Raw genomic sequence first — 111,636 nt, forward strand, 5'->3', positions numbered from 1 at the left:
ATCTGCGACGTGCGCCTGTCGAAGGGAGCCATCGCCGTCGTCGACGGCCTCGACCTGATGCAGATCCTGTCGCGTCGCAAGATCGGCACGGAGGAGTATCTGGAGCGCACCCTGGAGCGCCGCGAGACCCTGATCATCCCGGATATCGATCCGTTGCCGCTGATGATCGTCTACCAGTCCGCCTGGATCGATTCGAACGGCAACGTGCGCTTTTCCAGGGACCCCTACCAGGAGGACCTGCGGCTGACCAAGGCGCTCGAGGGCAAGGAAAAGTCCTGAGCACAATCCCGGCGGTCGGCGCGAAATACGGCGGCTTTGCCGGCGCACTGCAATTTTTTACCGGACAATGTATGCATTAGGCGTTGTTTTTCGGGCATCGGGTCTGCACACTCCTCCCCTCAACAAGACACGGCAGCAGCCGTCATCGGGAGGTAGCAGATGGAAAACGGAAGACGTCACCTGGTCGCCGGAATTCTCGTCGCCGGCACAGCCGCGCTGTTCGCGCAGACCGCATCCGCCCAGCAGATCAAGCTGATGACCGGCCCGCAGGGTGGCTCGTGGTACCCGCTCGGCGGCGCCATCCAGAACATCGTCGAATCCAATGTCGACGGCGTCAGCGTCCAGGTGCTGCCCGGCGCCGGCATCGCAAACGTCAAGGGCATCGAGGGCGGCAAGGCCGACATGGGCTTCGCCAACTCCGTCTCGACGGTCGACGCCATCAACGGCAAGCCGCCGTTCGACGGGCCCGCCAAGGACACCTGCAACGTTGCAACGCTCTATCCGCAGTACTTCCAGGTGGTGGCGCTCGCCGATGCGGGGATCGAGACGCCCGCCGACGTCAAGGGCAAGGCCGCCTCGATCCAGCCCAGGGGCAACACGGCGGAAGCCATCAGCGCCCACATGCTGGAGGCCTACGGCATGACCTACGACGACCTGTCGAAGGTCAATTTCGGCTCCTACACCGATGCGGTGTCGCTGATGAAGGACGGCAACGCTCAGGTCTTCACGCTCGGGACGACCGTGCCGGCCGGCGCGATCATGGACCTCGCCAGCGCCCGCGACATCAAGATGGTGCCGATCCCCGACGACGGCCTGGCCAAGATGCAGGCGCTGAACGCCGGCTACAAGCGCGGCACGATCAAGGCCGGCAGCTATCCCGGCGTCGACGAGGACGTGCCGACCATCGTCTACGCGACGCACATCATCGCGCGCTGCTCGCTCGACGAGGACGTCGTCTACAACGTCACCAAGAACCTCGCCGAGAACATCGGCGACCTGTCCTCGATCGCCAAGGCGATGAGCGGCCTCACCGCCAGCGACATGGCAGCCGACGTCGGCGTCCCGCTGCACCCCGGCGCCGAGAAGTACTTCAAGGAACAGGGCGCCCTCTGAGGCCCGCCGGCCCGCCGCGGCTCCCGCGGCGGGCCGGATCTCCACACGCGGACGCGGGGCATCCCCTATGGACGTTAGCCGGTTCTTCACCGGACTGACCTGGACGCAGCGCGCCATCGTCGTCGTCGGCCTGGCGATGTCGTGCTTCCACCTCTACGTCGCCTTCTTCGGGCCGCCGGACGCCTACATCTTCCGCTCGACCCATCTCGGCTTCGCGATGACGCTGGCCTTCCTGATCCTGCCGGGAACCCGCAGGCGCGAGATCGAGAAGCCGGGCTGGTACGACCTCGCCCTGCTCGCCGGCGGCATCGCGGTGTGCGCATACCCGATCGTCTTCAACCAGTACATCATCAACCGCATCTACTATATCGACCCGCTCTACACGCGCGACTTCGTGTTCGGCATCGGCATGATCGTGCTGCTGCTGGAAGCGACGCGCCGGGCGGTCGGCTTCGCACTGCCGCTGACCGCTGCGGCCTTCCTCGCCTACGCCCTGCTCGGCACCGACACGAGCCTCGAGACGCTGATCGATCAGCTCTATCTCACCACCGAGGGCATCTTCGGCATTCCGCTCAGCGTCTCGGCGACCTACGTCGTGCTGTTCATCCTGTTCGGATCCCTGGTCGAACGCACCGGCACCGGCCAGCTGTTCATGGACTTCGCCATGAGCCTCACCGGCCACGCCGCCGGCGGCCCCGCCAAGGTCGCCTGCATCACGTCCGGCCTGTTCGGCTCGGTGTCGGGCAGCGCCGTCGCCAACGTGATGACGACCGGTACCTTCACGATCCCGCTGATGAAGCGGATCGGCTACCGCCCGGCCTTCGCCGGCGCGGTGGAGGCAGTCGCCTCGACAGGCGGCCAGATCATGCCGCCGATCATGGGCGCGGCGGCCTTCGTCATGGCCGAGTTCCTCGGCATCAGCTACCTCAGCGTCGCCGCCTTCGCGCTGCTGCCGGCGCTGCTCTACTACGTCGCGCTGTTCTTCGCCGTCCATTTCGAGGCCAAGCGCACCGGCATGCGCGGTCTGCCCCGCTCGGACCTGCCTCATCTCGGCACCGTACTGGCCGAACGCGGCCACCTGTTCCTGCCGCTGGTGGTGATCGTCGGCGTGCTTCTTGCCGGCTACAGCGCCCCGATGGCGGCCCTGTGTGGCATCGCCTCGGTGATCCCGACCGCGCTCCTGCGCAAGACCACCCGCGGCTATGTCCGGCTCGACAATATCGTCGACGCGCTGGTTGCGGGCGCCCGCAACACCGTGCCGGTGGCGCTGGCCTGCGCCTGCGCCGGCATCGTCATCGGCGTCATCACGCTGACCGGCCTCGGCATCGATTTCACCAGCCTGGTCACCGCCGCCTCGCAGAACAGCCTGGTGCTGGCGCTGATCCTGACCATGGTCGCCGGGATCATCCTCGGCATGGGCATGCCCACCACGCCGGCCTACATCGTCCAGGTAGCGCTCCTCGTGCCGGCGCTGGTCAAGCTCGGCATCCTGGTCGAGGCCGCCCACATGTTCGTCTTCTATTTCGCCATTCTCTCGGCGATCACGCCGCCCGTGGCGATGGCCGTCTACGCGGCGAACGGCATCTCGCGGGCCGGCCTGTGGGAATCGGGCCTTTCGGCGATCAAGCTCGGCGCAACCGGCTACATCATCCCCTTCATGTTCGTGTTCGGTCCCTCTCTGCTGCTGATCGGCGACTGGTCGAGGGTCGGCCTCACCGTGGTGTCCGCGACGACCGGCGTCATCTGCCTGGCGGGCGGCCTCACCGGCTATCTGCTGTCGACCGCGACATGGTGGCAGCGGATCCTGCTCGTCGCAGCCGCTATCACGCTGATCAAGCCCGGCGTGACCACCGATCTGCTCGGCGCCGGCTTGCTGGGCGCGGTGATCGTGGCCCAACTCCTGTTTCCCGCGCAGGACATCGCGACGGCCGAAAGGCCGGCGGCCGCCGGCAGCGATTCGCAGGGCTGAGGTCCCTTATCCCGAACCGCCCGCCGCCTCGCGCGCCGGCCTTGCCGGCTCGAGCAGCCGGAGGCGCTCCAGGTAAGTGCGGTGGGAGGCGGCGATCTCTGCCGCTGCGGCCGAACCGGCGCCACGCTGCTCGAAAACCTCCATCGACTTGCGCCGCAGCTCCTGCTGCGACTGCGGCGACATTTCCAGCAGCGTCACGCCCTGCTGTCGGGCGCGCAGGCGGGCAGCGGCTTCCTCGGCATCGAACGCGGCGCGCTGCGTGCGGCTGAACTGCGCGATGCGGTTCTCCAGCAGACGCCGCGCCGAGGGCGACAGTCGTTCCCAGGCCGCATTCGACAGCGAGAGCTCTGTTGTCGGCATCGAATGACGCGCATGCACCGCGTAGGGCGCATGCGCGTGGACGCCGTCGTCAATATTGCCGGCCAGCGACGCCCAGTCGGCCGCATCGACGGTCCCCCGGTCCAGCGCCGCCAGCGTGTCGCGACCGCCCAGCACGACCGGCCGCGCGAAGACTTTCGTCAGCAAGTCGCTGACCGGGCCGTCCGGAGCGCGTACCTTCAGGTCCGACAGGTCGGCGACGATGCTGGCGGGCCGGCGCGAGACCAGCCACTCCTCGGGCCAGTGGACGAAGCCGACGAGACGGGCGCCGTGACGGTCGTACAGCTTGCGCGCCAGTTCCAGTCCGCCGCCCTCAGCCAGCCAGCGGTCGCGCGCCTCCGGATCCGGATAGAGCGCCAGCGTGTCGCCGAGCAGCGTGAAGGCCTCGTCCCTGCCGGCGAAATAGGCCGGCGACGAGTAGTGCCCGTCGATGGCGCCCGAGGACATGGCATCGAGCGTCGCCGTAGGTCCCACCGCGCTGCGCGCCGGCAGCACGACCATGTCGATCTCGCCGCCCGATGCCGACCTCAGGTCCTCTGCAAGCCTCTCCAGCCCCGTAACCGCGATCGAGCCGGGCTCGTCCAGGGTCTGGATGCGCAGCGTCTCGGCGGCCACCGGCAGCGAAAATCCACACCAGACGGCGGCGGAAAACAGCCATGCTGCTGTGATCGGGGATATGGGAAGGACCATTCGGACTCCCGTCAGTCGAGATCCGATGGATGCCCCTGCGAGCCGCTACGGTCAACTGCCGGTGCGATCAAGCGACATGTTCACCGGCTCGTCCAACGACGAATACGAAAGGCTTATGACTTTGACGAAAAAGAAGGCGCCGCTTGCGGACCTCGCAGGTCGAAGTCAGTTCTTCGAAACCCTCAGGCCGCCCCCACGGTCGGTATCGCTTCGATGTCTGTGCCGATCGCCTGCCGTGCATCCCACAGATCGACGGCCTGCTGCATCGCGAGCCACAACTCCGGGCCGTTGCCGGCGAACTTCCCGATCCGGAGAGCCATCTCCGACGTCACAGGGCCCTTTTCGGCCAGAATACGATGAAGGTTCTGCCGGGAAACGCCCATCATCTGTGCGGCCTGCTTGACGGAAATACCGGCGGCGGGAAGCACGAACTCCCGCAACATCGCGCCAGGATGCGTCGGGCGCCGGCTCGGATCGCGATCAACCATGATAATCCTCCAGATCCACATCGACGGCATTCTCGCCGTCCCATCCAAACGTCAGGCGCCAGTTCCGCGTGACCGTCATGGCGTACCGGCCTTCCATGCGGCCTTTGAGGGCGTGAAAGCCGGCGCCCGTAAGAGCAAGTTGTTCGGGACTTTTGGCAGCGTCGACCGCATCAAGAAGGAACACTACCCTTCTTACCCACGCCGGATTGATGCCGGAGGTATCCGACTTCATCCACCGTCTCTTTAACGCCTTGTTCCGAATGCTCTTTATCATGTGTAAAATATCGTTTTACACATACTCTTGTCAAATGGCATTTCGCACGCTCGGGCGGTCGAGTCCCAGCGATCCTCTCCCAGGGACTCAACGCCCCCGCAGGGCGTTGCCGTGCCGCGCCCCGGCCAGGGCGGTGGCGACGGCCGCAGAGACCAGGAACAGGGCGAAGGCCGCGACCACGATGGAGGGACCAGCGGGTGTGTCCCAGCGCAGCGACGCCCCGAGGCCGCCGGCGACAGCCATGACGCCGATCACGGCCGCCAGCACCGCCATGCGTTCCGGTGTGCGCGAAAAGCCGCGCGCCGCGGCGGCCGGAATGATCAGCAGCGAGGTGATCAGGAGAATGCCGACGATCTTCATCGAAATCGCCACGACGACGGCGATCAGCAGCACATAGACCACCTCCATCACCGCCACGTTGACGCCTTCCGCCTTGGCAAGGTCGCGGTCGACGGTGGCCGCGACAAGCGGCCGCCAGATCGCGGCCAGCACCGCCAGCACGACCGCCGCCCCGCCGATCACCGTGTAGACGTCACTCCGGCCGACCGCCAGCACGTCGCCGAACAGGTAGCCGACGAGGTCGACCCGCACCCAGGTCATGAAGGCCAGCACCACCAGTCCGATCGACAGGGCCGCGTGCGACAGGATGCCGAGTACGGTGTCGCCGGCCACGCGGGCGATCCTGAGGAACAGCACCAGCAGCAGCGCCACGACGACGGTGATGACGAAGACGCCGGCCGTTGGCCCGACGCCGGTCAGGATGCCGAGCGCCACACCGAGCAGCGCGGCGTGCGCCGTGGTGTCGCCGAAATAGGCCATCCGCCGCCAGACGATGAAGCAGCCGAGCGGACAGGCGACCAGCGCCACGCCGATGCCGGCGACCATCGCCCGGACCAGGAAATCGTCGAGCATCGCTCAGTCCTCGTGCCCGTGATGATGGAAATGGTTGTGGGCGTCGCCGGTGACGATCTCGCCGGCGGGTCCATGCGCGTGATCGTGCGCATGCTGGTAGATCGCCAGGGTCTCCGCCGCCGTCGGGCCGAACAGCCGGGTATACTCGGGGCTGCGCGACACATCGCCCGGCGCTCCGGTACAGCAGACGTGCCCTGCCAGGCACAGCACCCGGTCGGTCTCCCGCATCACGACATGCAGGTCGTGGCTGACCAGCAGGACGCCGCAGTCGTAGCGATCCCTGAGCGAGGCGATCAGCCGGTAGAGCTCGACCTGGCCGGTGAAGTCGACGCTCTGCACCGGTTCGTCCAGCACCAGGACGTCCGGCCGGTTGAGCAGCGCCCGGGCGATCAGCACCCGCTGGAACTCGCCGCCCGACAGTTCCTGCACGGCCCGGTCGACCAGGTGGTCGCTGCCGGTCTGCGCAAGCGCCGCGACGATCTCCGCCCGGCTCGCCCGGCGCACCAGCGTCATCAGCCGGTCGACGGACAGCGGCATGGTACGGTCGACGGCCAGGCGCTGCGGCACGTAGCCCGTGCGGATGCCGGCAGCGCGGGTCACCTGGCCCGCCGACGGGCGCATGATCCCGAGCAGCGACTTGATGAGGGTGGTCTTGCCGCCGCCGTTCGGGCCGACGATCGAGACGATCTCACCGCGCCGCACGTCGAGGTCTACGCCGCGGATCAGCCATCGGCCGTCCCGCAGCACGCCCAGATCGCGGCATCCCAGCAGCGGCGCCCCCTTGGGTGACTGCGGCTGAACCGCCGGATCGCGGCTCAAAACGGTTTCGTTCAAGTCCCAGATCTCCCGAAACGTTGGGGCGCCCGGCTCGCAGCATGGCGCCCGGAATCCGAATTGACAGCAACGTTATAATGTAACAATTGTAACAGTGTAACATATCCCTGCTGATGCCGATAAGGAGCAATTCATGTCAGACGGTCTGATTCCCCCGGTGCGAAGGCGGCCCCGTGCGGCGTGGCGGCTGGCGGTTCTCCCGCTTCTGGCGCTGGCCGGCGCGGCCACGGCCAGCGCGGACGCGCCGAACGTAGTGGCGTCGATCAAGCCTGTCCATTCGCTCGTCGCCGGCGTCATGGGCGACCTCGGAACGCCTCACCTGCTGGTGGCCGGCGCCGATTCGCCCCACACCTACGCCTTCAAGCCCTCCGATGCCGACGCGCTGTCGAAGGCGGACGTGATCTTCTGGATCGGCGACGAACTCGAAGCCTTCCTGGAGCGCCCCATCGGCAACCTCTCCGACGATGCCGCCGCCGTCGCGCTGATCGAGACGCCCGGCCTGACGCTCCTTCAGTTCGGCGCGGGACAGGACGAGCATGACGACCACGATCACGACGGCGAACACCACGCAGACGAGGGGCACCACGATCACGACGAGGACGAGGACGGGCACGGCCATCATCACGCCGGCCTCGACCCGCACGTCTGGCTGGACCCGGAGAACGCCCGCGTCATGGTCGGCGCGATAGCCGCGACGCTGGCCAAGGCCGATCCCGGGAATGCTGCGACCTACCAGGCGAACGCCGCGGCGCTCGACGAGCGGCTGGCGGCACTGCAGGCCGAAACGGCCGAGCGGCTCGCGCCCTATCACGACTCGCCCTACTACACGTTCCACGAATCCTTCGGCTATTTCGACAACCGGTTTCGCCTCGACGGACGCGGCGCAATCTCGATCAGTCCGGAACGGCAGCCGGGGGTCCAGCGTTTGAAGGACATCCGGTCCGAGATTGCGCAGGACGAGCACGTATGCCTTTTCGCAGAGCCCCAGTTCCCGCCGAAGCTGATCGACGTGATCGTGGAGGGGACCTCTGCCCATACCGGCACGATCGACCCGCTCGGTGCCGCCCTGGAACCCGGAGCGGACCTGTACTTCAGATTGATCGCCGACAATGCCGACGCTTTCGTCGGGTGTTTCCGAAAGGCGAACTAGGCGACCGGGTTCCTGTCTCGTCCCTTTTCAGGACCCGCGATCTGCGATCCAATCGGTCCGCGATCAACGGGCGCGGCCGATGAAGGATGGAATTGCGGAAGTCTCCGAACGCCTGTCCATCAGGCAGTTGCGCACGGTCGTGGCGATCGAGGCGCACGGTTCGATCCGGGTCGCCGCCGAGACGCTGAACATCACCCAGCCGACGGCGACCAAGTCGCTCAAGGAAGCCGAGAAGACCCTCGGCGTCGAACTGTTCATCCGCACCAACCGCGGTGTCCTGCCGACGGCCTACGGCACGGCGCTGTGCCGCCGCGCCAAGCTCATCCTCGCCGAGCTGCGCCACGCCGGGGAGGACATCCGCGACCTCCAGGAAGGCCTCGGCGGACGGGTCGTGGTCGGCACCCTGCTCGCCGCCTCGGCCCGGCTGCTGCCGCTCGCCATCGCCCGCGTCCGCAAGGAGCGGCCGAAGGTCTCGATCTCCGTCGTCGAGGGCACCAACGACATCCTGATGCCGTCCCTGCGCCTGGGCGACCTCGATCTGGTCGTCGGCCGGCTGCCCGAGTACCGCGGCCGCGAGGAGACCGTCCAGGAGGTGCTCTACGACGAGGAGACCTGCATGGCGGTCAGGCCCGGCCATCCGCTGCTGGCGGCGGAGGCCCTGGACCTCGCCGACACCATTCCCTGGGGCCTGATCCTGCCGCCCCAGGAGACGACGCTGCGCCGCCAGCTGGAGAAGACGCTGCGCGATTCCGGCATCGAGCTCGCCGTCAACGCGACCGAGTCGATCTCGGTCCAGACCAACCGGCAGCTGACCCTCCTGACCGACGCGATCTCGGTGTGGCCCTACCAGGTGGTCCGCCAGGACATCCTCGATGGCAAGCTCGCACGGCTTCCCGTCAACCTGCCGCAGGCGGCCCGGCCGGTCGGCCTGACCATGCGCGCCCGCCACACCCCCTCCCCCGCCGCCGCCGCCCTGATCGATGCCCTGCGCGCGGTCGGGGCCGAAATCCGCGAGGAATCGTTGGCTAACTAGATATTCTCAATTGGAATATCTGGATCGAATAATTTCATTACCAATGCATATCGACGCGTGCCAGTGTCGCCGGCACGGGCCGTCCGGCCGGCTGCGCCCGGTTGCCGCCGGACTTCCGTTGCGACGAGGGAGAGCGTCATGAACGTCCATCCGAACCTGAAGCCCTTCGATTTCAAGGGCTGGATCAGGGAGAACGAGCACTTCCTGAAGCCGCCGGTAGGCAACCGGCACCTGTTCGACAACAAGTCCAACATGGTCGTCATGATCGTCGGCGGCCCCAACCGCCGCGTCGACTTCCACGACGATCCGGTGGAGGAGTTCTTCTACCAGCTCAAGGGCGACATGATCCTGAAGATCGCCGAGGACGGCAGGATCTACGACGTGCCGATCCGCGAGGGCGAGGTGTTCATGCTGCCGGCGCACGTGCGCCACGGCCCGCAGCGCCCGCAGGAGGGCTCGATCGGCCTGGTCGTCGAGAGCCCCCGTCAGCCCGGCATGGTCGACGGCTTCGAGTGGTTCTGCTTCGAGTGCGGCGGCCTGGTCCAACGCGTCGAGGTCGAGGTCAAGGACATCGTCAAGGACCTGCCGCCGCTGTTCGAGGCGTTCTATTCTGACGAGGCGGCGCGCACCTGCCCCAACTGCGGCGCCGTGCATCCCGGCAAGACGCCTCCCCCCGGCTGGGCGGAGATATAGAGGGGTGGGTATTTCCACAGTGCGGGTGGCAACACCTCTCGACCGTCATCCCGGCCGCAACGGAGTGGAGAGCCGGGATCGGAGAGCCACCGCCCCCCGTCCGGGCTCTCCGATCCCGGATAGCGGCTTCGCCGCTTCCGGGATGACGAAAAATCCGACTGTCGCGCGGCTCGTCCCATGACCGTCGTCGACATGCACACCCATTTCTTCCCCGAATCCTGGCCGGACCTGGCGGAGCGGTTCGGGACGCCGGACTGGCCGTGGATGAAGCACCTTGGCGACGGCAAGGCGGTGGTGATGATCGGCGACGCCGAGTTCCGCCCGGTCTATTCGGCCTGCTGGGACGTCGCCTGCCGCCTCGAGGAGATGGACCGCGACGGGATCGACCACCAGATCCTCTGCGCCACCCCGGTGCTGTTCGCCTACATGCGCAAGCCCAAGGAAGCCGCCGATTGCGCGCGTATCTTCAACGAGGCGGCCCGCGACCTTGCCGCCCAGGCGCCGGACCGTCTCGCAACGCTCGCCCAGGTGCCGCTGCAGGACACCGATCTCGCCTGCCGCGAGGCCGAGCGGGCCATGGGAGACGGCCATCTCGGCATCCAGATCGGCAACCATGTCGGCGACCGCGACCTCGACGACGAAGGCCTGATCGCCTTCCTGCAGCACTGCGGCGACATCGGCGCCCCGGTGCTGGTCCATCCCTGGGACATGCTCGGCCGCGAGCGCATGTCGCAATGGATGCTGCAATGGCTGGTGGCGATGCCCGCCGAGACCCAGCTCTCGATCCTGCGGCTGATCCTGTCTGGCGCCTTCGAGCGGTTGCCGCGGTCGCTGAAGCTCTGCTTCGCCCATGGCGGCGGCAGCTTCGCCTACCTGCTCGGCCGCGCCGACAACGCCTGGCGCGAGCGCGACATCGTCCGCAAGGACTGTCCCAACCCGCCGTCGAGCTATGTAGACCGGTTCAGCGTCGATTCGGCCGTCTTCGACGAGGGAGCGCTGCGTCTGCTGGTCGACGTGATGGGCGAAGAGCGGGTAATGTTCGGCACGGACTATCCGTTTCCCTTGGGCGAGCAGCAGATGGGGTCGCTGGTCAGGGGAACGGGAAGGTTGTCGGACGAGGAGAAACGCAGGATCCTCGGCGCCAACGCAATGGAGTTCTTCGGCTGGCCGTAACGGCCGGCATTCGGGAAACGCAAGCAATAGAACCAACGAAGGGGAGCATCAGCAAATGGCATCCAGACTGACCACTGCCGCGATCGGCCTCAGCGCGGCGCTCGCCGCCACCTCGGCCCTCGCCGATCCCGTGAAGATCGGCATGATCACCACCCTGTCGGGTCCCGCCGGCTATCTCGGCGAGGACGTGCGCGACGGCTTCATGCTGGCGATGGACGAGGAAGGCGGCGACAAGCTCGGCGGCGCCGACGTCGAGTTGCTGGTGGAGGACGACGGCCTGAAGCCGGAGAATGGCCAGCAGATCGCCGACCGCATGCTGAAGCGCGACGACGTCGACATCATGACCGGCATCATCTTCTCCAACATCTCGCCGATCGTCATCCCGATGTCGCTGGGGGCCGGCAAGTTCTACATCTCGCCGAACTCCGCGCCGTCGAACTTCGCCGGCGAGAAGTGCAACGAGGACTATTTCGTCGTCTCCTGGCAGAACGACTCGCTGCACGAGGCGGCCGGCATCGCCGCCGAGAAGTCGGGCTACCGGTCGACCGTCGTGCTGGCGCCGAACTACCAGGCCGGCAAGGACGCGATCGCCGGCTTCAAGCGGCACTACACCGGCGAGATCGTCGACGAGATCTACACCCAGCTCGGCCAGACCGACTATGCCGCCGAGATCGCCAAGATCCGCGCGGCCGATCCGGAAATGGTGTTCTACTTCCTGCCGGGCGGCATGGGCATCAACTTCATGAAGCAGTACGACCAGTCCGGCATGAAGTCGGAAATCCCGCTGATCGTCTCCGCGCCGAGCCTCGAGCAGCGCGTCATGGAGGCCGTCGGCGAGGCTTCGCTCGGCGTCTCGACCTCGAGCCACTGGAACATCGACCTCGACAACGAGGCCAACAAGACCTTCGTTGCGGAGTTCCGCGAGAAATACAACCGCGAGCCGACCGTCTATGCCAGCCAGGGCTACGACACCGCCAAGCTGATCGCCAGCGCCCTGCAGGCGACCGGCGGCAACGTGCTCGACGACAAGGACGCCTTCCGGGCGGCCCTCAAGAAGGCCGACTTCGCATCGGTCCGCGGCGACTTCAGGTTCGCCAACAACAACCACCCGATCCATGACTGGTACGCGATCAAGGCCGAGAAGGGCGACGACGGCAAGCTGCAGCTCGTCACCACCGGCGTGATCGCCGAGGATCACGTCGACGCCTACCACGACCAGTGCCCGATGCAGTGAGGACCGGGGCCCTGACGCGGCTTCCGCCGCGTGCGCCGGCTGCCGCCGGCGCCCCCCTCCCCGACCCTCCCCCACAAGGGGGGAGGGAAGGGTATGCCGGAATGGCCGGAGCCAAAATTGCCAACAGGGGCTCCGCAACCCGGCGGTGCATAGTGGTCAGGAACGCATAGCCGTAGCGCTCCCTCCCCCCTCGTGGGGGAGGGTCGGGGTGGGGGCGCGAGCCGAAGGCGAGCGTTCCTTTCCAGCAATGAACCGCCACCTTTGGCCGGGGGAAATCGCATCTAGATGCTGCTCTTCGTCGAACAGTGCCTGAACGGGCTGCAGCTCGGCATCTTCCTGTTCCTGGTCGCAGCCGGCCTGACGCTGATCTTCGGCATCATGGGCGTCATCAACCTCGCCCACGGGTCGCTGTTCATGATCGGCGCCTACGTCGCGGCGACCGTCACCAACCTGACCGGCTCCTTCCTGGTCGGCCTCCTCGCCGCCCTGCCCGCAGCCGCGCTCGCCGGCGTGATCATCGAGTTCGTCGTCATCCGGCGGCTCTACGACCGCGACCACCTCGACCAGGTGCTGGCGACCTTCGGCCTGATCCTGTTCATCAACGAGGCCGTGACCATGGTCTGGGGCCGCACGCCGCTGTTCCTGGACGTGCCCGACGCGCTGAAGGGCACGATCGAGATCATCCCCGGCATCCCCTACCCGATCTACCGCATCGCCATCATCGCGGCCGGCATCCTCGTGGCGGTGCTGATGTGGCTCGTCATCACCCGCACCCGCATCGGCATGCTGATCCGCGCCGGCTCCACGAACCGCGAGATGGTCGCGGCCCTCGGCGTCGACATCTCGCTGCTCTACACGCTGCTGTTTGCCGCCGGCGCCGTCTTTGCCGGCTTTGCCGGTGCGATGGCCGGGCCGCTCGTCTCCGTCCAGGTCGGCATGGGCGAGCAGATCCTGATCCTGACCTTCGTCGTCATCGTCATCGGCGGCATCGGCTCGATCCGCGGTGCGCTGGTCGGTTCGATCCTGGTCGGCGTCGTCGACACGCTCGGCCGCGCCTTCCTTCCCGACATCCTGAAGCTGTTCATGGCGCCCGCCGACGCCGACGGGATCGGCGGCGGCCTGTCGTCGATGCTGGTCTACCTGTTGATGGCGGTGGTGCTGATCGTCCGGCCGACCGGACTGTTCCCCGCGGCCGCGGGGGCACGCTAGAGGATGCCGCGCTCTTTCGAAAGACCGTTCCTGATCGCCGGCCTGATCCTGCTGATCGCCTTCCCGTATATCGCCGAGGCGGCCGGCAACGCCTACTTCACGTCGACCGTCGCCCGCATACTGATCTTTGCGATCGCCGCGATCAGCCTCGACCTGATCCTCGGCTACGGCGGCATGGTGAGCTTCGGGCACGCCGCCTATCTCGGCGTCGGCGCCTACGTGGTGGCGATCCTGTCGTTCCATCTTTACGACGGCTCGGCCCTGTTCGGGCTGCCCGGGACCGAATACGCGCCGGTCGTCTGGCCGCTCGGGGTCGCCGTCTCGGCGGTCGCGGCGCTGCTGCTCGGTGCGCTCTGCCTGAGGACCAGCGGCATCTACTTCATCATGATCACGCTGGCCTTCGCCCAGATGCTGTTCTTCCTGTTCGTCTCGCTGCAGCGCTACGGCGGCGACGACGGCCTGTTCATGTTCGCCGGCCGCAGCGAGATGCCGTTCATCGACCTCGAGAACGATACGGTCTTCTACTACGTGTGCCTCGCCTTCCTCGTCGGCTTCTTCCTGCTGTGCCGGGCGATCGTCGCATCGCGCTTCGGCCGGGTGCTGCAGGGCATCCGCCAGAACGAGCGCCGGATGGCGGCGCTCGGATATCCCGTCTACCGCTACAAGCTCGCCGCCTTCGTCATCGCCGGCGCAGGGGCGGGACTGGCCGGCGTATTGCTGGCGAACCACACCAAGTTCGTCAGCCCCGACATGCTGCACTGGACCAAGTCGGGCGACATCCTGATCATGGTGATCCTCGGCGGCATCGGCACCCTGACCGGCCCGATCCTCGGCTCCGCGGCCTTCCTGCTGCTGGAGGAATACCTGCCCGTCATCTTCGGCGACCTGTCCATGGACCTGCTCAAGGACCACTGGCGCGTCGTCTTCGGCCCGATGCTGATCCTGATCGTCCTGTTCGCCCGGCGCGGGCTCTACGGCGTCCTGTTCCGGAAGGAGAACGGCGATGGCTGACCCCTTGCTCAGAGTCGAGGCGCTCGCCAAGTCGTTCGGCGCGCTGAAGGCGACCGACGACCTGACGCTGGAGGTCGCCGACGGCGAGATCCATGCGCTGATAGGTCCGAACGGGGCCGGCAAGACGACGCTGGTCAACCAGCTTTCGGGCGAACTGAAGCCCGACCACGGCCGGGTCCTGTTCGACGGGCACGACATCACCACCCTGCCGGTCCACGAGCGGCCGCACCTGGGCCTCGTGCGATCGTTCCAGATCACCTCGATCTTCCCGGACTTCACCGTCCTGGAGAACGTCGCGCTGTCGGCCCAGTCGCGCACCGGCCACAGCTTCCATTTCTTCGCGCCCGTCCGCCGCGATCGGGTCCTGAACCGCATCGCAGGCGAGGCGCTCGCCGCCGTCGGCATGAAGGCGGAGGCGGACAGGCCGGCCCACGCGCTCTCGCACGGCCAGCAGCGCAGGCTCGAACTTGCCATGGCGCTGGTGCTGAAGCCCCGCCTGCTGCTGCTAGACGAGCCGATGGCCGGCATGGGGCCCGACGAGAGCGCCTTCGTGGTCGACGTGCTGAGAGGGCTGCGCGGCGAGGTCACGATGCTGCTGATCGAGCACGACATGGACGCCGTCTTCGCGCTCGCCGACCGGATCACCGTACTGGTCTACGGCAGCGCCATCGCCACGGGCACGCCAGCCGAAATCCGCGAGAACCCGGCCGTGCGCGAAGCCTATCTCGGCGAGGAGGAGCCGGCGTGACGGCGTCTGCCCTTACCTCCGCAGCAAGACGCCCAGCCGGCCCCTCGAGGACCGGCCAGGCGTTACCCCCCACCCCGCCCCTCCCCCACAAGGGGGGAGGGAGTGTGTGCGGCTCGCTTGCCGGCCTGTCGCTGCGACCGAGTTCGCCGTCTGCACGGGGGCGTGCTAAGTGGAAAGCCATTCCGTACCCGCCCCCTCCCCCCTTGTGGGGGAGGGTCGGGGTGGGGGCAAGCGCCGGAGGCGGGCTCGATGCCCGCGTTCGGTGCCGCTCACGAGACGTCCGCCCATGCTGACCCTCAGCGGCGTCGAGACCTTCTACGGCCGCAGCCAGGTGCTGTTCGGGGTCGACCTGTCGGTGGAGGCCGGCCAGGTCGCCACCCTGATGGGCCGCAACGGCATGGGCAAGACCACCACCGTGCGCTCCTTGCTCGGCCTGACGCCGCCCAGAGCCGGCCGGATCACCTTCGAGGGTCGGGACGTCGCCGGCCTCGCGCCGCACCGGATCGGCCGGCTCGGAATCGGTCTCGTCCCGGAAGGGCGTCAGATCTTCCCGACGCTGACCGTGCGGGAGAATCTGCTGGCGACGTCGGCCAATCGCTCGGGCTCGGGAACGCCGTGGACCCTGGATCGCATCTACGAACTGTTCCCGCGCCTGGGAGAACGGCACGGCCAGCTCGGACGGTCGCTGTCGGGCGGCGAGCAGCAGATGCTCGCCATCGGCCGCGCCCTGATGACCAATCCCAAGCTGATCGTGCTCGACGAGGCGACGGAAGGGCTCGCCCCGCTGATCCGCGAGGAGATCTGGGGCGTCATCGCGCGGCTGAAGGCCGCCGGCCAGTCGATCCTGCTGATCGACAAGAATCTGTCGGCGCTGAAGCGGATCGCCGACCGGCACTTCATCATGGAAAAGGGCGTGGTGGTCTGGAGCGGCGATTCCGCCGCCCTCGATGCCGATCCCGACATCGCCCATCGTTATCTGGGAGTGTGAGATGCCGGACGCGGTCTACCGGGGCATGGACGCCGATACGCTCGCACGCGAATACGATGCCCGGGCCACCGTCCCCTCGATCGAACCGTTCCTGCAGCGCTATGCGTCGCTTTCGGCCGAGATGCGCGCGACCCTGCCCTGCCATCTCGACGTCTCCTACGGGCCGTCCGAGGCCGAGGCGATGGATATCTTCCCGGCCGGACCGGGAGCACCGGTCCTGGTGTTCATCCACGGCGGCTACTGGCGGCTGCTGTCCAAGGACGACTCAGCCTTCATGGCGAAAGCGTTCACCGACGAGGGTATCGCCGTTGCCGCCGTCGACTACGCGCTGGCGCCGGAGGCGAGCCTCGACGAGATCGTCCGCCAGTGCCGCTCGGCGGTGACATGGCTGTGGGCGAACGGCCGCGAATTCGGCATCGACCCGCAGCGCATCCATGTCGCAGGTTCGTCGGCGGGAGGACACCTCGTCGGCATGCTGACGACACCGGGATGGCACGAGCTTGACGGCGTGACGGAAGACATCGTCAAGGGAGCGGTGTCGGCCAGCGGGCTCTACGACCTGGAGCCCGTCCGCCTGACGACGCCCAACGAGTGGCTGCGCCTGAGCCCCGCGGATGCCGCCCGCAACAGCCCGATCCGCCACCTCCCCGCACCCGGTTCTGCCGTAGGCTGCCCGCTGATCGCGGTATGGGGCGGCAACGAGACGGCGGAGTTCAAGCGCCAGAGCCGCGACTACGCGGAGGCCTGGAAGTCCCGCGGATTCCCCTGCACCGCCTACGAAATCGGCGACCGGAACCACTTCGACATCATCCTGGATCTCGCCGACCCCAAGCGGCGACTTTTCCGCGACACGCTTGCGATGATCGCGGCGAGCTAGATCCGCGCCGCCTTGCCCAGCGGATGCAGTGCCAGGCCCGCCGCTTCGGCGCGGTCCGGTTCGACCAGATTGCGCAGGTCGATCAGCACGGGGCGGCGCATCCGCGCCCGCATGGCGGCGAAATCGAGATCCCTGAACTCGGGCCATTCGGTAAGGATTACAACGGCATCGGCGCCTTCCGCCACCTCGGCGGCCTGCTCTGCATAGCCGATCCCGTTGAGGAGCGGCCTGGCGTTTTCCATTGCCTGCGGGTCGAACGCGGTCACCCTGGCGCCGCCCTTGACGAGTTCTGAGATTATGGTCAGCGCCGGGGCCTCGCGGACATCGTCGGTCCCGCTCTTGAAGGCGATTCCCAGCACGCCGATCCGCCTGCCGTCGAGCCCGCCGACAGCATCGGCGATCTTGGTGACCATCGCGTGCTTGTGCCAGTTGTTGGAGGACAGCACCGTCTCGACGATCGATAGCGGCGATCCCGCGTCCCGGGCGGCGTTGGCAAGCGCAAGGGCATCCTTGGGAAAGCACGAACCGCCGTATCCGGGGCCGGGCTTCAGGAAGCGCGGGCCGATCCGGGCATCGAGCCCCATGCCGTGGGCCACCATCTCCACGTCCGCGCCGACCTTCTCGCACAGCCGCGCCATTTCGTTGATGAAGGCGATCTTGGTCGACAGGAACGCGTTCGAAGCATGCTTGACGAGTTCGGAGGTTTCAGGGGTGGTCACCATCAAGACCGAACCCCGGTCGATCAGCGGCCGGTACAGGCTCTCCATCAGGTCGGCCGCACGCCGATCCCTGGAGCCGACGACGATGCGCTCGGCTTCAAGAAAATCGTGGACCGCGTTGCCTTCCCGGAGGAATTCCGGGTTCGACGTGACCGCGACGTCGATCCCCTGACGTTCCAGTATCCGCGCTTCCAGTCGCCGCGCCGTGCCGACCGGAACGGTCGATTTGGTGACCAGGACGGTGAAGCCGTCGACAGCATCGAGGACCGCGTCGGCAACCGCCATGACGGCGGTCAGATCGGGATTGCCGGTCTTCGGCTCGGGTGGCGTCCCCACCGCGATGAAAACGGCTTCCGAAGCACGCACCGCAGCCGCGGTATCCGTCGTGAATGTCAGCCTGCCTGCCGCGCGTTCGGCGGTGACGAGATCTTCCAGTCCCGGCTCGAAGATCGGAATCTCGCCGGCCTCGATGGAGGCGATCTTCCCGGCATCCCGGTCCACGCACACTACGGAATGGCCGAGCCGGGCAAAGCACGCGCCGCAGACGAGACCCACGTAACCGGTACCAACGACTGCAATGCGATGGGGCATGGTGGTTCGGCGGGCAGGTGGCGTGGGCGGCTCGGTTCCGGGGGCTACCAGACTTGCCCGCCGGACGCAATCGCTCCGCGCGAACGGCCCATACCGATCCGGGCCCGGCAGCCGGGGCACTTTCGCCGGGCGGATTTCGGCGGCACGCCGCGGCTGGCGCATTTGAGGTCTTGGACGTCGCTTCCGCGCCCGCCCGAAGGCCCGGACTTGGTACTAATCCCCCGCCGGCCGTAGCGTCCGTTCGATGGCGCTCACGCCGGAAATCGGTTAAGCGGTCGCACCGGCGATGGTGGCCTACAGTCCAGGGGAACAGCAATGAAGTCCGATATCGAAATTGCTCGCGAAGCAAGGATGGACACGGTTATCGACGTCGCCGGCAAGCTCGGCGTGCCGAGCGACTCGGTCCTTCAGTACGGGCCCTACAAGGCCAAGATCTCGCTGGACTACATCAATTCGCTGGCGGACCAGCCGGACGGGAACCTCGTCCTCGTCACCGCCATGACGCCGACGCCGGCGGGAGAAGGCAAGACCACGACCACCGTGGGCCTCGGCGACGGGCTGAACCGGATCGGCAAGAAGGCGATGATCTGCCTGCGCGAGCCTTCGCTCGGCCCCTGCTTCGGCATGAAGGGCGGCGCGGCCGGCGGCGGCATGGCACAGGTGGTGCCGATGGAGGACATAAACCTCCACTTCACCGGCGACTTCCACGCGATCACATCGGCCAACAACCTGCTCGCCGCCCTCGTCGACAATCACATCTACTGGGGCAATTCCCTGGGAATCGACGTGCGCCGCGTCGCCTGGCGCCGCGTCATCGACATGAACGACCGGGCGCTGCGCGAGATCGTCTGCTCGCTCGGCGGCGTCGCCAACGGCTTCCCGCGCGAAGGGGGCTTCGACATCACGGTCGCCTCGGAGGTCATGGCCATCCTCTGCCTGGCGATGGACCTGAAGGACCTGGAGCGCCGCCTCGGCAACATCGTCGTCGGCTACACCCGCGAGCGCAAACCCGTGACCGCCAAGGAAATCGAGGCGGCCGGCGCGATGACGGTGCTGCTCAAGGATGCGCTGATGCCGAACCTTGTCCAGACCCTGGAGAACAATCCCGCCTTCGTCCACGGCGGTCCCTTCGCCAACATCGCGCACGGCTGCAATACGGTTCTCGCCACCCGCACCGCGCTGAAGCTCGCCGACTACGTGGTGACGGAGGCGGGCTTCGGTGCCGACCTCGGTGCCGAAAAGTTCTTCGACATCAAGTGCCGGAAGGCGGGGCTGAAGCCCGCTGCCGCCGTCATCGTCGCCACGATCCGCGCTCTCAAGATGCACGGCGGCGTCGCCAAGGAGGATCTCGGGAAGGAAAACGTCGAGGCGGTCAAGAAGGGCCTGGCCAATCTCGGCCGCCATATCCGCAATGTCGGCCAGTTCGGCGTGCCGGCCGTCGTCGCCATCAACGGCTTCACGTCGGACACGCAGGCCGAAGTCGACGCCGTCCAGGCCTATTGCTCGGACCTCGGGGTGGAAGCGGTGAGTTGCACCCACTGGGCGAACGGCAGCGCCGGTACCGAGGAATTGGCGCGGAAAGTCGTCGCGCTCGCCGAATCGGGGAAGTCCCAGTTCCGTCCGCTGTACGACGACGACCTGTCGCCCTGGGAGAAGGTGCGGACCGTGGCGCGTTCGATCTACGGCGCCGAGGACATCGTCGCCGACAAGTCGGTGCGCGACCAGTTCCGGCAGCTCGACGAGCAGGGCTACGGCAGGTTTCCCATCTGCATGGCAAAGACCCAGTATTCCTTCTCCACCGACCCCAGCCTGAAGGGCGCACCGAGCGGCCACGTCGTGCCTATCCGCGAGGTCAGGCTGTCTGCGGGCGCGGAGTTCCTGGTGGTGATCACCGGCGAGATCATGACGATGCCTGGCCTGCCACGGATACCGGCAGCCAATACGATTCGGCTCGACGGTGCCGGCAACGTGGAGGGCCTGTTCTAGGCCCGCCCCCTTCGTCCGGCCCGAGCGCTATCAGCCATCTTCATGTCCGCCCGCCTGGGGGCGGCCGAAAAGGAATAGCAGCCGCCCCATTTTCGGCAATATTTTCAATTGGCAACACGTTGCCGGGATGTATTTTCGCAGCGTCAACTCGGGTTTTATCCCGCAAAGGAATGGTCAATGCGAAACTACATTGTCATGGCAGCGGTAGCTGCATCACTCGGCCTTCCGCTTGCTGCCCAGGCGCAGGTCGAGGTCCGCGAAGGCAATCCCCCGGCAACCGCGACGGCGGTGCAGACGCCGTCCGAGGCGCTGCAGACCCAGCGCCGCGTCCGCGTCATCGTCACATTGGAGGACCCCGCCGAAAGCGGAGGGAATCTGAGCCCGAGGGAAATCCGGGCTCTGCAGGACGCGGTCATCGAATCGGTCTTCGATACGACCGCCAGTGCAATGGAATCCGGTTCCAACCCATATGGATTGAGCCGCCTGACCGTTGTCCCGGCGTTCGCAGTCAACGTCGACGAAGCCGAACTGCGCCGGTTGCAGTCGGACCCGCGGGTCGAGAACGTCGCCCTCGACATGGAACTGGACGCCTTTCTCACCCAGTCCACCAAGATCATCGGAATGCCTGCGGCCTGGAAGGCCCCCTATCGGGCGACCGGCGACGGCGAAACCGTCGCAATCGTGGATACGGGCGTCAACCTGAACCACAAGTTCCTCGACGATTCCCGGATCATCGGCCAGGCCTGCTTCTCGGGAGCAGGAAACCCCGCGGCCTCCTTCTGCCCGAACGGCACCACCCGGCAGACGGGCGGCAATTCCGGCAAGAACTGTCCGACGAAGTTCGCCGCCGGATGCGTACACGGCACGCACGTGGCCGGCATCGCGGCAGGGTACAACACCAACCCGAAGGACGGCGAACCGCTCGAGGGCGTGGCCTTCGACGCAAACATCGTCGCGGTCCAGGTTTTCAAGAAAACCAAGGACGATGACGGCAACGACGCCATCGACACGTCGTTCTCGGATATTTTCGTTGCGCTCGACTGGCTTTACAGGAACCGGAACAAGTTCGAAACGCCCCTGACATCCATCAACATGAGCCTTGGCGGCGGGGGACCCTTCACGACCAATTGCGACCAGGATCCCCTCGGCCGGGTCATGAAGGTCATGATCAGAAGGTTCCGCAGAGCGGATGTCGCGGTCGTCATCGCCTCCGGCAACGACGGCTTCACCGACGGTGTCGCAATGCCGGCCTGCGTGTCCAACGCGATAACCGTCGGCGCCACGACGAAGTGGACCTTCGGCCAGGAGGAACGGACCGCCTACTACTCCAACATGGGCAGGATGGTCGACGTTCTGGCCCCGGGCGGCGACGCTTTCTATCCGGTGGACACGCCCTACGTGTCGACGATCCTTTCGTCGGTGCCCGGCAACAAGTTCAAGGGTCTGCAGGGCACTTCGATGGCGGCACCGCATGTGGCCGGTGTCTTCGCGGCCATCCGCTCAGCCGACAAATGCGGCGGCAAGTCGGTCGCCGCGATCGAAAAGGCGCTGGAGAAGACCGGAAAGAAAATCACCGACGTCAACTACACGCGCCGCAGGGTGAACCTTCCGCGGGCCATGCGTCGGCTCGGCTGCAACTGACGGTCCGGGCTTCCTGTCCGGCGCTCCTGCGCTCACATGGCAGTTTGATCGCGCGGCGTCAGGCCGCGCGATTCTTTTGTGCACGTCACCGGGACTGCCGCCGTCGGCAGAACATCCCGCATGCGATGTCCGCTGAAACGAACCCCTGTGTCGCATTTGGTGGCGCCGGCCTATGATCGAAGCCGGTAGGGTAAGGTGGTGCCTCAGTCGCCCGGGCCGCAGCGGACTGGATAATGAACCCGGGCAATCCTAGTTTCGATTGGGCGAGGCCGGCGAACGGACGTCGCAGCGATGCGGCGATCTGGCTGTACGACATCGAATGACGCGAACGCAGGTCAGGCAACGATGAACGATCAGGCGACCCTTCCCAAGGACCGGACGATGCCTGGCGGTGGCGAGGGCGGCGGCAAGAGGCGGCGCGGCTATGGGCCGAAGGGTCGCGACCTCGACCCCGTCGCTCACGACCAGGTCCGGACGCTGCTCGGCGATCGGCCCAGACGGCGCGACCTGCTGATCGAGTTCCTGCACCTGATCCAGGACGAGTACGGCTGCCTTCATGCCCGCCACCTGATGGCCCTCGCCGAGGAAATGCGCTTGTCGCAGGCGGAAGTGTACGAGGTCGCCACCTTCTACGCCCATTTCGACATCGTGAAGGAAGGAGAGGCGCCACCCCCGCCCCTGACGATCAGAGTCTGCGATTCGCTGCCATGCGCGATGAAGGGCGCAGACAGTCTGAAACGGGCGCTTGAAAGCGAGATCGATCCCGCGGCTATCCGTGTCGTCCGCGCGCCCTGCATGGGCCGCTGCGACACCGCGCCGGTCTGCGAGGTCGGCCATCGCTTCGTCGACCGCGCGACGCCGGAACGCACCGCCGCGGTCATCGTGGCCGGCGACTTTCATGCGCAGGTGCCCGACTATCAGTCGCTCGAGTCCTATCGCGCCGAGGGCGGCTACGCCGAACTGCAGCGCTTTCGATCGGGCGAACTGGCATACGACGACATCGCTAGGATGGTCGCCGAAGCCGGCCTGCGCGGGCTTGGCGGCGCCGGTTTTCCCGCCGCGCGCAAATGGGAATTCGTGAGGTCAGGCGCGAAACCCCGCCTGATGTGCGTCAACGCCGATGAAGGCGAGCCGGGAACCTTCAAGGACCGCTACTACATGGAAAGCCGTCCGCACCAGTTCCTGGAGGGAATGCTGATTGCCGCCCATGCCGTCGAGGCCGATCACATCTACCTGTATCTCCGCGACGAATACCCCGCCGCCCACAAGATCCTGACGCGGGAGATCGCCGCGCTGGAGGACGGCGGCCTGGCCGCTCCCGGCTATATCGAGATGCGACGTGGCGCGGGCGCCTATATCTGCGGCGAGGAATCCGCGCTGATGGAATCGGTGGAAGGCAAGCGCGGGCTGCCCCGTCACCGCCCGCCCTACGTTGCCAGCGTCGGCGTGTTCGGTCGGCCGACGCTGGAGCACAACGTCGAGACGCTTTACTGGATACCGGCGATCCTGAAGAACGGCGCGGAATGGTTCGCTTCGCAGGGCAAGCCGGGCCATAAGGGCCCGCGGTCCTATTCGGTGTCGGGGCGGGTGAACGATCCCGGCGTCAAGCTCGCGCCATCCGGCATATCGGTGCGCGAGCTCATCGACGGGTACTGCGGCGGCATGGAGGACGGCCACCGGTTTGCAGCCTACCTGCCCGGCGGCGCCTCCGGCGGCATCCTGCCGGCCGCCATGGGCGACCTGCCACTCGATTTCGGGACACTTGAAAAGTACGGCTGCTTCGTCGGCAGCCACGCAGTGGTGATCCTGTCCGACAAGGACGACGTCAGGGACGCGGCCATCAACCTGCTGAAGTTCTTCGAGGACGAAAGCTGCGGCCAGTGTACGCCCTGCCGGATCGGCTGCGAAAAGGCGGTCAAGCTGATGGAATCCGGCCGCTTCGACGACCCGCTGCTGGAGGACTTGTGCCAGGCCATGGCGGACGCCTCCATCTGCGGCCTCGGGCAGGCCGCGCCCAACCCGATCAGATCGGTCCGGAAATTCTTCGGCGAGGAGACGACGGCATGAGCGACACCATCCGTTTCACGCTGGACGGCCGGGAGGTCGGCGCCTCGCCCGAAGAATCGATCTGGCAAGTGGCCCAGCGCTGCGGCACCGACATCCCGCACCTGTGCTACTCCCCCGAGCCCGGTTACCGGGCCGACGGCAATTGCCGCGCCTGCATGGTCGAGATCGAGGGCGAGCGCGTCCTCGCCGCGTCCTGCATCAGGAAGCCGGCAGAGGGAATGGTCGTCCACTCGGCATCGAACCGCGCCGCCAAGGCGCGCGCGATGGTCATGGAAATGCTGGTCGCGGACCAGCCGGCGAAGACCGACGCCCACGATCCGACCTCGAAGCTGTGGGCCTGGGCCGACAGGATGGGCGTTTCGGAAAGCCGCCTTCCCGCACATAGTTTCGCCGAAGTCCCGGCACCGGATCCGAGCCATCCGGCGATGCGGGTCAATCTCGACGCCTGCATTCACTGCAACCTGTGTGTGCGCGCCTGCCGCGAGGTGCAGGTCAACGACGTCATCGGCATGTCGGGCCGAGGACACACCGCCAAGATCACCTTCGACTTTGACGACCCGATGGGCCGCTCGACCTGCGTTGCGTGCGGAGAGTGCGTGCAGACCTGCCCGACAGGGGCCCTGATGGAGGCCCGGCTGCTGAACGAGGACGGTGTTCGGGTAGAGTTCGAGCAGCAGACGATCCAGTCCGGCTGCCCGTTCTGCGGCGTCGGCTGCCAGATCGACTATCACGTCGCCGACGGCGAGATCCTCTATGCCGATGGCGCCGACGGCCCGGCCAACCAGAACCGGCTCTGCGTCAAGGGCCGCTTCGGCTTCGACTACCAGTCGAGCCCCGAACGACTGACGGTGCCGCTGATCCGGCGCGACGACGCCCCGAAGGAACCGCATGCGAAGCTCGATCCCGCCAACCCGTACACCCATTTCCGCGAAGCGACCTGGGAAGAGGCGCTCGACCGCGCGGCCGGCGGCCTGAACGAGGTCCTGAAGCGTGACGGCTCGCAAGCGCTGGCCGGCTTCGGCTCGGCCAAGTGCTCCAACGAGGAGGCCTACCTGTTCCAGAAGCTGGTGCGCGCCGGCTTCGGCACCAACAACGTCGATCACTGCACCCGGCTCTGCCACGCCTCGTCGGTGGCAGCCTTGATGGAAGCGATCGGCACCGGCGCCGTCACCGCGCCCTTCAATGCCGCCAAGGACGCCGAGGTTATCATCGTCATCGGCGCCAATCCGACCGAGAACCACCCGGTCGCCGCGACCTTCATCAAGAATGCCGTCAAGCGGGGCAAGCGGCTCTACGTCGTCGACCCGCGCAGGCAGATGCTGTCACGGCACGCCACCCGTCACCTCCAGTTCAAGCCGGGATCGGACGTCGCCCTGCTCAACGCCATGATCCACACGATCATCGAGGAGCAGCTCTACGACCGGCAGTACGTCGCCGCGCGCACGCACGGCTTCGAGGAACTGGTCGAGAAGGTCCGGCAGTTCTCGCCGGAAGAGATGGAAGCGGTCTGCGGCGTTCCGGCCGACGTGATCCGGGAGGTCGCCCGGGACTACGCGCGCTCCGAGGCGTCCATCATCTTCTGGGGAATGGGTATCTCCCAGCACGTCCATGGCACCGACAACGCCCGCTGCCTGATCCAGCTCGCGCTGATCACCGGACAGGTCGGCCGGCCCGGCACTGGACTGCATCCGCTGCGCGGCCAGAACAACGTGCAGGGCGCCTCCGACGCCGGGCTGATCCCGATGGTCTATCCGGACTACCAGTCTGTCGCCAAGCAGGAGATCCGCGACCTGTTCGAGGACTTCTGGGGCACGGACCTGGATCCCAAGGCGGGCCTGACCGTGGTGGAGATCATCAACGCCATCCACGAGGGACAGATCAAGGCGATGTACGTGCTCGGCGAGAACCCGGCGATGTCGGATCCCGACCAGCACCACGCCCGCGAGGCGCTGGCACGTCTCGACCACCTCGTCGTGCAGGACATATTCCTGACCGAGACGGCCTACTACGCAGACGTGATCCTGCCGGCGACGAGCTACTACGAGAAGTGGGGCACGTTCACCAACACCAACCGGCAGGTCCAGATCGGCGAGCCGGTGGTCGCACCGCCCGGCCAGGCGCGTCCCGACTGGCAGACCGTCCAGGAGATCGCCACGCGGATGGACCTAGACTGGACCTACCAGTCGCCCGCCGAAGTCTTCACGGAGATGGCGCAGGTGATGCCGTCTCTGAAGAACATCACCTGGGACCGCGTCGTGCGCGAGCGCAGCGTCACCTATCCCTGCGATGCGCCGGACCGGCCCGGCAACGAGATCCTGTTCGCCGAGTCGTTCCCGACCGAGGATGGCCGCGCGAGGATCGTGCCGACGGACTTGCTGCCGCCTGATGAATTGCCCGACGCTGCCTATCCGATGGTCCTGACCACGGGGCGCCTGCTGGAGCATTGGCATACCGGCGCGATGACCCGGCGGGCCTCCGTTCTCGAGGACATCGAGCCGGAACCGACCGTCGCCATGCATCCCCGCCAGCTGCGTACCCTCGGCGTCGAGGCAGGCGACATGGTCAGGGTCGCCACGCGTCGCGGCGAGATCGCACTGAAGGCGCGGCGCGACCGCAATGTCCCGGAGGGGATGCTGTTCATCCCCTTCTGCTTCGAGGAGGCGGCCGCCAATATCCTGACCAATCCGCAGCTCGATCCGTTCGGCAAGATTCCCGAATTCAAGTTCTGCGCCGCGCGGATAGAACCTGCCGCTCAACCAGCCGAGGCTGCCGAGTAGTGTTCGCCACAGGTTTGGCGGAGGTTATCCGCCGACCGCCGCCCGGAACTCCGGCAGCGCCTTCAGCAGCGCCATCGTACCGTTGATGTCGAGCCGCTCGGTATTGTGCGAGGTGTAGTCGACGAGCCTGGCCACGCGCGGATCGCCTTCGGAGAAGTACGAAGCGTAGTCGAGATCGCGCCCGTCCATCCGGATCCGCCAGTAAGCATCCTGGTCGTCGGCACTTGCCAGTTCATCGGCAGTCGCAAGCGTCTCGTAGAGCTTCTCGCCGTGGCGTACGCCGATGGTGCGGATCTCGGCGTCGGCGCCAAGCAACGCGTTCAGCGCCTGGGCAAGCGTCAGAATGGTGCAGGCCGGCGCCTTCTTGATGAAGACGTCGCCGGGTTCGGCGTGGGTCAGCGCATGTTCGACCAGCGCCACCGAATCGCTCAACGGCAGCAGGAACCGGGTCATCTCGGGATTGGTGACGGTGACCGGACCGCCCGAGCGGATCTGCTCGACGAACAGCGGGATAACCGATCCGCGCGAATACATGACATTCCCGTAGCGCACGCAGGCAACGATCGTTCCCGTACCGTTGCGACGGCGGGAAGCCGCCTGGACCAGCTTCTCCATCAGCGCCTTGGACATGCCCATCGCGTTGATCGGCAGCACCGCCTTGTCGGTCGACAGACAGACGACCCGTTCGATGCCGTTCGCGATCGCCGAGTCGATCACGTTCGATGACCCCATGACATTCGTGCGCACGGCTTCCATGGGGAAGAACTCGCAGGACGGGACCTGCTTCAGGGCGGCGGCGTGGAACACCAGGTCGACGCCGGCCATCGCCCTGTCGACGCTGCCGATGTCGCGGACGTCGCCGATATAGAACGACAGCCGCGCCTCGCGCAGGCGATTGCGCATGGTGTCCTGCTTCTCCTCGTCGCGAGACAGGATGCGGATCTCGCGCGCCCCGCGCCGAAGCGCGTGCTGCACCATGACGCTGCCGAAGGATCCGGTGCCGCCGGTAATCAGGATGGTCTTGTCTTGCATGTGCCTGCCTGTGCTGCCGGATCATGTGCCACAGGCGGGGCTGCCGTGCAATTCGGGCGGCGGGAGCGTCATCTTCCGCGAATTGCCATTGCCGGAGCCACCTCAACGTTTAAGGTGCCGCCGCGAATAAGACAGGGAGCAGGTTATGCGAATTCTGGTTGTCGGGGCCGGTGCGATCGGGGGGTACTTCGGAGGGCGGCTGCTCGCGGCCGGGCGCGACGTGACGTTTCTGGTGCGTCCGCGCAGAGCCGAACTGCTGGCGCAGGGCGGCGTGGTCGTCAGGAGCCAACTGGGCGACCTCGATCTGCCCAATCCGCCCACCGTCACGGCCGACGGGATCAGGGACAGCTTCGACCTCATCATCCTGAGCTGCAAGGCGTACGATCTGGACGGCGCGATCGAGGCGATCGCCCCCGCCGTCGGCCCCGAGACGTCGATCCTGCCGCTCCTGAACGGCATGGCGCATATCGACCGACTGGTCGAGCGATTTGGTGAGAAGCCGGTCCTAGGCGGGCTGTGCGTCATCTCAACCTCGCTCGCCCAGGACGGTCACATCATTCACCACAACGACCTGCATTTCCTGGCTTTCGGCGAGCGCGACGGCAGCGTCTCCTATCGCACCGAAGCCGTCGCGGCGGAGCTGGGACTGGGCGGATTCGACGTCAAGCTCAGCACCGAGATCCTGCAGGGCATGTGGGAGAAATGGGTGTTCATCGCCAATGCCGCCGGAATCACATGCCTGATGCGCGCCGCAGCGGGCGACATCGCCGCCGCTGGCGGCAACTACCTGACGATCGCGCTGCTCGAGGAATGCAGGACGATCGCCACGCGCTCCGGGTTCCCGCCGTCGGAGGAATCGATCGAGCGGGCCCGCAAGATGTTCACCGAGGCAGGCTCGCCGCTGATGGCGTCGATGCTGCGGGATGTGGAACGCGGCGGACCGATCGAGGCCGAGCCCATCATCGGAGACCTCCTGCGCCGCGGCGGCGACCCCGAGGACTACCCCCTGCTGCGGATCGTCAACGTTCACCTGAAGGCCTATGAAGCCAGACGGGCCCGCGAAGGCTCTGCGGCAGGCTAGTCCATGCGCTGCGCGTCTTGAACCACGTTGATTGGCTGACTGTCCGGTGCGAGCCGGATAGAATGCACCGCGACTGGTTCGCTCCTGCCCGCCACGTCCAGCCACCGGACCTCGGAATGTGGAAAGCGGTCCGCCACGGCGAGGAAAGCCTTTTCGCCGACCAGAATCTCGCCGGGCGCGGCCGCGGCCTGGATCCGTGCAGCGACGTTCACCGGGTCGCCGAGAGCTGTGAAGTCGTAGTAATCCTCGCGCCCGACATTGCCGACGAACGCCGTGCCGACTTCTATGCCGATCCCGACCGGCAGCCACGGCTCGGCGGCGGCGCCATATCCAAGTTCGCGCATGATGTCCCGGGCAGCGAAAACCGCGGCGCTCTTGAAGTCAGGGCCTGCAAACCCCGGAATGAAGAAGGCCATCACTTCGTCGCCGATCAGCTTGTCGATCGTCGCGTCATGACGGACGAGAACCCCTGTCGCCGTTGCGTAGAAGCGGTTCAGCATTCCGGCGAACCGCACCGGGCCGAGTCGTTCGGCCAGCCCCGTCGACCCGCGGATGTCGGCAAACAGGATGGCGGTTTCGATCTCCGCGCCGCCCAGTGGCATCTTCTCGCAGCAGAGCTCGCATATGTTCGGATTTTTCTTCGAACGTCTGAATCCCAAGGTGCGGCACACGCGTCCCCCAAATCCGCCGAACGGATTGAGGCAAATCTTGCAGCGCGGCGTACCCGGCACGTAGCGCATGACGTGCCGCAGTGCCTTGTGGCCAGCGTGGCCCTCCTTCAGGACCTTCTGCCACGCAGCCAGCTTCGCGTCCGCTACAGCATCCGTGATCTGCATCATGACACTACCTAGCCATCTAATCATATATCACACTGCCGGAAGGCGGTCACCATCGATGCCGCGGCGGCTTGACTCCACGCCGTCCAGACCGTCCATTTCGCCCGCATGAGGAAGATCGCGGTTACCGGAGCGGACGGGCTGATCGGCTGGCACACCCATGCGTGGCTGTCGGTGCAGCCCGGGATCCTGGTCGTACCGGTTCCCAAGGCGGCCTGGGACGACACGGCAACGCTGGCAGGCATTCTGTCGGGATGCGATGCGGTCGTTCATCTTGCGGCGATGAACCGCGGCGACGAAGACACGGTCTACGAGACCAATGTACGGCTCGCCCGCACGCTCGCCGGCGCTCTTGAGCGTCAGGGACTGGCTCCTCGCGTCCTGCACGCCTCCTCGACGCAAGTCGAGCGAGACACCCCCTACGCCCGCTCGAAGCGCGCGGCAGGTGAGATCCTGGCCCGCTGGGCGGCCAGGACCGGCGCCCGGTTCACGGACATGATCCTGCCCAACGTCTTTGGCGAGGGCGGGCGTCCGTTCCACAACTCGGTGGTGTCCACCTTCTGCCATCAACTGGCGTCCGGCGGCGAACCCCGAATCGATGTCGATGCCGAGATCGAGTTCCTGCATGCGCACGAGGTCGCGCAGGGAATTGGCACGCTTCTCGCGGACCAAGGTGCGGAAGTCTGGCGACCGGAAGGGACGCGGCTCACCGTATCGGCGCTTCTCGACCGGCTGCGGACGATCGATGCCGACTACAGGGACCACTATATCCCGGATCTGCGCGAGCCGTTCGAGCGCGATCTGTTCAACACCTACCGCAGCTACCTGTTTCCCCGGCACTATCCCGTCGCCTTCACGATGCACACGGACCAGCGCGGCACGTTGATCGAGGCCATACGGGAGGGGAACGGCGGCCAGATCCACTATTCCAGCACCCATCCCGGTTTCGTCCGCGGCGAACATTTTCATTTCCGCAAGGTGGAGCGTTTCGTCATCATGGCCGGCGAAGCGGAGGTTGCCGTGCGGCGGATCTGCGGTTCGCAGGTCAACCGGTTCAGGGTGAGCGGCGAAGCGCCCGCCTATGTCGACATGCCGACGATGCATACCCACAACCTGCGCAACACCGGGTCCGGCGAACTGATCGCGATGTTCTGGACGAACGAGCTCTACGATCCCGAGGCGCCCGATACCTACAGGGTGCCGGTAGAGCCGGAGGACGCCGACCACGGCACGAAAGCGGCGGGTACGCCATGAAGGTGATGACCATCCTCGGCACCCGGCCGGAGATCATCCGCCTGTCGCGCGTCATCGCGCGGCTTGACGAGGCTTGCGACCACGTCCTCGTCCACACCGGCCAGAGCCATGACCGCGCCCTTTCCGACGTCTTCTTCGAGGATCTCGGCCTGCGTGCACCGAACCATCATCTCGGCGTCAGGGCCGACACGCTGGGCGGCCAGCTCGGCAACATCCTGAGCGGGTCGGAACGGGTCCTGAAAGAGGAGAAACCCGAGGCGCTGGTGGTGCTGGGCGACACCAATTCCGCCTTGTCGGCGATCATGGCCAAGCGGATGCGCGTTCCCGTCTACCATATGGAGGCGGGCAACCGCTGCTTCGACTGGAACGTTCCCGAGGAGACCAACCGGCGGATGATCGACCACATCGCCGATTTCAACCTGGTCTATACCGAGCACGCCCGGCGCAACCTGCTGGCCGAGGGCTTGCCGCCCCGCCGCATCGCGTTGACCGGGTCGCCGATGCGAGAGGTGCTCGAGCATTACCGCGACGACATCGAGGCCTCGGACGTGCTGGGCAGGATGGAACTGCAGCCCCGCGCCTACATCGTCGCCAGCGTCCACCGCGAGGAGACCGTCGACAATCCCGAACATCTCTCGCTCGTCGCCGAAACGCTGACAAGGCTGTCGCAGCGCTTCGACCGGCCCGTGCTCGTCTCCACGCATCCGCGTCTCCGGCGCCGCATGGAGGAAGCGGGAAATCCTGTCGTCGGCGACGGCGTGCGGTTTCATCCCCCCTTCGGCCTGCTGGACTACGTCAAGCTCCAGAAGAACGCCTTCTGCACCGTCTCGGATTCCGGCACCCTGGCCGAGGAGGCCGCCATTCTCCAGTTTCCTGCAGTGTCGCTGCGCAACGCCACAGAACGCCCGGAAGGCGTGGAAGCCGGCGCGATGCTGCTGACAGGCATCGATCCCGAGACGGTCTGCCAAGCGATCGCCTGGCAGACCGGGAGGTTTGCGGCCGGCGAGCGGCCGGCCTGTCCGCCGGACTACGAGATCGCCGACACCTCCGCACGGGTTGTAAGCCTCGTGCTCGGCACGGCGCGGCTGATGCATCGGTGGGTCGGCATCGACCCGCGCGGCGCCTGACCAGCGACCGGGGGCGGCGTTGAAGATCCTGATCATCTACCGGCACTACTGGCCCGATACCCCGCCGCTCGGATCGATGCTGAGGACGATCGCCGAGCACCTCGCCGCACGCGGCCACCGGGTCTTCGTGGTTACGGCTCAGCCGTCCTATCAAGGCCGCAAGTCCGCAGCCCTGCCGAAGCGCGAGTTCAAGGGCGGCGTCCGTATCATACGCCTGCCGCTGCCGGCCGAAACGGGCGGCATGTTCATGCGGTCGGTCAACGCCCTGCTCTTCCAGGTTTCGGCCTTCTCGTATGCGGCGCGCCACCGCTTCGATCTCGTCTGGGCCAACACGCTGCCGCCCGTCTACAGCGGCTTCAATGCCATGGTGTCGGCACGCGCATGCGGGGCGCGACTGCTCTACCACATGCAGGACGTCTATCCGGAAGTCTGGCGCCATGCTTCGCCGCGTCCGCCAGGCGCGCTCAAGCGGGCCTTGATCGGCGTCCTCGCTACCATTGATTCCTGGACCTGCCGCAGCGCGTCGGCCGTCGTCGTTCTCTCCGAGGACATGATGCGCACGGTCGCGGATCGTGGCGGCAACGGCGCCGTTGCCTTTCACGTCATCAACAATTTCGTCCAGCAGGAACTGAAATCCGACACTTCTCCGCCCAAACGGCTCGAAACGAGCGATTTCCGCCTGGTGTTCTCGGGCAATATCGGCAGGTTCCAGAACCTCCAGCTGCTGGTCGAGGCGATGGCGCTGATCGATCCTGCGGAGGGCATCTCGCTGGAATTCATCGGATCCGGCGTGATGGAGGAGACGCTGCGCGAAACGGTTCGCCAGCGGGGGCTCAAGCATGTCCACTTCAACGAGCGCCTGCCGTCGAATGAAGCGTTCCAGCTTACCCGAACCGCCGATCTCGGCGTCATTTCGCTGGTTCCCGGCATGTACCGGGTGTCCTACCCCAGCAAGCTCATGACCTACCTTGCCGCCGGTCTGCCGGTCCTCGCACTGATCGAAGCCGAAAGCGATCTCGCCCACTACCTGCGCGGCAACGATGCCGGTATCGCCGTCCTCGGCGACGCGTCGGCGGTCGCCGATGTGATCAGGAGGGCGCGCGACACGTTCTCCGGAGAAGCCGGCATCAAGGAGCGCATGGAGGCGCTGGCTGCCCGCGATTTCGGACGCGAGGCGATCCGCGAACGATGGGTGCGCCTTATAGACACTTTCGTGGCCGACTGAGGCGCCTTGCCAGAAGCGAAGGCCGGCCACGGTCAGTCAGAGTACAGCGCCTTAATCGTTCGCCGGATAATCGCAAGATCGAGCCGGAAGCTGCGCCGGTCGACGTATTCCAGATACAGCGCCACCTTCCTTGGCACGATCTCCTCGATATACGTTCTTTCGGGATCTTCGGCACGGGCGAGAATCTCTTCCTCGTGCCGGTATTCCAGGGTCGCCAGGTCGGTGATGCCCGGCCGCACGGAAACCACCTTTTCGCGGCTTTCCGCCGGATAGCGGGCGAACATCGCAGGCACTTCGGGCCGCGGTCCCACCAACGACATCTTGCCGCGCAGGATATCCCAGAGCTGCGGCAGTTCATCCAGCTTGTAGTGGCGCAGGAAGGCGCCGACCCGGGTAATGCGCGGATCGCCGCCGGCGGTGACCTGCAGCCCCGGCCCGGGACGCATCGAACGGAACTTGTGCATCCGGAACGGCACGCCTCCCCGGCCGATGCGCACCTGCGAGAAGAATACCGGCGGTCCGGAATCGATCAGGACAGCAACGGCGATTGCGGCCATGACCGGCGACAGGACGACGATGCCCGCAAAGCTCGCCGCGATGTCGAACAGCCGTTTCGTCAGGTCCCCGCGCATGACGCCTCAAACATAGCCGAGTTCAGCCATCTTTGCCTCGACGGCGGCCCGGGTGTCCCCGGTGATCGCATCGGGAAGCGCAGAGGTTCTCCCGGTCGCTTCTCTTACGCGCCCGGAGAAGACCGTCCGCGCCAGCGCGTCATCCGCAACGCCGAGAAACGACCAGACCTGCGCCAGGCTCTCCGGACCGGACGTGAGGTCTTCGTAGCGCAGCGATATCCCCCGATCCGCGGGCAACGCACCGAAAAACCGGTCGATCGAGCCGATGGCGGCAAGCCACTGGCGCGCACACACCGTTTCCAGGCTGTACAGGGCAAGATCGTCCTGAATGCCGGGGTAGCGCGCGCCCCAAACCTTGACGCCGCGCCCGTGTCGAAGCCGGCCTGCCACCGCGTTCATCCCGTACCAGGCCATATAGCCGATGTCGCGCGCATCGAAGTACCGCGCCTTGCGGGCGAGGTAGCCGAGGTCCTGCGGCGCCTTCCATGCCGCTATCGAGGACGGGATCGTGTGCCGCGGATCGCGAACGATGCGCACGTAGGTAGCGTCCGGCAGCACCCGATCGACGAAATCCGGGCGCAGGGCGTTGCCCACGGTCTTTTCGGCGATCCATCGCGCGCCCGACACGGGTGACGAACCGGCATTTCGCATTGCCAGCGCCGTCAGGCGCTCCCGGATCCGGCGGGCCGGTTCCGGTCTTGCAGCCTCGGCGGGGAAGGCGTCGTCGGGATGCGCCTCGTTGCCTGTCCGCCAGATGTGGTTGACGTCGAACGGCACCCCGGCGACGGCCGGATGTGCGGCTATCAGGTCCCTGAGCAAGGTCGTTCCGGAACGCGCGGGACCGAGGACGACGACGAAACGGGGGGCGGCGTCTGCCACGGCGACCTCAGGCTCCGGCAGCAACCTGCCGTCCGGCGGTCAGAATGTCGCGCACCGCGCCTGTCACGGCATCGATCTCTTCGTCGCGCATGGCCGGGAACAGAGGCAGGGTAACAAGACTTCTGAAGGCGTCCTCGGCGACCGGAAAATCCTCAGCTTTCAAGCCGTAGCGTTCCTTCCAATAGGTCATCTGGTGCAGTGGCGCATAGTGGACGCTCGAACCGATCCCTCGTTCCGTCAGCAGTGCGATGAAGCCATCGCGGTCGACGGGTGCGTCCGGCTCGAGCCGGACCGCAAACAGGTGCCAGGCATGCCCCCCCTGGGCGCCGCGGGCCGGCAGCCGCAGCGGCAGGTCCGAGAATGCTTCGAAATATCGCGCGGCGACCGCCTCCCGCTGGTCGCGAAACAAGTCCGCCTTCCGCAGTTGCCGCAGACCGACACCGGCGGCAAGGTCCGACAGGTTGTACTTGAAGCCCGGCGCGACGATGTCGTAGCGCCAGCCCGCCCCGGGGCGGCTGAAACGGTCGAAGGAATCCCGGTCGATGCCGTGCAACCGCATGATGCGGGCGCGCTCCGCGATCTCGCGGCGGGACGTCACGAGCATGCCGCCCTCCCCCGTCGTGATCGTCTTGTTGGCGTAGAAGCTGAATACCGCGGCGGCCGTACCGAGAGCCCCGATCAGCCTGCCATTCCAGCGCGTCGGCAGCGCGTGAGCCGCATCCTCGACGATCTCGATGCCGTTGCTCGCTGCGATCCGGCCGAGACGGTCCATGTCGCAGGACAGCCCACCGTAGTGAACCGGCATCACCGCGCGGGTTCGCCCGCTGATCGCGTCGGCGAACCTGTCTGGATCCATGCACAGCGTTTCGGGGTCGACATCGACCAGTTTCACCTCCGCGCCGAGGTATCGCACCACCTCGGCGGTTGCCGTGAACGTCAGGTCCGGCACGATCACCTCGTCGCCGGGACCAATGCCCAGCGCCTCCAGCGCCAGGTGCAAGCCGGCTGTGGCGGAATTCACCGCGATCGCTTCCACATTGCCGCCCAGAAAGTCGGCAAAACCATCTTCGAACCGGCGCGCGCGATCCCCCGTTGTCAGCCAGCCGCCGCGCAGCGTGGCGACGACCTCCTCGATCTCCTCATCGCCGATCGAAGGACGAAAGAAGGGAACCTTGATGGAATCTCTCATCGACATCGTCGGTGACGCTTTGCTATGCCTTGCTGTGGAAGCCGCCTCGGCTCAGTCGGGCACCTAACCGCCCCGCGTCTGCCCGATCAACACTTTTCCCGCCCGGTCGCCCGCCGTATAAGCGCCGTCGTCGACCTGCTGGCCAACAGCATTCCCGAAGGAACGTCCTGAACGTGCGACTTGTCTGGCGTCACCTTGTGCAGGATGTGCACGGCCTGTGCCGGATGTTTCAAACCTTCGTGTCGGCGGTGGGCGCGCGCTTTTTTTCCGATGCCGCCCTGTTCACGCTGCTCATCGCGGCGCCCGTCGTGGTGATCTATTCCAGCCGCGCCCTGCCGACGGTGCTTCTCTTCGCGCTGCTGTTCACGATGCTCTACGGCTTCGCCGTCAGCTTCGAGGGACGCGGCATGTCCGTCCGCGAGGGGACGAAATTCGCGCTCAATCCGGCGTCCTTGCCTTACTGGGCGCTCAGCGTTCTCGCCCTGATCCTGTACGCGGGCGCTTCGGCATTCTGGGCGATCGAACCGGAGTTCGCGGCGGATCAGGCGATCAAGATGCTGATCACGTTCGTCATCGTCGTGGTGTTGCTGCGCCTGATGCCACCGCTGGACGAAGACAGGTTGCGCTATACCGCACCGTTCGGAATCGCACTGGCGGCAACGATCCTGATCGTGGAACTGGGCACGTCCGGCGTTTTGCGCAGCTATTTCTATGGTGCCAATCCCGCCTACCTGAACCGTTCGGTCGTGACGGTCAGCCTGTTGATGTGGCCCGCTCTGGCAGTGACTACCGGCCGGTTTGCGACGCTCCAGAAGGTCGGCGTGCTCGCACTGGTCGTCTGTGCGGTGGCCGTCTCGAGCAGCCTCGCCTCGCTGTTCGCCATCGCCGCGGGCCTTTTCGTTCTCGCCCTTGCCTACATCAGCAACCGGCTCGCGGCGTTCGGCGTGGTCGCCGTAACGGCAGCGGCGTTCGTGGCCATGCCCATGACGGCCAAGCTGATTTCCGATCTCGCAATCGAGACCGGGGTCGACACCATGGTCGACATGAGTACGGAACGGCGCCTCGAGATCTGGGAGGCATTTTCCCGCGCCGCCCTGGAGCACCCCGTTTTCGGCTGGGGCCTCGAGGCGTCGCGCTACTTCGGCCTGAGGGAACTTCCAGGGGTCACCTGGACGATCGGTCCGGTTCATCACCCGCACAATCCCATCCTGCAGATATGGGTCGAACTGGGGGCCATCGGCGTCCTTCTCGCCGCGATCGCCATGATCGGCATCATACTGGGCATCGGCCGGATGCCCGCCGCCCGGCGCCCCTATGCCTACGGGGCGGCGGCTGCCACTCTCGCGATCTCGATGGTCAGCCACGGCGCGTGGCAAACCTGGTGGATCAGCCTCCTCATGCTGCTGGTAGCCCTCTTCAATATTCGCGAGGAGTATCCGGGCGCCCGCGGCGCCGGTGGCCGCGAAGCAGCGACTCCTGCATCGTCGGATTGATCGATCGGCTCATTTCGCCACCAGGGATTGTACGTCCGGGCCGATCGGGCATGGACAAGGCGTTACAACAAGACGGTTGGACGCCACGACCCGAGGGTGTAAGGACTACCTAAACCCATTATCGAGTCACGCAGAATCGTATGCGTTTTGCCCCGAGCCCGCTGACACCGAAACGGTTGGCCGCCTTTACCCACGACCTCGTCATGACGGTGGCGTCGATCGTGATCGGCTACTACATCCGGTTCGGTCCGGACGCCTTCACCTACAGAGCCGACGAAATTGGCATCCTGTTGGCGGCGGTGCTTCCGTTCGCTGCGATCGCCTATTGGGCGTTCGGGCTTTATGCCGGCATCTGGCGCTTCGCCTCGATTCCCGACCTGGTCAACATCGTCAAGGCGGTGACCTCCGTCACCGTGTTCCTTGTCGTGCTGGATTTCGCCTCCCGCGGGGCGATCGTCGTCCCGCGCACGATCGTTTTCACGGACTGGTTCATCCTGACCGCCCTGCTCGGCGGCCCGCGCATGCTCTACCGCGTCTACCGGGACCAGCGTTTGCTGAAGCGCGGCTACCGATCCCGTCGCGCGGCAATTCCCGTGCTCATCGCAGGATCCGGCAACGAGGCGGAGATCATCATACGGTCCCTGGAAACCAACGGATCGGAGCTGCTCAAGCCGGTCGGCATGCTGTCGACAAAGCAGGCCCATATCGGTCACCGCATCCGCAACGTACCGGTGCTCGGACATTCGTCGGACATCGAGCGCATCGTCCAGCGCCTTGCCCAGCGCGGCCAGCTGCCGCGACGCCTGATCCTGACCAACGAGGCGCTGACGAAGGAGCGTGACATCGAGACGCTCATCGTTCAGGCGCGCAAGCTTGGCCTGAGCGTCGAGCGGATCCTCCGCCCGGCCATGGACGGACCGGACGGGGACGGACGGATCAAGCTGACCCCGATCAATATCGAGGATCTGCTGGGGCGCACGACCCGCGAACTCGACTATACGATCATCCGCAAGCTGATCGACGGCCAGCGCGTTCTCGTCACGGGCGGCGGCGGCACCGTCGGCAGCGAGCTCTGCCGCCAGATCGCCGGCATGAGCTGCCGGCGGCTGCTCATCGTAGAGCACTCCGAGTTCGCGCTCTATGGCATCACCAAGGACCTGCAGCGCGATTTCCCCGGCGTGCCGGTCGAGGGGCGGCTTTGCGACGTGCGGGATCGCCGCAAGATTTCCCAGGTCATCGAGCAGTTCAAGCCGGACCTCGTATTCCACGCCGCCGCGCTCAAGCACGTCCCTATCGTAGAGCGTCACATCGCCGAGGGAATCCTCACCAACACCATCGGGACCGTCAATGTCGCCGATGCCGCCCGCAAATTCGGCGCCAAGGCGATGGTGATGATTTCGACCGACAAGGCCGTACAGCCGATTTCCGTGATGGGGGCGACGAAGCGCGCCGCGGAAAGCTACTGCGAGGTCCTGGACGCGCTGGGCCACGCCGCCGGCAATCGGGCGAACGGCAACGGCAGCCACGAGACGCGCTTCATGTCGGTGCGGTTCGGCAACGTGCTGGGCTCGAGCGGATCGGTGGTGCCGCTGTTTCAGGAGCAGCTCGAACAGGGCGGGCCGATCACGGTCACCCATCCCGACATGAAGCGCTACTTCATGACGATCAAGGAGGCGGTCAGCCTGGTGCTGATGGCCTCGGCGCTGGGTCTGAGCACGCGCAGCCGGATCTCCATATTCGTACTCGACATGGGCGAGCCGGTGCGGATTGTCGATATCGCCGAACAGATGATCCGCCTTGCCGGTTTCGAGCCAGGCCGGGACATCGCGATCGAGTTCACCGGCGTACGCGAAGGCGAAAAGCTGCACGAGGAACTGTTCGACCAGAGCGAGCCGCTGCACACCACGGAGCTGGAAGGCATTCTGTCCGCCGAACCGCGCAGCATCGTGCCCGAAGCGTATATCGAGGAAATCAAGCGGCTTCAGGCGACAACCCGCGAAAGCGATGACGCTGCCATGCTGTCGCGACTCGTGGCGCTCGTGCCGGAATATTCGCCGCAGCGACCCAACTGATCCGCCAACCGAACGAAGTCAGGAAGCCCTGGTCTGCGCCCGCAGCCAGTCGGCGTAGGCAGGATTGACCGACACGGTGTCCAGGACGATCAGCGCCGGTGTGTCGTAGGGGTGCAGATCCTGCAATGCTGTCAGCGCCCGCTCGAGGACTGCCTGCCGGGTCTTGACGATCATCACGACTTCCTCCTCGTGGGAGAGCGCGGCGTTCCACTCGTAGATCGAGATCATGCGCGGCAGGATGTTGACGCACGCCGCGAGCTTCTGCGTGACCAGTGCGCTGCCGCATCTCTCGGCATCCTCGATCGTGGCGAAAGTCGAATAGATCAGCCGTATCGGATCGTCCGTGTCGATCATGTCCGCGTCTCCCGTTGGCTTGGGCCGTCCTGACGTTATAGTGCCGGCTCCCTTCGCTCAGTGGCAAACCGATGGCCGATACCGAGAAGTCCCGCAACGCCTTCCGCTCGATCGCATTCCTGGCCAGCCCGATCGAGGAGGCCGAATCGGCATGCGGACGGCTTTCCGCTAGGTACGACGGCGTCGACCCCATGGATGCGGACGTCATCGTCGCGCTCGGCGGCGACGGCTTCATGCTGCAGATGCTGCACAGGTTCATGAACACCGGCAAGCCGATCTACGGGATGAACCGCGGCTCGGTGGGCTTCCTGATGAACGAGTACTCCGAAGACGATCTCGTCCAGCGCCTCGCGGAAGCCGAAACCACGGTCATGCATCCGCTGGTGATGAGGGCCACGGATATCTCCGGCAAGACGCACGAGGAACTGGCCATCAACGAGGTCTCCCTGCTCCGCCAGACCCACCAGGCGGCCAAGCTGCGCGTCCTGATCGACGGCAAGGTCAGACTCGCCGAACTGATCTGCGACGGCATACTGGTGGCGACGCCGGCCGGGTCGACGGCCTACAATCTGTCGGCGCACGGTCCGATCATCCCGATCAATTCGCCGCTCCTGGCGCTGACCCCGATCAGCCCGTTCCGGCCGCGCCGATGGCGCGGGGCCTTGTTGCCGGACAACGCTCAGATCGATATCGAGATTCTCGATCCGCAGAAGCGGCCCGTAAGCGCGGTCGCCGACCATCAGGAGACCCGATCCGTCGTCCACGTGCACATCGAGGAGATGGCCGCGGCCGAGGCGCTCATGATGTTCGATCCCGGCCACAATCTCGACGAGCGCATCCTCGCCGAGCAGTTCGGCTACTGATCCTACGCCGCCCTTCCCTGTGGCTCCGCGTTCTGCGAAACGTGGTAAACGGCTTGTTAATGCTGTCGCCGCTGCTTTACAGAACGACAACACACTGGGAGGGAATCGATGGGCGGTCTCTGGTACGAGGAGTTCGAACCCGGCCGGATTTTCGATCACGCCATCAGGCGAACGGTGACGGAATCCGACAACATCCTGTTCTCCTGCCTCACCCACAATACGCAGCCGCTGCACATCGACTTCGACTTCGCCGAGAAGAACTCGGAGTTCGGCAAGCCGCTGGTCAACTCGCTCTTCACCCTGGGGCTGATGATTGGCATTTCGGTGAACGACACCACGATCGGCACGACGATCGCCAATCTCGGCATGAGCGATGTGAAGTTCCCCAAGCCTGTCTTCCACGGCGACACGATCCGTGTGGAGACCGAGGTGAAATCGCGCCGCGAATCGAAGTCACGGCCGGACGCCGGCATCGTCGAGTTGGAGCATCGCGCTTACAACCAGCATGGCGATCTCGTGGGCGTCTGCACCCGGCAGGCGTTCATGCGCAAGCAGCCCGCCACTACGGCAAAGGGATAGCCAGGTGCGCTCGTTTCTGTTCGTCCCCGGAGACAGCCACAGGAAGCTCGCCAAGGCGCTCGACAGCGGCGCGGATGCCCTGATCCTCGATCTGGAGGACTCTGTTGCGGCGACGGCGAAGGCCGAAGCGCGCGCAGTGACGGCGGGCTTCCTGTCGGAAGCCGTCAAGGAATTGAATCGTCCCCGCCTGTATGTGCGCGTGAACGCCCTCGATACGGGGCTCACCGACGATGATCTCGATGCCGTGCTCGTGCATTCGCCGGACGGCATCTTCGCCCCCAAGACAGCCAACGGCGCCGATGTCATGCTGATCGACGCCAAGATCACGACGGCAGAGGCGCTCGGCGGCGTCGAGGACGGCGCCACCCGGATCATCGCAATCGCCACCGAAACCGGCGGCTCACTGTTCGGCATGGGCAGCTACGCCCGGTCCAGCGAGCGGTTGGAGGGGCTCACCTGGGGGGCCGAGGACCTTTCCGCCGACGTCGGCGCGCTGACCAACCGCGACGGCAATGGAAACTACACGGACCTCTACAGGCTGGCGCGCGCGCTATGCCTTGCCGCCGCCGCCGGTGCCGAGGTCATGGCGGTCGACACGGTCTACACCGACTTCCGCAACGACGCGGGCCTGCGGGCCGAGTGCGAGGAGGCTGTCCGCGATGGCTTCGTCGCGAAGATGGCAATCCATCCCGCGCAGGTCGCCGTGATCAACGAGGTGTTTACGCCTTCGATCAACGCCATACGCGACGCCGAAGCAGTGATGCAGGCGCTCGCCGAGGCTGGCCACGCGGGCGTCGCCAGCCTGGACGGCCAGATGATCGACCGCCCTCATCAGCGCCGTGCCGAACGCCTGCTGGCGCGGGCCCGGGCGGCGGGAAAGTCGGTCCGCGCCTGAATCAGGCGCGGACCGCGAGCCGGTCTACGCCGCCTTCGACAGTTGCAGCCGTCTGATGTCCGGCGGGGTCGCCTCCTCGACGAACTCGGCGATCGCCTGATCGAGGGGGAGAACTGCCTGGTCTCTGGTGCCGAGGCGACGAATGTTGATGGTCCCTTCCTCGGCCTCCCGCTTGCCGCAGACGACGATCGCGGGGACCTTGGCGAGCGAGTGCTCGCGGATCTTGTAGTTGATCTTCTCGTTGCGCAGATCGATGTCGGTCCTGATACCTCCCGCCTCGAGCCTGGCCCGGACCTGCTCGGCATAGTCGTCGGCGTCCGACGTGATCGTCGCCACGACCACCTGCACCGGCGACAGCCACAGCGGCAGATGGCCGGCATAGTTCTCGATCAGGATGCCGATGAACCGTTCCAGCGAGCCGAACATCGCCCGGTGCAGCATGACGGGAACGTGCTTCTCGCCGTCGGCGCCGATGTAGAAGGCGCCGAGCCGCTCCGGCAGGTTGAAGTCGACCTGCAGGGTGCCGCACTGCCAGTCGCGCCCGATGGCGTCGCGCAGCACGTACTCGAGCTTCGGACCGTAGAAGGCCCCCTCGCCCGGATTGAGCTCCCAGGCGATGCCGGCGGCCTCGCAGGCCTGCTTGAGGGCATCCTCGGCCTTGTCCCAGACCGCATCCGATCCGACACGCTTTTCCGGCCGGTCGGAAAACTTGATGGTCACGTTCTCGAAGCCGAAGTCGCGATAGATCGACAGGATCGTCGCGTTGACCGCTATGCACTCCGCGGTGATCTGCTCATCGGTGCAGAAGATATGCGCATCGTCCTGCGTGAAGTGACGGACGCGCATCAGCCCGTGCAGCGCACCGGACGGCTCGTAGCGGTGCACCTTTCCGAATTCCGCAATGCGCATAGGCAGATCACGGTAACTCTTCAACCCGTTCTTGAACACCTGCACGTGGCCGGGACAGTTCATGGGCTTGCAGCAATGCACCCGCTCATCCGGCGTCACCGTCGTGAACATGTTCTCGCCGAACTTCTCCCAGTGGCCGGACTGCTCCCACAGCGTACGCTCCATCATGTCGGGCGTGTTGACCTCGATGAAGCCGGTCTCGGCCTGGCGCCGGCGGATGTAGGCGATCAGGGCCTGGAACATCGTCCAGCCGTGGGCGTGCCAGAACACGGCGCCGGGCGCCTCCTCCTGGAAATGGAACAGGTCCATCTCGCGGCCGAGGCGGCGGTGGTCGCGCTTCTCCGCCTCCTCCAGCATCGTCAGGTAGGCCTTGAGGTCGTTGTCGTTGGCCCAGGCCGTGCCGTAGATGCGCTGGAGCATCGGATTGTTGGAATCGCCGCGCCAGTAGGCGCCCGCCAGCTTGGTCAGTTTGAAGGCGCTGCCGACCTTGCCCGTCGAGGGCCCGTGCGGACCGCGGCACAGGTCCGTCCACTCGCCCTGGCGATAGAAGCGGATTTCCTGGTCCTGCGGGATCGCATCGATCAGCTCGACCTTGTAGCGCTCGCCCTTCTCGCCGAAGTAGCGCCGCGCGTCCTCGCGGTCCCACACCGTCCTGGTGAACGGCGCGTCGCGGGCGATGATCTCGCGCATCTTCGCCTCGATCTTCGGGAAGTCGTCCGGCGTGAACGCCTCGTCGCGGGCGAAGTCGTAGTAGAAGCCGTTGTCGATCACCGGCCCGATCGTCACCTGCGTGCCCGGAAACAGCTCCTGCACGGCCTCGGCCAGCACATGGGCGGTGTCGTGGCGAATGATCTCCAGCGCGTCGGGATCGTCGCGCGTGACGATCTCGATCCTGGCATCCTTGGTGATCGGTTCCGACAGGTCCTTCAGTTCGCCATCGAGCTTGACCACCATCGCCTTCTTGGAAAGCGACCTGGAAATACCCTCGGCGATCTCGGCACCCGTGATGCCGGCATCGAACTGGCGTTTGGACTCGTCGGGAAACGTCAGCGTAATCATCTTCTTCTCCTGCTCAACTCCTGCATACCAACGCAGGTAAGCGGCTTGTTGGTTGCTCCGCCGGACGCGCTCAGTCGGCGTCGGGGCGGAGCGCGATGTGCCGGCCGCTCCAGCGACCGTAGCGCCACGGCTTATACCAGCGGCCATGCTCGGGCAAGGTGTCGGGAACGGGGTCGAAACCCGAGGCGCCCAGGGGATTGCAGCGCGAAAAACGGGCCATTCCCATCCAGAGTCCGGGCCACGGTCCGTACCGCCGAATGGCGTCCTCGGTGTATTCCGAGCAGGTTGGCAGATACCGGCACTGCCGCCCGATCAGCGCCGACAGGGTGTAGCGGTAGATGCGGATCAGCCCGATGAACAGCAGTCCGGCGGCGCGCGCGATCGGTCCGCCCTCCTCCCGGCGAAGGCTCAGGCTGCGTCTTCCTTCTGCTTGGCCAGAGCTTTCTCGACGGCCTCGACGGTTGCGTTGAAGGTCAACATGGTGGAGGCATGGCGGGCCTTGAAATCCCGCACCGGCTCGAGGACCGCGGCATCGGCGAAGCGTCCGGTGGGCGGCGGCCCGTTCTCCTTCAGCATCGCCTGCATCTCGTCGCGCGCCGTCCTCAGTTCCGGAAGCGTCGCACCGATGACATTCCGCGCCATGATCGAGGAGGACGACTGGCCGAGCGCGCAGGCCTTAACTTCGTGGGCGAAATCGGAAACCTTGTCGTCGTCCATCTTCACGTCGACGGTGACCGTGGACCCGCAGAGCTTGCTGTGGCCCTTGGCCGTTCCGTCGGGATCGTCCAGACGTCCAAGCCGGGGAATATTTCCGGCCAGCTCCAGAATGCGCTTGTTGTAGATTTCGTCCAGCATGAGCGGATCCCGAGTTCCAATTCCGCCGATCAGGTTCCAATGCAGCCCGCAAATGCAAGCTATGCGTTGGTCTGCCCGCGTCTATCCGTTCCGGTTCCTTGTCGGCCGAAACACGCACCTATATATCGAGACGAACGATTGGTGTGACAAGGCGTTTCAGGAATCATAAGGTTTTGCCTTACCATCCGGTCCGACGTACCCTGTCAATCGCAGTCGAATGAGCTTTCTGAGGATAGATTTCCACCATGTCCGACGGCCCAGGTAAGAACTCGATGGACGCGATCCTGCGCAATTTCTCGGGCGGTTCCGTCGAGACGCGCGAACGCGACCGGGGCGGGAAGCCGAGCCGCGAGCAGGTCGAGGCCGCGGTCAGAACGCTGATCGCATGGACCGGCGACGATCCCAAGCGCGAGGGCCTGATCGACACGCCGGCCCGCGTCGCCCGCGCCTTCGAGGAACTGTACGGGGGCTATTTCGAGTGCCCGATCGAGGCGCTGTCCCGGACTTTCGAGGAAGTCGGCGGCTACGACGACATCGTGCTCCTGCGCGATATTCCGTTCGTGTCCCATTGCGAGCACCACATGCTGCCGTTCACCGGCACCGCGCACGTCGCCTACTATCCGGAAGGTCGGGTGGTCGGGCTGTCGAAACTTGCCCGCGTCGTGGAAATCTATGCGCGGCGGTTGCAGACGCAGGAGAACCTGACGGCGCAGATCGCCACCACGATCGACGAGGTGCTGCAGCCGCGCGGCGTGGCGCTGCTGCTGGAGGCGGAGCATTCCTGCATGAGCCTGCGCGGGGTTCAGAAGCACGGCGTTTCGACGGTAACGACCCAGTTTACCGGGGTTTTCCAGAACGATCCGGCCGAACAGGAGCGCTTCCTGCGCCTCATCCGCAACCGCTGACGGGATGATCGATATGCGCGCTGCCGGCGCGCCTGGTCCGCTCGCATGAACGCCGCCTCACCCTTTGCGCCTCCGGCCGACAAGGCCGAACTGGAGTCGGGCAACCGGCTCTCGCCGAAGTTCGGCGCCGACGGGCTCGTCACCTGTGTTGCGACCGACGCGGCGACGGGCGAGGTGCTGATGCTCGCCCACATGAACTCCGAAGCCCTTGAAAAGTCGATAGAAACCGGCATTGCCCACTACTGGAGCCGGTCGCGCGGCGAGCTCTGGCGCAAGGGCGATACCAGCGGCACGACGCAGAGGATCGAGGAGATGCGGGTCGACTGCGACCAGGACGCGGTCTGGATCAAGGTCCGTGTGGCCGGTTCCGGGGCGAGTTGCCACACCGGGCGGCGGACCTGCTTCTACCGCACGATTCCGGTGGGCCGGCCGCTTTCGGACGCGGACATCCTGCGATTCGAGGACTGAATCCGGCGGAACTCGCACACCGTTCGCAAACGTCACATATCGTGCCGTCGCAGTGTCAGAACGGTGCCGAACACGCGCCGTCGCCCTGCCGACAACGTGCCAGGACTGTGCCATAGTCCCGCCGACCACAATCTCGACAGCCGCCGACGCTCCCACCATGGATCAGGCCACCGTTCCATCCCCTGACGACACGACGAAGCCCCGGTCGCGGCCCCGTCCGTCGATCGGCATCGCGCTCGGCGGCGGCGCGGCGCGCGGCTGGGCGCACATCGGCGTCCTCAGGACGCTCGAGGCCGCCGGCTACGTTCCCGACATCATCGCCGGCACCTCGATCGGCGCGGTGGTCGGCGGCTGCTATGCGGCGGGCAAGCTCGACGGGCTCGAAGACTTCGCCCTCACCCTCAGCCGGCGGCGCATGTTCGGGCTGATGGACTTCAACTTCGGCGGCTCCGGCCTGATCACCGGCACGAAGCTGAGCGACCTGCTGGAGCGGCAGTTCGAGGACACGCAGACGGAATCGCTGCCGAAGACGTTCTGCGCGATCGCCACCGAGCTCGGCACCGGTCACGAGATCTGGCTGTCGCAGGGCCGGCTGGTCGACGCGATGCGGGCCTCCTACGCCCTGCCCGGCGTGTTCCGGCCGGTGAAGCTCGGCGCCCGCTGGCTGATCGACGGGGCGCTGGTCAATCCGATCCCGGTATCGGTGTGCCGGGCGATGGGGGCGCGGCTGGTGATCGCGGTCAACCTGCACTCCGACGTCTTCGGGCGCGGCTCGGTGAAGCCCTACTGGAGCGACGGCGACGAGGACGAGGCCGAAGGAGCCGCGCCGCCGCGCAATGCCGGGCGGCTGCTGCGCCGGCAGATGTTCGGCCACCGCGACGGCGCGCCGGGGATATCCTCGGTGATGATAGACGCCTTCAACATCACCCAGGACCGCATCGCGCGGGCCCGCCTCGGCGGCGACCCGCCGGACGTGACGGTGTCGCCGCGCATGCGCAAGATCGGCCTGTTCGAGTTCCATCGGGCGCGCGAGGCGATCGCGCTGGGCATCGAGGCGGCCGAACGGGCGCTCGGCGACATCGGCGAGGCCGTCGACACGCTCGGCCGCGCCGAGAATGCCTGAACCGCTCGCCGTCCCGCCCGCAGGTCAGGCGGTGATGTATTCCCGCATGGCACTCGCCTCCGCCTCCGCTTCGGCGATGCGCTCCTTGACGACGTCGCCGATCGAGATGATGCCGACGAGCCGGCCGGATTCGACCACCGGCATGTGCCGGAACTTCCCGTCGGTCATGCGGCGCATCAGCATTGCGACCGAATCGTCGGGGCCGCATGTCTCGACCCGGGACGTCATGTGTTCGGATACCGGCTGATCCAGGGCCGCCGCACCCTGTCGGGCGATGGCCCGCACGAAGTCGCGCTCGGAGAAGATTCCGTCCACCCTGTCGCCGCCGTGGCTCACCACAACGGCGCCGATGCCTTTGGTTTCAAGGAGTTCACAGGCCGCGGCCATAGTGGTATCCGGTGTCGTCGTCACGACGTCTCGGCCCTTGCGGGTCAGGATGACGGCTACATTCATCTGGGCTCCTCCCGTGTTCGGCCTCTTGCACGGCGGTTGAATTGAGTATGATGCGCCCGCTGTGCGCCGGACGCAATCGTCCGAGCGCCCAGGCTTGACCACCAACGGGGCCCCGACCGAAGCCGACCATGCTGGATGTCCTCTACAGACGACGCCTCGAGCGCGACCTGGACGCATGGCAAGAGCGCGGTCTGGTGACGCCGGAGGCCGCCGAAGAGATGCTCGCCTCCATCGGCCAGGAAGCGCGCCCCCGCACGGCGATCATCCTCGGGTTCCTCGGCGCGATCCTGATCGCCTTCAGCGCGATCGCCTTCGTGGCGGCCAACTGGGCGGACATGGCGCGTCCGTTCCGGCTCGGCCTGCTGGTCGCCGGGATGGCGGCCTGCTACGGCATCGCGGCGCTGATGTCGCTTGCCCGCCACCCATGGTTCGCGGACGCGGCGATCTTCGCGGGCTCGGCACTGTTCGGCGCATCGATCATGCTGGTGGCCCAGAGCTACCACATCTCGGGCGACTATCCCGACGCGCTGCTGATGTGGGGGGTCGGCGCCTTCATCGCGGCCCTGCTCGGCCCGTCACGCGCGTCGCTGCTGCTGGCGCTCGTCGTACTGTCCCTGTGGAGCTGGTACGAGGTCGTCGACTACGGGTGGATGGTCCACTGGCCCTACGTGGTCGCCGTCGTGCTGATCGGCGTCGTGGCGGGCGCCTGGCACTGGTCGTCGGGCATCCATCTCTCGGTGCTGGCGCTGGTCGGCTGGATCGTCGTCTCGGTGCTCAACTCCGCCTACGAGAACGACTGGTCGGCCGCCTCGTCGGTGTGCGTCGGCTGCGGCGCGGCACTGGTGTTCTTCGCGCTCGGCCGGTTTCTCTCCGCGCACGTCCACTGGACCAAGGCCTCGGCGTTCGGACCGGTCTTCGGGATCTACGGCCTGATCGGGTTCCTGGCGATGCTGATCCTGCTGCAGTTCGCAATCTTCGACAGCGGCATCCCCGACCTCGAGATCGACCGACCGCCGCTGATGGTGGCCGGCGTGCTGATTGCTCTCGCCGGACTGCTGCTCGCGATCACCCGGGCCGGCCTCCGCAGCATACTGCTCGACGGCGCCGTTCCCCTGGCGATGGGAATCGCCGCCATCGGGCTCAGCCTGGCCGCGGCGCGCAACGAGGCCTTCGCGGAGTCGCTCGGCATGCAGATCCTGCTGGGCGTGCTGGTGATGGTCGCCGGCGTCTGGACGGTCGCCTTCGGCAACAGGGTCGGCAGCCGCGCAGCCGCGACCTTCGGCCTTATCGCCTTCGCAGCGGAGGTCCTCTACCTCTACTTCGTGACGTTCGGCACGCTGCTCGACACGGCGGTGTTCTTCCTGACCGGCGGCATCCTGATGATCGCGCTGGCCGCCATCCTGGTGCGCCTGCAGCGACGGCTGACGCCCGCCGACGGAGGCGCACGCGCCGCCGGAGGGGCGCGGGCATGATGCGGCCGGGCATCCTCCTGCGGCTTCTCATCGTCCTGGTCCTGCAGACCGCCGCGCTCGGCTGGATGGTGCTCGACCGTGCCGAACTGCTGCGCAGCGGCACCGAGGTCACCCTGGCCGTCGTCCCCGTGGACCCGCGCGACCTGTTCCGCGGAGACTTCGTGCAGCTCGACTACGACATCACCACGCTGCGCCCGGGAATGATCGGCGGCGACACGGAATTCTCCGAGAACGATCACGTCTGGGTGGCGCTCGACACCAGCCTCAGCGGACCGGCCCAGCCGATCGGTATCTTCCGCCACCGGCCGCCGACGCTGCCGGAGCGGGCGGTCATACAGGGCCGGGTGCGGTCGGTCTACGAGGGCTCCTCGCCTGTCGACGACCCGGACGCCTGCCCCAGCCCCTGCCGCACGCTCAGGGTCGACTACGGCATCGAGCAGTACTTCGTCCCCGAAGGCGAAGGCCGCAACATCGAGAACCTGCGCGACGACAGCAGGGTCAACGTCGTGGTGGCGATCGGCGGCAAGGGCGAGGCGGCGATCAAGAAGCTGCTGATCGACGGGGTGGAGCGCTACGAGGAACCGCTCTTCTGATCGGGGCCATCGCCGCCCGGGCGATCGGGACCGCGCTCTTCTCCCGGCACCTGGTCTGACTGCACCTGGTCTGACTGCACCTGGTCTGGCCGCACCTGGTCTTCCGGCACCTGGTCTCCCGGCCCCTGGTCTCCCGGCCCCTGGTCTCCCGGCACCTGTTGCCATCGCGCCGAGTAGCGGGCCGTCCGCCAGTCGATGCCGGGATCATCGACAATCTGCCGGGACTTCGGGATATCGAACAGCGGAAACAGCAGGAGCCCCACCAGGAAGCCGCCGACATGGGCCTGCCAGGCGATCGCCGCGGACACGCCGGGCACGATGTCGGTCGCCCCGAAGACGTAGTTGACGGCGAACCAGACCCCCACGAAGGCGAGCACGCGGACGTCCCGGAAGGCGGCAACCAGCGACATCGCCGGCCGCCGCCAGCGGCGATCGTCGTCGCGGCCGGCGACGCCGAACATGACGTTGCGCTGGAAGGCGAACCGCGTCGCCGCGCCCATCTGCCCGGATATCGCCGCCGACGCCCCGATCATCGGCGCCACAGCACCCCAGTGGGTGATCAGGTGCAGGGCCGCGCCGCCGACCGCCGCGGCCAGCGACAGGGCGACGAACCTTGCGGCGCCGAACCGCCGCAGGACCGGCGTCCCGAAGGCGACCATCCAGGCGACGTTGACGCCGAGATGCACCCAGTCGCCGTGCAGGAAAGCGTAGCTGACGAAGGTCCAGACGTCGGCTCCGCCGCCGCCCGGCAGTTGACCGAACAGCTGCGCGCCGGCCGCATAGCGGGCCGGCACGAACCCGAACGCGAAGATCGCCCAGACGTCCGCCATCTCCGGCAGCAGCATCCGCACGATGTGGATTGCGGTGAGCAATACGGCGACCGCGACGATGGCCGCGGGGATGTTGAAGATGGGCTCGCGGCGATTCTGCACGGATGTTCCGGGACCTGGGGCTTCACACGGGCGGGGCGGCACCGCAGCACGTAACCCCGGATTTACCATTCCGGCAACCACCCGATTGGCAACGCGGTGTCAACCGGTGACACATCGTGGCCAGAGGCAGACATGCGGGACGGCTACGTGTACCGGGGCGAACGACACGGCGAGAGGCTGAAGCACACCGCCTGCCGCACGCTTTACGCCTATTGGGACCTTTTGAGGGCCGGACGGCCGGCTCCCCCGCGCGCCGATGTGGAGCCCGCCGAGATCGGCCGGATCCTGTCCGACACCTTCATCCTGGAAGTGCCGGACGCGGCGACCTTCGCCTACCGGCTGGCGGGCACCCGGGTCTGCGCCTGTTTCGGCCGCGAACTGAAGGGGGAGAACTGGCTGGCCGCATGGACGAACCGCGACCGCGAGACGCTGGCGACGCTGATGCTCAGCATCGTCCGCGACGGCGCGAGCGCGGCGATCGAATTCACCGGCACCAACGCGCACGGCCAGGCGACGCCCTTCGAGACGCTGCTGCTGCCGCTCAAGCATCGCGGCCCCGGCTACACGCGCATCCTCGGCGCCACCGTTCCGCTCGACGACCCCTACTGGCTCGGCGCCCATCCGCTGACCGACCTCGCGCTGACGCGGCTCAGGCTGATCTGGTCGCACGACGGCACCGACATGATCGGCAGCGATCCCGTCCGCGACCTCAGGCACCTGCTGCCGCTGCGCCGCCGCAAGCACCTCGCCCTGTACGACGGCGGCGTCAGCGACTGAGCCGAGGGCCGGATGCGGCGGCTGCGCCGGTATGTGGCGGCTTCGTCTGGCTTTACGCTGGGTCCCGGCGCGGAGGCCGGGACGTATGCTGAGTTTGAGGTGACGATCTCGCCATACGACAGGCTTACGCCCCGGCCCTGAGCCGGGGGCCAGCGTGACGAGCAGCCGAAGGCGCCATTTTTCTTGCTGCGGGTGACGGGTGCGGCACGCCCTCGTGGTTCGAGACGCGGGCCTTGCCCGATCCTCACCATGAGGCTTGGGGTGTGCCAAGGGGAGACGCAGGAAGAGCGGCGGCTTCGCCTGGCTTTACGCTGGGTCCCGGCGCGGAGGCCGGGACGTATGCTGAGTTCGAGGTGACGATCTCGCCATACGACAGGCTTACGCCCGGCCCTGAGTCGGGGCCTGGTAGCGGCCGTCGCCGGGGCGATGTCGGCGGCGGAAGTCGCAGCGGGCTGTGGGCTGGATACCGCGTCGGGCCCGGGTTGTAATCCGTGCTGTGGGCAAATGCTTTGCCATACGGAAGGCATACACCCCGGCCTTGAGCCGGGGTCCAGCGTAGCGAGCGGCCGAAGGCGCCATTTTTCTGGCTACGGGTGATGGTGCGGCACGCCCTCACCGTGAGGGCTTGGGAGACGGCGCGGGGAGTCCGCGGTGCCGTTTCACGGGTCGATAACCTTAGCGAGTCGTGAGTAGTTAATCGGCACTGAAGCAAACTTCACCAAATCCTTGATACAGATGCTCGAAATTCGCCGCGGCGGTTTTTTCTATCTAAAATTCTCTCTGCGACAGTCCCTCTCAACAACGAAATACAGGGACCGTCAAATGCGCATCTATATTGCAACCACGGCTTTGCTGCTCGGACTTCTCGGCACCAATGCCTCCGCCTCGCAGTTGTCGCCGACGCCGGGACAGGATTCGGCGGAAACCCGGATGTCGGAATACGCCGCGTCGCGGCCGCCGATCGGCTATGTCCAGTTCTGCAACGACAATCCGCGCGAATGCCGCTCGGGCTCGCCGATGCCGCAGCGCCTGGTGCTGACGCCGGCGCGGCTCAAGCAGCTCAACGAGGTCAACGACCTGGTCAACGAGGCGATCGCGCCGATCACCGACGAGGACCTCTACGGGGTCGCCGAGAAGTGGACCTACCCGCTCGACCGGGGCGACTGCGAGGACTACGTGCTCCTGAAGCGCCGCCTGCTGGCGGAACGCGGCTGGCCGCTGTCGTCGCTGCTGATCACGGTGGTGCGCGACACCAAGGGCGACGGCCACGCGGTGCTGACGGTCACGACGTCGGCGGGCGACCTGGTTCTCGACAATCAGGTGCCGGAAATCCACTTCTGGCGCGACACGCCCTACGATTTCCTCAAGCGGCAGTCGAAGACGGACCCGAATGCATGGGTTTCGCTGCGCTACGACGACTCGCAGTCGCAGTACTCGGTGGGCGGCACGCCGAACCGGTAGGCTGCGGGAGTCCCTGTTGCCCGGTCCGCACACACGGACCTGTCGGGGCCGGCCCTCACGGCGGGGGCCGGCTCCGGCCGTTTCAGACGGTCGTCACGTCGTGGACAGGCCCGCAGCGAAGCGCCGCGCATTGGCCGCGTAGTGCTCGGCGGAGACCTTCAGACCGGCGATCTCCTGCTCGGTCAACTGCCGCACTACCTTGGCGGGGGCGCCGATGGCGAGCGAACCGTCGGGGATCTCGCGGCCTTCCGGGACCAGCGCGTTGGCGCCGATCAGGCAGTTGCGGCCGATCCGCACGCCGTTGAGGACGGTGGCGCCCATGCCGACCAGCGAGCAGGCGCCGATCGTGCAGCCGTGCAGGATCGCCAGGTGGCCGATCGTGCAATCGGGACCGATCACCAGCGGAAAGCCCATGTCGGTGTGCAGGACGCAGTTGTCCTGCACGTTGGAGCGCTCGCCGATCTCGATCCACTCGTTGTCGCCGCGCAGCACGGCGCCGAACCAGACGCTGGCATCCTTCTTCAGCCGCACCTTGCCGATCGCGCAGGCACTGGGGGCGACCCAGTAGTCTCCGGCGCCCGGCAGGTCGGGCGCTACGCCGTCGAGTGTGTGGAGCGTCATCGCCGGTCCCCCAACTTCTTCGCCATTTCGTCACGGAGCCATCGCCGGACCGCCGGAAAGCGGCCTCAGGCGAGGTCGAAATCCAGGATCGCCATCTGGAAGTTGTAGGACAGATCCTCGTCCTCGTCGTCGCGGAAGATCACGCCGATGAACTCCTCGCCGATATAGACCTCGGCCGAATCGTCCTTCTGCGGACGCGCCTTCACCTGGATCGAGGGCAACTGGAAGGTCTTCTGGAGATAGGCTTCGAGCTTCTTGATTTCCGTGGGTTTCAAAGGTCCACCTTCTGTTAGTCATGCTTGCGGAAAAGGGCCGCCGGGCGGCCGCGCGTCCGGCACTCTTCTAGTGGCTGTCGGTCGCAAAGGGAACCGCCGCGCCTGTGGGAAACCGGCGGGCCGGCGGACGGTCAGGCGTCGCCGTCGCGTCCGTCGATCATCTGGTTCATCGACAGCGCCGGCTCCGAGCAGCCGGCCTGGCCGACGACCCGGGCGGGGACGCCTGCGACGGTGGAATGGGCCGGCACGTCCTTCAGCACCACCGAGCCGGCGGCGACGCGCGAGCACTCGCCGACCTCGATGTTGCCGAGGATCTTGGCGCCGGCGCCGATCAGCACGCCGTAGCGCACCTTGGGATGGCGGTCGCCGGTTTCCTTGCCGGTGCCGCCGAGCGTCACGCCGTGCAGGATCGACACCTCGTCCTCGATCACCGCCGTCTCGCCGACGACGAGGCCGTGGGCGTGGTCGAGAAAGATGCCGCGGCCGATGACGGCGGCGGGATTGATGTCGGCGCTGAAGGCGGCCGAGATGGTGCTCTGCAGGTAGAGCGCGAAGTCGCGGCGGCCGCTGCCCCATAGCCAGTGCGCCAGCCGGTAGCCCTGCAGGGCGTGGAAGCCCTTGAAGTAGAGCAGCGGCTCGACGTAGCGGTGGCAGGCCGGGTCGCGGTCGAAGACCGCCGAGAGGTCGGCGCGGAACGCCTCGCCGATCGCAGGGTCGGCGGCCAGCGCCTCCTCGAAGGCGTGCGCGATGAACTGGCTGCCGAGCGCCGAATGGTCGAGACGCGCCGACACCCGGCCGGCCACGGCGCCTTCCAGCGTGTCGTGGTTGAGCACGCTGTCCAGCACGAACGCGGTCAGCGCCGGCTCGCGCTCGGCGATCTCCTGGGCTTCCTCGCGGATGCGGCTCCAGATCGGATCGCAGGAGGCGATCCGCACGTCACGTTCCAGCCTGCTGGGATTGCTCGCCATGTTGGTCTCCCGTCGGGTCACCGGACAACCGGTCCGCGATGGACCGGCCTCCGCACCCTGCGGCGCCTTGCCGTCGCCGCGCACTGTGCAGTCACTCTAGCATATTTCGGGCAGCGGTCAGAAAAGGGAATAGCCGGCCTCGGCGGAACATTCGGGCCGCCGCCGCAGCCGATGAATCGCTTCGCGAGGTTCCCGGCCCAAACCGTTGCGGCGACTCATGTTTCAGGCCGCCTCGAGGCGCGACAGGAAGCCGAGGACGGCGTCGGCAAAGACGTCGTTCTTGTCGCCGGCGACCATGTGGCCGGCGCCGCTGACGTCGGCGAAGGCGGCATGCGGGACGAGCTCCAGGAACTCCCTGACATGCTCCTCCTCGACCAGTTCGCTCATCCGCCCGCGCACCAGCAGCGTCGGGATCGCGACCTGTCGGGCGGCCTCGACGAAGGGATTGACCGAGGGATCGCGGCCGCTGGAGATCGGCTTAGGACCGTCGATGAAGCGCGGATCCCAGTGCCAGCGATAGCGGCCGTCGTCGCCCAGGCGCAGGTTCTTGCGCAGGCCGTCGAGCGAGCGCGGCCGCGGCCGGTGCGGCAGGTACTCGGCGACCGCATCGGCGGCCTCCTCGAGGCTGCCGAAGCCGGCCTCCATCCGCGCTCCCATGAAATCGAGGATGCCGGCGACCCCGTTCGGGTTCATGCGCGGGGTCACGTCGACGAGCACCAGCGCGGCCATCGGCGGATCGTCCCGCTCGCCGGCGACGAGCAGCGACGACAGCCCGCCCATCGATGCGCCGATCACCACCGGCCGCATCCCGTACCGCGCCTCGACCTGCGCGTAGACCGCCGCGGCGTCGTCGGCGAAGTCGCGGAAGCTGTAGTTGCCGGGCCCGCTGCGGTCGCTGTCGCCGTGGCCGCGCTGGTCGACGGTGATGGCGCGCCAGCCGGACCTGGCCAGCCGCTCCGCGGTGCCGCCCCAGGAATGCCGGGTCTGGCCGCCGCCGTGCATCAGCACGGCAACGGGTCCGCTGCCGTGGCCGAACACGTCCGCGGCGAGGCGGTTGTTCTCGGTCCCGACGAACGCTACGGGCTCACTGTCGGCCATGTCCGCTCACGCATCTTCCTTCAGGAATTCCAGGACGGCGGCCTTGTAGGTGCGGTCGCCGACCGCCTTCATATGGTCCCTGCCCTCGATATGGAATGCCCGGGCATTCGGAATCAGATCGACCAGGTCGTCGGGAGTGCCGGCGACCGGATCGTCGGTGCCGACGGCGACCAGGATCGGCATGTGCAGCATCGCCAGGACCTCCGGGGTGATCTTCGCACGGGCCGACCTCAGGCAGGTGGCCAGCGCCTTGCGGTCGCTGCCGGTCTGCTCGGCGAAGGACCGGAAGGCGCGCCCGACGGGATCCTTGACGTCCTCGAGCGCCGGCGCCTCGAGCGCGGCGGCGATCGGCTCGGGGGATCCGACGCCGGTGACCATGCGGATGCCCAGACCGCCGAAGATCGCGCTGCGCACCCGGGCGGGATGGTTGACCGCCAGAAACGCGGTGATCCGCGCGCCCATCGAATAGCCCATCACGTCGGCCCGATCGATCGACAGGTGGTCGAGAAGCCGGCGGGCGTCCTCCGCCATCAGCGGGGCGCCGTAGTTCGACAGCCCGTACAGCTTCTCGCTCTGGCCGTGGCCGCGGTTGTCGAAGGCGACGACGCGGCGGCCGTCCTTCCGCAACGCATCGACCCAGCCGGTCGACACCCAGTTCACCTCGACATTCGAAGCGAAGCCGTGAATCAGCAGGATCGGCGGCTCGTCGGCGCTGCCTTCGTCGATATAGGCGATGTCGACGCCGTCCGACTTGAAGTGGCGCATGTCCATGGATGGGTTCCCCTATCATTCGCGAACTTCCGCTTACGCAAAGGGAAGCCCGGCCGCCATCTTAGACCCGGTCGACCGCGTTTCGGCAAGTGACACTATGAACGGGGCTGCTATGCGTCTATGGTCGCCCCGATCCGAATTGAGACACGGGACGGCACGGCATGGCGGACAATATCATTCCGCATTTCCACAACACCGGCGGCTATTCGTCGATCCGAATCGGCGCGCGCGAATTCCAGTGCATCGGCGCCCTGCCGCCCTTCGACCATCCACACGTGTTCCTGGACCTCGGGGACGAGGACGAGATCGTCTGTCCCTACTGCTCGACACACTACAAGTACGACGCGGGCCTGACGGCCGGCCAGGCCGAGCCTGTCGATAGCGTGTGGCGGGCCGACGCGGCCTGATCCGACCCCGGGGAACGCGCGGCGCATGGCCGCAGACAGACACATCGCGATAGCCGGCGGCGGGATCGCCGGCCTCATCTCCGCCCTGTCGGTCGCCGGACCGGGGATGCGCGTCACCGTCTTCGAGCAGGCGGGCCGGCTGGAAGAGGTCGGGGCCGGATTGCAGGTCTCGCCAAACGCCTGGCGGGTCCTGGAGGCCCTCGGCCTCGCCGAGACCGTCCTTCGCCTGTCGGTCGCGCCCGCGGCGATCCGCATGCGCCGCGGCAGCGACGGCCGCACCATCGCCCGCATGCCGCTCGGCGGCCAGGCCGAGCGGCGCTGGGGGGCGCCATACCGCGTCATCCATCGCGCCGACCTGCAGGACACCCTGGTTGCGGCTCTTGAGGCCAACCCGAACGCCGGGCTCCGGCTCGGCACCCGCATCGACGGCTTCAGGCTCGGCGGTGTCCTCGACGACGGCGTCCAGATATCGGTCGACGGCGACCTGGCGGGCCGCTTCGACGGGCTGGTCGGGGCCGACGGCCTGTGGTCCAGCATCCGCGCGCAGATCGCCGACGAAGGCGATCCCGTCTATTCGGGGAAGGTCGCCTGGCGCGCCACGATCGCCGCCGACCAGGTACCGCACGGGATCGATCCAGACGAGACCGGCCTGTGGCTCGGCCGCGACGCCCATCTGGTCCACTACGGCGTTCGCGCCGGCGAGGAGGTCAACGTCGTGGCGATCTTCGCCGACCACTGGAGCGAACCGGGCTGGAGCGCGCCGGGCCGCCGCGGCGACGTGATCGCGCGCTACGCCGACTGGAGCCCGCTGGCGCAGGCCGTGGTCGCCGCGCCGAAGCGGTGGGTCAAATGGGCACTCGCCGACCGGCCGCCGCTGTCGCGCTGGGGCGTCGGTCCGGTGACGCTGGCCGGGGACGCCGCCCACCCGATGCTGCCGTTCCTCGCCCAGGGGGCGGCGATGGGGATCGAGGACGGCCACGTGCTGGGCCAGGCGCTGGCCGGCGCCGACGACGTCGAGGCGGCGTTCCGCCGCTACGAGAACCGCCGCATGGCGCGCACCGCCCGCGTCCAGCGCGGCGCCCGCGCCAACGGCGACATCTACCACCTCGGGGGCATCGCCGGCCGCGCCCGCGACGCCGCCATGGGCGTCATGGGCCCGGACCGGCTGCTGGCGCGCTTCGACTGGCTGTACGGCTGGGGCCGGCCGGCGGCGGAGGACTGAGCGGGACCGGTCAGATCCAGTCGTTGCGCCGGGTTCCCGCTTTGGCGGGAATGAGCGGCGGGGGAAATGGACGCTCGCCGGACGGCCGATGCAACGTTGCGTCAAGAGCGAAGCGCGGCGGGACGCGGCACGACGGCTCCCGGATTGCGCTGCCGCTCCATCCGGGCTACGGCGCCCCCCCCCCCCGCGCTCGGATTCGGGACTCGGGCGTTCGCCCCTGCAAAGGCGTTGCTTTCGCTGCCGCTACGCGGCCCTGCCCCGGCCCTCGGCGCCCGGCGCTCCGCTTGAGCGGAGCGCGTTTCCGCCCTGCGGAAGCGTTGCTTCCGCTGCCGGCTTCGCCGGCACCGGGCTCCAACCCTCGGGCGTTCGCCCCTGCGAAAGCGTTGCTTTCGCTGCCGCTACGCGGCACCGGGGCTCACCCCCCTCTCCAACTCTCCCCCACAAGGGGGGAGAGGGTCCCTTGGAGCAGCCGCCCGTCGCAAACAGATGCATCGGTTCCTGCTACGCGGCGGAACTAGGTCGTTGTCTCCGCACTAGCGCCTTGCGCCCGCTCTCCTCCCAGGGAGAGGGTCCCTTGGAGCAGCCGCCCGTCGCAAACAGATGCGTCGGTTCCTGCTACGACGGCGGAATTAGGTCGTTGTCTCCGCACCAGCGCCTTGCACCCGCTTGTCTCGCAGGGAGAGGATCCCTTGGAGCAGCCGCCCGTCGCAAACAGATGCGTCGGTTCCTGCTACGCGGCGGAATTACGTCGTTGTCTTCGCGCCAGCGCATTGCGCCCGCTTTCCTCCCAGGGAGAGGGTCCTTGGAGCAGCCGCCCGTCGAGATTCGATAGGTCGGTTCCGGCTACGCGGTCAAACTATGCCGCTGTTTCCACAACCAGCGCCTTGCGCCCCTCTCCCCCCCTTGTGGGGGAGAGTTGGAGAGGGGGTCCGGCGCAGCCGGGCGGCTCGATGCCGGCCGGGTGCGCACCTGGTCTCTACTCGATCAGCAGGCTGTCGTCGTCGATGTCCTGGCCGCGGACCTTGCGGAACATGTGGATCAGGTCCTCGACGTCGAGGTTGCGGCGCTCGTCGCCGGCGACGTCGAGGATGACCCGGCCTTCGTGCAGCATCACGGTGCGGTCGCCCATGTCGAGGGCCTGGCGCATCGAGTGGGTGACCATGAGCGTGGTGACGCCGGTCTCGGCGACGACGCGGCGGGTCAGGTCGAGCACGAACTCGGCCATCGCCGGATCGAGCGCGGCGGTGTGCTCGTCGAGCAGCAGCACGTTGGCCTGCGCCATCGTCGCCATCACCAGCGACAGCGCCTGCCGCTGGCCGCCCGACAGCAGCGCCATCTGGTCCTCGAGCCGGCCTTCCAGGCCGAGGCCGAGTTCCTTCAGGCGGTGGCGGAACATCTCGCGGCGGGCCCGGCCGATGGCGAGGCCGAAACCGCGGCGGCTGCCGCGCGCATCGGCGAGCGCGAGATTCTCCTCGATGGTGAGGCGGCCGCAGCTTCCCGCCAGCGGATCCTGGAAGACCCGGGCGATGCGCCCTGCCCGCGCCGCGGTCGGCTGGCGGGTGACGTCGACCCCGGCGATCTCGATGCGTCCGGCCTGCGGCAGCACGTCGCCGGCGATCGCCGCCAGCAGGGTCGACTTGCCGGCCCCGTTGGAGCCGATGACGGAGACGAACTGGGACTCGCCGGCGATGAAATCGACGCCGGACAGCGCCTTCTTCTCGAGCGGCGTGCCCTTGCCGAAGACGACCTCCAGGCCTGTGACGCGGATCATGCTTCGGCCTTCCGTCCCCTGAGCCTGGGCAGGATCAGGGCGATGGCGACCAGAACCGCCGTCACCAGGTTGAGGTCGGAGGCCTGCAGCCCGACAGCATCGGCAGACAGGGCGAACTGGATCGCCAGCCGGTACAGCACGGAGCCGACGACGCAGCCGATCAGGGCGATGACGATGGTGCGCGGCCGGAACAGCGTTTCGCCGACGATCACGGCGGCCAGGCCGACGACGATGGTGCCGATGCCGGTGGTGACGTCGGCGAAGCCGTTGGTCTGGGCAAACAGCGCCCCGGCGAGGCCGACGAGGCCGTTGGCGATCGCCATGCCGACATAGATGTGGACGGCGGTCTTGACCCCCTGCGCCCGGGCCATCCTGGGATTGACGCCGGTCGCCCGCATGGCGAGGCCGAAATCGCTGCGCAGGAACCGGGCGACCAGCCAGACGACGATCGCGACGATGACCAGAACGACAAGCGGCCGGACGTAGTGGCCGGCGAGCCCGAGGCCGTAGAATGGCGACAGCACGGTGTCCTGGTTGATCAGGGCGACGTTCGGCCGGCCCATGATCCTGAGGTTGATCGAGAACAGCGCGATCATCGTCAGGATCGAGGCGAGCAGGTGCAGGATGCCGAAGCGCTGATTGAGGAACGCGGTGACAAGGCCGGCGGCCGCGCCGGCCAGGATCGAGGCGAGGCAGGCCGTCCACGGATCGATGCCGCTGGTGATGATCACCGCCGCCACCGCCGCGCCGAGCGGGAAGCTGCCGTCGACCGTCAGGTCGGGAAAATCGAGGATCCGGAACGCCAGGAACACGCCGATGCCGACCAGCGCGTAGACCAGGCCGATCTCGACGGCGCCGAGAAACGCGATTTCACTCATAGCCGGGGACTTCGCTCAGGCAGCCGGGCCGGCCGCAGCCGCGGCCGGCCCGCAACCGCGTGCTACTGGACCACCGTATTGGCGCGACCGATCACGGCCTCGGGGATGGTCACGCCCATCTTCTTGGCCGCAGCCGGATTGACGACCAGATTGGTGCCCATCGCCTGCTTGACCGGAATCGATCCCGGCTTCTCGCCCTTCAGCACCTTGACGACGATGTCGGCGGTCTGCAGGCCGATGTCGTAGTAGTTGAACCCGATCGCGGCGATCGCGCCCCGCGGCACCGAATCGGTGTCGCCGGCAAACAGCGGGATCGAGTTCTCCTCGGCCACCTTGACCGCCGCCTCGAGCGCCGAGACGACCGTGTTGTCGGTGGGGATGTAGATGACGTCGACCTCGCCGACCAGCGAGCGGGCCGCCTGCTGGACGTCGGCGGTCTTGGTGGCGACCGCCTCCTTGAGCTCGAATCCGGCCGGACCGGCGAGTTCCTTGAGCTTCTCGATCAGCGAGACCGAGTTCGGCTCGCCGGAATTGTAGATGACGCCGATGGTCTTGGCGTCCGGCGTCACTTCCTTGATCAGCGCCAGGTGATCGGCCAGCGGCGACAGGTCCGACACGCCGGTGACATTGCCGCCGGGCATCGCCGCGTCGCTCACCAGCTCGGCCCCGACCGGATCGGTCACCGCGGTGAACACCACCGGAATGTCCTTGGTCGCCGCCACCACGGCCTGGGCGGAGGGCGTCGAGATCGGCACGATGATGGTCGGGTTGTCGCCGACGAACTTGCGGGCGATCTGCGCCGCCGTCGCCGGGTTGCCCTGCGCCGTCTCGTAGACGAAGGTCAGGTTCTCGCCGACCTTGTAGCCGGCGTCCGAAAGCCCGTCGCGGATGCCGTCGCGCGCGGCATCGAGCGCGGGATGCTCGACGATCGCGGTCACCGCGACGGTGACGTCTTCCGCCATCGCCGGTGCGGCGAACAGGCCTAGTGCCGCAGCCGCGGCCAGATATGTGCGCATTCAGTCCTCCCGTTGTCGCCCGGCGGCCCCCACGCCGCCGGCGCCTACTGCAGTTGTCGAACACCGACGCGCGGCAGGAGTCAACAGCAGACGTGAGGCTCAGCCCCGCCAGAAGTCCGGGTCGAGCAGGACGATCAGGGTGAACAGCTCGAGCCGGCCGAGCAGCATCGCCGCCGACAGCACCCATTTGGCCGGATCGGGCACCGAGGCATAGTTGCCGGAGGGGCCGACGACCGGCCCGAGGCCTGGCCCGACATTGCCGATCGCCTGGGCGGCCGACGACAGCGCCGTGACGAAGTCGAGGCCGGTCGCCGCCAGCAGCAGCGTGAACAGGCCGGTGGTGCCGATATAGACGGCCAGGAATGCCAGCACCGAGGACGGCACGTCCGGGGGAAGCCGCCGGCCGCCGTAGCGCATGGTGACGACGCGGTTGGGGATGACGAGACGGCGGATGTGCGAGCGCACGATGATCGACAGCACCTCGAAGCGGTAGATCTTGATGCCGCCGGCCGTCGAGCCGCTGCAGCCGCCGACGAAGGTCAGGAGGAAGAACAGGCCGACGGCGAGCGTTCCCCACAGCGTGTAGTCGCCGTCGACGAAGCCGGTCGTGGTGACGATCGAGACGACGTTGAACATCGCCAGCCGCACACTCTCGCCGACGCCGAGGCCGGTGGTGCGCGACAGCCAGACGCCCAGCAGCAGCCCGACGACCACGACGAAGGTGACGAAGGTGCGGATCTGGCTGTCGTGCCAGAGCCCGGCCGGCGCCCCCTTGATCGCCTTGATGTAGGCGACGAAGGGCAGCGCGCCGGCCATCATGAAGACGATGGCGAACCAGTCGACACGGGCGGACTGGTAGTGGCCGAACGAACTGTCGTAGTTCGCGAAGCCGCCGGTCGAGACCGTGCTCATGGCGTGGCACATGGCGTCGAACGGCGTCATGCCGGCGAACATGTAGCAGACGGCGCAGGCGACCGTCAGGCCGACATAGATGGAGCCGATGAAGCCGACCAGATGCAGCGGCCGGGCGACGATCTTCTCGGACCGGTCGGAGCTTTCGGCGTGGAACAGCTGCATGCCGCCGACGCGCAGGAACGGCAGGATGATGATCGCCATGACGACGATGCCGATGCCGCCGATCCACTGCAGCAGCGCCCGCCACAGCAGGATGCCCGGCGGCAGCGTGTCGAGGCCGACGATCACCGTCGAGCCGGTCGTCGTGAAGCCCGACACCGCCTCGAACAGCGAATCGTCGTAGTCGAGCCCGAGGCCCAGGAACGGCAGCGCCGAGAAGGCCGACAGCGAGATCCAGACCACCGCCGTGGTCAGGAAGGCGTGGCGCACCGACAGCCGCATCGCGCCGCCGCCCCTGGTGGCCAGCGCCATCAGCGAGCCGAACGTCCAGGTGAAGATCGCCGAGACGACGAATATCTGCCAGTCCGGATTGCCGCGCACCGCATCGAACAGCGCCGGCAGCAGCATGGCGATGCCGAGGCCGGCGATCAGCAGCCCGGTCACGTGCAGCACTGGAGACAGGAACTTCACCAGACGACCCCGATGTTGCCGGAGACAAAGGCGCAGATACCGATCCAGGTCTCATGCGGTCACGCCACGGCCGGCGCCTTCCTTACATCGAAAAAGCCGCCGCGACGATTCCCTTGGCCGCGCCAGGCAGACGCACCGGACGACGGCGCCGGCGCGCCGGTGTTCGGATCCGCCGGAGGGCATCGACGGCCGGGGGCCGGAGGCGGGCCGGGCCTGCCGAGGCCTGAGAAATTCGCCGGGCAGCACGGTTGCCCTTGCGGATAGCAAATGCCACGGTGCCGCTTCGGCAAACCCCAAAAGGGCTGGCTGTGAACTGGTTCGACCGGACGATTGCTTGGCTTGAAGACCAAGAGGATCGGCGTCCCTATCAGATGCTGCTGTGCTACTTTGCCGTCCTGCTGATCCTCACCGTCTGCATCATATCCCTTGTCGGCTAGAAGTCGTTGACCCGCCAGCGGTTGTGGTGTTCGCTATACCGGCGAACGGTCCCTACCTCCCGCCACGGACCTTACCGGGCGGGGGTTCGCACGGAGGCGAGATGAACCACATCGGCGGTGGCGTCGCGCAGCTGCGGATCATCGACGAAGAACATGCCAACGCGGTGAAGCGTCTGTTCCTGTCGACCCAGAGCGGCGCAAGGAGCTTCAGCCTGAACGGTCGGACCTGGCAGTTCGACACCCACAACTGGAAAATGCTCAACGGCGAAATAGGCTCGGTCGTGCCCATCGTCCCGGTACAGGGCGAGCCTTCCCTCAAGCTCACGGCGAAGGAAGAGCACCGGATAGTGCGCGGCCAGTGGACGTGACGCGACGGTCCTGCGGCCGACCGGCGGCGACAACGTCCCTCCAAGCCGGGCTCGATGCCGCCGGTCGATGCCCCTGGGTGTCACGGCCCCTCCAACCGGGCGGACGCGTGCCTTCCCGGCCTGGAACCTTCGGTATCTGACATCCTTGCCGGGAACGCTTTGGCGATCAGCCCGATTATATGGGGAGGATCAGCCTGGAGGTTCTTGTCATGTCGGCCAACTGGATCCCGATCGGGGCTGGAGTCATGGCGCTGCTGCTGATGGCAGTGGTGGTATGGCATGCAGTGAAGACCGCACGGCGCAAGCCGAAGGAGCAGAATCCTGTCAAGAATCCCTGAGCAGGGGACGAGCGGACCGTGCAGGGGCCGCCGCCGATCCCCGCGGCCGGCGCATGACAGCGATCGGCACCTTAGGTCGGAGGCGCGGGAAACGAATGCTGCCGGCGGCAGCCGGCTCGATGTGGGTGCGGGCAAGGTTGTCCCAGCCCGGAAGGTGAGGCAGGATCACCGCATGCGGGCTCCTGCTCCCCTGCGGCCCGCACAGTCGGGTTCATCGGAGCAGCGAATGACGGCAGACCGGTTGCACGACCTCGTCGCCCTCGAGACCGCACGCACGCAGGCCTGGCTTGATCGCGACGCCGCAGCCCTTGCCGCGCTGCTCGATGACGACTTCTTGGAGATCAATTATTTCGGCCGGCTGTCGAAGGGGCAGATCCTCGACGATCTCTTTCCGCGGCTGACGCTCGTGGCGCTCGCGCCATCCGACTACGACCTGACGCCGGTCGGCCCCGACGCCGCCCTGCTCACCTACGTCTGCAGCGAGACCATCCGTATCGACGGTTCGGAAATTTCCGGAACCTTCACCGTCGCGGCGCTGTGGCGTCAGCGGGAGAACAGGTGGCGCTTGTTGTCGTGGCAGATCACACCGATCGCGGGGACAGGCGCCTGACCTGGAGCACAGCCCGCAGCAGCGGTGTCGCGGAACCGGATCCTCACCCGGCCGATCTGGGTGTCCCTCAAAATGGTGCGGACGGTGGGGCAATGTCGACGAACCGACCCGGCGATGCGTCCCTACCTGCCCGGAAAGACGGTCTTCCAGTCGTCCTTCATGCTGATCAGCAGCCACCCTTCGGCGGGCGCGGCGTCCATCGCCTTGTCGAGCCTGCCGACGGGTGAGTCGCGGTCGTAGGCGACCTCGCGCTCGGCGTCGTCGTGATGGACGATCATTCCGAGCCTGCGGCCGGAGCCACTGGTGGTCCACTCCAGCATCTGGAAGTCGCCGTCGGAATTGCCGAACGCGGCGATCGGTCGCTTGCCGATGTGTGACTGGATGCCGACCGGCTTGCCCGGACCGTCGTCGATGAAGTTCAGCTCGGCGAGCCGCATGATGACGGGTCCGGTGTCGGTCTCGACGTATTCGAGCCTGATCGACGAGCCGACGACGTTCTGGGGAGGGATGCCATAGGTCCGTTCGGTCCACGCCCGCATGAACTCGATTCCGCCGCCGGACACGATGAAGACCTCGAACTCGTTGGCCTTGAGATAGTCGATGAGCTCCAGCATCGGCTGGTAGATCATCGCCGTGTAGAGCATTCCAGTCCTCGGGTTGCTCGCCGTGGCGATCCAGTCGGCGACGACCTGCTCGAATGCGTCGGTGCTCATGCCGGCGTGCGTCGCCGCCATGATCTCGGCGAGGCCCTTCTTGCCCGAGGCGACGACGGCATTCAGGTCGCCGGCGAGAACCGACCTGAACGGCTCGGCGTCCTTCCATTCCGGATGGTCGGCGGCCAGCGCCCTCACCCGGTCGAGCGCAAATGCGAGCTGCACGTATACCGGCTGCTCGCTCCACAGCGTTCCGTCATTGTCGAAGGTGGCGATCCTGTCGCCCGGCGCGACGTAGTCGGGCCCGCCCTCGGTGGCGACGGCGGCAACGAAATCGACAATCGCCTGCCTGGCGGGTCCCTCGTTCCAGGACGGCAGCGGATCGGTCTGTGCCAAGGCGAGAGGCAACCAGGCCAGCCCGCAGAACGCTCCCGCAACAATCGACGAGACCAGAGCTGATGCACGCATGAACGTTCCTCCCCGGACCCGGCCGCTGCATTCGCCGTGCCGGTCTTCGGTCGTTGGATCCCGATCGCGACCAATCCGCTGATCGCGGACGGTCCGGCTCCGCTTCTGTCGCACTGTACCGGGGCCGGTCCGACCGGCCCCGGCAGAGAGGCATCAACCGTGGCCGGGCGTTCAGTTGCTCCCGCCCATGCCGCTCTTCAGCTTTTCCTCGATACCGGAAAGGTTGAAGGAGCCCGGCGTCTGGCTCGGCGGATACTCCTGCATGGTCTGCAGGAACTGCGCCGCCAGCGCCTGTATGGGGACGAGCACGAACGGCCGCTCGAGGAACCAGTCGTTGTAGGTGTTCGAATTGTGCTGGGCCTTCTCGAACGGGTCGCGCCTGAGATTGAACAGAAGCGGCACACGCAATTCGGTGAACGGCTCGCGCCAGACCTCGAAGGCCTGTCCGCGGTTCTCCAGGAACACCACCTTCCAGTCGTCGTAGCGGGCAGCGACGATCTGGCCGTCGTCGTTGACGTACCAGAACTCGTGGCGGGGCGACTCCTCGACCTCCCCCGTGAGGTAGGGAAGCTGGTCATAGCCGTCGATGTAGTTGCGATAGTTGCGCCCGTTCAGCTCGACGCCCTGCCTGAGTTGCTGCTTGACCTCCGGGTTGCCGGCAATCGCGGCGAAGGTCGGCAGCCAGTCCTCGTGCGAGACGATGCCGTTCAGCGTTTCGCCCTCGGGGAAACGGCCCGGCCAGCGCACGAAAGCCGGCACCCGATACGCGCCTTCCCAGTTGGAATTCTTTTCGCTGCGGAACGGCGTGGTGCCGGCATCGGGCCAGGTGTTGTAGTGCGGGCCATTGTCGGTCGAATACATCACCACCGTGTTGTCGGCGATGCCCAGTTCATCGATCAGGTCGAGGAGCTGGCCGACGTGCATGTCGTGCTCGACCATGCCGTCATGATATTCATCGCCGCTCGGACCGGCGATGCCGGTATGCTCTTCCCTTACGTGAGTACGGAAGTGCATGCGGGTACCGTTCCACCAGACGAACCAGGGCGTGCCGGCTTCCGTCTGATCGATGATGAACCGGCTAGCGGCGGCCACGGTTTCGTCGTCGATCGTCTCCATCCGCGCTTTCGTCAGCGGCCCCGTGTCCTCGATATTCTGAGAACCGTCTTCGTTGAGGGTCACGTGCAGGACGCCGCGCGGGCCGAACTGCTCGAGAAAGGTCCGGCCGTTGGCGAGCACCATGTCGCCGGGATAATCACGATTCTCCGGCTCCTCCTCGGCGTTCAGGTGGTAGAGGTTGCCCAGGAACTCGTCGAAGCCGTGATTGGTCGGCAGGTGCTCGTCGCGATCGCCCTGGTGGTTCTTGCCGAACTGGCCGGTGGCATAGCCCTGGCTCTTCAGCACCGTCGCCATGGTGACGTCGGTCTCCTGCCAACCCTGCTCGGCGCCGGGCAGGCCGACCTTGGTCATCCCGCTGCGGACAGGAACGCTGCCGCCGATGAAGGCGGCGCGGCCGGCCGTGCAGCTCTGCTGGGCGTAGTAGTCGGTGAACGACAGCCCCTCGTCGGCGATGCGGTCGATGTTCGGAGTCTCGTAGCCCATCATGCCGCGATTGTTGTGGCTGATGTTCCAGGTGCCGATGTCGTCGCCCCAGATCACGAGGATATTGGGCTTCGCCGCGTTCTGGGCCGCGTCCTGGGCGCGCGCGACGGGGGGAACGAACACCCCGGCGACGATCGCGATCGCCGGGACGATCGAGAGCAAGGCCACGCGCGGGCCCGCCCTTCCGTAGCAACTGCTCCTTGCAAGTCGGGTCATCGTTTCCTCCTGCCCTTTCCGGCTTCCGTCATCACAACGACAGCATTCACTGCGAACGTCTTGCTCCCGGAGCATTGCCCTGAAGATGTTCGAGTATCTCCGTCTCCAGTTCGGCCAGGAAACTCACGTACTCCTCGACCTTCCGACTGCTTTCCCCGGCAACCCCGCGCAAGCGTCGCAGCGCGTCGGCAGCCTCCTCGTAGTCCGAGCAGATGGTCCGGAAATGCGCATCGCGGGCGCATCGCCTGCGAATCTCGAACTCCCGGCCTGGAAAGCGGGCGACAATCGAGCGGATATCCTCCATGGCACCTTGTCCCGCGGTACCTGTTGCAATCGCAGCTCGACCGGTGTTGCGCATCAAGTCCCGGCCGGACACTGCGGGCAGCGGGGACGTTTGCAGCTTTCCGGGGCGCGCGGCAGGTACGAACATGTTCGCACGCCCCTCGACGCGACCTGCACGCCCGATTCGCGCATTGGTTTTGTTAGCTGACGTTATAGTTGCTATAACAGCGTCAACCGGTCCGATGGACCCGCCAGACTCCCACGTACGCGCCGAGGGCTACCCGCCTCCCGGCTCGCTCCGAGGCCCCGAGAAACGAGGTCGCAATGGTGCAGAGTCCCAGTCTCGCCGCCCGCGAGCCGGTCACGCGGCAGCCCCCGACCGAAAACGACATCAGCGCCGAACTGGAACGCGTGCTGTCGAGCCCGCACCTGGGGGCCAGCGAGCGGCGGCGCGCCTTCCTGCGATACGTCGTCGAGGAATCCCTGGCGGGCCGGGCGGACCGGTTGAAGGGCTATTGCGTCGCGGTCGCCGTGTTCGGGCGCGACGAGACGTTCGATCCGCAGGCCGATCCGGTCGTCCGGCTTGAGGCGCGGCGGCTGCGACGCGATCTCGACAGCTACTATGTCGGCGCAGGCAGCAACGATCCGCTTCGCATCTCGATCCCCAAAGGATCCTACGTCCCGCATTTCGACTGGCTTGACGGGCCGTATCCCCACCCTGTCGACGCCGTTGCAGCGATCACCGCCGTTCCGCCGCCGGAACCGGAGACCGCGCAAGCCGTGTCGCCCGTGGAGAGCGGCACCGGCAATCGTCGCCCCTATGTGCTCGCGGGCGCGCTGCTGGCCGTGGCCGTGATCGTGGCGGCAACGGTTTGGCATTTCGCCATCGGCAGCCGGACATCGGGTCCCGAAGCCTCGCTCGGGCCGGCTGTGATCGTGCGGCCGTTCGAGCCGATGGGCGACGGCGATGAAAACCGCTACCTCGCCGCGGGCATCAGCGAAGACCTCGTCGGCAACCTGATGCGCTTCCCGAGTTTCCGGCTGTACATCCCGCCGCCTGCACTCGACAAGGCGGAGATCGCCGATTCCGGCAGGCTCGCCCGGGAGTTCGGCATCGGCTACGTGATCGACGGGAGCGTCCGCGCGGACGCGGCGACGATCCGCGTCGCGGCACAACTGCTCGACGCCCGCAGCGGGCAGGTCCTCTGGACCGGAGTCTACGACCGCCCGCTGGAGCCGGAGGCGCTGATAGGGGTGCAGAGCGACCTGGCCGAGGAGATCGCCACCGCACTCGGTCAGCCCTACGGCGTCGTCAACACCGACCTGATGGCCGGCCGGCCGGCGCCTGCCGTCTCGCACATGCAGAGCTATCTGTGCGTGCTGCGCGCCTACGCCTATCGCAGGGGGTTCACGCGCCAGGAGTTCGATCCCGTGCTGACCTGCCTCGAAGCGGCGGTGCGGCGCGATCCCGGCTTCGCCGACGCCTGGGCGATGCTGGGCTGGCTTCGCCTGGATGCCGGTCGCTACGAGTTCGCCGGCAGCGACGGCCTCAAGGAGGCATACGCCAGGGCCTATCAGGCGGCCGCGCAGGCGGTGGCGCTCGAGCCCGACAACACGCTGGCGCTGAAAGCGCTGTCGTCGATCACCCACTACATGGGCCGCTTCGAGGAGGCCGAGCGGCTGGCCCGCCGGGCCGTCGAGCTCAACCCGAACGATCCCGACGCGCTGGCCCAGCTCGGCTGGCGGCTTGCGGTCCGCGGCAGGTTCGAGGAAGGCATTCCGGTGCTCAGGCACGCGATCGAACGCACGGCCAACCCGCCCGGCTGGTATTTCCACCTCGTGGCCATCGACCTCTACCTGAACGGCAGCGCGGACGAGATGCTGCGGGTCGCGGAGCGCTCCGCAGTGAACGGCTCCGGCATCAGCCAGGCGCTGATCGCCATCGCCGCCGGCGAGACCGGCGATGCCGATACCGCGCGCCAGGCCCTCGATGCGATGGCGGCGTCCGGTCCGCTGGCCCGCGATCCCGCAGCCTACCTGCGCCGCCATGGCGCCACCCAGGAGATCGTCGCGGCGCTGATGGCCGGCCTCGACAAGGCGCGGCGGATCGCGGCGGCACACTAGCCTCGCCACAGCCGCCAGGCCGCAGGCCCGGCCGGCGCCGTGAGTGTGGTGCGGACGGCGGGACTCGAACCCGCATGGGGTTACCCCCGAGGGATTTTAAGTCCCTTGCGTCTACCAGTTCCGCCACGTCCGCGAACGTTCTGGGCGATGCGACCGGATTATCGCGGTGCGGGGCGTGCTGGCAACCCTGCGCGCCAGGCGGGGGTGCGGACGACCCGAGGGCTGGGGGTTGGCGCGTGCGGGCGATATCGGGTTAAATGACCAAGGGGAAGGATCGAGGCGAGCCAGGGGGGCGCCGGTACGTGGACGGGAGCCGTACATCATTCGGCCGTATCCGGCATCACGCAGCAACCGCCGCGGCGCTGGTGACGGTACTTGCAGTCGGCCTGCTGGCGGCCCGGGATCTGTCGGCCCAGGATGCCTGCACGGTGCTGGAGGACTGCTCGGGCTATACGGCCCTGCCGACGGCGGCCCAGTGCGCCGTCGACGACTGCACCTGCGCCCAGCAGGTCGAATGCTATCTGCGCAACGAGGATCCGGGCGAGACCTGGCCGGTCCTGCCGGGCCAGGACCGGGCGCTGAACCGCAACTTCTTCCACGACCGGTTCATCGAGACGCGGATCTCGCCGAAATCGCTCGACAGCTGGATCCGGTTCACCGACCCGTCGATCGAAACGGTCGACCTGCCGGACAAGACGGTGCTCTACAAGTCCGGCTACATGCCGAAGGACCGGAACATCGCCAGGCCGGAGAACACCCCCTCCTCCGCCTACGTCTTCGTGAAGCTCGACGGCTACTGTCCGGACGGCTCCAGCGTCGGGCGGTTCTGCCTCGGCGGCGACTGGTTCTCCGTCGAGGTGGCGGAGAAGAACTACGGCATCCTCACCAAGGGGACGCTGGTCGACGAGGGCAAGAGCAGCAAGTGCTTCGGCTGCCATGCCGCCGCCGAAAAGGGCGACTGGAGCTGGCAGCTGTTCTCCAGGAGGCGCTACCCATGACCGGCGGGCGCAAGACGGCCGTTCTCACCGCCGGCGCCGGCATCGCGCTGATGGCGCTGGCGTCCGGTTTCGCGGGCGCCGGCATCGCCCGGGCCGCCGGGCAGAGCTGCCGCGAGGTGCCGGTGTCGGCCCCGTCGAAACTGTGCCGCGGCCGGATCGACCTCGATCCGGCTATACCGGCGGGCTTCGCGACCAACCCGAACGCGCTCGGCATCTCCGAGAAGACCGGCGGCCGGATGGCCGATTGCTTCGCCTGGGAATCGTTCGTCGCGCTGAACTGGCCGGGCACCCGCTCGTGCCGGGGCGTGCCGTCGAATCGCAAGGGCACCGCGGACTGGACGTCGAACCGGGTGTGGGAGACCTACAAGGAGCCCTACGAGCTGTTCCAGGCGACCAACGAGACCTGGGATCCCGCCTTGATCGACTTCAACGACGCGCCGCCCGAGGGGCCGTGCGGCGACCTGACGGGCAGCGGCCGCAAGCTGCTGCGCCACGCCAACAAGTTTCCGCTGTCGAACGAGGACGCCCAGGCGTTCCTCGACAGCGCCGTGCTGCGCGACCAGAACGGCAACGCGGTGTGGTACGAGATCCTGATGAACCGGGACGTCTTCGACTACATCCGCGACAGCGGGCTGGCGGCGACCGGGGCCTATTCGTTCGGCGGCCCGCTCGACGGGGAGAACGTGGACTTCCCGACCGCCGCGGACGGCGCCTCGGGGACCGGCGCGATCGAGATCAAGGCGGCCTGGCGGCAGATGACCGACGCCGACGACCTCGCGCGGTACTTCACCCAGGATGCCGTCGTCTACGACAGTGTGACCTGTACCGAGACGACGGTCGGACTGGTCGGCCTGCACATCGCCCGCAAGGTGGCCTTCTCGCCGAAGTGGATCTGGGCGACCTTCGAGCACGAGGACAACGTGCCGCCCGCCGGGTCGAACGGCGACGGGCGCAGCTACAGTTTCTTCTCCAAGTACTGCGCCAAGAACGAGCCGGCGAACTGCCCCTACGAGGTGGCGATCACCGACGTCGACAACATCTGCTGCCCGAACCTCATCACCTTTCCCGGGCCGAACCCGGCGCTCAGCATCAACCAGGTGACGCGGCTGACGCCGATCCAGGCGTGGAGCAAGATCAACCGGCGCTACCGGCGGGCGTACCGGAAGGCCGGCTCGCCGTTTCGCCACTTCGTGCTGGTCGGCGCGCAGTGGGCGAAGCCGCGCGCCGGCACGGAGCAGGCGTCCGGCGGGCGCATGCCGGCGGGCCACGCCGCGCCGCACTTTCCCGGCAGCCCGTGGCAGCGACCGTGCAACCCGAACGGGCCGTGGGCGGTCGAGCCGCCGTCCAGGGGCGAGGCCTGCTACGAGCAGATCCCCTCCGACCTGCGCAACACGTCGATGGAGACGCTGTTCGTGCAGACTGACAGGACCGGCACGCAGTACAGCGCCGACAGCTGCATGAACTGCCACTTCGCCGGCGGCATCGACGGCAGCTACCTGTGGCTGGACGCGATGCTCAATCCTTATCGGGCGGGCGATTGAAGCCTTCGGCGCGGGTGCCCGACTTGAGCGAGGCGGCGCGTTCGCCGAGGCGGATGACGGTGAGGATCGCTACGCCGAACACCGTCGCAACGACGGCGATCGAATAGGCGCCGACCCCGCAGGCAAGGCCGATCGCCCCTGCCAGCCACATCGCCGCACCGGTCGTCAGGCCGTGAACCCGGCGGCCGCCGCGGATGATCGAGCCGGCGGCCAGAAAGGCGACGCCGGCGGTGACCGCCTCGATCATGCGGACCGGGTCGGTATTGGTGACGCCCTCGTGCTTGGCGCGCTCGACGATCTCGAAGGCGAGCAGGGCGAAGGTCGCGGCCGCAAGCGAGACCAGCATGTGGGTGCGCAGTCCGGCCGGCACCTGCCGGAACTCGCGGTCGAGACCGATGACGAGGCCGAGCACGGCGGCGCTTGCCAGTCGCGCCAGGATCGCCTCGATCCCGACATCCGCGCTGAAGGCAGTCGTCAGATCTTCGAGCATCGCTGGTGATCGGGTCTCTCTGGTTCGACACCCGCCGGAACACGGGCTCAACCCCGGAGAACGGCCGACGACCCAATTCGTTCCCGGCCGCTATCGTCCCGTGCGCGGAGCCCGCAGGCGCGGCGCGAACGCCAGCTTCGCTCCGCCCGTGTCAGCGCTGCTCGTCCTGGGCGATCGGCGGCTGGAACGCCAGCCCGGTGTCCCAGGGAAAATAGATCCAGGTGTCCTGGCTCACCTCGGTGATGAAGGTGTCGACCAGGGGGCGGCCCTTGGGCTTGGCATAGACGGTCGCAAAGTGCGCCCTGGGCAGGATCCTGCGGACGACACGGGCGGTCTTGCCGGTGTCGACGAGGTCGTCGACGATCAGCACCGCCTCGCCCTCGCCGCCGTCGAGGCCGACGACGTCGCCGCTGACCTTCTTGATGACCTCGATGTCCCCCTGCGTCTTGTAGTCGTGGTAGGAGGCCACTCCGACCGTCTCGATGATGCGGATGTTCAGTTCGCGGGCGACGATCGCTGTCGGCACCAGGCCGCCGCGGGTGACGCAGACGATGGCCTTCCAGCTGCCGATCCCGGCAAGGCGCCAGGCGAGCGCCCGCGCGTCCCGATGAAACTGGTCCCACGATACCGGGAACCGCTTTTCCCCGCCCTCGACCATGTCTTGCCCTCAGTCCCCGGTTTCGGCGGCAAGCCGGTCCACCAGCGCCTCGACCTCGCGCCTGGCAGCCGCCAGCGCCCCGGCGTCGCGCGCCCGGATGACGATCGAGGTGGTGAAGCGGGTGCCGTCGGAATGCGGATAGCTGCCGATCATCACGTCCTTGTGGACGGCCTGGATCTGCCCCAGCGGGCCGCCGATGTCGCCTTCCTTGATGCCGCGTCCCTCGACGGTTTCCGACAGCATCCTGGCGCCTGTCCTGAGCGTCGGGCCGATCGCGTCCATCATCGCCTGCATGACCGCCGGGATGCCGGCCATCACGTGGACGTTGCCTATCCGCCAGCCGGGCGCCTTGCTAACCGTATTCTCGATGAGCTCGGCGCCCTCGGGCATGCGCGCCATGCGCAGCCGCGCCTCGTTGATGCGGTCGCCGAGATACTCCTTCAGGATCTCCACGGCACGCGGATGATGGATGACCGGAACGCCGAAGGCATGGGCGATGCCGTCGGCGGTTATGTCGTCGTGGGTCGGCCCGATCCCGCCGGAGGTGAAGACGTAGGTGTAGCGGGCGCGCAGCGCGTTCACCGCGTCGGCGATGTCCTGGATGTCGTCGGCAACGACGCGGGCTTCCTTCAGGTCGATGCCGATGTTGGTGAGGAACTCGGCGACGTAGCCGATATTCCGGTCCTTGGTGCGCCCCGAGAGGATCTCGTCGCCGATCACGAGCATCGCCGCCGTCACCGGCGCCTCGCCCGTCCTGCCTGTCGCTTCCGCCATCGTTTCCTGCCGTTTGCCGGGTGGCCGGTGGTCTATAGCAGCGATGAGGTCTACTCAAGACAAACCGGCACGGCGGCCGGGGCCGGCGCGCGCCCGAGGGCCCGGAGCGGCGGCAGCGTGTCAGGGTGTTGTCACTTGCCATCCGCCCCACAGCGCGGCATAGGGGCGAACATGCGCTTCACCGTCCCCCTCACCCGCGGAAAGCTGGTCCGTCGCTACAAGCGATTCCTCGCCGACGTCGAGTTGTCCGGGGGCGAGATCGTCTGCGCCCACTGTGCGAATCCGGGATCGATGCTGGGCCTCGCCGACCCCGGCATCTCGGTCTGGCTGTCGAAGTCCGACAACCCCAACCGCAAGCTCGCCTGGTCGCTCGAGATCGTCGAGGTGGATGCCGGCCGCGGTCCCGCCATGGTCGGCATCAACACCGGCCATCCCAACGCGCTCGTCGAGGAGGCCATCGGCAGCGGCAGGATTCCCGAACTGGACGGCTACGCGGGGCTGCGCCGCGAGGTGCGCTACGGCAAGAACAGCCGTATCGACATCTTCCTGGAATCGGATGGGCGGCCGCCCTGCTACGTTGAGATCAAGAACGTCCACCTGGTCCGCGAGCCGGGAATCGCAGAGTTCCCGGATTCGGTGACGGTACGCGGGGCGAAACACCTGGACGAGCTGGCAGAGATGGTCCGCCAGGGCCACAGGGCGGCGATGTTCTACCTGGTGCAGCGCGGCGATGCCGACACGGTGCGGATCGCCCGCGACATCGATCCCAACTACGGGGCCGCACTCGACCGGGCGCGTGACGCCGGCGTCGAGGTGATCGCCTACGGATGCTCGGTGACGGAAGACGGCGTCGAGATCTCGCGCGCCGTGCCGTTCTCGGGCTGAGCGCCTGCGGTCTCGCCGCGCTCCAGGACGACGTTGAGGCGGGTCTGGGCGACCTGCCGGTAGCCCATCCGCTGCAACAGGGCGATGCAATCGGTCTGCCAGCGGTCGCGGGCGTTCTCGATGATCATCAGGCTCGGCAGCAGCGATTCCGGCGCATCCTCGAGGAATGGCACGAGAATCAGGTCCTCGGCGCCTTCGACGTCGATCTTGAGTGCGTCGATCCGGTCGATGCCCTCCTCGCGAAGGAGGTTGATCAGCGTCCGCGCCGGCACCTGCACGGACTGGTCCTCGCTGCCCGGCGTCGCGACGTACTTGACGCTGGACTCGCCCTTGTTGCGGGCCGACAGGAACAGCGTCATCTCGCCTTCCTTGTCGGCAAGCGCGCAGGCGATGGCCTTGATGGCCCCCGAGGGGTTGAGGGAGATGTTCTGGACGAGCCTGTCGAACACCACCGGCTGCGGCTCGATCGCCAGGATGCGCGCGCCGCGACCCGCATGACCGGCCACGTACAGGGCATATCCGCCGATATTGGCGCCGATGTCGACGAAGACGAAGCCGTCGACGATGTGGTCGCGGAGGATCTCGCGCTCCTGCAGATCGAAATACTGCGGCGTGAACAGGATCCGCTTCTCGGACACGTTGTTGAACGGATTGAGCCGCATGCGCTGGCCGAACACCTCGACGTCGAGCGGATGCCGCAACTGCATCATCACGGCGCGCCGGGCGAGGAAGGCCAGCCGCTTGCCGAGCCAGGAATCGGGCTGCCGGCGCGCGAAGTCGATCAGCCGCGCCTGCAGGGGCGTCGGCGTGTAGGCGCCGAACGGAGGGGCTTCCGATCCGCCGCTGGAAGCCGGTTGGTGGGTGACGGACGCTTGCGTCATCGGGCGGAAAGACCATATCCGGGAAACCGGCGCAAGAAAGTCCCGTGCAATCTGTGCAAGAGCGGTTCCAGTTCCGGTATCATTCGACTAGATTCACAACCACAGCATTACCCGGCGGCAGGTCGCACCCGCGACGGGACAAGACGAGACGGATCGAACGATACGATGAACTACATCGACGCGAGCATCGCGCCCGTACGCAACACCGGCGAGATCAAGCTTTACGGCCCCGAGGCGTTCGAAGGCATGCGCAAGGCCGGCCAGCTGACCGCCACGGCCCTCGACATGCTCGCCGACCACACCACGCCGGGGGCGACCACGGCGCAGCTGGACAAGCTCGTCTACGAGTTCGCGCGCGACAACGGCGCCCTGCCCGCGACCCTGTTCTACCGTGGCTACCGGCATTCCGTCTGCACGTCCATCAATCACGTCGTCTGCCACGGGATGCCCAACGCCAAGCCGATGCGCGAGGGCGACATCGTCAACATCGACGTGACGCTGATCCTCGACGGCTGGCACGGGGATTCGAGCCGGATGTACCCGATCGGCGAAGTCTCGCGACGGGCCGAACGGCTGATGGAGGTCACCTACGACGCGATGATGATCGGTATCGAGGCAATCAAGCCGGGCAATTCGACCGGCGACATCGGCCATGCGATCCAGACCTTCGCGGAGGCCGAACGCACCAGCGTCGTCCGCGACTTCTGCGGCCACGGCGTCGGCCGGGTGTTTCACGACACGCCCAACATCCTGCACTACGGCGAACCGGGAACCGGCGTCGAGCTGCGTCCGGGGATGCTGTTCACCGTCGAGCCGATGATCAACCTCGGGCGGCCGCACGTGAAGGTGCTCGCCGACGGCTGGACGGCGGTGACGCGGGACCGCTCGCTGTCGGCCCAGTTCGAGCACTCCGTCGGTGTGACCGAGGACGGCGTGGAGATCTTCACGCTGTCGCCGGCCGGATACACCAAGCCACCGTATCGAAAAGCCTGAAGGCCGGCTGGTCATGACGGGCTTCGACGAACCGCCGCTGAAGCCTGACCCGGGAAATGCCGGCCATCGCCGGCGCCTGCGCGACCGCTTCCTGGAGGGCGGCGCGAACGCCATGCCGGACTACGAGCTGCTCGAGCTCGTCCTGTTCTCCGCGCTTCCGCGCATCAACACCAAGCCGCTCGCCAAGCGCCTGCTGGCGCGGTTCGGATCGTTTGCCGAGGTGATCGCGGCATCGCCGGACCGGCTGCGCGAGGTGGAGGGCGTCGGCGACCGGGTGGTCACCGACCTGAAGGTCATCCAGGCGGCCGCCGAACGGCTGGCCCGCGGCAGCGTGCGCGGGCGCACGGTGCTGTCGTCGTGGTCGGCGGTGCTCGACTACTGCCGCACCGCAATGGCGTTCGCCGACAAGGAGCAGTTCCGGATCCTGTTCCTCGACAAGCGCAACGCGCTGATTTCCGACGAGGTGCAGCAGACCGGCACGGTCGACCATACGCCCGTGTACCCGCGCGAGGTGATAAAGCGGGCGCTGGAACTTTCGGCGACCGCGATCATCCTCGTCCACAACCACCCCAGCGGCGATCCCACCCCTTCCCGCGCCGACATCGAGATGACCAAGACGATCATGGAGATCGCCCAGCCGCTCGGCGTCACCGTGCACGACCACGTCATCGTGGGGCGCGACGGCCACGCCAGTCTGCGCGGCCTGAAGCTGATCTGAGGGGCCGATGCGAAGGGTTCGGGGCCCGTGACCGCCCATCAGCGCGAAGAGCAGCGCGATCCGCTGAGAGATATCTTCGAGGCTCGCGAGGACCCGGCATTGCCGCACGATGCATGCCGCTTGCAGAATACATAAGTCTGTGCTTATGTATTGGAATGATCGGCAACGACATTTTCAAGGCGCTGGCCGACCCGACGCGCCGGGCGATCTTCGAGAAGCTCGCCGCGGGGCAGATGAACGCGAGCGCCCTGCGCAGCGGCATGGAGATAAGCCAGCCCGCCATGTCGCAGCACCTTGCGGTGCTGCGCGGCGCGGGCCTGGTGCGCGAGGAGCGGCAGGGCCGTTACGTCAACTACGAGGTCGATCCCGCCGGCCTGGCGCAGATCGCCCAATGGCTGTCGAAGTACCGTGCCTACTGGCCGCAACAGATCGAGGCACTGAAGGACCTGCTGAGGGAGATGGACACGTGAGCGATATCCCGGCCATTGAACCGTGCGCGGACGAACTGGTGTTCGAGAGCGACCTCGATGCGCCGCCGGAAAAGGTCTGGCGCGCCGTGACCACCCCCGAGCTCCGGGAACGCTGGCTGACCGGCACGCGGACGGACCCCGAGCCGATCTCGACGACACCCGGCGAAGAGGTCGCCTTTCGCCTGCGCGACGACGCCCCGCCGTATCTGGAAAGCACCGTCGTCTTCCAGCTGCGCCGCGGCGCGCTCGGACAGGGAACCCGGCTGACGATCATCCACCGGCTGACCGACCCTCGCCTGGTTCCCCGGACACCGGCCGCCGCCAACAGCAACCTGAGCTGCCGTCTGCGCGCCGCCTGACGCCTCGGGCCCACCGATCATCACAGCAAGGAAGCTCGCCGATGCGCGACACGCTGCAACTCGTCCCGATCGTCGTCGAGCAGTCCAGCCGCGGCGAGCGATCCTTCGACATCTACTCGCGGCTGCTGCGCGAGCGCATCATCTTCCTGAACGGCGAGGTCAACGACGCGCTCTCGGCAACGGTATGCGCGCAACTGCTGTTCCTGGAGGCCGAGAACCCCAAGAAGCCGATCCATCTCTACATCAACTCGCCGGGCGGCGTCGTCACCAGCGGCTTTGCCATGTACGACACCATGCAGTTCATACGCGCGCCGGTTCACACCCTGTGCATGGGCACCGCGCGCTCGATGGGGTCCTTCCTGCTGATGGCCGGCGAGCCAGGCCACCGCGCCGCGCTGCCCAATGCCAGCCTGCACGTCCACCAGCCGCTCGGCGGCTTCCAGGGCCAGGCCTCCGACATCCAGATCCAGGCCGAGGAGATGCTGCGCACGAAGCGGCGCATCCTCGCCCTCTACGCGGAGCATTGCGGACGGAGCTACGCCGACGTGGAAAGGGCGCTCGACCGCGACCGCTTCCTCACCGCGGCGGAGGCCGTCGAGTGGGGCCTGATCGACCGCGTTCTGGACAAGGCCGAGCGCGCGGCCTGACCCCCGCCGCCCCTGGCGACCGGAACCATTCCACCGCTGCCGCATTATCGGGCAGTGGGGAAGATTCTGCCCAAATCGCTATCGCCGGACGGCGCGAACGCATCCGCGCTCACGCAAAAAGCCCGTGGCACGATCATTGCGGATGAGAAATCGTCGCGCGATACTATCCGTCAAACGGGCTCCTGAGGGAGCGGGCCAGGGGAGGACATGGGGACCGAATTCTTCGACGAGATGCGCAGTTCGATCGAAGGCTGCCGCGAACCCTATCGCGGCCTGGCCGAATGGCTCGAGGGGATACCCGACGACCTGATCGAACAGCGCCGCAGCGAGGCGGAACTGCTGTTCCGGCGCATCGGCATCACGTTCGCCGTCTATGGCGAGGCGCGCTCCGAGGAGCGCATCATCCCCTTCGACGTGGTTCCCCGGATCATCACCGGGACCGAGTGGGGGCGGATGGCGGAAGGGCTGGAGCAGCGCGTAAAGGCGATCAACGCCTTCCTCGCAGATATCTACTCCAACCAGGAAATCCTCAAGGCCGGGATCCTGCCGGCCGAGCTGATCTTCGCCAACCCGGCGTTCAGGCCGGAAATGATGGGCCGCAAGATCCGCGGCGACGTCTACGTTCCGATCGCCGGCATCGACATCGTCCGCGTCGACGCCGACACGTTCTACGTGCTGGAGGACAACGCCCGCACGCCGTCGGGCGTCTCCTACATGCTCGAGGACCGGGAAGTGATGATGCTGCTCTTCCCGGAGCTGTTTTCCCGATACAACGTGCGCCCGGTCGAGAACTATCCCGAAGAGCTGCTGGCGACGCTGCAGTCGATCGCGCCGGAGAACGCGCCCCGCGAGCCGACCATAGCGCTGCTCACTCCCGGCCCCTTCAACAGCGCCTTCTACGAGCACAGCTTCCTGGCCGACAAGGTCGGCATCGAGCTGGTGGAAGGGCACGATCTGGTGGTGCGCGACAACTTCGTCTACATGCGCACGACCCAGGGCCTGCAGCAGGTCGACGTGATCTACCGGCGCGTCGACGACGACTTCATCGATCCCCTCACCTTCCGGCCCGACTCGGCGCTCGGCGTCGCCGGCCTGATGTCTGTTTACGAAGCCGGCAACGTCTCGCTCGCCAACGCGGTGGGGACCGGCATCGCCGACGACAAGGCGATCTACAGCTACATGCCGGAGATCCTGAAGTTCTACCTGGGCGAGGAACCGATCCTGAAGAACGTCCCGACGCATCGCTGCCGCGAGCCAGAGGCGCTGTCCTACGTGCTCGACAACCTCGCCGAACTCGTCGTCAAGGAGGTGCACGGCTCCGGCGGCTACGGCATGCTGGTCGGCCCGACCGCCGACCGGAAGACGCGGGAGGAGTTCGCCGCCAAGCTGAAGGAGGAACCGGAAAACTACATCGCCCAGCCGACGCTTGCGCTGTCGACCTGCCCGACCTGGGTGGAGAGCGGCCTGGCGCCGCGCCATGTCGACCTGCGTCCCTTCGTGCTGACGGGAACGGACAAGGTCCGCATCGTGCCCGGCGGGCTGACGCGGGTCGCGCTGCGCGAAGGCTCGCTGGTGGTCAACTCGAGCCAGGGCGGCGGCACAAAGGACACCTGGGTGATCAATGGCTGAAACGACACCAACTAGCGGGACCCGGGGGGCCGTCGAGGCGTGCTGAGCCGGACCGCCGACAATCTGTTCTGGATGTCGCGCTACGTGGAGCGGGCCGAGAACGTCGCCCGCATCCTGCACGCGGCGTCGCGCATGGCGAACATTCCGGGCAACGACGACGGCCTGACCAACGAGTGGCAGTCGGCGCTGGCCGCGTCGGCGAGCACTCACGCGTTCGAGGAGACGGGCAAGGATCCGACCGCGGAGAACGTCTTCGAGTTCTTGGCATTCTCGGATGCCAATCCCTCCTCGATCCGCAACTGCCTGCGGTTTGCCCGCACCAACGCCCGTGCCGTTCGCGGCGCGCTGACGCTGGATACCTGGGAGGCGATCAACGGGGCCTGGCTGGAGCTTCACCGCTACCGCACCGACGACATCTCGCCGTCCGGGCTCAACCGCTTCGTCGCCTGGGTGAAGGAGGTATCGCTCCGGGTCGACGGATCGGCCTACCGCACCATGCTGCGCAACGACGCCTACTGGTTCTCGCGACTTGGCGTCTATCTCGAGCGGGCGGAGAACACCGCGCGCATCCTCGACGTGAAGTATCACGTCCTGCTGCCGGACACCGAACCTGTCGGCGGCGGCCTCGACTATTTCCAGTGGTCGGCGATCCTGCGCTCCGTGTCGGCGCTCACCGCCTATCACTGGGTCTACCGGGATTCGTTCAAGCCGTGGCTGATCGCGGACCTGCTGATCCTGCGAGAGGAAATGCCCAGGTCGCTGGCAAGCTGCTACGCCAACCTGTCGAACTTCCTCGACGAACTGGCCCGCACCTACGGGCGCCAGGGCGACAGCCAGCGGCAGGCACGCCGCGTCTACGCCCAGCTCCGCAACGCCCGCACCGACGACATCTTCCAGAGCGGCCTGCACGAGTTCCTGGTCGAGTTCCTCGAAGAGAACAATCGCCTCGGCACCGCCATAACCGACCAATACCTGATCTGACGGGATCCCATCGATGCGCATCCAAGTGCGGCACGAGACGGCCTATGAATACGCAACGCCAGCCAAGTACATCATCCAGAAGCTGCGCCTCTCGCCGCGCAGCCACGACGGCCAGCACGTGCGCCGCTGGCGGATCGAGGTCGACAAGGACTGCCGGCTCGTCGAGACCACCGATGCGTTCGGCAACGTCGTCCACAGCTTCACGCTGATGGGCCAGTTCGACTCGCTGTCCATTATCGTCGAGGGAGAAGTGGAAACGGAGGAGACGGCCGGGGTGATCCGCGGCACGGCCGAGCGCCTGCCGCTGGGCCTGTATCTACGCGAAACCAGCCTCACCGAACCCGACGAACAGATCGAAGCCTACGCCCGCAAGTTCCAGCGCCAGGACAACGACCGCCTGCAGCTTCTCCACGACCTGCTGTCCGATCTGCACGCGCACATCACCTTCGATACGAACCGCACCGACAGCGGCACGACCGCCGCCGCCGCGTTCGAACTCCGGCATGGGGTCTGCCAGGACTTCGCGCACGTCTTCATCGCCGCGGCCCGGTCGCTCGGCATCCCGGCGCGCTACATCGGCGGCTATCTGGTGCAGTCGGACGGAACCGTCACCAGCGAAGCCGGCCACGCCTGGGCGGAGGCCTACGCGGGCGATCTCGGCTGGGTCGGATTCGATCCTTCGAACGGGGTATGCACCACCGACGGCTACGTGCGGGTGGCGGTGGGGCTGGACTACCTGGGCGCAGCACCGGTGCGGGGCTCCCAGGTCGGAGGCCAGACAGAGACCCTCGGCGTCGCCGTACGCACGGAAAACATGTCTGCCCAGCAATAGTGTCTATTCCCATCCGCGCGCCTGAAAGGCTATAAGCGCGAGATGGATTCTTACGGCGATTCCAATGACCTATTGCGTCGGCATTCTGGTTGACGATGGACTCGTGATGATCGGCGACACCCGTACCAACGCGGGCGTCGACAATATCGCCACATACCGGAAACTTCACGTTTTCGAACAGCCCGGCGAGCGGTTCGTGGCCGTCGCCTCCGCCGGCAACCTTGCCGCGAGCCAGGCAGTGCTCAGCCTGCTGACGGAAGGCATCGGCGATCCCGACAGCGACAACTTCGCGACGATCTGGACCCAGCCCAGCATGTTCAAGACCGCGCAGTTCGTCGGACGCGCGATCCGGGAGGTCTACCAGTTCGACGGCAAGTCGCTCGAGCAGCAGCAGGCCGGATTCGACATCACCTTCCTGGTGGGCGGCCAGGTCAAGGGCGGCCAGCTGCGCCTGTTCATGGTCTATGCGGCCGGCAATTTCATCGAGGCGACCAACGACACGCCCTATCTGCAGATCGGCGAGCACAAGTACGGAAAGCCGATCCTCGACAGGGCGATCCGGCACGACACCGGCCTGCAGGACGCGCTCAAGCTCGGCCTGATCTCGATGGATTCGACGATGCGCTCCAACCTCAGCGTCGGAATGCCGATCGATTTCGTGCTGTACCGCCGCGGCGCACTTCAGGCCGAACTGACCCACCGGATCGAGCCGGGGGAGCCCTACTTCCACGACCTGCAGGACCGCTGGTCGAACGCGCTGAAAGCCGCCCACAAGGCCATCCCGCGGCCGCCCTACGGCAACGGCTGACCAGCCCCAGGGGCGACTCCGGCCGGACGGTGGTTCCGCTCGGCCGGAATGCAATCAGTGCAACCCGTAGACGCCCTTGGCCTTGCGCCATTCGGTCGGGCCTACCAGCTTCTTGTGGCAGACCTTCACGGAATGGACCGGCCCATCGATTTCGCGGTCCCAGAAGTCGAGGAAACGGAAGAGCTCGGGAAAGTCCGGCGCCAGGTCGTAGTGCTGCCACAGGAATTCCTGAAGAATTGCGGGATGGTCCGGCAGGCGGTACAGGATGTTCGCCGTGGTCAAGCCGTATCCCTTCAACTGGGATTCGAATTCGATGGAAGCCATAAGCGTCTCCAGGTAGCCATCAAACACGAAAAGTGTCGCAACGACTCAACGCCTTTGCAATATGCAAGTTCCTGATTAGCCTTGTAATTCAATATTTTAGCAGCAACTCCGGATGAGTGCTGACAGGCCGGCGTGCCGCTGCCTCAATCCTCGGCGGGCTGCCCCGCCCGCAGGCGCGCCAATGCCTCCGGAGTGTCCACATCCCTGAGAACCCCGTCGCCGGCGATCTCCAGCTCCGCCACGAGCTCGGCGTTCTCGCCGATCAGATGCCGGGCGCCGACGTCGCCGCGAATCGCCGACAGGGCCTCGAAGAAGCGCCGCCCCCAGAGGACCGGGTTGCCGCGCTTGCCGGCCACCGTGGGCACGACGGCGGCGCGGCCTTCGGCCGGATCGAAGACGCCGATGAGCCGGTCGATGACCGCCGCACTCACGCCGGGCATGTCGCCGAGGCACACGACTGCACCGTCCGCGTCTTCGGGCAGCGCGGCGATCCCCGCCTTCAGCGAGGTCGACAGGCCGTCGGCGTAGTCGGGATTGCGCACGAAGGCGACGTCGAGGCCGGCCAGCGCCGCCTCCACCCGCTCGCGCTGATGCCCGGTGACGACGACGACCGGGGCGGCGCTGCTGCCGAGGATCGCCTCGGCGGCAATGCGCACCATCGGCCGTCCTCCGATCTCCTCGGTCAGCTTGTTTGCGGTGCCCATGCGCCGCGACTGGCCGGCGGCGAGCAGGATCGCGGCGACGCGAGGCGACCTGGTCTCCGCCTCCTGCCCGGCGCGCGGCTGCGGGCGGCTCTCGATTTCCATCAGCAGGCCTCCGACCCCCATCGCCGTCACGTCGGCGGCGGAAACGGGAACGCCGGCGAGATAGCGCTGCAAAACCCAGTCGAAGCCGTTTTCCTTCGGACTGCGGGCGCAGCCCGGCGCACCGATGACCGGCTTTCCGCGGTAGTCGCCGATCAGCAGCAGGTTGCCGGGATCGACCGGCATTCCGAAATGGGTCACGACACCGCCGGCACGCTCTATCGCCGCAGGGATGACGTCCCCCCGGTCGACGATCGCCGAGGCGCCGAAAACGAGCACCAGCTCGGCGCCCCTTTCCTCCAGCTCCCGGATTGCCCCCGCAACGGCGGCGGCCTCGTGGGGCACCCGGAGCTCCTCGAAAATGTGCGCGCCGCTCGGCGCCAGACGGTCAGCCAGGACGCGCGCGGTCTTGTCGAGCATCTTGTCCGGCGTGCCGGGCAGGACCGACGCGACGACGCCGACCCTGGTCAGCCGGTAGGGCCGAACCTCGAACAGGCCGCCTTCCGGAACGGCGGCCAGCGCCTTGTCGACCGACGCGCCGGACACCGCAAACGGGATGATCTTGACGGTCGCGATCATCGTGCCGTCGCGCACCGGCTCGAAGGCGGCAAGCGTCGCCAGAGTGACCGCCTCGTCGATCCGGTTGAACGCGTCGATGGCATCCTTCCTGACCGACAGGATGCCGGGAACCTCGGAGAACAGGTTGGCGCGGCCGGTGAACGCCCGGTCGACCCGGACGTTGGCGCCGGCGACCGCAGAGGCGAGCCGCGCGGCGGCATCGTCCTCGTGGACGTCGCCGGGCTCGAGCCGCGCCGCGATCACCTCCACGATGCCCGCTTCCCGCAAGGCCTCGATCCTGTCGGCGGTGAGAACCGTGCCCTTGCGGACGGTCTTGCGGCCGGCACGCTGCGAATGCGCCAGGATGGCGCCCTCCGCCTCTCCGACAGGGACCGGACCGAACCTCATGCCGCCTTCGCGGAGTCCGATCCGAGCCTGAGCGTCCCGGTGATCTGCGCCATGATCGCCACGGCGATCTCGGCGGGGCTCTGCGAGCCGATCGCCAGGCCGATGGGGGCGTGGATGCGGGCCAGTTGCGCCTCGGTGATGCCTTCAGCGGTCAGCCGCTCGACGCGACGGGCGTGCGTCTTGCGGCTGCCGAGCGCGCCGATATAGAAGCACTCCTTGCGGATCGCATGGATCAGACCGGGATCGTCGACCTTCGGATCGTGGGTGAGCGCGCAGAAGGCCGTCCAGCGATCGACGCCGATCTCCGGCAGGACTTCGTCCGGCCATTCAGCGATCAGCCTGACATCGGGGAACCGGTCTTCGGTGGCAAACGCGGTGCGCGGGTCGACCACGGTGACGTCATAGCCCAGCCGACGGGCGATCGGCGCCAGTTCCTGACTGATATGCACCGCGCCGACCAGCACGAGCTTGGCCGGCGGCACCAGCACGTTTGCGAAGCCGCCGCCCTCCTCCTCCTTCAGCGGACGGGAGCGGCCGGCGCGGACCAGCGCGTCATAGAGGTCGGGCCGATCCGAGCCCTCGATGTCCTCTTCGCGGATCAGCTTCTGGTCGCCCGTCGCGGTATCGGTGATCAGGATCACCGCCCGCCGGGCGGCGCGTTCGGCGTTCAGTTCGGCGAGAATATCGAGTTTCACGGCAAGCCCCTCACGTCCTGTCCATCGCCATCCGCGCCCCGAGACCGATCAGGATCGTCCCGCCGACGGCACGGGCAAAGCGCTGCGCCATCGTGCTCGCCTTCAGCCGGACCATCGCCGCCGACGCAACGAGGATCACCACGATGTCGGCGGAGGAGAAGGCAAGATTCACGATCGTGCCGAGCACCAGCAGCTGCGCCCATACCGGCAGGGCGGCCGCGGGATCGACGAACTGCGGGAGGAAGGCGACGAAGAAGATCGCCGTCTTCGGGTTGAGGATCTCCACCAGCATGCTGTCGACAAATGCCCGTGCCGGCGACCGCGAGGAAATCGCGACGGCAGGATTCTCGCCCCTCGCGCCGCGGATCATCGAGATGCCGAGCCAGACCAGGTATGCGGCACCGGCAAGCTTGATCGCCAGGTAGATCTCCGGCACCAGCCTCATCAGCGCCGCGAGACCGAGAACCGCCCCCAGCACGTGGACATAGCAGCCGACATGGATGCCGAGCGCCGCCATCAGTCCGCCGCGGCGGCCGCGCGCCAGCGTCTGCGCCGCCGTATAGAGCATCGCGGGTCCCGGCATGTAGGCGAAGATCGCGGTCGCCAGCGCGAATGCGACCAGGAGATCGGCGGACGGCATCACTCCACCTTCTCGACGAACACCTTGATGCGGCCGCCGCAGGACAGGCCGACGCGCCAGGCGGTTTCGTCTGCGACGCCGAATTCCAGCGTCCTCGGCTTGCCGGTGTCGATCACGTCGATCGCCTCCGAGATCACCGCGCCTTCGACGCAGCCGCCGGACACGGAGCCCTCGAAGTTGCCTTCGGCATCGATGACGAGATGGCTGCCGACAGGTCGCGGCGCCGAGCCCCAGGTTTCCACAACGGTGGCCAGCGCGACGTCACGGCCGGCGTCGCGCCAGGTCTGGGCGATGGCCAGCGGGTCGTCGATCGGGGCGCTTGTCGTTTCGGTCATTTCACACTCCCGGTTCGTTCGGGGAACTGCGCATAGAAATAGTATCGCCGCGGCGCCGGGACAGCCCCGGAACGCCGCTCACCCGCTCACGCCGCCCTCGCCTTCAGCCATTTCGCGGGATCGGCGTCGCCGCGCCTGCGGGTATCGAGCGCCTCGATCAGGTCGGCCATGGCATCGAGGCTGTGGATCGTCCGGAACTCGTCGACATGCGGCAGCATGGTGACGATGCCGGCGGCCTTCGCCTCGAAGCGGTCGTAGCGCAGCAGCGGGTTGAGCCAGATCAGCCGCCGGCAGGAACGGTGCAGCCGGTCCATCTCGAAGGCGAGTTCGCCCTGGCCGCCGCGTTCCAGCCCGTCCGTGACCAGCAGCACCACGGCGCCCTGCGCCAGGACGCGGCGGGACCATTTCCGGTTGAACTCGTGCAGGCAGTCGGAAATCCGCGTGCCGCCGGCCCAGTCGGCGACGGCGTCCGAGCACCGCTCCAGCGCCTCGTCGGGGTCGCGCGCCTTGATCTGGCGGGTGATGTTGGTCAGCCGCGTGCCGAACACGAAGCTCGACACCCGTCCGCGCGCCTCGGTCAGAGCGTGCAGGAAGTGCAGGAACATCCGGCTGTACTGCGTCATCGAGCCGGAGATGTCGCAGATCGCAACGAGCGGCGGATGGCGCTCGGCCGGGGCCAGCTTGCGCAGGTCGATGACGCCGCCGCCGCCGCTGCGGATGGTGGAGCGGAAGGAGCGGCGCAGATCGATCGTCCTGCCGCGCGACGAGGGCTCCAGCCGGCGCGTCCTGACCTTGTTCAGCGGCAGCAGCATCCGGCCGATCAAGCGCCGCGCCTCGGCAATCTCGGCGGCCGACATCTGCTCGAAGTCCTTGGCCTGCAGCACCTCCTGATCCGACAGCGTCAGCCTGGCGTCGATCTCCAGCTTCGGCTTCTGCTTCTCGGGCGGCTGCTCGTTCTTCATCAGCGCATCGGCGACGCGCGAGCGGACCTCGTTCTCGTCCTTCTTCGGCGCGCCCGGCGACGGCGGCAGGAGCTGCGCCATCATCCGTTCCAGAAGCGCCCGCTTGCGCCAGTAGAGCCGGAAGGCCTGGTCGAACAGCTCGTGGTCCTCGCGCCGGTTGACCAGGACCGAGTGCAGCACCCAATAGAAGTCCTGCTTTTCGCCGATGCCGGCCGCCTCGACCGCGCGGATCGCGTCGACGACCGCGCCCGGGCCGACGCGCATGCCGGCGGTGCGCAAGGCGCGGGCAAAATGCACGATGTTGTCGGCGAGCCGGCCTTCGAAGGCCTCCGGTGCGGTGTTCGGATCCAGATCCGCCAATTCCTACTCCCCAAAGCCGGAGGGGGCCGGTGCGCAGCACCGGATCGCGGCGGCGGAGCCCCTCACCCGGCGCTTCGCGCCGACCTCTCCCCACGGGAGAGGTGCGCCTGCGGCGCTCGACACGGCGAACCTCCGATGGCGCTCCGGATGGCGTCGCGGCATGCACGGGGTTCCACCTCTCCCACCGGGAGAGGTCGGATCGCGCAGGCGATCCGGGAGAGGGGTTCCGGCGCAGGCAATCTGGCGCATCGCTTCTCCCCGAATGCCGCCCCTATCCTGCCGCGCGCAGGTCCGCGCGCGCCTGGTCCAGGACTTCCTTGGCCTTGCCGCCCTGCATCCGGGCGATGTCGTCCTGGTACTTGAGCAGCACGCCGAGCGTGTCGGAGACGGTCGCCGCATCGAGTTCGACGGCGTCCAGTTCGGTCAGCGCGGTCGCCCAGTCGAGCGTCTCGGCGACGCCGGGAGCCTTGAACAGGTCCTCGTTGCGCAGCGCCTGCACGAAGGCGACGATCTCGCGGCTGAGCCGCTCGGGCGCGCCGGGCACCTTGGCCCTGACGATCTTCAGCTCGCGTCGGGCGTCGGGATAGTCGACCCAGTGATAGAGACAGCGCCGCTTCAGGGCGTCATGGATCTCGCGGGTGCGGTTCGACGTGATGACGACGATGGGCGGATGATCGGCATGGACCGTGCCGATTTCCGGGATCGTCACCTGGAAGTCCGACAGGACTTCCAGCAGGAAGGCCTCGAAGGCCTCGTCGGTCCGGTCGAGTTCGTCGATCAGCAGGACCGGCGGGCCGGCGGTATCCGGCTCCAGCGCCTCCAGCAGCGGGCGCTTGATCAGGAAGCGCTCGGAAAACACGTCCTCGCCGAGCCGCTCGCGGTCGGCGATCCCCTCAGCCTCGGCGAGCCGGATCTCGATCATCTGCGCGGCATAGTTCCACTCGTAGACCGCAGACGAGACGTCCAGCCCCTCGTAGCACTGCAGCCGGATCATCCGGCGGCCGAGCGCCTGCGCCAGCACCTTGGCGATCTCGGTCTTGCCGACGCCCGCCTCGCCTTCCAGGAACAATGGCCGGCCCATCTTCAGGGAGAGATAGAGGACGGTGGCCAGCGACCGGTCGGCGACATAGTCGGCCGAGGCGAGCAGCTTCAGCGTGGCGTCGATGGACTCTGGGACGTTCGGAGGGGTATCGGCCAAGGCGGACTCCGGTAGGCTCATAGAGATGCGGCCGGCACCCGAGGACGCCGGCCGCAATTCAGGTCATTCAAATAGGCCGCGTATTGCCCGGCTCAAGCCGCCGCGACCGCGCGCCGCGCCATCACCCCGATCAGGTGCGCCCGGTACTCGGCGCTGGCGTGGATGTCGCTGTTGAGGTCGGCGTCGCTGACCGTAACGCCTTCGAGAGACTTGGCTGCGAAGCGGCCGGCAAGCGCCTCCTCCAGCGCCGTTGCCCGGAACACGCAGGGTCCCGCCCCCGTCACCGCAACGCGGACGTCCTTGCCGCGCTTGGAGACGAAGACGCCGACCAGCGCATAGCGCGAGGCGGGGTTCGGGAACTTCGCGTAGCCGGCCTTGCGGGGGATCGGGAACAGCACTTTGGTGATGATCTCGCCCTCCTCCAGCGCCGTCTCGAACATGCCGACGAAGAACTCGTCGGCCGGGATCTTGCGCTTGTTGGTGACGATCGTCGCGCCGAGGCCGAGGCAGGCTGCCGGGTAGTCGGCATTCGGATCGTTGTTGGCGACCGAACCGCCGATGGTGCCGCGATGGCGCACGTGCGGATCGCCGATGCCGCCGGCGAGTTTCGCCAGTGCTGGGATCGCCTCCTTGACCACGTCGGAGTTCGCCACCTCGGCGTGCCGGGTCATCGCCCCGATGTGGATCGTGCGGCCCTTCTGCTCGATGCCGCTCAGGCCCTCGACGCCGTTGAGGTCGATCAGGTCGGACGGCGCCGCCAGCCGCTGCTTCATGGTCGGCAGCAGCGTATGGCCGCCGGCCAGGATCTTGGCATCCTCGGAACTGGCCAGAAGGTTGACCGCTTTGCGGACCGATGCCGGCCGATGGTAGGTGAAAGGATACATCTGCGTTCTCCTTATTCCGCGGCCGCGCGCTGGGAGGTCTTACGGGCGGCGCGCCACACGGCCTGGGCGGTCGCAGGCATTGCCAGATCCTCGTGACCGAGCGCGTCGGTGATGGCATTGATGACGGCGGCCGGCGAGGCGATCGCGCCTGCCTCGCCGCAGCCCTTCATTCCGAGCGGATTGGACGGGCATTCGGTGACCGTCGTGTCCACCTTGAAGCTCGGCAGGTTGTCGGCGCGCGGCATGGTGTAGTCCATGAACGAGCCCGACAGAAGCTGGCCCTCGCTGTCGTAGGCGGTGCCCTCCATCAGCGCCTGGCCGACGCCCTGGGCGATGCCGCCGTGCACCTGGCCTTCGACGATCATCGGATTGATGATCGTGCCGAAGTCGTCGACGGCCACCCAGTTGGCGATCTCGGTGACCCCTGTCTCGGGATCGACCTCGACCTCGCAGATGTGACAGCCGGCCGGGAAGGTGAAGTTGGTCGGGTCGTAGAAGGAGGTTTCCTTCAGGCCCGGCTCGATCTCGGAGGGCGGGAAGCCGTGCGCGACATAGGCGCCGAGCGCGAGCGACGTCCAGTCGATCGACTTGTCGGTGCCCGACACGGTGAAGTTGCCGTCCTTGAACTCGATATCGGCTTCGGACGCCTCGAGCAGGTGGGCTGCGATCTTCTTGCCCTTGTCGACGACCTTGTCGAGCGCCTTGGAGATCGCCGACATCCCGACCGCGCCCGAGCGCGAGCCGTAGGTGCCCATGCCGAACTGCACCTTGTCGGTGTCGCCGTGGACGATGGAGACGTTCTCGAAGGGAATGCCGAGCCGGTCCGCGACGAGCTGGGCGAAGGTGGTCTCGTGGCCCTGTCCATGGCTGTGCGAGCCGGTCAGTATCTCGACGGTGCCGACCGGATTGACCCGGACCTCGGCGGACTCCCACAGGCCGACGCCCGCGCCGAGGGAGCCGACCGCCTGCGACGGCGCGATGCCGCACGCCTCGATATAGGTCGATATACCGATGCCGCGCAGCTTGCCGCGCCGCGCCGACTCGCGCTTGCGCTTGCCGAATCCCTTGTAGTCGGCCAGGTCCATCGCCTTGTTCAGCGAGGCATGATAGTCGCCCACGTCATAGGCCATGATCACCGGCGTCTGGTGCGGGAACTTGCGGATGAAGTTGCGCTTCCGCAGCGTCGCCGGATCGATCCCCATCTCGCGCGCGGCAACCTCGACGATGCGCTCGATGACGAATGTCGCTTCCGGACGGCCGGCACCGCGATAGGCATCGACCGGCGTCGTCGTCGTGTAGACGGTGTCGACCTCAGCGTAGATCGCCGGGATGTCGTACTGCCCCGACAGCAGGGTCGCATAGAGATACGTCGGCACCGACGAGGCGAACAGATTCATGTAGCCGCCGACGTTGGCCAGCGTCTTGACGCGCAGCCCGAGCATCTTGCCGCGCTCGTCTAGGGCCAGTTCCGCCGTGGTCAGGTGGTCGCGGCCATGCGCGTCCGAAAGGAACGCCTCCGTGCGGTCGGACGTCCACTTCACCGGCCTGCGCACCTTCTTCGACGCCCAGACGCAGACGGTCTCTTCGGGATAGACGTAGATCTTCGAGCCGAAGCCGCCGCCGACGTCGGGCGCGATCACACGCAGCTTGTGCTCCGGTGCGATGTTCAGGAACGCCGACATCACAAGGCGTGCGACGTGCGGGTTCTGGCTGGTCGTCCACAGCGTGAAGTGGTCGGTGCCGGCATCGTATTCGCCGACGGCCGCACGCGGCTCCATGGCGTTCGGCACCAGCCGATTGTTGGACAGCTCGATCCGGGTGACATGATGAGCACCGTCGAAGGCAGCGTCCGTCGCCGCCTTGTCGCCAAGCTCCCACTCGAAGGCGGTGTTGCGCGGCGCCTCGTCGTGGAGAAGCGTGGCTGACGATTGCGCCGTGGCCAGATCGACCACCGCCGGCAGGACCTCGTAGTCGACCTCGACAACCTCGGCGGCCTGCTTCGCCAGCGCCAGGCTGTCGGCGATGATCACCGCGACCGGGTCACCGACGTAGCGGACCTTGCCCTGCGCCAGGCACGGATGACCCGGCGTCTTCATCGGCGATCCGTCCTTGGAATGGATCATCCAGCCGCAGGGCAGCGGGCCGATTCCGTCGGCGGCAAGGTCGTCGCCCGTCAGCACAGCGTGCACGCCGGTCATTGCCGTGGCGGCACTGGAAGTGATGCCCTTCACACGGGCATGGGCATGCGGCGAGCGCAGGAAATAGGCGTGGACGTGACCCGGCCGGTTCATGTCGTCGGTGTAGTGGCCGTTGCCGGTGATGAAACGTTTGTCCTCGACCCGCTTTACGCGAGCTCCGATTCCGTTTGCGTTCATGTTGTCTCCTCCCAGAGACTCGTCATCCCAGAACGCGAGGTCCCGAGAAATGAATTTTCTGATTTGATCGGCGGCGTCATCGGGGGCCTCTTCGGGCCTGTTCAGCCCATGCTCTGCGCACCGGCACTGATCGCCTTGACGATGTTGTGGTATCCTGTGCAGCGGCACAGGTTGCCTTCCAGCTCGTGCCGGATGGTGTTCTCGTCGACATCCTTGCCGAGCCGGTTCACCAGATCGACGGCAGCCATGATCATGCCAGGCGTGCAGAACCCGCACTGCAGGCCATGATGCTCGCGGAAGGCCTCCTGCATGGGATGCAGGTCGTCGCCGTTGGCCAGCCCCTCTATTGTCGTCACCGACGCGCCTTCGCACTGCGCAGCAAGCATCGTGCAGGACTTCAGGGCCTTGCCATTGACGTGAACGACGCAGGCACCGCACTGGCTTGTATCGCACCCTACATGGGTGCCGGTCAGCCGCAGGTTCTCACGGAGATACTCGACGAGTAGCGTGCGGGGGTCCACGTTTGCGGACACCGCCTGACCGTTCACGGTCATGGATACTTTCGGCATTGCGCTCCTCCCTCAGACAGCGGGATACCTGTCTGAACTCTCGATTTTGCCGGACTGGTACTGTGGGGCGAAACTTGCGGATTTCCTGCAAGATTCGTGGGGTGTTTCGATGGCCTCCACATTAGATTTGTTATTTTTATTGATTTTTGACCCAATTCCGCAAGCGGTCAAGCGAACAATTCCCGAACCGGGCCGTCACGCCGCATTTTCGCGGGAGGCGAGGCGGTCGCGGAAGTTGTTGAAGAACTGGTCGGCGGTCTTCTTGGCTGCACCGTTGACCAGGCGCTGTCCGATCTGGGCGATCTTGCCGCCGACCTGGGCATCGACATCGTAGGTGAGCAGCGTGCCGCCCCCTTCGGCGTCGGCAAGACGCACGACGGCAGCCCCCTTGGCGAAACCGGCGACGCCGCCCTGCCCCTGGCCCGAGATCTTGTAGCCGTTCGGCGGATCGATATCGGAGAGGGTGACCTCGCCTTTGAACTTCGCCTTGACCGGACCGATCTTGGAGGTGGCGACCGCGTGGTACTCGGTATCGCTCACCTTCTCGAAGCTCTCGCATCCGGGAATGCAGGCCGAGAGCACATCCGGATCGTTCAGGGCCGCCCAAACCGTCTCGCGGTCGGCGGGGAGCGTGTACTCGCCCGACATCTTCATTGCCATTTTCGACTCTCCTCAGCCAACAACGCACCGGAGTGTAGCGACTGCGGCGACGATTTAAAGCGGCGAGGCGTGACATCGACGCGGCGCTGCGACTAATCTCCGCACGCCATTTCTGGTCGAATGCGCCCAAAACCGTCGGAAACGCCTTGCACTCCGAGCTGCTGACGCCCCTCCTTTCGTCGCCCAAGATGCAATCCATCCTGGCGGACGACCGGCGCATGGCTGCCATGCTGGCCTTCGAATCGGCCCTGGCGCGCGCGGAGGCGCTCGCGGGAATCGTGCCCCGGGACGCGGCCGCGACGATCGGCGCTGCCTGCGGATCGTTCAAGCCCGACATCGCATCGCTTGCGGCCGCCACACGGCTCGCCGGCAACCCCGCCATTCCCTTCGTGAAGGCACTGACCGCGCATTGTCCGGAACCGGGCAAGGCCTGGGTCCACTGGGGGGCGACCAGCCAGGACGTCGTCGACACCGCATCGGCGCTCGTGCTGCGCGAGGGCATCGGCCATATCGACGGTCAGATCCAGCGCCTCGGCGACGGCCTCGCGACCCTGGCGGAGACGCACCGATCCAGGGTGATGCCCGGCCGTACGCTGCTGCAGCCGGCGCTGCCGATCACCTTCGGCTTCAAGGTCGCCGGCTGGCTGGACATGGTGACGCGCTGCCGTGGCGCCGTGCTGGCGGCGGCGGATGCGGCGCTCGTCCTGCACTTCGGCGGCGCGGTGGGCACGCTCGCCGCAATCGGCGAGGAGGCCGAATCGGTTCGCGCTGCCCTGGGCCGCGAACTGGGCCTCCCCGTTCCGGCGGTGACCTCGCACACCGCCCGCGACCGATTCGCCCGGCTGGGCATGGAGCTGGCGATCCTGACCGGCGCTCTCGCCAAGATCGCCGGCGACATCGCGCTGCTCATGCAGGCCGAGATCGGCGAAGCGTCGGAACCGGCGGCGCCGGGGCGCGGCGGCTCGTCGACGATGCCGCAGAAGCGCAATCCGGTTGCCACAGTCGTCGTGCGGGCCGCGGCGCTGCGCGCCAACGGCCTCGCCGCCGGCCTGCTGGCCGCGATCCCGCAGGAACACGAACGCGGCGCCGGCGGCTGGCATGCCGAATGGGCCCTCCTGCCGGATCTCTTCGACATCAGCGCCGGAGCGCTCGAGCACATGGCGGAAACGATAGCCGGGCTCGAGGTGCGGCCGGACAGGATGCGGGAAAACCTCGATACGGGATCGGGCACGCTGATGTCGGAATCGCTGATGATGGCGCTGGCGCCGGAGATCGGCCGGGCGCAAGCCCATCACCTCGTGCAACAGATCGCCGAACACGCGATCTCGCAGCAGCGGACGCTTCGAGACGTCGCGATGGACACCGAGGACGTCGCCGAAGTGATCGGCATCGACGGCATCGAGAAGGCGCTCGATCCGGCGTCCTATCTCGGCATAGCCGAAGCGACCGTCGATGCCGCCATTCGCGGCTGGCGCGTCAGGCAGGGCTGAACGCACAGGACAAGACAGGCGGGAGGAGGCAGCGATGCCGTACACACGATCCGGGGAAACCACAATCCACTATGAAGTCACCGGCAATCCCCTCAAACCCTGGCTCGTCCTTTCCAATTCGCTGGGCACCGACATCGGCTTCTGGGACGACCAGGTCGGCGTCCTCGAAAGCGACTTCCGCATCCTGCGCTACGACACGCGCGGCCATGGCGGCTCGGGCGCGCCGGAGGGCGACTACACCTTCGAACAGCTCGGCGGCGACGTGCTGGCGGTGATGGACGCCGCCGGCGCCGACACGGCGCGGTTCTGCGGCCTGTCGATGGGCGGCACCACCGGGCTCTGGCTGGCCATCAACGCACCGCAGCGCTTCGAGCAGCTGGTCCTCTGCAACACCGGCGCGAAGATCGGCGATGCCTCCGTCTGGCAGCCGCGCATCGACGCGGTGAAGAGCGACGGCATCGCGCCGATCGTCGAGGGCGTCGTCGAACGCTGGTTCACCGAAGGGTTCCGGCAGGCCGAACCGAAGACCGTCGACAGGATCCGGGCGATGATCCTGCGCACCTCGCCAGCCGGCTATGCGGGGTGCTGCGCGGCGCTGCGCGACACCGACCTGCGCGCCGGCATGCAGGCGATCCGGCTGCCGACGCTGGTCGTCGCCGGCGCCCACGATCCGGCCACCCCGCCGGCGCTGTCGGAGGAGATCCGGGCGGCGATCCCCGGCTCCCGCATGGTGACGCTGCCCGCCGCCCACCTGTCGAACATCGAGGCAAGGGCCGAGTTCAACGACGCCGTGTCCGACTTTCTGAAAGGATGACCGCGATGGACGACGAGACACGCCACGGCCGGGGCATGAGCAATCGACGCGGCGTACTCGGCGACACCCATGTCGACCGCGCCGTCGCCGGGACGAGCGATGTCGACCGCGATTTCCAGGATCTCATAACCCGCTACGCCTGGGGCGAGATATGGGAGCGGCCGGGACTCGACCGGCGCACCCGCAGCCTGCTGACCATCGTCATGCTGCTGGCGCTCGGCCACCACGAGGAACTGAAGATGCATCTGCGCGCCTCGGTGAACTGCGGCGTCAGCCGCGAGGAGGTCCAGGAAGCGCTGCTGCAGGCGGCAATCTATTGCGGGGTGCCGGCGTCCAACTCCGCCTTCAAGGCCGCCAAGGAAGTGTTTGCCGAAATGGATGCGGCCGGCTCGTGAGCAGGCCTGGTTCCTGCGTCGCGGGCGTTCCCACTCCGCCTGGCGTGCGACCTGCGAACAAATGGCCGTTTGGCGCCCAAACCACCGTTGCGGGACCTGTCCGTCGCTTGAATCAGCGAAACGCAAAAACTAGCCTCGCGGTGCTGAGGACCGCCGGCGCCGCGAGACAACCAACAACCGCGGGCGCGCGAGGCGATCTGCTTGGGAGGACATCATGAAACGAGCCGTATTCGCATTCGCCGCGGCAGCCGTCGCACTGGCAGCACCGGCCTTGCCGGCGTCCGCACAGGATGCCGTGCTGAAGATCCATCAGTTCCTGCCGGCCCCGGCCCCTGTCCCGAAGAACTTCATCGTGCCGTGGGCGGAGAAGGTGAAGGAGGAGTCCGGCGGCAGGATCGACTATGAATTCTATCCGTCGATGCAGCTCGGCGGCGCGCCGCCCGCCCTTTACGATCAGGTGCGCGACGGCGTTGCGGACGTCATCTGGACCCTGCCCGGCTACACGCCCGGCCGCTTCCCCGGAACCGAGGCCTTCGAGCTTCCGTTCATGCCGACCAACGCCGAGGCGACGTCGCAGGCGGCCTGGGACTATTACGAGAAGTACCTGCAGGACGAGTTCGAGGACGTGAAGGTCATCGCCGTGCATACACACGGCCCGGGCCTGATCCACGCCAAGGGCGACGGTGTCGAGAGCCTGGAGGACCTGCAGGGCATGAAGCTGCGCGGGCCGACCCGCATGGTCAACAAGATGCTGGAAAGCCTCGGCGCCACGCCGGTCGGCATGCCGGTTCCCGCGGTTCCGGAATCGCTCTCCAAGGGTGTCATCGACGGCACCGTGATCCCGTGGGAGGTGACCGCGCCGCTCAAGGTCGCCGAACTGGTCGACTCGCACACGTCGTTTTCTGGCGACCGCGGCTTCTACACGAGCTTCTTCATCTTCGCGATGAACAAGGACACCTACGACGCGCTGCCCGACGACCTGAAGAAGGTGATCGACGACAATTCCGGCCGCGAGACGTCGAAGTGGGTCGGCCGCGTCATGGACGAAGGCGACGCTCCCGGTCTGAAGATCGCCACCGAGCGCGGCAACAAGATGATCGTGCTCGACGAGGCGGAGACCGCCCGCTGGAAGGAAGCCGCCCAGCCGGTGATCGACGGCTGGATCGCCGAGATGAACGAAAAGGGCATGGACGGCCAGGCGATGTATGACGACGCCAAGGCCATGATCGAGCAGTACAGCTCGAACTGATCGCTCCGTCCGCGGCAAGGCCGCGGAGCGCCATTGCCCGGGGCGGACCCGAGGTGTCCGCCCCGTCCGCACAAGATGCCTGAACCCTCGACGCCGGCGCGCCCATGTCGATGCCCACCGCGAGCGACCAGATGCACGAGCCGGGCCTCTCCCCGGAACTCGAGAGCAGGATCGGTCGCATCGTCGGCGCCGTCGCCGCCTTCCTGGCAGTAGCCGGCGGCCTTCTTCTGCTGTTCCTGGTGGCAATGACGGTGATCAGTATCACCGGGCGGGCGTTCGTCGGCGTCTTCCACTTCGCCCCGCTGAACCGGCTCGGACCCGTTCCCGGCGATTTCGAGATGGTCTCGGCGGGATGCGCCGTCGCGGTTTGCGCGTTTCTGCCGTGGTGCCAGTACAGGCGGGGTCATGTCACGGTCGATGTCTTCATCACGCCGCTGAGCGGCCGCTGGAAGGCGGTCCTGTCGCTGGTCGGCAACGTCCTCATGACCGTTGCCGCGGTGCTGATCGCCTGGCGCATGCAACTCGGCCTCGCCGACAAGCTCAGCTACAACGAGACCACGATGATCCTGGAAATGCCGGTCTGGTACGGATACGCCGGAGCGGTGGTCGGCCTTTGGGTCTTCGCGCTGACGTCGCTCTACACGGTCTGGCGGTCGATCAACGAGATCGCCGCCGGCCGCGAAGGCCCCTGACGGACCGGCTGACGGACAGGCTTCATGGACCGGCTCGAAATCGCCCTCGTCTCCATTCCCGTCCTGCTCGGCATGATCTTCGTGCGCGTGCCGATCGGCCTTGCGATGCTGCTGTGCGGCATCGGTGGCACCGTGCTCGTCACCGGGCGCTGGGTCCCGATCATGGCGAGCCTCAAGTCGCTCACCTACGACGTCATATCGAACCATTCCCTGTCGATCGTGCCGCTGTTCCTGCTGATGGGACAGTTCGCCACCAAGGGCGGCATGTCGGAATCGCTGTTTCGCGCCGCCGCCGCCTTCCTCGGCCACCGGCGCGGCGGCGTCGCCATGGCGGGGATCGGGGCCTGCGCCGGCTTCGGGGCGATCTGCGGATCGTCGCTGGCGACGGCGGCAACCATGGCCCAGGTAGCCCTGCCGGAAATGCGTCGCTACGGCTATTCCGGGGCGCTTTCGACGGGATCGCTGGCGGCCGGCGGCACGCTCGGCATCCTGATCCCGCCATCGATCGTGCTGGTGATCTACGCGATCCTGGCCGAGCAGAACATCGTCAAGATGTTCATCGCGGCGATCATTCCCGGCATCATGGCGGCGGTAGGCTTCATGCTGGTGGTCGCCGTCTACGTGCGCGTCAACCCGGCGTCGGCCGAAACGCGGGAGCGGGTCGACTTCCGGGGGCGGGTCCGCGCCGTCGTCGATGTCTGGCCCGTCGCCCTGATCTTCCTGCTGGTGATCGGCGGGATCTACGTGGGCTGGTTCACGCCGACGGAAGCGGCCGCCGTCGGCGCCGCGGGCACCGGCATCCTGGCGCTGCGGTCGGGCGAACTCGACTGGAAGGGGCTGAAGGACTGCCTGCTGGCGACCGCGGTCTCCACGGCGATGATCTATTTCATCGTCTTCGGCGCGCAGGTCTACAATACCTTCCTGGCGTTTGCGCAGCTTCCCCAGACGAGCGCCGAATGGGTGGCCGCGTCCGGCTTCAGCCCATGGATGGTGCTGGTGCTGATCCTCGTCGCCTACCTGCTCTTCGGCTGCGTGATGGATTCGCTGTCGATGATCCTGCTGACCGTCCCGATATTCTTCCCGCTGATCATGACGCTGGACTTCGGCATGAGCCCGGAGGAAACGGCGATCTGGTTCGGGATCCTGGTGCTCGTGACTGTCGAATTGGGCCTTGTGACGCCACCGGTAGGGATGAACATCTTCATCATCAACTCGCTGGCTCCCGACATTCCCCTCACCGAGACCTATCGCGGCGTCGTACCGTTCCTGATTGCCGAGATCATCCGCATCGCCCTCCTTGCAGCGATCCCGGCGATCATCCTGTTCCTGCCGCGCATGATGCAGTGACCGGACCGGGGGCGATCGCCGCAAACCGCCGTCCACATTAAAAACTCAGGGCGTGTCTTCTTCGGAATTGTCAGCCTAATGGCGGCTTGGTAAGACGGATGATGAGCCGCGACGGCTCGCCTTGCGGCAGTGCACAGGACGGCGAAGCCCGGCACGGCTGCAGTTCACGGGGGGACGTGTAAGCATGGAGTATTTCCTCCAACAGCTGATCAACGGCGTGACGCTCGGCTCCATCTACGGGCTCATCGCGATCGGCTACACGATGGTCTACGGGATCATCGGCATGATCAATTTCGCCCACGGCGACATCTTCATGATCGGCGCCTTCATCTCGCTGATCCTCATCATCCTCATCGGCCTGACCGCGAGCGCCTCCATCGCCGTGCTGATGCTGGCGCTGATCCTGGTGCTGGTGCTGGCCATGGCGCTGACCGCCATGTACGGCTGGACCGTGGAGCGCCTCGCCTACCGGCCGCTGCGCACCTCGTTCCGGCTGGCGCCGCTGATCACGGCCATCGGCATGTCGATCGTGCTGCAGAACTACGTGCAGATCGTCCAGGGCGCGCGGGTCAAGCCGCTGCAGCCGCTCATCTCCGGCGGCTACACGCTGACCACGCTGCACACGGACCAGGGCTCTTTCGCGGTCAACCTGTCCTACATCCAGATCATCATCGTCGTCACCACCATCGTGCTGATGACGGCCTTCTCGCTCATCATCGCCAAGACATCCCTCGGCCGCTCCCAGCGCGCCTGCGAGCAGGATCGCAGGATGGCGGCGCTGATCGGCGTCAACGTCGACCGGACGATTTCGTTGACCTTCGTCATGGGCGCCGCGCTCGCCGCGGTCGCCGGGATGATGTACCTGCTCTACTACGGGGTGATCGACTTCTACATCGGCTTCGTGGCCGGCGTTAAGGCCTTCACCGCGGCAGTGCTGGGCGGCATCGGCTCGCTGCCCGGCGCCATGCTGGGCGGCCTGCTGATCGGCCTGATCGAGACCTTCTGGTCGGCCTACTTCTCCATCGAGTACAAGGACGTCGCCGCCTTCTCGATCCTCGCAATCGTGCTGATCTTCATGCCCTCCGGCATCCTCGGCCGGCCGGAGGTGGAGAAGGTATGACCAGCACCGCCGACACGCCTGTCTCGAAGCCGCCGGAGCGCGGCTTCGCCGACTCGCTCAAGGACGCCGGGCTGGCCGCCCTCGTCGCCCTGGTCCTTGCCGCCCCCATCATGGGCCTGCGGACCTTCTCCGACCCCGGCGGCGGCGGTCTCCTGATTGTCACCGAGTGGCCCCTGGTCATCGGCGCCGTCATCGTCGTCTTCGTCGGGCGCCTGCTGCTCGACCTGTTCGTCTGGCGCCGCCTCGTGCCGATGCCGATCGGCCAGAAATGGTTCCGGATGCCGGGCGGCAGGCCGCTCGCCCATCACGCCGAGCGCCTCGGCGGATGGTTCGGTCCGGTCGCCCTTCTGATCGCGGTCACGCTACCGTTCCTGCCGGTCTCCGACCGCTACGTGATGGATCTGTCGATCCTCGTGCTCACCTACGTGATGCTGGGCTGGGGCCTGAACATCGTCGTCGGCCTCGCCGGCCTGCTCGACCTCGGCTACGTCGCCTTCTACGCGGTGGGCGCCTACTCCTACGCGCTGCTGGCCCAGTATTTCGACCTCGGGTTCTGGATCTGCCTGCCGCTGGCGGGAATCCTGGCCGCCTTCTGGGGCATCCTGCTCGGCTTTCCGGTGCTCAGGCTGCGCGGCGACTACCTGGCCATCGTGACGCTGGCCTTCGGCGAGATCATCCGCGTCGTCCTGTTGAACTGGTACACCTTCACCAACGGCCCGGACGGCATCTCGGGGATTCCCCGCCCCTCCTTCTTCGGCCTCGAGTTCGAACGCGGCGACGACGGCTTCGCGGCCTTCTTCGGGCTCGAGTACTCGCCGATGCACCGCATCATCTTTCTCTACTACCTGATCCTGATCCTCGCCCTGATCACCAACTTCGTGACGATCAGGCTGCGCCGGCTGCCGGTCGGCCGGGCCTGGGAGGCGTTGCGCGAGGACGAGATCGCCTGCCGCTCGCTCGGCATCAACACCACCTCGACCAAGCTCACCGCCTTCGCCACCGGCGCCATGTTCGCGGGCTTCGCGGGATCCTTCTTCGCCACGCGCCAGGGCTTCATCAGCCCGGAATCCTTCACCTTCATCGAGTCCGCGCTGATCCTCGCCATCGTCGTGCTGGGCGGCCTCGGCAGCCAGATCGGCGTCGTCATCGCCGCCGTCGTGATGATCGGCGGCTTCGAGTACTTCCGCGAGTTCGAGCAGTACCGCATGCTGATCTTCGGCCTGGCCATGGTCGTCATCATGGTCTGGCGTCCACGCGGCCTGATTTCCACGCGCCAGCCCTCGATCGCGCTGGGCAAACGAAAGGCGATCTCGGGCGATCTGGTCGGCGAGGGGCACGGATGAGCGCGGCGGAAAGCATTGCGGCGACGGCTCCGCAGGCGCGGTGGGCCGAGAATCCGATCCTCAACGTCGAGCACCTGACGATGCGGTTCGGCGGACTCGTCGCCGTCGACGACCTGAGCTTCAAGGTGGGCCGCGGCGACATCTCGGCGATCATCGGTCCCAACGGAGCCGGCAAGACGACCGTCTTCAACTGCATCACCGGGTTCTACAAGCCGACGGAGGGAATGCTGACGCTGAGGCAGGCCGACGGCGAGCGGTTCCTGCTGGAGCGGATGCCCGACTTCAAGATTTCCGCCGAAGCGAAGGTCGCCCGCACCTTCCAGAACATCCGCCTGTTCGGCGGCATGACGGTGCTGGAGAACCTGATGGTCGCCCAGCACAACCCGCTCATGGTGGCGTCCTACTACACCTTCGGCGGAGTGCTCGGCCTGTCGCATTTCCGCCGGGCGGAGACCGGCGCGGTGGATCTCGCCCGGTACTGGCTCGACCGCATCCGGCTGCTCGACCGGGCCGACGACCCCGCGGCCGATCTGCCCTACGGTGCGCAGCGACGTCTCGAGATCGCCCGCGCCATGTGCACCAGGCCGGAACTGCTGTGCCTCGACGAGCCGGCCGCCGGCCTCAATCCGCGCGAAAGCTCAGAACTCAACGAGCTGATGCGCTACATCCGCGACGAGCACGGCACCTCGGTGCTGCTGATCGAGCACGACATGAGCGTCGTCATGGAGATCTCCGATCACGTCATCGTGCTGGACTACGGCGAGAAGATCGCCGACGACACGCCCGAGGTGGTCCGCAACGACCCCGCCGTCATCGCCGCCTATCTCGGCGTCGAGGACGAGGAGGTCGAGGAGGTTGAGCGGGAGGTCGAGGTGACCGCCGCGACCCTCGGCGACGGCGGGACGGACAAGCCATGAGCGCGTCCGAGACCACCAACGGAACCGGCAACGGAGCCGCCCTGCTGTCGGTGCGCGGCGTCGAGACCTACTACGGCAAGATCGTTGCGCTGCGCGGCGTCGACATCGAGGTCAACACCGGCGAGATCGTCACCCTCATCGGCGCCAACGGCGCCGGCAAATCGACGCTGATGATGACGATCTGCGGCGACCCGCGGGCACGCGCCGGACAGATCGTCTTCGACGGCGCGGACATCACCCAGATGCCGACCCACGACATCATCCGGCTGCGCATCGCCCACGCGCCGGAAGGCCGGCGCATCTTTCCCCGGATGACGGTTCTGGAGAACCTGCAGATGGGCGCGATCACCACGGACCTGTCGAACTTCGACACGGATCTGGAGCGCGTCTACACCCTGTTCCCGGTCCTGAAGAAGCGCATGCACCAGCGCGGCGGCACGCTGTCGGGCGGCGAGCAGCAGATGCTGGCGATCGCCCGCGCGCTGATGAGCCGGCCGCGGCTCCTGCTCCTCGACGAGCCCTCGCTCGGCCTCGCCCCGCTGATCGTCAAGCAGATCTTCGAGGTGATCGGCGAGCTGAACCGCGAGGAAGGCCTGACCGTGTTCCTGGTCGAGCAGAACGCCTATCACGCGCTGAAGCTCGCCCACCGCGGCTACGTCATGGTCAACGGCGCGATCACCATGAGCGGCACCGGCCGCGAGCTTCTGGCGCGCGAGGAAGTGCGCGCCGCCTACCTCGAAGGCGGGAGGCATTGATGGGCGTACTCTGGGAGAATTCCTTCGGCGTCTTCCTGCTGATGACGGTTTTCCTCGGGGGCGGCGCCGCCTGGCTGTCCGGCCGGGCGATCGCCATGACCTGGCGGCCGGTCTGGCAGGTCGTCACCTACATGATCCTGCTCTCGGCGGTCGTCCGCTTTCTCTACTACGGGCTGTTCGAGGGCTCGCTGCTGTCGCTGCACTACTACCTCGTCAACCTGGTCATCCTGCTGATCATCGCCGGCCTCGGCTTCCGCATTACCAGGGTCGGCCAGATGGTGTCGCAGTACCCGTGGCTGTACCAGCGCTCCGGGCCTTTCGCCTGGAAGCAACGGGCCGGCGCGCCGGAAACCATGTGAGGCAGATTGGCCACTTGGCCCGTGGTTTTTCGCAACAAAGCGTGCAATAAAATCGGTAACCGGAGGTTTCTCCGGGCAAACTCGAGGATCCACGTGGGTTCCTGTTCTGGAGGGAGAATATCCTGATGAAGAAACACCTTATGACCGGACTTGCTCTGTCGTTCGGCGTGGCGATGAGCGGTGCGGCCCAGGCCGACATCGTGATCGCCACCGCCGGCCCGATGACCGGCCAGTACGCCTCGTTCGGCGCACAGATGAAGGCCGGCGCCGAGCAGGCCGTCGAAGACATCAACGCGAAGGGCGGCGTCCTCGGCGAGAAGCTGGTTCTGGAAGTCGGCGACGATGCCTGCGACCCGAAGCAGGCCGTGGCGGTCGCCAACCAGATGGTCGGTAAGGACATCAAGCTGATGGCCGGCCACTTCTGCTCCGGCTCGTCGATCCCGGCGAGCTCGGTCTACTCCGAAGAAGGCATCATCCAGATCTCGCCGGCTTCGACGAACCCGAAGTTCACCGACGAGCGCCCCGGCCCGGGCACCTACCGGGTCTGCGGTCGTGACGACCAGCAGGGTCAGGTCGCCGGCGCGTTCCTCGCCGAGAAGTTCGGCGACAAGAACATCGCCATCGTCCACGACAAGACTGCCTACGGCAAGGGCCTCGCGGACGAGACCAAGAAGTACATGAACGAAGCCGGCAAGGAAGAGGCCATGTACGAGGCCTACACCGCGGGCGAGAAGGACTACACCGCGCTGGTGTCCAAGCTGAAGCAGGCCAACATCGACGTCCTCTACGTCGGCGGCTACCACACCGAGGCCGGCCTGATCGCCCGCCAGATGCGCGACCAGGGCATGGACACCATGCTCGTCTCCGGCGACGCGCTGGTCACCGACGAGTACTGGCAGATCACCGGCGATGCCGGCGAGGGCACGCTGATGACGTTCTCGCCCGACCCGCGCAAGAACCCGGAAGCGAAGCCCGTCGTCGACGCGCTGGTGAATGCCGGCAAGACCGCAGAGGGCTATGCGCTCTACACCTACGCCGCCATCCAGGCGTGGGCCGCGGCCGCCGAGGAAGCCGGCACGACGGACTTCGACGAGGTCGTCGCCGAGCTCGACGCCCGTGACTTCGACACGGTGCTGGGCAGCCTGTCCTTCGACGACAAGGGCGACGTGACCCTGCCAGGCTACGTCTTCTACGAGTGGAAGGACGGCAAGTACGATTACATGCAGTAATCGTCAGCCGATCTGACTGACTTGAAAGCCCGGCCTCGCGCCGGGCTTTCTTTTTTATGACGGGCACCAGGCGTACCATGATGCCCATAGACCGGACTCAGCCGCAGGCCAGTGCGGGGGAACGCCGTGCCGGCGAGGCTCGTGGTTTCAACGAGGCACCGTCCGGCCGGCCCCCTCCCCGATCGCGATCTCCAGCACCAGCTTGCGCCGCACCGCGTCGGCGAAGCTTGTTTCACCGTCTACCGTCACCACGAAGCTGCCCGGCCCGATGATGATGCGGTCGGCGAACGCGCCTTCCAGGTCGTAGCCGACGGGACGGCCGCTGCAGGCGTCGGCGCGGCACAGGATGGCCAGCCCGTTGATGACGATGCCGGCCCGGTCCGCCTCGTGGCGCATCGTCGACAGCGGCGGCCCGTTCCAGGAATTTGCGCTGTCGGCGGACAGATCGATGACCTTGCGCAGGCCGCGGATGTCGTTCGTCTCGATCAGCTCGCGGGCCTTGCGGATCGCGCTGCCGATGGCGTTGCGACCGTAGGCCAGCCTGGGCTGCGCAAGCAGCGCCTCGGCGAAGGCGGCGGCGGATCCCGGCCCGTCGATGATCGTCCACGGCACGACCACCTCCTGCGAAGTCTGGTCGCCCCATTCCACGTAGGTCACCGCGATGCGCTGCAGCAAGCCGCCGGCGATCGCGTTCAGCACCTCGGAATGGGTGATCGCCGTGGCGTAGCCCTGCCGCTGGAACAGGATCTCGGCATTGTCGATCGAGCTCGACGCGTCGGCAAGCAGCACCAGTTCCAGGTCCACCTCCTGTTCCTGCGCAGACGCGAGAGGCGTCCAGGACACCAGGACGCCGAGGATTGCCGTGCGCAGAACCGCCATGCCCGCCATCATCAGTTCCTTCGGAAGGTGTGCGTTCGGCAAGGTTAGCCAAAAGTGCGCCGTTGGCCATGCCGGCTCGCACAAATGTCCGTGTCCGGCGTCCGCTCCCGGCTCTCGGGACGACCTGAACTTCGGGCGCAGACGCATTTGAAACACGCCGCGACCGAGCGGACATCATCGGGAAACATGTCCGGACTACTCCGAACTTCCACGCCGGATCCCTGTCCGGCGGCGCGACCGCACTTCGAAGGATCGACGAGATGAACGAGACAGCCCGTAGCACGACGCTGCGCCATGCCCGGCGCGACGACGCCGACGTGCTCGCCGAACTGGTCAACCACGCCGGCGAAGGCCTGCCGGTTCATTTGTGGAGCGGCATGGCCGACCCCGGCCAGACCGCATGGGACGTCGGCCGCGCCCGCGCCGCCCGCGACGAAGGCAGCTTCTCCTATCGCAACGCCACCCTAGTCGAATTCAAGGGCCGCGCCGCCGGCTGTTTCATCGGCTACGGGATCGGCAAGGATCCCGAACCGATCACCCGGGACATCCCGCAGATGTTCGTGCCGCTGACGGAACTGGAGAACATTGCCCTCAACACCTGGTACGTGAACGTCCTTGCCGTACTGCCGCCGTTCCGAAACCTCGGCCTGGGCTCGACGCTCCTGCGGGTGGCCGAGCGGACGGCTCGCTATCTCTGCAAGCCTGCCATGAGCATCATCGTGTCGGATGCCAACTCGGGTGCGCGGCGGCTCTACGAGCGGGTCGGCTACAGGGAGGTGGCCAGCCGCCCGATGGTGAAGGAGACATGGGTGAACGACGGCGAAGACTGGCTCCTCCTGAGGAAGGATCTCTGACCGTCGGATCAGGAATCGCAGCCTCGGCCGGATCGGCTGGAGTTCGGGTCACTGTGTCTTTCCGTTAGGCAACGTCCCCTTGAACCGCGGCCGCGCGGGGACTGGCGTCGGCTGCCCCACCCACACTGGGACGCGCAGCGCGATGAGGCACACCGCCATCCGCTTATATCCGGGTAACTGCGCGAGAGTTGCGCCGCGACGAGCTCTGCACTCAGGGACGAGGATCGGCGGCGACGGGCTCGCCAATCCCTACAAGCCCTCTTTGTGTTCGACCATATATGGGATATATTCCCGTTTATGGAAAGCTCGGCTCAGGACCAGATCGACCGTCGCATCGCCCGGCGACTGAAGGAGTTGCGGGCGCAATCGGGATGGTCACTGGATGAACTGGCCGGACGCTCCTCCGTCAGCCGCGCCACCCTCTCCCGGCTGGAGAACGCCGAGGTGAGCCCGACCGCCAGCGTGCTCGGCAGGCTTTGCGCGGCGTATGGCCTGCCGATGTCCCGCCTGATGATGATGGTCGAGGACGAATTTCCCCCGCTCGTGCGCCGCGACGAGCAGCCGGTCTGGTCGGACCGCTCGGTGGGATTCAGGCGCCGCTCGGTGTCGCCGCCGGCCCGGCCGCTGGCCGGCGAGGCGCTGGAATGCGACCTCGCGCCGGGGGCCGAGATCGTCTACGAAACCGCCCCCCGCCCCGGCCTCGAGCATCACCTGCTGCTGCTCGACGGCCGGCTCGACGTCACTGTCGGCGGGGTGACGCACGAACTCCGGCCAGGCGACTGCCTGCGCTACCAGCTTTCCGGACCCAGCACCTTCGCCACCCCGACGGGCGCCGGGGCCCGCTATGTCCTGTTCATGGTCTGACGCCGATGAACGACCATGTCGCCGAGATCTCGATCCTCTCCCCAGTCGAACTCGAGGCCCACTTGTTCGATCTCGCCGACCTGCTCCACGCCTGCGTCCATGCCGGCGCCAACATCAACTTCGTGCTGCCCTTCTCGCAGGACCAGGCGATGGACTTCTGGCGGCAAAAGGTGGTTGCCCCGGCCAGGGCCGGGACACGCGTCGTCTGGGTCGCCCGGACGAGCGGGGACATCGTCGGGTCGGTACAGCTCGACACTGACACGCCGCCGAACCAGCCCCATCGCGCCGAAGTCACCAAGCTGCTCGTCCATCCCGATTTCCGCCGCCGCGGGATCGCCCGAAGGCTGATGGCCGACCTGGAGCGCCATGCCGCCGGCCTTGGCCGTTCGCTCATCACGCTCGACACGCGCACCGGCGACAAGGCCGAGCCGCTTTACGTCTCGCTCCGCTATACCGTGGTCGGGACGATCCCTGATTTCTGCCGCGACCCCTTCGAGGACCGATTGCATCCGACCACGATCATGTACAAGCTCCTCTGAGCCCGCCGCAGGCCGCGACGCGGAAATTGCATCGACTGATCTCCTCCAGACGACGGAAACGACCCGATGAATCCCGGTCCGAAGAACCTTCTCACCGATGTTCCCGGCCTGTCGGTCGGCCATGCCGACGACGACGCGCTGATGTCGGGGACCACGGTCATCCTCTGCGACCAGGCGACCGTGGCCTCCGTCGACGTCCGGGGCGGTGGGCCGGGCACGCGCGACACCGAGTTGCTGGCCCCGGAGATGACGGTGCCCGGCGTCGATGCGATCGTGATTTCCGGCGGCTCCGCCTATGGCCTTGATGCAGCGTCCGGCGTCCAGGCCTGGCTGCGCGACAAGGGGCGGGGCTTTCCGGTCGGCCCCGTCACCGTGCCGATCGTACCGCAGGCGATCCTGTTCGACCTGATCAACGGCGGCAACAAGGACTGGGGCAAGTTTCCGCCCTATCGCGATTTCGGCTGGGCGGCCTGCGACGCGGCCGGGCAGGACTTCGCCATCGGATCGGTCGGCGCGGGGCTCGGCTGCACGACGGCCAGCCTGCGCGGCGGCCTCGGCTCGGCCTCGATGGTCACGGAGGACGGCTTCACGGTCGGGGCCATCGTCGCGGTCAACTGCGTCGGCCGGGTCGCGATGGGCGACGGACCGCACTTCTGGGCGGGCGCCTGGGAGGTCGGCGACGAATATGGCGGCTACGGACTGCCGCCGCGCGCAAGCGACGAGGCCCTCATCCCCTATTCCAAGCTCGACGCCCTGTCGGCGACCACCCCTGCCCTTGTCGCCACCGACGCGGTGCTGACCAAGGCGGAGGCCAAGCGCCTTGCCGTCATGGCCCAGGACGGCATGCCGCGCGCCATCCACCCGGTCCACACGCCGCTCGACGGCGACACCGTCTTTTCTCTGGCGACCGGCAAGCGCGAGATGACCGATCCGGTCGTCGACATGATGCGGATCGGTGCCGCCGCCGCCCGCTGCCTCGCCCGCGCCATTTCCCGCGCCGTCTACGAGGCCGGGCAGGACGGTCGTGGCCCGCAGAAGTGGCCGGCCTATCGCGATCGCTTTCCGCGCTAAGCCTTGGGGGATTACGGACAAGCCTGTGCCCCCTCACCCGGCGCGATGCGCCGACCTCTCCCCCCCCCGGGGAGAGGTGGATGCAAGCTGCACCCGCAATGCAGGAGAGAATCGGCCGGTTCTCCAGCAACCGCCGGAAATCGTGAAGCGCAACAACAGCGGCAAGCTCCGCCGCCACCTCTCCCCGGCGGGGAGAGGTCGGGCCGAAGGCCCGGGTGAGGGGGCTCGGGCCCGTCCGCAATCCGCGGGACGAACCGGCTATACG

Annotated in this window: 113 protein-coding genes and 1 tRNA gene (2 of these 114 running past the window's edge); 67 read left to right on the plus strand and 47 right to left on the minus strand. The window is 66.9% G+C overall.

Features of this window, described 5'->3' with window-relative positions:
* The 3 genes from V3328_RS23615 to V3328_RS23625 all read left to right on the plus strand — a co-directional run.
* Positions 1-279 carry the final stretch of a L,D-transpeptidase scaffold domain-containing protein gene (locus tag V3328_RS23615; protein ID WP_340332189.1) on the plus strand. 1,401 nt of this gene lie to the left of the window's left edge, so 279 of the gene's 1,680 nt are visible here — the last part of the coding sequence; its start codon lies off the left edge, out of view; its stop codon occupies positions 277-279.
* Positions 280-438: 159 nt separating this feature from the next.
* Positions 439-1,392: a TAXI family TRAP transporter solute-binding subunit gene (locus V3328_RS23620; RefSeq protein ID WP_340332190.1), complete on the plus strand. Its 954-nt coding sequence runs from the start codon at positions 439-441 to the stop codon at positions 1,390-1,392.
* Positions 1,393-1,459: 67 nt separating this feature from the next.
* Positions 1,460-3,361: a TRAP transporter permease gene (locus V3328_RS23625; RefSeq protein WP_340332191.1), complete on the plus strand. Its 1,902-nt coding sequence runs from the start codon at positions 1,460-1,462 to the stop codon at positions 3,359-3,361.
* Between the two features lie 6 nt (positions 3,362-3,367).
* Here the strand turns inward: V3328_RS23625 and dctP are convergent, their stop codons facing one another.
* The 5 genes from dctP to V3328_RS23650 form a co-directional block, all read right to left on the minus strand.
* Positions 3,368-4,429 (minus strand): TRAP transporter substrate-binding protein DctP, encoded by a 1,062-nt coding sequence (gene dctP / locus V3328_RS23630; RefSeq protein WP_340332192.1) that lies wholly within the window; start codon positions 4,427-4,429, stop codon positions 3,368-3,370.
* Between the two features lie 182 nt (positions 4,430-4,611).
* The gene (locus V3328_RS23635; protein WP_340332193.1) at positions 4,612-4,917 is read right to left on the minus strand and encodes a HigA family addiction module antitoxin; all 306 of its coding nucleotides are present in this window, start codon (positions 4,915-4,917) and stop codon (positions 4,612-4,614) included.
* Complete coding sequence (locus V3328_RS23640; protein ID WP_340332194.1) at positions 4,910-5,149, minus strand: type II toxin-antitoxin system RelE/ParE family toxin; 240 nt, start codon at positions 5,147-5,149, stop codon at positions 4,910-4,912. The genes V3328_RS23635 and V3328_RS23640 overlap by 8 nt, the downstream gene beginning before the upstream one ends.
* 129 nt (positions 5,150-5,278) lie before the next feature.
* Entirely contained in the window at positions 5,279-6,103 is an 825-nt protein-coding gene (locus V3328_RS23645) for a metal ABC transporter permease (RefSeq protein WP_340332195.1), read from the minus strand.
* 3 nt (positions 6,104-6,106) lie between these two features.
* Positions 6,107-6,937 carry an ATP-binding cassette domain-containing protein gene (locus tag V3328_RS23650; RefSeq protein ID WP_340332196.1) on the minus strand — a complete coding sequence of 277 codons (831 nt, stop codon included), beginning with the start codon at positions 6,935-6,937 and terminating at the stop codon, positions 6,107-6,109.
* 133 nt (positions 6,938-7,070) lie between these two features.
* Between V3328_RS23650 and V3328_RS23655 the strand changes: the two genes are divergently transcribed.
* The 10 genes from V3328_RS23655 to V3328_RS23700 all read left to right on the plus strand — a co-directional run bounded on the left by V3328_RS23655 (position 7,071) and on the right by V3328_RS23700 (position 17,053).
* Positions 7,071-8,087: a zinc ABC transporter substrate-binding protein gene (locus V3328_RS23655; protein ID WP_340332197.1), complete on the plus strand. Its 1,017-nt coding sequence runs from the start codon at positions 7,071-7,073 to the stop codon at positions 8,085-8,087.
* Between the two features lie 79 nt (positions 8,088-8,166).
* Complete coding sequence (locus tag V3328_RS23660; RefSeq protein ID WP_340332198.1) at positions 8,167-9,120, plus strand: LysR substrate-binding domain-containing protein; 954 nt, start codon at positions 8,167-8,169, stop codon at positions 9,118-9,120.
* A 138-nt stretch (positions 9,121-9,258) separates the two neighbouring features.
* Entirely contained in the window at positions 9,259-9,813 is a 555-nt protein-coding gene (locus V3328_RS23665) for a 3-hydroxyanthranilate 3,4-dioxygenase (protein ID WP_340332199.1), read from the plus strand.
* A 177-nt stretch (positions 9,814-9,990) separates the two neighbouring features.
* Positions 9,991-10,986 (plus strand): amidohydrolase family protein, encoded by a 996-nt coding sequence (locus V3328_RS23670; protein ID WP_340332200.1) that lies wholly within the window; start codon positions 9,991-9,993, stop codon positions 10,984-10,986.
* 55 nt (positions 10,987-11,041) lie between these two features.
* Positions 11,042-12,220: an ABC transporter substrate-binding protein gene (locus V3328_RS23675; protein WP_340332201.1), complete on the plus strand. Its 1,179-nt coding sequence runs from the start codon at positions 11,042-11,044 to the stop codon at positions 12,218-12,220.
* Positions 12,221-12,505: 285 nt separating this feature from the next.
* Entirely contained in the window at positions 12,506-13,429 is a 924-nt protein-coding gene (locus V3328_RS23680; protein ID WP_340332202.1) for a branched-chain amino acid ABC transporter permease, read from the plus strand.
* Positions 13,430-13,432: 3 nt separating this feature from the next.
* A complete protein-coding gene (locus V3328_RS23685; protein WP_340332203.1) occupies positions 13,433-14,440 on the plus strand; it encodes a branched-chain amino acid ABC transporter permease in 1,008 nt (335 codons plus the stop codon).
* Positions 14,433-15,188 carry an ABC transporter ATP-binding protein gene (locus V3328_RS23690; protein WP_340332204.1) on the plus strand — a complete coding sequence of 252 codons (756 nt, stop codon included), beginning with the start codon at positions 14,433-14,435 and terminating at the stop codon, positions 15,186-15,188. The genes V3328_RS23685 and V3328_RS23690 overlap by 8 nt, the downstream gene beginning before the upstream one ends.
* A 286-nt stretch (positions 15,189-15,474) precedes the next feature.
* Positions 15,475-16,176: an ABC transporter ATP-binding protein gene (locus V3328_RS23695; RefSeq protein WP_340332205.1), complete on the plus strand. Its 702-nt coding sequence runs from the start codon at positions 15,475-15,477 to the stop codon at positions 16,174-16,176.
* 1 nt (position 16,177) lies between these two features.
* The gene (locus tag V3328_RS23700; protein ID WP_340332206.1) at positions 16,178-17,053 is read left to right on the plus strand and encodes an alpha/beta hydrolase; all 876 of its coding nucleotides are present in this window, start codon (positions 16,178-16,180) and stop codon (positions 17,051-17,053) included.
* On the opposite strand, the gene V3328_RS23705 is transcribed toward V3328_RS23700, so the two are convergent.
* Positions 17,050-18,363, minus strand: coding sequence for a UDP-glucose dehydrogenase family protein (locus tag V3328_RS23705; RefSeq protein ID WP_340332207.1), 1,314 nt, complete (start codon positions 18,361-18,363; stop codon positions 17,050-17,052). The two genes, V3328_RS23700 and V3328_RS23705, sit on opposite strands and share 4 nt — an antisense overlap.
* A gap of 315 nt (positions 18,364-18,678) precedes the next feature.
* On the opposite strand from V3328_RS23705, the gene V3328_RS23710 reads away from it, so the two are divergent.
* The 4 genes from V3328_RS23710 to fdhF all read left to right on the plus strand — a co-directional run bounded on the left by V3328_RS23710 (position 18,679) and on the right by fdhF (position 26,834).
* The gene (locus V3328_RS23710) at positions 18,679-20,349 is read left to right on the plus strand and encodes a formate--tetrahydrofolate ligase (protein ID WP_340332208.1); all 1,671 of its coding nucleotides are present in this window, start codon (positions 18,679-18,681) and stop codon (positions 20,347-20,349) included.
* A 177-nt stretch (positions 20,350-20,526) separates the two neighbouring features.
* Positions 20,527-21,990: a S8 family peptidase gene (locus V3328_RS23715; protein ID WP_340332209.1), complete on the plus strand. Its 1,464-nt coding sequence runs from the start codon at positions 20,527-20,529 to the stop codon at positions 21,988-21,990.
* 345 nt (positions 21,991-22,335) lie between these two features.
* Positions 22,336-24,057, plus strand: a complete 1,722-nt coding sequence (locus tag V3328_RS23720) for an NAD(P)H-dependent oxidoreductase subunit E (RefSeq protein WP_378759009.1) — start codon at positions 22,336-22,338, stop codon at positions 24,055-24,057.
* Positions 24,054-26,834, plus strand: coding sequence for a formate dehydrogenase subunit alpha (fdhF, locus tag V3328_RS23725; RefSeq protein ID WP_340332210.1), 2,781 nt, complete (start codon positions 24,054-24,056; stop codon positions 26,832-26,834). The genes V3328_RS23720 and fdhF overlap by 4 nt, the downstream gene beginning before the upstream one ends.
* Before the next feature lie 24 nt (positions 26,835-26,858).
* On the opposite strand, the gene V3328_RS23730 is transcribed toward fdhF, so the two are convergent.
* A complete protein-coding gene (locus tag V3328_RS23730; RefSeq protein WP_340332211.1) occupies positions 26,859-27,866 on the minus strand; it encodes a polysaccharide biosynthesis protein in 1,008 nt (335 codons plus the stop codon).
* Between the two features lie 145 nt (positions 27,867-28,011).
* Here V3328_RS23730 and panE point away from each other — a divergent pair, with 145 nt between their 5' ends.
* Entirely contained in the window at positions 28,012-28,947 is a 936-nt protein-coding gene (panE, locus tag V3328_RS23735; protein WP_340332212.1) for a 2-dehydropantoate 2-reductase, read from the plus strand.
* Here the strand turns inward: panE and V3328_RS23740 are convergent.
* The gene (locus V3328_RS23740) at positions 28,944-29,786 is read right to left on the minus strand and encodes an adenylate/guanylate cyclase domain-containing protein (protein WP_340332213.1); all 843 of its coding nucleotides are present in this window, start codon (positions 29,784-29,786) and stop codon (positions 28,944-28,946) included. The two genes, panE and V3328_RS23740, sit on opposite strands and share 4 nt — an antisense overlap.
* A gap of 105 nt (positions 29,787-29,891) precedes the next feature.
* Here V3328_RS23740 and V3328_RS23745 point away from each other — a divergent pair, with 105 nt between their 5' ends.
* Genes V3328_RS23745 through V3328_RS23755 form a run of 3 tightly spaced genes read left to right on the plus strand, consistent with a single transcriptional unit; the run spans position 29,892 to position 33,389 of the window.
* Entirely contained in the window at positions 29,892-31,037 is a 1,146-nt protein-coding gene (locus V3328_RS23745) for a polysaccharide biosynthesis C-terminal domain-containing protein (protein WP_340332214.1), read from the plus strand.
* Positions 31,034-32,164: a non-hydrolyzing UDP-N-acetylglucosamine 2-epimerase gene (gene wecB, locus V3328_RS23750; protein ID WP_340332215.1), complete on the plus strand. Its 1,131-nt coding sequence runs from the start codon at positions 31,034-31,036 to the stop codon at positions 32,162-32,164. Before V3328_RS23745 ends, wecB begins: the two co-directional genes overlap by 4 nt.
* Before the next feature lie 19 nt (positions 32,165-32,183).
* A complete protein-coding gene (locus V3328_RS23755; RefSeq protein ID WP_340332216.1) occupies positions 32,184-33,389 on the plus strand; it encodes a glycosyltransferase family 4 protein in 1,206 nt (401 codons plus the stop codon).
* A 32-nt stretch (positions 33,390-33,421) separates the two neighbouring features.
* On the opposite strand, the gene V3328_RS23760 is transcribed toward V3328_RS23755, so the two are convergent.
* Genes V3328_RS23760 through V3328_RS23770 form a run of 3 tightly spaced genes read right to left on the minus strand, consistent with a single transcriptional unit; the run spans position 33,422 to position 36,089 of the window.
* Positions 33,422-34,021, minus strand: coding sequence for a sugar transferase (locus V3328_RS23760; protein WP_340332217.1), 600 nt, complete (start codon positions 34,019-34,021; stop codon positions 33,422-33,424).
* A gap of 6 nt (positions 34,022-34,027) precedes the next feature.
* The gene (locus V3328_RS23765; protein WP_340332218.1) at positions 34,028-34,900 is read right to left on the minus strand and encodes a sulfotransferase family protein; all 873 of its coding nucleotides are present in this window, start codon (positions 34,898-34,900) and stop codon (positions 34,028-34,030) included.
* Positions 34,901-34,907: 7 nt separating this feature from the next.
* Positions 34,908-36,089 carry a DegT/DnrJ/EryC1/StrS family aminotransferase gene (locus tag V3328_RS23770; RefSeq protein ID WP_340332219.1) on the minus strand — a complete coding sequence of 394 codons (1,182 nt, stop codon included), beginning with the start codon at positions 36,087-36,089 and terminating at the stop codon, positions 34,908-34,910.
* An 11-nt stretch (positions 36,090-36,100) separates the two neighbouring features.
* Here V3328_RS23770 and V3328_RS23775 point away from each other — a divergent pair, with 11 nt between their 5' ends.
* Both V3328_RS23775 and V3328_RS23780 read left to right on the plus strand, forming a co-directional pair.
* Positions 36,101-37,582 (plus strand): O-antigen ligase family protein, encoded by a 1,482-nt coding sequence (locus tag V3328_RS23775; protein WP_340332220.1) that lies wholly within the window; start codon positions 36,101-36,103, stop codon positions 37,580-37,582.
* 140 nt (positions 37,583-37,722) lie between these two features.
* Positions 37,723-39,654, plus strand: coding sequence for a polysaccharide biosynthesis protein (locus tag V3328_RS23780; protein WP_340332221.1), 1,932 nt, complete (start codon positions 37,723-37,725; stop codon positions 39,652-39,654).
* An 18-nt stretch (positions 39,655-39,672) separates the two neighbouring features.
* On the opposite strand, the gene cutA is transcribed toward V3328_RS23780, so the two are convergent.
* On the minus strand, positions 39,673-40,008 hold the full coding sequence (cutA, locus tag V3328_RS23785; protein ID WP_340332222.1) for a divalent-cation tolerance protein CutA: 336 nt from the start codon (positions 40,006-40,008) through the stop codon (positions 39,673-39,675).
* Between the two features lie 71 nt (positions 40,009-40,079).
* On the opposite strand from cutA, the gene V3328_RS23790 reads away from it, so the two are divergent.
* The 3 genes from V3328_RS23790 (at position 40,080) to V3328_RS23800 (ending at position 42,345) form a co-directional block, all read left to right on the plus strand.
* Positions 40,080-40,871 carry an NAD kinase gene (locus V3328_RS23790; protein WP_340332223.1) on the plus strand — a complete coding sequence of 264 codons (792 nt, stop codon included), beginning with the start codon at positions 40,080-40,082 and terminating at the stop codon, positions 40,869-40,871.
* Positions 40,872-40,979: 108 nt separating this feature from the next.
* A complete protein-coding gene (locus tag V3328_RS23795; RefSeq protein ID WP_340332224.1) occupies positions 40,980-41,450 on the plus strand; it encodes a MaoC family dehydratase in 471 nt (156 codons plus the stop codon).
* Positions 41,451-41,454: 4 nt separating this feature from the next.
* Positions 41,455-42,345 (plus strand): HpcH/HpaI aldolase/citrate lyase family protein, encoded by an 891-nt coding sequence (locus V3328_RS23800; RefSeq protein ID WP_340332225.1) that lies wholly within the window; start codon positions 41,455-41,457, stop codon positions 42,343-42,345.
* 24 nt (positions 42,346-42,369) lie between these two features.
* Here V3328_RS23800 and thrS read toward each other — a convergent pair whose 3' ends face one another.
* The 3 genes from thrS to V3328_RS23815 all read right to left on the minus strand — a co-directional run bounded on the left by thrS (position 42,370) and on the right by V3328_RS23815 (position 45,168).
* On the minus strand, positions 42,370-44,313 hold the full coding sequence (gene thrS / locus V3328_RS23805; RefSeq protein WP_340332226.1) for a threonine--tRNA ligase: 1,944 nt from the start codon (positions 44,311-44,313) through the stop codon (positions 42,370-42,372).
* Positions 44,314-44,383: 70 nt separating this feature from the next.
* Entirely contained in the window at positions 44,384-44,725 is a 342-nt protein-coding gene (yidD, locus tag V3328_RS23810; protein WP_340332301.1) for a membrane protein insertion efficiency factor YidD, read from the minus strand.
* Positions 44,722-45,168 (minus strand): iron-sulfur cluster assembly scaffold protein, encoded by a 447-nt coding sequence (locus V3328_RS23815; protein ID WP_340332227.1) that lies wholly within the window; start codon positions 45,166-45,168, stop codon positions 44,722-44,724. The genes yidD and V3328_RS23815 overlap by 4 nt, the downstream gene beginning before the upstream one ends.
* 272 nt (positions 45,169-45,440) lie before the next feature.
* Here V3328_RS23815 and folE point away from each other — a divergent pair, with 272 nt between their 5' ends.
* The 3 genes from folE (at position 45,441) to V3328_RS23830 (ending at position 47,664) form a co-directional block, all read left to right on the plus strand.
* A complete protein-coding gene (gene folE / locus V3328_RS23820) occupies positions 45,441-46,073 on the plus strand; it encodes a GTP cyclohydrolase I FolE (RefSeq protein WP_340332302.1) in 633 nt (210 codons plus the stop codon).
* Between the two features lie 45 nt (positions 46,074-46,118).
* Positions 46,119-46,541 carry a phosphoribosyl-AMP cyclohydrolase gene (hisI, locus tag V3328_RS23825; protein ID WP_340332228.1) on the plus strand — a complete coding sequence of 141 codons (423 nt, stop codon included), beginning with the start codon at positions 46,119-46,121 and terminating at the stop codon, positions 46,539-46,541.
* A gap of 157 nt (positions 46,542-46,698) precedes the next feature.
* Positions 46,699-47,664: a patatin-like phospholipase family protein gene (locus V3328_RS23830; protein ID WP_340332229.1), complete on the plus strand. Its 966-nt coding sequence runs from the start codon at positions 46,699-46,701 to the stop codon at positions 47,662-47,664.
* A 24-nt stretch (positions 47,665-47,688) separates the two neighbouring features.
* Here V3328_RS23830 and V3328_RS23835 read toward each other — a convergent pair whose 3' ends face one another.
* Positions 47,689-48,117, minus strand: a complete 429-nt coding sequence (locus tag V3328_RS23835) for a CBS domain-containing protein (protein ID WP_340332230.1) — start codon at positions 48,115-48,117, stop codon at positions 47,689-47,691.
* 128 nt (positions 48,118-48,245) lie between these two features.
* Here V3328_RS23835 and V3328_RS23840 point away from each other — a divergent pair, with 128 nt between their 5' ends.
* Both V3328_RS23840 and V3328_RS23845 read left to right on the plus strand, forming a co-directional pair.
* Entirely contained in the window at positions 48,246-49,589 is a 1,344-nt protein-coding gene (locus V3328_RS23840; RefSeq protein ID WP_340332231.1) for a DUF2157 domain-containing protein, read from the plus strand.
* Positions 49,586-50,182 carry a GDYXXLXY domain-containing protein gene (locus tag V3328_RS23845; RefSeq protein ID WP_340332232.1) on the plus strand — a complete coding sequence of 199 codons (597 nt, stop codon included), beginning with the start codon at positions 49,586-49,588 and terminating at the stop codon, positions 50,180-50,182. The genes V3328_RS23840 and V3328_RS23845 overlap by 4 nt, the downstream gene beginning before the upstream one ends.
* Here V3328_RS23845 and V3328_RS23850 read toward each other — a convergent pair.
* Entirely contained in the window at positions 50,161-51,114 is a 954-nt protein-coding gene (locus V3328_RS23850; protein ID WP_340332233.1) for a rhomboid family intramembrane serine protease, read from the minus strand. The genes V3328_RS23845 and V3328_RS23850 overlap by 22 nt on opposite strands.
* A 132-nt stretch (positions 51,115-51,246) precedes the next feature.
* Here V3328_RS23850 and V3328_RS23855 point away from each other — a divergent pair, with 132 nt between their 5' ends.
* Complete coding sequence (locus V3328_RS23855) at positions 51,247-51,891, plus strand: PAS domain-containing protein (RefSeq protein ID WP_340332234.1); 645 nt, start codon at positions 51,247-51,249, stop codon at positions 51,889-51,891.
* An 822-nt stretch (positions 51,892-52,713) separates the two neighbouring features.
* Positions 52,714-53,352: a transglutaminase-like cysteine peptidase gene (locus V3328_RS23860; protein ID WP_340332235.1), complete on the plus strand. Its 639-nt coding sequence runs from the start codon at positions 52,714-52,716 to the stop codon at positions 53,350-53,352.
* Between the two features lie 93 nt (positions 53,353-53,445).
* Here V3328_RS23860 and V3328_RS23865 read toward each other — a convergent pair whose 3' ends face one another.
* The 5 genes from V3328_RS23865 to V3328_RS23885 all read right to left on the minus strand — a co-directional run bounded on the left by V3328_RS23865 (position 53,446) and on the right by V3328_RS23885 (position 57,079).
* Positions 53,446-53,973 carry a gamma carbonic anhydrase family protein gene (locus V3328_RS23865; protein WP_340332236.1) on the minus strand — a complete coding sequence of 176 codons (528 nt, stop codon included), beginning with the start codon at positions 53,971-53,973 and terminating at the stop codon, positions 53,446-53,448.
* Between the two features lie 65 nt (positions 53,974-54,038).
* Positions 54,039-54,248, minus strand: a complete 210-nt coding sequence (locus V3328_RS23870; RefSeq protein ID WP_340332237.1) for a DUF3126 family protein — start codon at positions 54,246-54,248, stop codon at positions 54,039-54,041.
* Positions 54,249-54,379: 131 nt separating this feature from the next.
* On the minus strand, positions 54,380-55,216 hold the full coding sequence (cysE, locus tag V3328_RS23875) for a serine O-acetyltransferase (RefSeq protein ID WP_340332238.1): 837 nt from the start codon (positions 55,214-55,216) through the stop codon (positions 54,380-54,382).
* A gap of 222 nt (positions 55,217-55,438) precedes the next feature.
* Positions 55,439-56,314: an alpha/beta fold hydrolase gene (locus V3328_RS23880; protein ID WP_340332239.1), complete on the minus strand. Its 876-nt coding sequence runs from the start codon at positions 56,312-56,314 to the stop codon at positions 55,439-55,441.
* Between the two features lie 6 nt (positions 56,315-56,320).
* The gene (locus V3328_RS23885; protein ID WP_340332303.1) at positions 56,321-57,079 is read right to left on the minus strand and encodes an alpha/beta fold hydrolase; all 759 of its coding nucleotides are present in this window, start codon (positions 57,077-57,079) and stop codon (positions 56,321-56,323) included.
* Positions 57,080-57,246: 167 nt separating this feature from the next.
* On the opposite strand from V3328_RS23885, the gene V3328_RS23890 reads away from it, so the two are divergent.
* A complete protein-coding gene (locus V3328_RS23890) occupies positions 57,247-57,492 on the plus strand; it encodes a zinc-finger domain-containing protein (protein ID WP_340332240.1) in 246 nt (81 codons plus the stop codon).
* A gap of 25 nt (positions 57,493-57,517) precedes the next feature.
* Positions 57,518-58,714 carry an FAD-dependent monooxygenase gene (locus tag V3328_RS23895; RefSeq protein WP_340332241.1) on the plus strand — a complete coding sequence of 399 codons (1,197 nt, stop codon included), beginning with the start codon at positions 57,518-57,520 and terminating at the stop codon, positions 58,712-58,714.
* A gap of 976 nt (positions 58,715-59,690) precedes the next feature.
* Here the strand turns inward: V3328_RS23895 and V3328_RS23900 are convergent.
* From V3328_RS23900 to V3328_RS23915, 4 genes are all read right to left on the minus strand, one after another.
* Positions 59,691-60,485, minus strand: a complete 795-nt coding sequence (locus tag V3328_RS23900; RefSeq protein ID WP_340332242.1) for an ABC transporter ATP-binding protein — start codon at positions 60,483-60,485, stop codon at positions 59,691-59,693.
* On the minus strand, positions 60,482-61,363 hold the full coding sequence (locus V3328_RS23905) for an ABC transporter permease (RefSeq protein WP_340332243.1): 882 nt from the start codon (positions 61,361-61,363) through the stop codon (positions 60,482-60,484). Before V3328_RS23905 ends, V3328_RS23900 begins: the two co-directional genes overlap by 4 nt.
* Before the next feature lie 62 nt (positions 61,364-61,425).
* Positions 61,426-62,379 (minus strand): ABC transporter substrate-binding protein, encoded by a 954-nt coding sequence (locus V3328_RS23910; RefSeq protein WP_340332244.1) that lies wholly within the window; start codon positions 62,377-62,379, stop codon positions 61,426-61,428.
* A 99-nt stretch (positions 62,380-62,478) separates the two neighbouring features.
* The gene (locus tag V3328_RS23915; protein ID WP_340332245.1) at positions 62,479-63,924 is read right to left on the minus strand and encodes a TrkH family potassium uptake protein; all 1,446 of its coding nucleotides are present in this window, start codon (positions 63,922-63,924) and stop codon (positions 62,479-62,481) included.
* 538 nt (positions 63,925-64,462) lie between these two features.
* On the opposite strand from V3328_RS23915, the gene V3328_RS23920 reads away from it, so the two are divergent.
* The 3 genes from V3328_RS23920 to V3328_RS23930 all read left to right on the plus strand — a co-directional run bounded on the left by V3328_RS23920 (position 64,463) and on the right by V3328_RS23930 (position 65,677).
* Positions 64,463-64,729 (plus strand): hypothetical protein, encoded by a 267-nt coding sequence (locus V3328_RS23920; RefSeq protein WP_340332246.1) that lies wholly within the window; start codon positions 64,463-64,465, stop codon positions 64,727-64,729.
* A gap of 209 nt (positions 64,730-64,938) precedes the next feature.
* Entirely contained in the window at positions 64,939-65,067 is a 129-nt protein-coding gene (locus V3328_RS23925) for a hypothetical protein (protein ID WP_340332247.1), read from the plus strand.
* 226 nt (positions 65,068-65,293) lie between these two features.
* Complete coding sequence (locus tag V3328_RS23930; RefSeq protein ID WP_340332248.1) at positions 65,294-65,677, plus strand: DUF4440 domain-containing protein; 384 nt, start codon at positions 65,294-65,296, stop codon at positions 65,675-65,677.
* Positions 65,678-65,799: 122 nt separating this feature from the next.
* Here V3328_RS23930 and V3328_RS23935 read toward each other — a convergent pair whose 3' ends face one another.
* The 3 genes from V3328_RS23935 to V3328_RS23945 form a co-directional block, all read right to left on the minus strand.
* On the minus strand, positions 65,800-66,798 hold the full coding sequence (locus V3328_RS23935; protein WP_340332249.1) for an HAD family hydrolase: 999 nt from the start codon (positions 66,796-66,798) through the stop codon (positions 65,800-65,802).
* A 171-nt stretch (positions 66,799-66,969) separates the two neighbouring features.
* On the minus strand, positions 66,970-68,613 hold the full coding sequence (locus tag V3328_RS23940; protein WP_340332250.1) for an arylsulfatase: 1,644 nt from the start codon (positions 68,611-68,613) through the stop codon (positions 66,970-66,972).
* A gap of 46 nt (positions 68,614-68,659) precedes the next feature.
* On the minus strand, positions 68,660-69,043 hold the full coding sequence (locus tag V3328_RS23945; protein WP_340332251.1) for a hypothetical protein: 384 nt from the start codon (positions 69,041-69,043) through the stop codon (positions 68,660-68,662).
* A 176-nt stretch (positions 69,044-69,219) separates the two neighbouring features.
* Between V3328_RS23945 and V3328_RS23950 the strand changes: the two genes are divergently transcribed.
* The gene (locus tag V3328_RS23950; protein WP_340332252.1) at positions 69,220-71,019 is read left to right on the plus strand and encodes a hypothetical protein; all 1,800 of its coding nucleotides are present in this window, start codon (positions 69,220-69,222) and stop codon (positions 71,017-71,019) included.
* A 46-nt stretch (positions 71,020-71,065) separates the two neighbouring features.
* Here V3328_RS23950 and V3328_RS23955 read toward each other — a convergent pair.
* Positions 71,066-71,152, minus strand: a tRNA-Leu gene (locus tag V3328_RS23955).
* A gap of 232 nt (positions 71,153-71,384) precedes the next feature.
* On the opposite strand from V3328_RS23955, the gene V3328_RS23960 reads away from it, so the two are divergent.
* Entirely contained in the window at positions 71,385-72,017 is a 633-nt protein-coding gene (locus tag V3328_RS23960; protein ID WP_340332253.1) for a hypothetical protein, read from the plus strand.
* Complete coding sequence (locus V3328_RS23965) at positions 72,014-73,558, plus strand: hypothetical protein (protein WP_340332254.1); 1,545 nt, start codon at positions 72,014-72,016, stop codon at positions 73,556-73,558. The genes V3328_RS23960 and V3328_RS23965 overlap by 4 nt, the downstream gene beginning before the upstream one ends.
* On the opposite strand, the gene V3328_RS23970 is transcribed toward V3328_RS23965, so the two are convergent.
* The 3 genes from V3328_RS23970 to V3328_RS23980 all read right to left on the minus strand — a co-directional run bounded on the left by V3328_RS23970 (position 73,533) and on the right by V3328_RS23980 (position 75,480).
* Positions 73,533-74,048: an MgtC/SapB family protein gene (locus V3328_RS23970; protein ID WP_340332255.1), complete on the minus strand. Its 516-nt coding sequence runs from the start codon at positions 74,046-74,048 to the stop codon at positions 73,533-73,535. The genes V3328_RS23965 and V3328_RS23970 overlap by 26 nt on opposite strands.
* A gap of 151 nt (positions 74,049-74,199) precedes the next feature.
* Positions 74,200-74,706 (minus strand): xanthine phosphoribosyltransferase, encoded by a 507-nt coding sequence (gpt, locus tag V3328_RS23975; RefSeq protein WP_340332256.1) that lies wholly within the window; start codon positions 74,704-74,706, stop codon positions 74,200-74,202.
* 9 nt (positions 74,707-74,715) lie between these two features.
* Positions 74,716-75,480, minus strand: coding sequence for a competence/damage-inducible protein A (locus V3328_RS23980; RefSeq protein WP_340332257.1), 765 nt, complete (start codon positions 75,478-75,480; stop codon positions 74,716-74,718).
* 171 nt (positions 75,481-75,651) lie between these two features.
* Between V3328_RS23980 and sfsA the strand changes: the two genes are divergently transcribed.
* On the plus strand, positions 75,652-76,365 hold the full coding sequence (sfsA, locus tag V3328_RS23985) for a DNA/RNA nuclease SfsA (protein WP_340332258.1): 714 nt from the start codon (positions 75,652-75,654) through the stop codon (positions 76,363-76,365).
* On the opposite strand, the gene V3328_RS23990 is transcribed toward sfsA, so the two are convergent.
* Positions 76,302-77,246, minus strand: coding sequence for an FkbM family methyltransferase (locus V3328_RS23990; protein WP_340332259.1), 945 nt, complete (start codon positions 77,244-77,246; stop codon positions 76,302-76,304). The genes sfsA and V3328_RS23990 overlap by 64 nt on opposite strands.
* A gap of 165 nt (positions 77,247-77,411) precedes the next feature.
* On the opposite strand from V3328_RS23990, the gene map reads away from it, so the two are divergent.
* From map to V3328_RS24035, 9 genes are all read left to right on the plus strand, one after another.
* Positions 77,412-78,239 (plus strand): type I methionyl aminopeptidase, encoded by an 828-nt coding sequence (gene map, locus V3328_RS23995; protein ID WP_340332260.1) that lies wholly within the window; start codon positions 77,412-77,414, stop codon positions 78,237-78,239.
* Between the two features lie 13 nt (positions 78,240-78,252).
* Entirely contained in the window at positions 78,253-78,957 is a 705-nt protein-coding gene (gene radC, locus V3328_RS24000) for a RadC family protein (RefSeq protein WP_340332261.1), read from the plus strand.
* Positions 78,958-79,094: 137 nt separating this feature from the next.
* A complete protein-coding gene (locus V3328_RS24005) occupies positions 79,095-79,427 on the plus strand; it encodes an ArsR/SmtB family transcription factor (RefSeq protein ID WP_340332304.1) in 333 nt (110 codons plus the stop codon).
* The gene (locus V3328_RS24010; protein ID WP_378758852.1) at positions 79,424-79,786 is read left to right on the plus strand and encodes an SRPBCC family protein; all 363 of its coding nucleotides are present in this window, start codon (positions 79,424-79,426) and stop codon (positions 79,784-79,786) included. Before V3328_RS24005 ends, V3328_RS24010 begins: the two co-directional genes overlap by 4 nt.
* Positions 79,787-79,827: 41 nt before the next feature.
* Positions 79,828-80,433: an ATP-dependent Clp protease proteolytic subunit gene (locus V3328_RS24015; RefSeq protein WP_340332262.1), complete on the plus strand. Its 606-nt coding sequence runs from the start codon at positions 79,828-79,830 to the stop codon at positions 80,431-80,433.
* A gap of 207 nt (positions 80,434-80,640) precedes the next feature.
* Positions 80,641-82,062, plus strand: coding sequence for a circularly permuted type 2 ATP-grasp protein (locus tag V3328_RS24020; RefSeq protein ID WP_378758853.1), 1,422 nt, complete (start codon positions 80,641-80,643; stop codon positions 82,060-82,062).
* A 39-nt stretch (positions 82,063-82,101) separates the two neighbouring features.
* Positions 82,102-83,043 carry an alpha-E domain-containing protein gene (locus V3328_RS24025; RefSeq protein ID WP_340332263.1) on the plus strand — a complete coding sequence of 314 codons (942 nt, stop codon included), beginning with the start codon at positions 82,102-82,104 and terminating at the stop codon, positions 83,041-83,043.
* Positions 83,044-83,056: 13 nt separating this feature from the next.
* Positions 83,057-83,875 carry a transglutaminase family protein gene (locus V3328_RS24030; RefSeq protein WP_340332264.1) on the plus strand — a complete coding sequence of 273 codons (819 nt, stop codon included), beginning with the start codon at positions 83,057-83,059 and terminating at the stop codon, positions 83,873-83,875.
* A gap of 64 nt (positions 83,876-83,939) precedes the next feature.
* Positions 83,940-84,683: a proteasome-type protease gene (locus tag V3328_RS24035; RefSeq protein WP_340332265.1), complete on the plus strand. Its 744-nt coding sequence runs from the start codon at positions 83,940-83,942 to the stop codon at positions 84,681-84,683.
* A 54-nt stretch (positions 84,684-84,737) separates the two neighbouring features.
* Here V3328_RS24035 and V3328_RS24040 read toward each other — a convergent pair whose 3' ends face one another.
* The 11 genes from V3328_RS24040 to V3328_RS24090 all read right to left on the minus strand — a co-directional run bounded on the left by V3328_RS24040 (position 84,738) and on the right by V3328_RS24090 (position 95,454).
* A complete protein-coding gene (locus tag V3328_RS24040; protein ID WP_340332266.1) occupies positions 84,738-85,007 on the minus strand; it encodes an usg protein in 270 nt (89 codons plus the stop codon).
* 143 nt (positions 85,008-85,150) lie between these two features.
* Entirely contained in the window at positions 85,151-86,776 is a 1,626-nt protein-coding gene (locus V3328_RS24045) for an NTP transferase domain-containing protein (RefSeq protein ID WP_340332267.1), read from the minus strand.
* Positions 86,773-87,471, minus strand: a complete 699-nt coding sequence (locus V3328_RS24050; RefSeq protein WP_340332268.1) for an XdhC family protein — start codon at positions 87,469-87,471, stop codon at positions 86,773-86,775. The genes V3328_RS24045 and V3328_RS24050 overlap by 4 nt, the downstream gene beginning before the upstream one ends.
* A gap of 10 nt (positions 87,472-87,481) precedes the next feature.
* Positions 87,482-88,111 carry a LysE family translocator gene (locus V3328_RS24055; protein WP_340332269.1) on the minus strand — a complete coding sequence of 210 codons (630 nt, stop codon included), beginning with the start codon at positions 88,109-88,111 and terminating at the stop codon, positions 87,482-87,484.
* The gene (locus V3328_RS24060; RefSeq protein WP_340332270.1) at positions 88,111-88,446 is read right to left on the minus strand and encodes an XdhC family protein; all 336 of its coding nucleotides are present in this window, start codon (positions 88,444-88,446) and stop codon (positions 88,111-88,113) included. Before V3328_RS24060 ends, V3328_RS24055 begins: the two co-directional genes overlap by 1 nt.
* 86 nt (positions 88,447-88,532) lie before the next feature.
* On the minus strand, positions 88,533-89,768 hold the full coding sequence (locus tag V3328_RS24065) for a vWA domain-containing protein (RefSeq protein ID WP_340332271.1): 1,236 nt from the start codon (positions 89,766-89,768) through the stop codon (positions 88,533-88,535).
* Between the two features lie 271 nt (positions 89,769-90,039).
* Positions 90,040-90,966 (minus strand): AAA family ATPase, encoded by a 927-nt coding sequence (locus tag V3328_RS24070; RefSeq protein ID WP_340332272.1) that lies wholly within the window; start codon positions 90,964-90,966, stop codon positions 90,040-90,042.
* 92 nt (positions 90,967-91,058) lie between these two features.
* On the minus strand, positions 91,059-91,850 hold the full coding sequence (locus V3328_RS24075) for an FAD binding domain-containing protein (RefSeq protein ID WP_340332273.1): 792 nt from the start codon (positions 91,848-91,850) through the stop codon (positions 91,059-91,061).
* 11 nt (positions 91,851-91,861) lie between these two features.
* On the minus strand, positions 91,862-94,225 hold the full coding sequence (locus tag V3328_RS24080; protein WP_340332274.1) for a xanthine dehydrogenase family protein molybdopterin-binding subunit: 2,364 nt from the start codon (positions 94,223-94,225) through the stop codon (positions 91,862-91,864).
* A gap of 101 nt (positions 94,226-94,326) precedes the next feature.
* Positions 94,327-94,794: a (2Fe-2S)-binding protein gene (locus tag V3328_RS24085; RefSeq protein WP_340332275.1), complete on the minus strand. Its 468-nt coding sequence runs from the start codon at positions 94,792-94,794 to the stop codon at positions 94,327-94,329.
* A gap of 195 nt (positions 94,795-94,989) precedes the next feature.
* The gene (locus V3328_RS24090) at positions 94,990-95,454 is read right to left on the minus strand and encodes an SRPBCC family protein (RefSeq protein WP_340332276.1); all 465 of its coding nucleotides are present in this window, start codon (positions 95,452-95,454) and stop codon (positions 94,990-94,992) included.
* 146 nt (positions 95,455-95,600) lie between these two features.
* Between V3328_RS24090 and pcaB the strand changes: the two genes are divergently transcribed.
* From pcaB to V3328_RS24150, 12 genes are all read left to right on the plus strand, one after another.
* On the plus strand, positions 95,601-96,944 hold the full coding sequence (gene pcaB / locus V3328_RS24095; RefSeq protein ID WP_340332277.1) for a 3-carboxy-cis,cis-muconate cycloisomerase: 1,344 nt from the start codon (positions 95,601-95,603) through the stop codon (positions 96,942-96,944).
* Between the two features lie 34 nt (positions 96,945-96,978).
* On the plus strand, positions 96,979-97,758 hold the full coding sequence (gene pcaD, locus V3328_RS24100; protein WP_340332278.1) for a 3-oxoadipate enol-lactonase: 780 nt from the start codon (positions 96,979-96,981) through the stop codon (positions 97,756-97,758).
* Between the two features lie 5 nt (positions 97,759-97,763).
* Entirely contained in the window at positions 97,764-98,153 is a 390-nt protein-coding gene (gene pcaC, locus V3328_RS24105; RefSeq protein WP_340332279.1) for a 4-carboxymuconolactone decarboxylase, read from the plus strand.
* A gap of 214 nt (positions 98,154-98,367) precedes the next feature.
* Positions 98,368-99,402 (plus strand): TRAP transporter substrate-binding protein, encoded by a 1,035-nt coding sequence (locus V3328_RS24110; protein WP_340332280.1) that lies wholly within the window; start codon positions 98,368-98,370, stop codon positions 99,400-99,402.
* A gap of 104 nt (positions 99,403-99,506) precedes the next feature.
* Positions 99,507-100,094 carry a TRAP transporter small permease gene (locus V3328_RS24115; RefSeq protein ID WP_340332281.1) on the plus strand — a complete coding sequence of 196 codons (588 nt, stop codon included), beginning with the start codon at positions 99,507-99,509 and terminating at the stop codon, positions 100,092-100,094.
* A gap of 24 nt (positions 100,095-100,118) precedes the next feature.
* Entirely contained in the window at positions 100,119-101,441 is a 1,323-nt protein-coding gene (locus V3328_RS24120; protein ID WP_340332282.1) for a TRAP transporter large permease, read from the plus strand.
* Positions 101,442-101,625: 184 nt separating this feature from the next.
* On the plus strand, positions 101,626-102,561 hold the full coding sequence (locus V3328_RS24125; RefSeq protein ID WP_340332283.1) for an ABC transporter permease subunit: 936 nt from the start codon (positions 101,626-101,628) through the stop codon (positions 102,559-102,561).
* A complete protein-coding gene (livM, locus tag V3328_RS24130) occupies positions 102,558-103,904 on the plus strand; it encodes a high-affinity branched-chain amino acid ABC transporter permease LivM (protein ID WP_340332284.1) in 1,347 nt (448 codons plus the stop codon). The genes V3328_RS24125 and livM overlap by 4 nt, the downstream gene beginning before the upstream one ends.
* Positions 103,901-104,821, plus strand: coding sequence for an ABC transporter ATP-binding protein (locus V3328_RS24135; RefSeq protein WP_340332285.1), 921 nt, complete (start codon positions 103,901-103,903; stop codon positions 104,819-104,821). The genes livM and V3328_RS24135 overlap by 4 nt, the downstream gene beginning before the upstream one ends.
* Positions 104,818-105,576: an ABC transporter ATP-binding protein gene (locus V3328_RS24140; protein ID WP_340332286.1), complete on the plus strand. Its 759-nt coding sequence runs from the start codon at positions 104,818-104,820 to the stop codon at positions 105,574-105,576. The genes V3328_RS24135 and V3328_RS24140 overlap by 4 nt, the downstream gene beginning before the upstream one ends.
* Positions 105,573-105,935: a DUF6867 family protein gene (locus V3328_RS24145; RefSeq protein ID WP_340332287.1), complete on the plus strand. Its 363-nt coding sequence runs from the start codon at positions 105,573-105,575 to the stop codon at positions 105,933-105,935. Before V3328_RS24140 ends, V3328_RS24145 begins: the two co-directional genes overlap by 4 nt.
* 125 nt (positions 105,936-106,060) lie before the next feature.
* Positions 106,061-107,164, plus strand: a complete 1,104-nt coding sequence (locus V3328_RS24150; protein WP_340332288.1) for a branched-chain amino acid ABC transporter substrate-binding protein — start codon at positions 106,061-106,063, stop codon at positions 107,162-107,164.
* A 147-nt stretch (positions 107,165-107,311) separates the two neighbouring features.
* Here V3328_RS24150 and V3328_RS24155 read toward each other — a convergent pair whose 3' ends face one another.
* Complete coding sequence (locus V3328_RS24155; RefSeq protein ID WP_340332289.1) at positions 107,312-108,052, minus strand: DUF1194 domain-containing protein; 741 nt, start codon at positions 108,050-108,052, stop codon at positions 107,312-107,314.
* A gap of 251 nt (positions 108,053-108,303) precedes the next feature.
* Between V3328_RS24155 and V3328_RS24160 the strand changes: the two genes are divergently transcribed.
* From V3328_RS24160 to V3328_RS24175, 4 genes are all read left to right on the plus strand, one after another.
* Complete coding sequence (locus V3328_RS24160; RefSeq protein ID WP_340332290.1) at positions 108,304-108,897, plus strand: GNAT family N-acetyltransferase; 594 nt, start codon at positions 108,304-108,306, stop codon at positions 108,895-108,897.
* A gap of 297 nt (positions 108,898-109,194) precedes the next feature.
* Positions 109,195-109,761: a helix-turn-helix domain-containing protein gene (locus V3328_RS24165; RefSeq protein WP_340332291.1), complete on the plus strand. Its 567-nt coding sequence runs from the start codon at positions 109,195-109,197 to the stop codon at positions 109,759-109,761.
* Between the two features lie 5 nt (positions 109,762-109,766).
* Positions 109,767-110,300: a GNAT family N-acetyltransferase gene (locus V3328_RS24170; RefSeq protein WP_340332292.1), complete on the plus strand. Its 534-nt coding sequence runs from the start codon at positions 109,767-109,769 to the stop codon at positions 110,298-110,300.
* A 66-nt stretch (positions 110,301-110,366) separates the two neighbouring features.
* Positions 110,367-111,371, plus strand: coding sequence for a P1 family peptidase (locus V3328_RS24175; RefSeq protein ID WP_340332293.1), 1,005 nt, complete (start codon positions 110,367-110,369; stop codon positions 111,369-111,371).
* 258 nt (positions 111,372-111,629) lie between these two features.
* Here the strand turns inward: V3328_RS24175 and V3328_RS24180 are convergent, their stop codons facing one another.
* Positions 111,630-111,636, minus strand: the 3' portion of a protein-coding gene (locus V3328_RS24180) for an AraC family transcriptional regulator (protein WP_340332294.1). Its footprint extends 911 nt past the window's final position; 7 of the gene's 918 nt are visible here — the last part of the coding sequence; its start codon lies beyond the right edge, outside the window; the stop codon is at positions 111,630-111,632.

Origin of the sequence: Microbaculum marinum, assembly GCF_037855135.1 — a bacterium.
Classification (GTDB): domain Bacteria; phylum Pseudomonadota; class Alphaproteobacteria; order Rhizobiales; family Tepidamorphaceae; genus Microbaculum; species Microbaculum marinum.

Bases quoted from the DNA above. Each gene is read 5' to 3' on its own strand.
- V3328_RS24035 (WP_340332265.1), top strand. From the start codon at position 83,940: ATGACCTATTGCGTCGGCATTCTGGTTGACGATGGACTCGTGATGATC.
- V3328_RS23760 (WP_340332217.1), bottom strand. From the start codon at position 34,021: ATGCGCGGGGACCTGACGAAACGGCTGTTCGACATCGCGGCGAGCTTT.
- V3328_RS23645 (WP_340332195.1), bottom strand. From the start codon at position 6,103: ATGCTCGACGATTTCCTGGTCCGGGCGATGGTCGCCGGCATCGGCGTG.
- V3328_RS24150 (WP_340332288.1), top strand. From the start codon at position 106,061: ATGAAGAAACACCTTATGACCGGACTTGCTCTGTCGTTCGGCGTGGCG.
- V3328_RS23705 (WP_340332207.1), bottom strand. From the start codon at position 18,363: ATGCCCCATCGCATTGCAGTCGTTGGTACCGGTTACGTGGGTCTCGTC.
- V3328_RS23745 (WP_340332214.1), top strand. From the start codon at position 29,892: ATGAGGAAGATCGCGGTTACCGGAGCGGACGGGCTGATCGGCTGGCAC.
- folE (WP_340332302.1), top strand. From the start codon at position 45,441: ATGGACGCGATCCTGCGCAATTTCTCGGGCGGTTCCGTCGAGACGCGC.
- V3328_RS24170 (WP_340332292.1), top strand. From the start codon at position 109,767: ATGAACGACCATGTCGCCGAGATCTCGATCCTCTCCCCAGTCGAACTC.
- V3328_RS23905 (WP_340332243.1), bottom strand. From the start codon at position 61,363: ATGAGTGAAATCGCGTTTCTCGGCGCCGTCGAGATCGGCCTGGTCTAC.
- V3328_RS24030 (WP_340332264.1), top strand. From the start codon at position 83,057: ATGCGCATCCAAGTGCGGCACGAGACGGCCTATGAATACGCAACGCCA.
- V3328_RS24125 (WP_340332283.1), top strand. From the start codon at position 101,626: ATGGAGTATTTCCTCCAACAGCTGATCAACGGCGTGACGCTCGGCTCC.
- V3328_RS23730 (WP_340332211.1), bottom strand. From the start codon at position 27,866: ATGCAAGACAAGACCATCCTGATTACCGGCGGCACCGGATCCTTCGGC.
- V3328_RS24015 (WP_340332262.1), top strand. From the start codon at position 79,828: ATGCGCGACACGCTGCAACTCGTCCCGATCGTCGTCGAGCAGTCCAGC.
- V3328_RS23945 (WP_340332251.1), bottom strand. From the start codon at position 69,043: ATGTTCGTACCTGCCGCGCGCCCCGGAAAGCTGCAAACGTCCCCGCTG.
- pcaC (WP_340332279.1), top strand. From the start codon at position 97,764: ATGGACGACGAGACACGCCACGGCCGGGGCATGAGCAATCGACGCGGC.
- cutA (WP_340332222.1), bottom strand. From the start codon at position 40,008: ATGATCGACACGGACGATCCGATACGGCTGATCTATTCGACTTTCGCC.
- V3328_RS23690 (WP_340332204.1), top strand. From the start codon at position 14,433: ATGGCTGACCCCTTGCTCAGAGTCGAGGCGCTCGCCAAGTCGTTCGGC.
- V3328_RS23685 (WP_340332203.1), top strand. From the start codon at position 13,433: ATGCCGCGCTCTTTCGAAAGACCGTTCCTGATCGCCGGCCTGATCCTG.
- panE (WP_340332212.1), top strand. From the start codon at position 28,012: ATGCGAATTCTGGTTGTCGGGGCCGGTGCGATCGGGGGGTACTTCGGA.
- wecB (WP_340332215.1), top strand. From the start codon at position 31,034: ATGAAGGTGATGACCATCCTCGGCACCCGGCCGGAGATCATCCGCCTG.
- V3328_RS23935 (WP_340332249.1), bottom strand. From the start codon at position 66,798: ATGCGTGCATCAGCTCTGGTCTCGTCGATTGTTGCGGGAGCGTTCTGC.
- V3328_RS23625 (WP_340332191.1), top strand. From the start codon at position 1,460: ATGGACGTTAGCCGGTTCTTCACCGGACTGACCTGGACGCAGCGCGCC.
- V3328_RS24120 (WP_340332282.1), top strand. From the start codon at position 100,119: ATGGACCGGCTCGAAATCGCCCTCGTCTCCATTCCCGTCCTGCTCGGC.
- V3328_RS23940 (WP_340332250.1), bottom strand. From the start codon at position 68,613: ATGACCCGACTTGCAAGGAGCAGTTGCTACGGAAGGGCGGGCCCGCGC.
- V3328_RS23950 (WP_340332252.1), top strand. From the start codon at position 69,220: ATGGTGCAGAGTCCCAGTCTCGCCGCCCGCGAGCCGGTCACGCGGCAG.
- V3328_RS23680 (WP_340332202.1), top strand. From the start codon at position 12,506: ATGCTGCTCTTCGTCGAACAGTGCCTGAACGGGCTGCAGCTCGGCATC.
- V3328_RS23840 (WP_340332231.1), top strand. From the start codon at position 48,246: ATGCTGGATGTCCTCTACAGACGACGCCTCGAGCGCGACCTGGACGCA.
- V3328_RS24165 (WP_340332291.1), top strand. From the start codon at position 109,195: ATGGAAAGCTCGGCTCAGGACCAGATCGACCGTCGCATCGCCCGGCGA.
- V3328_RS23780 (WP_340332221.1), top strand. From the start codon at position 37,723: ATGCGTTTTGCCCCGAGCCCGCTGACACCGAAACGGTTGGCCGCCTTT.
- V3328_RS24075 (WP_340332273.1), bottom strand. From the start codon at position 91,850: ATGTATCCTTTCACCTACCATCGGCCGGCATCGGTCCGCAAAGCGGTC.
- livM (WP_340332284.1), top strand. From the start codon at position 102,558: ATGACCAGCACCGCCGACACGCCTGTCTCGAAGCCGCCGGAGCGCGGC.
- V3328_RS23815 (WP_340332227.1), bottom strand. From the start codon at position 45,168: ATGCTGGACGAAATCTACAACAAGCGCATTCTGGAGCTGGCCGGAAAT.
- V3328_RS23710 (WP_340332208.1), top strand. From the start codon at position 18,679: ATGAAGTCCGATATCGAAATTGCTCGCGAAGCAAGGATGGACACGGTT.
- V3328_RS23885 (WP_340332303.1), bottom strand. From the start codon at position 57,079: ATGCGCCACTTCAAGTCGGACGGCGTCGACATCGCCTATATCGACGAA.
- sfsA (WP_340332258.1), top strand. From the start codon at position 75,652: ATGCGCTTCACCGTCCCCCTCACCCGCGGAAAGCTGGTCCGTCGCTAC.
- V3328_RS23830 (WP_340332229.1), top strand. From the start codon at position 46,699: ATGGATCAGGCCACCGTTCCATCCCCTGACGACACGACGAAGCCCCGG.
- V3328_RS24080 (WP_340332274.1), bottom strand. From the start codon at position 94,225: ATGAACGCAAACGGAATCGGAGCTCGCGTAAAGCGGGTCGAGGACAAA.
- V3328_RS23675 (WP_340332201.1), top strand. From the start codon at position 11,042: ATGGCATCCAGACTGACCACTGCCGCGATCGGCCTCAGCGCGGCGCTC.
- V3328_RS23620 (WP_340332190.1), top strand. From the start codon at position 439: ATGGAAAACGGAAGACGTCACCTGGTCGCCGGAATTCTCGTCGCCGGC.
- V3328_RS23920 (WP_340332246.1), top strand. From the start codon at position 64,463: ATGAACCACATCGGCGGTGGCGTCGCGCAGCTGCGGATCATCGACGAA.
- V3328_RS23895 (WP_340332241.1), top strand. From the start codon at position 57,518: ATGGCCGCAGACAGACACATCGCGATAGCCGGCGGCGGGATCGCCGGC.
- dctP (WP_340332192.1), bottom strand. From the start codon at position 4,429: ATGGTCCTTCCCATATCCCCGATCACAGCAGCATGGCTGTTTTCCGCC.
- V3328_RS23715 (WP_340332209.1), top strand. From the start codon at position 20,527: ATGCGAAACTACATTGTCATGGCAGCGGTAGCTGCATCACTCGGCCTT.
- V3328_RS24115 (WP_340332281.1), top strand. From the start codon at position 99,507: ATGTCGATGCCCACCGCGAGCGACCAGATGCACGAGCCGGGCCTCTCC.
- V3328_RS24090 (WP_340332276.1), bottom strand. From the start codon at position 95,454: ATGGCAATGAAGATGTCGGGCGAGTACACGCTCCCCGCCGACCGCGAG.
- radC (WP_340332261.1), top strand. From the start codon at position 78,253: ATGACGGGCTTCGACGAACCGCCGCTGAAGCCTGACCCGGGAAATGCC.
- thrS (WP_340332226.1), bottom strand. From the start codon at position 44,313: ATGATTACGCTGACGTTTCCCGACGAGTCCAAACGCCAGTTCGATGCC.
- gpt (WP_340332256.1), bottom strand. From the start codon at position 74,706: ATGGTCGAGGGCGGGGAAAAGCGGTTCCCGGTATCGTGGGACCAGTTT.
- V3328_RS24135 (WP_340332285.1), top strand. From the start codon at position 103,901: ATGAGCGCGGCGGAAAGCATTGCGGCGACGGCTCCGCAGGCGCGGTGG.
- V3328_RS23790 (WP_340332223.1), top strand. From the start codon at position 40,080: ATGGCCGATACCGAGAAGTCCCGCAACGCCTTCCGCTCGATCGCATTC.
- V3328_RS23845 (WP_340332232.1), top strand. From the start codon at position 49,586: ATGATGCGGCCGGGCATCCTCCTGCGGCTTCTCATCGTCCTGGTCCTG.
- V3328_RS23910 (WP_340332244.1), bottom strand. From the start codon at position 62,379: ATGCGCACATATCTGGCCGCGGCTGCGGCACTAGGCCTGTTCGCCGCA.
- V3328_RS23770 (WP_340332219.1), bottom strand. From the start codon at position 36,089: ATGAGAGATTCCATCAAGGTTCCCTTCTTTCGTCCTTCGATCGGCGAT.
- V3328_RS24020 (WP_378758853.1), top strand. From the start codon at position 80,641: ATGGGGACCGAATTCTTCGACGAGATGCGCAGTTCGATCGAAGGCTGC.
- V3328_RS23670 (WP_340332200.1), top strand. From the start codon at position 9,991: ATGACCGTCGTCGACATGCACACCCATTTCTTCCCCGAATCCTGGCCG.
- cysE (WP_340332238.1), bottom strand. From the start codon at position 55,216: ATGGCGAGCAATCCCAGCAGGCTGGAACGTGACGTGCGGATCGCCTCC.
- V3328_RS24055 (WP_340332269.1), bottom strand. From the start codon at position 88,111: ATGCCGTCCGCCGATCTCCTGGTCGCATTCGCGCTGGCGACCGCGATC.
- V3328_RS23695 (WP_340332205.1), top strand. From the start codon at position 15,475: ATGCTGACCCTCAGCGGCGTCGAGACCTTCTACGGCCGCAGCCAGGTG.
- V3328_RS23980 (WP_340332257.1), bottom strand. From the start codon at position 75,480: ATGGCGGAAGCGACAGGCAGGACGGGCGAGGCGCCGGTGACGGCGGCG.
- V3328_RS24060 (WP_340332270.1), bottom strand. From the start codon at position 88,446: ATGACCGAAACGACAAGCGCCCCGATCGACGACCCGCTGGCCATCGCC.
- V3328_RS24140 (WP_340332286.1), top strand. From the start codon at position 104,818: ATGAGCGCGTCCGAGACCACCAACGGAACCGGCAACGGAGCCGCCCTG.
- V3328_RS23930 (WP_340332248.1), top strand. From the start codon at position 65,294: ATGACGGCAGACCGGTTGCACGACCTCGTCGCCCTCGAGACCGCACGC.
- V3328_RS23660 (WP_340332198.1), top strand. From the start codon at position 8,167: ATGAAGGATGGAATTGCGGAAGTCTCCGAACGCCTGTCCATCAGGCAG.
- V3328_RS24160 (WP_340332290.1), top strand. From the start codon at position 108,304: ATGAACGAGACAGCCCGTAGCACGACGCTGCGCCATGCCCGGCGCGAC.
- V3328_RS23640 (WP_340332194.1), bottom strand. From the start codon at position 5,149: ATGAAGTCGGATACCTCCGGCATCAATCCGGCGTGGGTAAGAAGGGTA.
- V3328_RS24085 (WP_340332275.1), bottom strand. From the start codon at position 94,794: ATGCCGAAAGTATCCATGACCGTGAACGGTCAGGCGGTGTCCGCAAAC.
- V3328_RS23865 (WP_340332236.1), bottom strand. From the start codon at position 53,973: ATGACGCTCCACACACTCGACGGCGTAGCGCCCGACCTGCCGGGCGCC.
- V3328_RS23880 (WP_340332239.1), bottom strand. From the start codon at position 56,314: ATGGCCGACAGTGAGCCCGTAGCGTTCGTCGGGACCGAGAACAACCGC.
- V3328_RS24110 (WP_340332280.1), top strand. From the start codon at position 98,368: ATGAAACGAGCCGTATTCGCATTCGCCGCGGCAGCCGTCGCACTGGCA.
- V3328_RS24040 (WP_340332266.1), bottom strand. From the start codon at position 85,007: ATGGCTTCCATCGAATTCGAATCCCAGTTGAAGGGATACGGCTTGACC.
- V3328_RS23925 (WP_340332247.1), top strand. From the start codon at position 64,939: ATGTCGGCCAACTGGATCCCGATCGGGGCTGGAGTCATGGCGCTGCTG.
- V3328_RS23655 (WP_340332197.1), top strand. From the start codon at position 7,071: ATGTCAGACGGTCTGATTCCCCCGGTGCGAAGGCGGCCCCGTGCGGCG.
- V3328_RS23665 (WP_340332199.1), top strand. From the start codon at position 9,259: ATGAACGTCCATCCGAACCTGAAGCCCTTCGATTTCAAGGGCTGGATC.
- fdhF (WP_340332210.1), top strand. From the start codon at position 24,054: ATGAGCGACACCATCCGTTTCACGCTGGACGGCCGGGAGGTCGGCGCC.
- V3328_RS23890 (WP_340332240.1), top strand. From the start codon at position 57,247: ATGGCGGACAATATCATTCCGCATTTCCACAACACCGGCGGCTATTCG.
- V3328_RS23970 (WP_340332255.1), bottom strand. From the start codon at position 74,048: ATGCTCGAAGATCTGACGACTGCCTTCAGCGCGGATGTCGGGATCGAG.
- V3328_RS23855 (WP_340332234.1), top strand. From the start codon at position 51,247: ATGCGGGACGGCTACGTGTACCGGGGCGAACGACACGGCGAGAGGCTG.
- V3328_RS23860 (WP_340332235.1), top strand. From the start codon at position 52,714: ATGCGCATCTATATTGCAACCACGGCTTTGCTGCTCGGACTTCTCGGC.
- V3328_RS23740 (WP_340332213.1), bottom strand. From the start codon at position 29,786: ATGATGCAGATCACGGATGCTGTAGCGGACGCGAAGCTGGCTGCGTGG.
- hisI (WP_340332228.1), top strand. From the start codon at position 46,119: ATGAACGCCGCCTCACCCTTTGCGCCTCCGGCCGACAAGGCCGAACTG.
- V3328_RS24175 (WP_340332293.1), top strand. From the start codon at position 110,367: ATGAATCCCGGTCCGAAGAACCTTCTCACCGATGTTCCCGGCCTGTCG.
- V3328_RS24155 (WP_340332289.1), bottom strand. From the start codon at position 108,052: ATGGCGGGCATGGCGGTTCTGCGCACGGCAATCCTCGGCGTCCTGGTG.
- V3328_RS23900 (WP_340332242.1), bottom strand. From the start codon at position 60,485: ATGATCCGCGTCACAGGCCTGGAGGTCGTCTTCGGCAAGGGCACGCCG.
- V3328_RS23795 (WP_340332224.1), top strand. From the start codon at position 40,980: ATGGGCGGTCTCTGGTACGAGGAGTTCGAACCCGGCCGGATTTTCGAT.
- map (WP_340332260.1), top strand. From the start codon at position 77,412: ATGAACTACATCGACGCGAGCATCGCGCCCGTACGCAACACCGGCGAG.
- pcaD (WP_340332278.1), top strand. From the start codon at position 96,979: ATGCCGTACACACGATCCGGGGAAACCACAATCCACTATGAAGTCACC.
- V3328_RS23700 (WP_340332206.1), top strand. From the start codon at position 16,178: ATGCCGGACGCGGTCTACCGGGGCATGGACGCCGATACGCTCGCACGC.
- V3328_RS23965 (WP_340332254.1), top strand. From the start codon at position 72,014: ATGACCGGCGGGCGCAAGACGGCCGTTCTCACCGCCGGCGCCGGCATC.
- V3328_RS23835 (WP_340332230.1), bottom strand. From the start codon at position 48,117: ATGAATGTAGCCGTCATCCTGACCCGCAAGGGCCGAGACGTCGTGACG.
- V3328_RS23635 (WP_340332193.1), bottom strand. From the start codon at position 4,917: ATGGTTGATCGCGATCCGAGCCGGCGCCCGACGCATCCTGGCGCGATG.
- V3328_RS23720 (WP_378759009.1), top strand. From the start codon at position 22,336: ATGAACGATCAGGCGACCCTTCCCAAGGACCGGACGATGCCTGGCGGT.
- V3328_RS23990 (WP_340332259.1), bottom strand. From the start codon at position 77,246: ATGACGCAAGCGTCCGTCACCCACCAACCGGCTTCCAGCGGCGGATCG.
- V3328_RS24045 (WP_340332267.1), bottom strand. From the start codon at position 86,776: ATGAGGTTCGGTCCGGTCCCTGTCGGAGAGGCGGAGGGCGCCATCCTG.